The 115,343-nt window shown below is 69.7% G+C and carries 102 protein-coding genes (1 of these 102 running past the window's edge); 51 read left to right on the top strand and 51 right to left on the bottom strand.

All coding sequences use genetic code 11. From position 1 onward, the window contains the following. Together OL599_RS04520 and OL599_RS04515 are read left to right on the top strand one after the other, a co-directional pair. Positions 1-1,964: the 3' portion of a cation-translocating P-type ATPase gene (locus OL599_RS04520; RefSeq protein ID WP_264712451.1), read on the top strand. Its footprint begins 718 nt before the window's first position; 1,964 of the gene's 2,682 nt are visible here — the last part of the coding sequence; its start codon lies beyond the left edge, outside the window; the stop codon is at positions 1,962-1,964. Between the two features lie 9 nt (positions 1,965-1,973). After that, a complete protein-coding gene (locus OL599_RS04515) occupies positions 1,974-2,279 on the top strand; it encodes a hypothetical protein (RefSeq protein WP_264712449.1) in 306 nt (101 codons plus the stop codon). 17 nt (positions 2,280-2,296) lie between these two features. On the opposite strand, the gene ccmI is transcribed toward OL599_RS04515, so the two are convergent. Genes ccmI through OL599_RS04495 form a run of 4 tightly spaced genes read right to left on the bottom strand, consistent with a single transcriptional unit; the run spans position 2,297 to position 6,654 of the window. After that, on the bottom strand, positions 2,297-3,661 hold the full coding sequence (gene ccmI / locus OL599_RS04510) for a c-type cytochrome biogenesis protein CcmI (protein WP_264712448.1): 1,365 nt from the start codon (positions 3,659-3,661) through the stop codon (positions 2,297-2,299). Next, positions 3,661-4,131, bottom strand: coding sequence for a cytochrome c-type biogenesis protein (locus OL599_RS04505; RefSeq protein WP_264712447.1), 471 nt, complete (start codon positions 4,129-4,131; stop codon positions 3,661-3,663). Before OL599_RS04505 ends, ccmI begins: the two co-directional genes overlap by 1 nt. Beyond that, positions 4,128-4,667: a DsbE family thiol:disulfide interchange protein gene (locus tag OL599_RS04500; protein ID WP_347403187.1), complete on the bottom strand. Its 540-nt coding sequence runs from the start codon at positions 4,665-4,667 to the stop codon at positions 4,128-4,130. Before OL599_RS04500 ends, OL599_RS04505 begins: the two co-directional genes overlap by 4 nt. 4 nt (positions 4,668-4,671) lie before the next feature. Continuing rightward, the gene (locus OL599_RS04495; protein WP_264712446.1) at positions 4,672-6,654 is read right to left on the bottom strand and encodes a heme lyase CcmF/NrfE family subunit; all 1,983 of its coding nucleotides are present in this window, start codon (positions 6,652-6,654) and stop codon (positions 4,672-4,674) included. A 248-nt stretch (positions 6,655-6,902) separates the two neighbouring features. Between OL599_RS04495 and OL599_RS04490 the strand changes: the two genes are divergently transcribed. The 5 genes from OL599_RS04490 (at position 6,903) to OL599_RS04470 (ending at position 12,046) form a co-directional block, all read left to right on the top strand. Next, entirely contained in the window at positions 6,903-8,252 is a 1,350-nt protein-coding gene (locus OL599_RS04490) for a tetratricopeptide repeat protein (RefSeq protein ID WP_264712445.1), read from the top strand. Between the two features lie 112 nt (positions 8,253-8,364). Continuing rightward, a complete protein-coding gene (locus OL599_RS04485) occupies positions 8,365-9,372 on the top strand; it encodes a lipid A deacylase LpxR family protein (RefSeq protein ID WP_264712444.1) in 1,008 nt (335 codons plus the stop codon). A gap of 35 nt (positions 9,373-9,407) precedes the next feature. Further along, positions 9,408-9,869 (top strand): RidA family protein, encoded by a 462-nt coding sequence (locus OL599_RS04480; protein ID WP_264712443.1) that lies wholly within the window; start codon positions 9,408-9,410, stop codon positions 9,867-9,869. 4 nt (positions 9,870-9,873) lie between these two features. Then, complete coding sequence (locus tag OL599_RS04475) at positions 9,874-10,755, top strand: LysR family transcriptional regulator (protein ID WP_264712442.1); 882 nt, start codon at positions 9,874-9,876, stop codon at positions 10,753-10,755. 97 nt (positions 10,756-10,852) lie between these two features. Continuing rightward, the gene (locus tag OL599_RS04470) at positions 10,853-12,046 is read left to right on the top strand and encodes an MFS transporter (protein ID WP_264712441.1); all 1,194 of its coding nucleotides are present in this window, start codon (positions 10,853-10,855) and stop codon (positions 12,044-12,046) included. Here OL599_RS04470 and OL599_RS04465 read toward each other — a convergent pair. Together OL599_RS04465 and OL599_RS26000 are read right to left on the bottom strand one after the other, a co-directional pair. After that, positions 12,018-12,908 (bottom strand): GNAT family N-acetyltransferase, encoded by an 891-nt coding sequence (locus OL599_RS04465; protein WP_264712440.1) that lies wholly within the window; start codon positions 12,906-12,908, stop codon positions 12,018-12,020. The two genes, OL599_RS04470 and OL599_RS04465, sit on opposite strands and share 29 nt — an antisense overlap. Next, entirely contained in the window at positions 12,905-14,302 is a 1,398-nt protein-coding gene (locus OL599_RS26000; RefSeq protein ID WP_264712439.1) for an MmgE/PrpD family protein, read from the bottom strand. The genes OL599_RS04465 and OL599_RS26000 overlap by 4 nt, the downstream gene beginning before the upstream one ends. Positions 14,303-14,418: 116 nt before the next feature. Between OL599_RS26000 and OL599_RS04455 the strand changes: the two genes are divergently transcribed. Genes OL599_RS04455 through OL599_RS04420 form a run of 8 tightly spaced genes read left to right on the top strand, consistent with a single transcriptional unit; the run spans position 14,419 to position 22,444 of the window. After that, the gene (locus OL599_RS04455; protein ID WP_264712438.1) at positions 14,419-15,411 is read left to right on the top strand and encodes a lytic murein transglycosylase; all 993 of its coding nucleotides are present in this window, start codon (positions 14,419-14,421) and stop codon (positions 15,409-15,411) included. Then, positions 15,408-16,304: an RlpA-like double-psi beta-barrel domain-containing protein gene (locus tag OL599_RS04450; RefSeq protein ID WP_264712437.1), complete on the top strand. Its 897-nt coding sequence runs from the start codon at positions 15,408-15,410 to the stop codon at positions 16,302-16,304. Before OL599_RS04455 ends, OL599_RS04450 begins: the two co-directional genes overlap by 4 nt. Positions 16,305-16,351: 47 nt before the next feature. Next, a complete protein-coding gene (locus tag OL599_RS04445; RefSeq protein ID WP_264712436.1) occupies positions 16,352-17,602 on the top strand; it encodes a D-alanyl-D-alanine carboxypeptidase family protein in 1,251 nt (416 codons plus the stop codon). Between the two features lie 5 nt (positions 17,603-17,607). Next, entirely contained in the window at positions 17,608-18,303 is a 696-nt protein-coding gene (tmk, locus tag OL599_RS04440) for a dTMP kinase (protein WP_264712435.1), read from the top strand. After that, the gene (locus OL599_RS04435) at positions 18,300-19,313 is read left to right on the top strand and encodes a DNA polymerase III subunit delta' (RefSeq protein WP_264712434.1); all 1,014 of its coding nucleotides are present in this window, start codon (positions 18,300-18,302) and stop codon (positions 19,311-19,313) included. Before tmk ends, OL599_RS04435 begins: the two co-directional genes overlap by 4 nt. A gap of 7 nt (positions 19,314-19,320) precedes the next feature. Further along, positions 19,321-20,865, top strand: a complete 1,545-nt coding sequence (gene metG, locus OL599_RS04430; protein WP_264712433.1) for a methionine--tRNA ligase — start codon at positions 19,321-19,323, stop codon at positions 20,863-20,865. After that, entirely contained in the window at positions 20,865-21,638 is a 774-nt protein-coding gene (locus OL599_RS04425; protein WP_264712432.1) for a TatD family hydrolase, read from the top strand. Before metG ends, OL599_RS04425 begins: the two co-directional genes overlap by 1 nt. Continuing rightward, positions 21,638-22,444: an MBL fold metallo-hydrolase gene (locus OL599_RS04420; RefSeq protein ID WP_264712431.1), complete on the top strand. Its 807-nt coding sequence runs from the start codon at positions 21,638-21,640 to the stop codon at positions 22,442-22,444. Before OL599_RS04425 ends, OL599_RS04420 begins: the two co-directional genes overlap by 1 nt. Positions 22,445-22,672: 228 nt before the next feature. Here OL599_RS04420 and OL599_RS04415 read toward each other — a convergent pair whose 3' ends face one another. The 5 genes from OL599_RS04415 to OL599_RS04395 all read right to left on the bottom strand — a co-directional run bounded on the left by OL599_RS04415 (position 22,673) and on the right by OL599_RS04395 (position 27,587). Next, positions 22,673-23,791, bottom strand: coding sequence for a patatin-like phospholipase family protein (locus OL599_RS04415; RefSeq protein WP_264712430.1), 1,119 nt, complete (start codon positions 23,789-23,791; stop codon positions 22,673-22,675). A 35-nt stretch (positions 23,792-23,826) separates the two neighbouring features. Next, on the bottom strand, positions 23,827-25,038 hold the full coding sequence (locus tag OL599_RS04410; RefSeq protein ID WP_264712429.1) for an MFS transporter: 1,212 nt from the start codon (positions 25,036-25,038) through the stop codon (positions 23,827-23,829). 70 nt (positions 25,039-25,108) lie between these two features. Further along, positions 25,109-25,612 carry a cupin domain-containing protein gene (locus tag OL599_RS04405; RefSeq protein ID WP_264712428.1) on the bottom strand — a complete coding sequence of 168 codons (504 nt, stop codon included), beginning with the start codon at positions 25,610-25,612 and terminating at the stop codon, positions 25,109-25,111. Between the two features lie 127 nt (positions 25,613-25,739). After that, the gene (locus OL599_RS04400) at positions 25,740-26,657 is read right to left on the bottom strand and encodes a LysR family transcriptional regulator (protein WP_264712427.1); all 918 of its coding nucleotides are present in this window, start codon (positions 26,655-26,657) and stop codon (positions 25,740-25,742) included. A gap of 327 nt (positions 26,658-26,984) precedes the next feature. Beyond that, on the bottom strand, positions 26,985-27,587 hold the full coding sequence (locus OL599_RS04395; protein WP_264712426.1) for a class I SAM-dependent methyltransferase: 603 nt from the start codon (positions 27,585-27,587) through the stop codon (positions 26,985-26,987). A gap of 93 nt (positions 27,588-27,680) precedes the next feature. Between OL599_RS04395 and mazG the strand changes: the two genes are divergently transcribed. Then, positions 27,681-28,481: a nucleoside triphosphate pyrophosphohydrolase gene (mazG, locus tag OL599_RS04390; RefSeq protein WP_264712424.1), complete on the top strand. Its 801-nt coding sequence runs from the start codon at positions 27,681-27,683 to the stop codon at positions 28,479-28,481. Positions 28,482-28,715: 234 nt separating this feature from the next. On the opposite strand, the gene OL599_RS04385 is transcribed toward mazG, so the two are convergent. The 5 genes from OL599_RS04385 to OL599_RS04365 all read right to left on the bottom strand — a co-directional run bounded on the left by OL599_RS04385 (position 28,716) and on the right by OL599_RS04365 (position 32,843). Beyond that, a complete protein-coding gene (locus tag OL599_RS04385; protein ID WP_264712423.1) occupies positions 28,716-29,618 on the bottom strand; it encodes a pirin family protein in 903 nt (300 codons plus the stop codon). A 17-nt stretch (positions 29,619-29,635) separates the two neighbouring features. After that, positions 29,636-30,466, bottom strand: coding sequence for an inositol monophosphatase family protein (locus OL599_RS04380; protein WP_264712422.1), 831 nt, complete (start codon positions 30,464-30,466; stop codon positions 29,636-29,638). A 22-nt stretch (positions 30,467-30,488) separates the two neighbouring features. Further along, positions 30,489-31,754 (bottom strand): GTPase HflX, encoded by a 1,266-nt coding sequence (gene hflX, locus OL599_RS04375; RefSeq protein ID WP_408886916.1) that lies wholly within the window; start codon positions 31,752-31,754, stop codon positions 30,489-30,491. A gap of 34 nt (positions 31,755-31,788) precedes the next feature. After that, on the bottom strand, positions 31,789-32,088 hold the full coding sequence (gene hfq / locus OL599_RS04370) for an RNA chaperone Hfq (RefSeq protein WP_264712421.1): 300 nt from the start codon (positions 32,086-32,088) through the stop codon (positions 31,789-31,791). 92 nt (positions 32,089-32,180) lie between these two features. Continuing rightward, positions 32,181-32,843 (bottom strand): HAD family hydrolase, encoded by a 663-nt coding sequence (locus OL599_RS04365; RefSeq protein WP_264712420.1) that lies wholly within the window; start codon positions 32,841-32,843, stop codon positions 32,181-32,183. Between the two features lie 80 nt (positions 32,844-32,923). On the opposite strand from OL599_RS04365, the gene pcaB reads away from it, so the two are divergent. Both pcaB and OL599_RS04355 read left to right on the top strand, forming a co-directional pair. Next, complete coding sequence (gene pcaB, locus OL599_RS04360) at positions 32,924-34,270, top strand: 3-carboxy-cis,cis-muconate cycloisomerase (protein WP_264712419.1); 1,347 nt, start codon at positions 32,924-32,926, stop codon at positions 34,268-34,270. Between the two features lie 2 nt (positions 34,271-34,272). Next, the gene (locus tag OL599_RS04355) at positions 34,273-35,151 is read left to right on the top strand and encodes an FAS1-like dehydratase domain-containing protein (protein WP_264712418.1); all 879 of its coding nucleotides are present in this window, start codon (positions 34,273-34,275) and stop codon (positions 35,149-35,151) included. Here OL599_RS04355 and ntrX read toward each other — a convergent pair whose 3' ends face one another. The 5 genes from ntrX to dusB all read right to left on the bottom strand — a co-directional run bounded on the left by ntrX (position 35,152) and on the right by dusB (position 42,590). Further along, the gene (ntrX, locus tag OL599_RS04350; protein WP_264712417.1) at positions 35,152-36,546 is read right to left on the bottom strand and encodes a nitrogen assimilation response regulator NtrX; all 1,395 of its coding nucleotides are present in this window, start codon (positions 36,544-36,546) and stop codon (positions 35,152-35,154) included. Between the two features lie 2 nt (positions 36,547-36,548). Next, positions 36,549-38,825, bottom strand: a complete 2,277-nt coding sequence (locus OL599_RS04345; RefSeq protein WP_264712416.1) for a sensor histidine kinase NtrY-like — start codon at positions 38,823-38,825, stop codon at positions 36,549-36,551. A 67-nt stretch (positions 38,826-38,892) separates the two neighbouring features. Then, positions 38,893-40,350, bottom strand: a complete 1,458-nt coding sequence (gene ntrC / locus OL599_RS04340; RefSeq protein ID WP_264712415.1) for a nitrogen regulation protein NR(I) — start codon at positions 40,348-40,350, stop codon at positions 38,893-38,895. Between the two features lie 10 nt (positions 40,351-40,360). Next, a complete protein-coding gene (locus OL599_RS04335) occupies positions 40,361-41,503 on the bottom strand; it encodes a two-component system sensor histidine kinase NtrB (RefSeq protein WP_264712414.1) in 1,143 nt (380 codons plus the stop codon). 10 nt (positions 41,504-41,513) lie between these two features. Beyond that, positions 41,514-42,590, bottom strand: a complete 1,077-nt coding sequence (gene dusB / locus OL599_RS04330) for a tRNA dihydrouridine synthase DusB (RefSeq protein WP_264712413.1) — start codon at positions 42,588-42,590, stop codon at positions 41,514-41,516. A 100-nt stretch (positions 42,591-42,690) separates the two neighbouring features. Here dusB and OL599_RS04325 point away from each other — a divergent pair, with 100 nt between their 5' ends. Further along, positions 42,691-43,833, top strand: a complete 1,143-nt coding sequence (locus tag OL599_RS04325) for a bifunctional 2-C-methyl-D-erythritol 4-phosphate cytidylyltransferase/2-C-methyl-D-erythritol 2,4-cyclodiphosphate synthase (protein WP_264712412.1) — start codon at positions 42,691-42,693, stop codon at positions 43,831-43,833. On the opposite strand, the gene OL599_RS04320 is transcribed toward OL599_RS04325, so the two are convergent. Next, positions 43,830-45,053, bottom strand: a complete 1,224-nt coding sequence (locus OL599_RS04320; protein ID WP_264712411.1) for a glycosyltransferase family 4 protein — start codon at positions 45,051-45,053, stop codon at positions 43,830-43,832. The two genes, OL599_RS04325 and OL599_RS04320, sit on opposite strands and share 4 nt — an antisense overlap. A gap of 296 nt (positions 45,054-45,349) precedes the next feature. Here OL599_RS04320 and OL599_RS04315 point away from each other — a divergent pair, with 296 nt between their 5' ends. The 5 genes from OL599_RS04315 (at position 45,350) to OL599_RS04295 (ending at position 50,324) form a co-directional block, all read left to right on the top strand. Continuing rightward, on the top strand, positions 45,350-46,585 hold the full coding sequence (locus tag OL599_RS04315; RefSeq protein ID WP_264712410.1) for a hypothetical protein: 1,236 nt from the start codon (positions 45,350-45,352) through the stop codon (positions 46,583-46,585). An 81-nt stretch (positions 46,586-46,666) separates the two neighbouring features. Beyond that, positions 46,667-48,253, top strand: a complete 1,587-nt coding sequence (locus OL599_RS04310) for an acyl-CoA dehydrogenase family protein (protein ID WP_264712409.1) — start codon at positions 46,667-46,669, stop codon at positions 48,251-48,253. A 43-nt stretch (positions 48,254-48,296) separates the two neighbouring features. After that, complete coding sequence (locus OL599_RS04305) at positions 48,297-48,620, top strand: YXWGXW repeat-containing protein (protein WP_264712408.1); 324 nt, start codon at positions 48,297-48,299, stop codon at positions 48,618-48,620. Between the two features lie 63 nt (positions 48,621-48,683). After that, complete coding sequence (locus OL599_RS04300; protein WP_264712407.1) at positions 48,684-49,115, top strand: PRC-barrel domain-containing protein; 432 nt, start codon at positions 48,684-48,686, stop codon at positions 49,113-49,115. 18 nt (positions 49,116-49,133) lie between these two features. Next, positions 49,134-50,324, top strand: coding sequence for an MFS transporter (locus OL599_RS04295; protein WP_264712406.1), 1,191 nt, complete (start codon positions 49,134-49,136; stop codon positions 50,322-50,324). 146 nt (positions 50,325-50,470) lie between these two features. Here the strand turns inward: OL599_RS04295 and OL599_RS04290 are convergent, their stop codons facing one another. The 5 genes from OL599_RS04290 to OL599_RS04270 form a co-directional block, all read right to left on the bottom strand. Next, entirely contained in the window at positions 50,471-51,640 is a 1,170-nt protein-coding gene (locus OL599_RS04290) for an iron-containing alcohol dehydrogenase (protein WP_264712405.1), read from the bottom strand. 52 nt (positions 51,641-51,692) lie between these two features. Then, positions 51,693-52,775 carry an ABC transporter ATP-binding protein gene (locus OL599_RS04285; protein ID WP_264712404.1) on the bottom strand — a complete coding sequence of 361 codons (1,083 nt, stop codon included), beginning with the start codon at positions 52,773-52,775 and terminating at the stop codon, positions 51,693-51,695. After that, the gene (locus tag OL599_RS04280; protein WP_264712403.1) at positions 52,775-53,770 is read right to left on the bottom strand and encodes an ABC transporter ATP-binding protein; all 996 of its coding nucleotides are present in this window, start codon (positions 53,768-53,770) and stop codon (positions 52,775-52,777) included. Before OL599_RS04280 ends, OL599_RS04285 begins: the two co-directional genes overlap by 1 nt. Before the next feature lie 14 nt (positions 53,771-53,784). Beyond that, positions 53,785-55,218, bottom strand: coding sequence for an amidohydrolase family protein (locus tag OL599_RS04275; RefSeq protein ID WP_264712402.1), 1,434 nt, complete (start codon positions 55,216-55,218; stop codon positions 53,785-53,787). Positions 55,219-55,451: 233 nt separating this feature from the next. Continuing rightward, positions 55,452-57,071, bottom strand: a complete 1,620-nt coding sequence (locus OL599_RS04270; protein WP_264712401.1) for an amidohydrolase — start codon at positions 57,069-57,071, stop codon at positions 55,452-55,454. A 317-nt stretch (positions 57,072-57,388) separates the two neighbouring features. Here OL599_RS04270 and OL599_RS04265 point away from each other — a divergent pair, with 317 nt between their 5' ends. Both OL599_RS04265 and OL599_RS04260 read left to right on the top strand, forming a co-directional pair. Continuing rightward, positions 57,389-58,651 carry a porin gene (locus OL599_RS04265; RefSeq protein ID WP_264712400.1) on the top strand — a complete coding sequence of 421 codons (1,263 nt, stop codon included), beginning with the start codon at positions 57,389-57,391 and terminating at the stop codon, positions 58,649-58,651. Between the two features lie 116 nt (positions 58,652-58,767). Next, the gene (locus tag OL599_RS04260; protein ID WP_264712399.1) at positions 58,768-60,084 is read left to right on the top strand and encodes an NAD(P)/FAD-dependent oxidoreductase; all 1,317 of its coding nucleotides are present in this window, start codon (positions 58,768-58,770) and stop codon (positions 60,082-60,084) included. A 31-nt stretch (positions 60,085-60,115) separates the two neighbouring features. Here the strand turns inward: OL599_RS04260 and OL599_RS04255 are convergent, their stop codons facing one another. Together OL599_RS04255 and OL599_RS04250 are read right to left on the bottom strand one after the other, a co-directional pair. Further along, positions 60,116-61,501, bottom strand: a complete 1,386-nt coding sequence (locus tag OL599_RS04255; RefSeq protein ID WP_264712398.1) for an MATE family efflux transporter — start codon at positions 61,499-61,501, stop codon at positions 60,116-60,118. Between the two features lie 126 nt (positions 61,502-61,627). Next, on the bottom strand, positions 61,628-62,323 hold the full coding sequence (locus OL599_RS04250) for an RraA family protein (RefSeq protein WP_264712397.1): 696 nt from the start codon (positions 62,321-62,323) through the stop codon (positions 61,628-61,630). 82 nt (positions 62,324-62,405) lie between these two features. On the opposite strand from OL599_RS04250, the gene OL599_RS04245 reads away from it, so the two are divergent. Continuing rightward, entirely contained in the window at positions 62,406-63,200 is a 795-nt protein-coding gene (locus tag OL599_RS04245; RefSeq protein WP_264712396.1) for an aspartate/glutamate racemase family protein, read from the top strand. A gap of 10 nt (positions 63,201-63,210) precedes the next feature. Here the strand turns inward: OL599_RS04245 and OL599_RS04240 are convergent, their stop codons facing one another. Continuing rightward, the gene (locus OL599_RS04240; protein ID WP_264712395.1) at positions 63,211-64,551 is read right to left on the bottom strand and encodes an alkaline phosphatase family protein; all 1,341 of its coding nucleotides are present in this window, start codon (positions 64,549-64,551) and stop codon (positions 63,211-63,213) included. A gap of 100 nt (positions 64,552-64,651) precedes the next feature. After that, positions 64,652-65,908, bottom strand: a complete 1,257-nt coding sequence (locus OL599_RS04235) for an NAD(P)/FAD-dependent oxidoreductase (RefSeq protein WP_264712394.1) — start codon at positions 65,906-65,908, stop codon at positions 64,652-64,654. A gap of 102 nt (positions 65,909-66,010) precedes the next feature. On the opposite strand from OL599_RS04235, the gene OL599_RS04230 reads away from it, so the two are divergent. Together OL599_RS04230 and OL599_RS04225 are read left to right on the top strand one after the other, a co-directional pair. Then, positions 66,011-66,337, top strand: a complete 327-nt coding sequence (locus OL599_RS04230) for an NIPSNAP family protein (RefSeq protein ID WP_264712393.1) — start codon at positions 66,011-66,013, stop codon at positions 66,335-66,337. A gap of 30 nt (positions 66,338-66,367) precedes the next feature. Then, positions 66,368-67,381: a zinc-dependent alcohol dehydrogenase family protein gene (locus tag OL599_RS04225; protein ID WP_264712392.1), complete on the top strand. Its 1,014-nt coding sequence runs from the start codon at positions 66,368-66,370 to the stop codon at positions 67,379-67,381. A gap of 87 nt (positions 67,382-67,468) precedes the next feature. Here OL599_RS04225 and OL599_RS04220 read toward each other — a convergent pair whose 3' ends face one another. From OL599_RS04220 to OL599_RS04170, 11 genes are all read right to left on the bottom strand, one after another. Next, positions 67,469-68,260 (bottom strand): FAD binding domain-containing protein, encoded by a 792-nt coding sequence (locus tag OL599_RS04220; protein ID WP_264712391.1) that lies wholly within the window; start codon positions 68,258-68,260, stop codon positions 67,469-67,471. A gap of 27 nt (positions 68,261-68,287) precedes the next feature. Further along, entirely contained in the window at positions 68,288-70,669 is a 2,382-nt protein-coding gene (locus tag OL599_RS04215; RefSeq protein ID WP_264712390.1) for a xanthine dehydrogenase family protein molybdopterin-binding subunit, read from the bottom strand. Between the two features lie 70 nt (positions 70,670-70,739). After that, complete coding sequence (locus tag OL599_RS04210) at positions 70,740-71,234, bottom strand: (2Fe-2S)-binding protein (protein WP_264712389.1); 495 nt, start codon at positions 71,232-71,234, stop codon at positions 70,740-70,742. A gap of 156 nt (positions 71,235-71,390) precedes the next feature. Then, positions 71,391-72,401: an ABC transporter ATP-binding protein gene (locus OL599_RS04205; RefSeq protein WP_264712387.1), complete on the bottom strand. Its 1,011-nt coding sequence runs from the start codon at positions 72,399-72,401 to the stop codon at positions 71,391-71,393. Between the two features lie 14 nt (positions 72,402-72,415). Further along, positions 72,416-73,405, bottom strand: coding sequence for an ABC transporter ATP-binding protein (locus tag OL599_RS04200; protein ID WP_264712386.1), 990 nt, complete (start codon positions 73,403-73,405; stop codon positions 72,416-72,418). Between the two features lie 5 nt (positions 73,406-73,410). Beyond that, positions 73,411-74,319 (bottom strand): ABC transporter permease, encoded by a 909-nt coding sequence (locus OL599_RS04195; RefSeq protein WP_264712385.1) that lies wholly within the window; start codon positions 74,317-74,319, stop codon positions 73,411-73,413. A 14-nt stretch (positions 74,320-74,333) separates the two neighbouring features. Further along, on the bottom strand, positions 74,334-75,275 hold the full coding sequence (locus tag OL599_RS04190; RefSeq protein ID WP_264712384.1) for an ABC transporter permease: 942 nt from the start codon (positions 75,273-75,275) through the stop codon (positions 74,334-74,336). 86 nt (positions 75,276-75,361) lie between these two features. Then, positions 75,362-76,957, bottom strand: coding sequence for an ABC transporter substrate-binding protein (locus tag OL599_RS04185; RefSeq protein WP_264712383.1), 1,596 nt, complete (start codon positions 76,955-76,957; stop codon positions 75,362-75,364). A gap of 341 nt (positions 76,958-77,298) precedes the next feature. Further along, entirely contained in the window at positions 77,299-78,882 is a 1,584-nt protein-coding gene (locus tag OL599_RS04180) for an ABC transporter substrate-binding protein (RefSeq protein ID WP_264712382.1), read from the bottom strand. An 81-nt stretch (positions 78,883-78,963) separates the two neighbouring features. Further along, positions 78,964-80,475: an aldehyde dehydrogenase family protein gene (locus OL599_RS04175; protein ID WP_264712381.1), complete on the bottom strand. Its 1,512-nt coding sequence runs from the start codon at positions 80,473-80,475 to the stop codon at positions 78,964-78,966. Continuing rightward, a complete protein-coding gene (locus tag OL599_RS04170) occupies positions 80,468-81,334 on the bottom strand; it encodes an NAD(P)-dependent oxidoreductase (protein WP_264712380.1) in 867 nt (288 codons plus the stop codon). Before OL599_RS04170 ends, OL599_RS04175 begins: the two co-directional genes overlap by 8 nt. A gap of 212 nt (positions 81,335-81,546) precedes the next feature. On the opposite strand from OL599_RS04170, the gene OL599_RS04165 reads away from it, so the two are divergent. After that, entirely contained in the window at positions 81,547-81,945 is a 399-nt protein-coding gene (locus tag OL599_RS04165; protein WP_264712379.1) for a GtrA family protein, read from the top strand. A 7-nt stretch (positions 81,946-81,952) separates the two neighbouring features. Here OL599_RS04165 and OL599_RS04160 read toward each other — a convergent pair whose 3' ends face one another. Beyond that, the gene (locus OL599_RS04160) at positions 81,953-83,173 is read right to left on the bottom strand and encodes a glycosyltransferase family 2 protein (RefSeq protein ID WP_264712378.1); all 1,221 of its coding nucleotides are present in this window, start codon (positions 83,171-83,173) and stop codon (positions 81,953-81,955) included. 273 nt (positions 83,174-83,446) lie between these two features. Here OL599_RS04160 and OL599_RS04155 point away from each other — a divergent pair, with 273 nt between their 5' ends. From OL599_RS04155 to OL599_RS04140, 4 genes are all read left to right on the top strand, one after another. Further along, entirely contained in the window at positions 83,447-84,439 is a 993-nt protein-coding gene (locus OL599_RS04155; protein WP_264712377.1) for a glycosyltransferase family 2 protein, read from the top strand. A gap of 31 nt (positions 84,440-84,470) precedes the next feature. Continuing rightward, entirely contained in the window at positions 84,471-85,304 is an 834-nt protein-coding gene (gene mepA / locus OL599_RS04150; protein ID WP_264712376.1) for a penicillin-insensitive murein endopeptidase, read from the top strand. Between the two features lie 10 nt (positions 85,305-85,314). Next, on the top strand, positions 85,315-86,475 hold the full coding sequence (locus tag OL599_RS04145; RefSeq protein ID WP_264712375.1) for an MFS transporter: 1,161 nt from the start codon (positions 85,315-85,317) through the stop codon (positions 86,473-86,475). Positions 86,476-86,584: 109 nt separating this feature from the next. Continuing rightward, positions 86,585-86,800 carry a hypothetical protein gene (locus tag OL599_RS04140; RefSeq protein WP_264712374.1) on the top strand — a complete coding sequence of 72 codons (216 nt, stop codon included), beginning with the start codon at positions 86,585-86,587 and terminating at the stop codon, positions 86,798-86,800. 8 nt (positions 86,801-86,808) lie between these two features. Here OL599_RS04140 and OL599_RS04135 read toward each other — a convergent pair whose 3' ends face one another. Both OL599_RS04135 and OL599_RS04130 read right to left on the bottom strand, forming a co-directional pair. Next, positions 86,809-88,002, bottom strand: coding sequence for a glycosyltransferase family 61 protein (locus tag OL599_RS04135; RefSeq protein ID WP_264712373.1), 1,194 nt, complete (start codon positions 88,000-88,002; stop codon positions 86,809-86,811). 207 nt (positions 88,003-88,209) lie between these two features. Beyond that, complete coding sequence (locus tag OL599_RS04130) at positions 88,210-88,350, bottom strand: hypothetical protein (protein ID WP_264712371.1); 141 nt, start codon at positions 88,348-88,350, stop codon at positions 88,210-88,212. 124 nt (positions 88,351-88,474) lie between these two features. On the opposite strand from OL599_RS04130, the gene OL599_RS04125 reads away from it, so the two are divergent. Together OL599_RS04125 and OL599_RS04120 are read left to right on the top strand one after the other, a co-directional pair. Continuing rightward, complete coding sequence (locus OL599_RS04125; RefSeq protein ID WP_264712370.1) at positions 88,475-90,862, top strand: xanthine dehydrogenase family protein molybdopterin-binding subunit; 2,388 nt, start codon at positions 88,475-88,477, stop codon at positions 90,860-90,862. A gap of 127 nt (positions 90,863-90,989) precedes the next feature. Then, a complete protein-coding gene (locus tag OL599_RS04120; RefSeq protein WP_264712368.1) occupies positions 90,990-91,895 on the top strand; it encodes a hypothetical protein in 906 nt (301 codons plus the stop codon). 11 nt (positions 91,896-91,906) lie between these two features. Here the strand turns inward: OL599_RS04120 and OL599_RS04115 are convergent, their stop codons facing one another. Together OL599_RS04115 and OL599_RS04110 are read right to left on the bottom strand one after the other, a co-directional pair. Beyond that, complete coding sequence (locus OL599_RS04115; protein WP_264712366.1) at positions 91,907-93,430, bottom strand: efflux transporter outer membrane subunit; 1,524 nt, start codon at positions 93,428-93,430, stop codon at positions 91,907-91,909. Between the two features lie 133 nt (positions 93,431-93,563). Beyond that, on the bottom strand, positions 93,564-95,132 hold the full coding sequence (locus OL599_RS04110) for an ABC transporter substrate-binding protein (RefSeq protein WP_264712365.1): 1,569 nt from the start codon (positions 95,130-95,132) through the stop codon (positions 93,564-93,566). 104 nt (positions 95,133-95,236) lie between these two features. On the opposite strand from OL599_RS04110, the gene OL599_RS04105 reads away from it, so the two are divergent. Genes OL599_RS04105 through OL599_RS04080 form a run of 6 tightly spaced genes read left to right on the top strand, consistent with a single transcriptional unit; the run spans position 95,237 to position 100,716 of the window. Beyond that, the gene (locus tag OL599_RS04105) at positions 95,237-96,679 is read left to right on the top strand and encodes an amidase (protein ID WP_264712364.1); all 1,443 of its coding nucleotides are present in this window, start codon (positions 95,237-95,239) and stop codon (positions 96,677-96,679) included. Continuing rightward, on the top strand, positions 96,676-97,308 hold the full coding sequence (locus tag OL599_RS04100) for a class II aldolase/adducin family protein (protein WP_264712363.1): 633 nt from the start codon (positions 96,676-96,678) through the stop codon (positions 97,306-97,308). The genes OL599_RS04105 and OL599_RS04100 overlap by 4 nt, the downstream gene beginning before the upstream one ends. After that, on the top strand, positions 97,305-98,702 hold the full coding sequence (locus tag OL599_RS04095; protein ID WP_264712362.1) for a dipeptidase: 1,398 nt from the start codon (positions 97,305-97,307) through the stop codon (positions 98,700-98,702). Before OL599_RS04100 ends, OL599_RS04095 begins: the two co-directional genes overlap by 4 nt. A gap of 26 nt (positions 98,703-98,728) precedes the next feature. Beyond that, positions 98,729-99,301 (top strand): ABC transporter ATP-binding protein, encoded by a 573-nt coding sequence (locus OL599_RS04090; RefSeq protein ID WP_264712361.1) that lies wholly within the window; start codon positions 98,729-98,731, stop codon positions 99,299-99,301. Further along, a complete protein-coding gene (locus tag OL599_RS04085) occupies positions 99,301-100,107 on the top strand; it encodes an ABC transporter permease (RefSeq protein ID WP_264712360.1) in 807 nt (268 codons plus the stop codon). The genes OL599_RS04090 and OL599_RS04085 overlap by 1 nt, the downstream gene beginning before the upstream one ends. A gap of 24 nt (positions 100,108-100,131) precedes the next feature. Next, the gene (locus tag OL599_RS04080) at positions 100,132-100,716 is read left to right on the top strand and encodes a hypothetical protein (RefSeq protein WP_264712359.1); all 585 of its coding nucleotides are present in this window, start codon (positions 100,132-100,134) and stop codon (positions 100,714-100,716) included. Positions 100,717-100,730: 14 nt separating this feature from the next. Here the strand turns inward: OL599_RS04080 and OL599_RS04075 are convergent, their stop codons facing one another. After that, positions 100,731-102,941, bottom strand: coding sequence for a hybrid sensor histidine kinase/response regulator (locus OL599_RS04075; protein ID WP_264712358.1), 2,211 nt, complete (start codon positions 102,939-102,941; stop codon positions 100,731-100,733). 252 nt (positions 102,942-103,193) lie between these two features. Between OL599_RS04075 and glpK the strand changes: the two genes are divergently transcribed. Continuing rightward, positions 103,194-104,699 (top strand): glycerol kinase GlpK, encoded by a 1,506-nt coding sequence (gene glpK / locus OL599_RS04070; protein ID WP_264712357.1) that lies wholly within the window; start codon positions 103,194-103,196, stop codon positions 104,697-104,699. A gap of 122 nt (positions 104,700-104,821) precedes the next feature. Here the strand turns inward: glpK and OL599_RS04065 are convergent, their stop codons facing one another. Continuing rightward, on the bottom strand, positions 104,822-105,424 hold the full coding sequence (locus OL599_RS04065) for a glycine cleavage system protein R (protein WP_264712356.1): 603 nt from the start codon (positions 105,422-105,424) through the stop codon (positions 104,822-104,824). Between the two features lie 83 nt (positions 105,425-105,507). Continuing rightward, on the bottom strand, positions 105,508-106,401 hold the full coding sequence (locus OL599_RS04060) for a divergent polysaccharide deacetylase family protein (RefSeq protein ID WP_264712355.1): 894 nt from the start codon (positions 106,399-106,401) through the stop codon (positions 105,508-105,510). 182 nt (positions 106,402-106,583) lie between these two features. On the opposite strand from OL599_RS04060, the gene OL599_RS04055 reads away from it, so the two are divergent. The 8 genes from OL599_RS04055 (at position 106,584) to OL599_RS04020 (ending at position 113,736) form a co-directional block, all read left to right on the top strand. Next, positions 106,584-107,180: an anthranilate synthase component II gene (locus tag OL599_RS04055; protein ID WP_264712354.1), complete on the top strand. Its 597-nt coding sequence runs from the start codon at positions 106,584-106,586 to the stop codon at positions 107,178-107,180. Positions 107,181-107,207: 27 nt separating this feature from the next. After that, entirely contained in the window at positions 107,208-108,218 is a 1,011-nt protein-coding gene (gene trpD, locus OL599_RS04050) for an anthranilate phosphoribosyltransferase (protein WP_264712353.1), read from the top strand. After that, positions 108,215-109,036, top strand: coding sequence for an indole-3-glycerol phosphate synthase TrpC (gene trpC / locus OL599_RS04045; RefSeq protein WP_456306676.1), 822 nt, complete (start codon positions 108,215-108,217; stop codon positions 109,034-109,036). Before trpD ends, trpC begins: the two co-directional genes overlap by 4 nt. Next, a complete protein-coding gene (gene moaC / locus OL599_RS04040) occupies positions 109,033-109,509 on the top strand; it encodes a cyclic pyranopterin monophosphate synthase MoaC (RefSeq protein WP_264712352.1) in 477 nt (158 codons plus the stop codon). Before trpC ends, moaC begins: the two co-directional genes overlap by 4 nt. A 6-nt stretch (positions 109,510-109,515) precedes the next feature. Further along, positions 109,516-110,721, top strand: a complete 1,206-nt coding sequence (locus tag OL599_RS04035; protein ID WP_264712351.1) for a molybdopterin molybdotransferase MoeA — start codon at positions 109,516-109,518, stop codon at positions 110,719-110,721. A 131-nt stretch (positions 110,722-110,852) separates the two neighbouring features. Then, a complete protein-coding gene (gene lexA, locus OL599_RS04030; RefSeq protein ID WP_264712350.1) occupies positions 110,853-111,593 on the top strand; it encodes a transcriptional repressor LexA in 741 nt (246 codons plus the stop codon). 103 nt (positions 111,594-111,696) lie between these two features. Next, positions 111,697-113,292, top strand: coding sequence for a gamma-glutamyltransferase family protein (locus OL599_RS04025; RefSeq protein ID WP_264712348.1), 1,596 nt, complete (start codon positions 111,697-111,699; stop codon positions 113,290-113,292). Between the two features lie 102 nt (positions 113,293-113,394). Beyond that, positions 113,395-113,736, top strand: coding sequence for a hypothetical protein (locus OL599_RS04020; protein WP_264712347.1), 342 nt, complete (start codon positions 113,395-113,397; stop codon positions 113,734-113,736). Between the two features lie 3 nt (positions 113,737-113,739). On the opposite strand, the gene OL599_RS04015 is transcribed toward OL599_RS04020, so the two are convergent. Continuing rightward, a partial coding sequence (locus tag OL599_RS04015; RefSeq protein ID WP_264712345.1) for a ComEC/Rec2 family competence protein occupies positions 113,740-115,343 on the bottom strand: 1,604 nt, incomplete at its 5' end.

Here is a 115,343-nt window from a genome sequence, read left to right as displayed (position 1 = left end):
CCCGCACGCCGCTGCAGCGGCGCCTCACCGTTTTCGGCCAGCAGCTCGCCATTGGCGCGCTGGCGATCTGCGCGCTCGTCTTCGTCATCGGTCTCCTGCGCGGCGAGCCTGCGCTGCTGATGCTGCTGACCGCGGTCAGTCTTGCGGTCGCCGCCATCCCCGAGGCGATGCCCGCGGTCGTCACCGTTCTGCTGGCATTGGGCGCCGGCCGCATGGCGCGTGGCAACGCGCTGATCCGCCGGCTGCCAGCGGTCGAGACGCTGGGCTCGGTGACCTATATCTGCTCCGACAAGACCGGCACGCTCACGCGCAACGAGATGCGTGTGGTGGAAGCGTTCATTGGCGGCGGGCACATCGCGTCCGTCGCCCTCGATCCGGCGCGTCCGCCGGCCGACGCGCTGCTGCGGGCGATGGCGCTCTGCAACGATGTGGTTCGTGCTCCGGACGGCAGGCCGCTCGGCGATCCGACCGAGGTCGCGCTCTGGCAGGCGGCCGCGGACGCGGGGATCGACAAGGCCGCGCTCGAGCGGAATGCCGCGCGGGTGATGGAGCAGCCGTTCGACTCAGAGCGCAAGCGAATGACAACCGTGCATCTCGACGGCGGCGGGTTCATTGCCTACACCAAGGGCGCACCGGAAATCGTGCTCGCGCTCTGCACCGGCATGGCAATTGGCGATGGCGTGGTTCCGCTTGACCCGGAACAGGCCACCCGCGCGGCCGAACGCATGGCAGAGGACGGGCTGCGGGTCCTCGCGGTGGCCTGCCGGCGATGGGATATGCTGCCCGGCAACGACCCGCCCGGGGCGCTCGAGCACGACCTCACGCTGCTGGGCCTGGTCGGGCTGGTCGATCCGCCGCGCGAGGAGGTGAAGACGGCGGTGGCGACCTGCCGCGCCGCCGGAATCGTGCCGGTGATGATCACCGGCGACCATCTGGCAACCGCGCGCGCCATCGCCCGGCAACTCGGCATTCTGACCGAGGGCGGCATGGTGCTGACCGGTCGCGAATTGCGGATGCTGCCAGAGGCGGAGTTGCGGCGTCGCGTGGCGCAGATACGCGTCTACGCCCGCGTCGATCCGGCGCAGAAGATCCGCATCGTCGCAGCGCTGCAGGAACAGGGCGAGATCGTCGCCATGACCGGCGATGGCGTGAACGACGCGCCGGCCCTGGCGCGCGCTGACATCGGGATCGCGATGGGCCAGGCGGGCACCGATGTGGCGCGCGAATCCGCGAGCCTGGTGCTGCTCGACGATAACTTCGCCACCATCGTGACGGCGGTGCGCGAAGGCCGGCGCATCTACGACAATATCCGCAAGTTCGTTCGCTACGTCGTCACCTGCAACACGGCGGAGATCTGGACCGTCTTCCTCGCGCCCTTCCTCGGATTGCCACTGCCGCTGCTGCCCATCCAGATCCTGTGGATCAATCTGGTCACCGATGGGCTGCCCGGACTTGCCCTGGCCGCCGAGTCGGCCGAGCGGGGCGTGATGCAACGCCCGCCCCGGCCGCCGCAGGAGGGGCTGCTCGCACGGGGAATGGTGCGGCATATGCTATGGTTCGGGTTGCTGATGGCCGGCGTGACCCTCCTGACCCAGGCGTACGCCATCGGCGCCGGGCTGGAGCACTGGCAGACCATGACCTTCACGGTGTTGACGCTTTCGCAGATGGGGCAGGTCATGGCCGTCCGGTCGGATCGGGACTCGCTGTTCCAGCAGGGCCTGCGCTCGAACCTGCCGCTTCTCGGTGCGGTCGTGCTGACGATCGTGCTGCAGCTGGCCGTCATCTACATCCCGCCGCTCAACCCGTTGTTCGGAACCTCGCCGCTGACGGCCGTCGAGCTGCTGATGACGTTCGTGCTGTCAAGCGTCGTGTTCGCCGCGATCGAGATCGACAAATATGTCGTCCGCTCCCGTGCACATGCCCGCCAGATGCCGGCGGTTGACAGCCCGTCAGGGAAAGCATGACGTGGGCCGGTGGCCGACCATGAGTTGGAACGTCTCGTCGCGCGCCTTCCGCCCTGGGCTCGTCCCGTGGTGGAGTGGCTGCTGCGGCCGCAGGCCCGCCTGATCCGCATCCCGGCCGCCGTCATCCTTGTTGCGTTCGGCGTGCTGGGCTTCCTGCCGGTTCTCGGTTTCTGGATGATTCCGCTTGGCGGGCTGCTGCTCGCGCAGGATCTGCCATTTCTCCGCCGCCCGATGCTGCGCGGCCTGGAGGTCGCGCTCGATGGCTGGGACGCCCTTTGCCGCCGGCTCCACTCTTCCGATACCAAGGGCCGATAGAATCCTGGCCCGGCCTGCTAATTGCGCCGGATCGCGTCCAGCGCGCTGCGGACCATCTTCTGCGCCGGGCTGTCCGCCGGCAGCAATGCCAGCAGCCGCGTCCAGTAGCGTTCGGCCTCGTCGAAGCGCCGCTCTTCCGCCGCGGCGAGGCCGAGATACCACAGCACCTCCGGCTGCGACGGGTTGGCAGCCTCGATGCGGCGGAGCAAGGTGATGGCGCGTGGCGGCACCGGCTTGCCTGGCGCGTGGTTGTCGAGCAGCGCCGCCACTTCCTGCAGCAGGATCGACATGTCACCCGGGCGCAGCGCGGCGGCGCGGTCATAGGCGTCGGCGGCCTTCTCCGGCTCGTTCAGCACGGCATAGGCGCGCCCTAGCCGCAACCAGCCCTCGGCGTCCTCTGGCTGGGCCGCGAGCCGTTCCGCCAGCCGGGCGACCATGCCGCGGATCATCTCGTCGCGCTGGGCCGCCGGCATCGCCGCCGCTGCCGCCGCCGCGTCGGCATCCGGGCCCGGCGCCGGCCGGCCGGCCGGCAAAGGCGACGCGGGCAGCCCGGCCTTGGCCGCGGTCTCGGCGAGGCGCCGCGCGATTTCCTCGCGCATCGGCGTGTCCTCCGGCAGCTCGGCGGCGAGCGCCAGCCAGGCCTTGATCGCCGGCTCGGCCCGGCCGGCCTGCGCGTCGGCCAGTGCCAGGTAGAAACGTGCGGCCTCGTCCGTGGGATCCTGCGCGATGGCCGCCCGGAAGGCGTCGTTCGCCGCCGGCGTGACGATGCCGCCAGCCGCGAGGGTCAGCATCTCGCCATAGGCAGCGGCGACGCCCGGCGCGGACGGGGCCAGGTGCAACGCGCGCTGATAGGCGCCCGCGCTGCGCTGCCATTGGCGGAGGGCCGCCGCCATGCGTCCCAGCTGCTGCCAGCCGTCGGCATTGGCCGGCTCCGTCTGCAGCTTCTTCTCCAACGCCGCGGCATCCTGCGCCAGTTTCGCCTGCGCGGCATCGGCCACGGCGGCGGGCGACCGCGTGGCATAGGGCATGTCGGGCACCGCGGGGGCGCCCAGCTGCAGATACAGCAAACCGGCGCCGCCGGCGGCGAGCAGGCACAGCGCCAACGCCAGGCGGGGGCTCGGTGCCGGCTGTTGCGCCGTCGTGCCGGTCTGCGACTCCTCCATCAGCAGGCGCCGCTGGATCTCCAGCCGCGCGGCCTGCGCCTCCTTCTCCGGGACCAGGCCCTCGGCGACCTCGCGCTCCAGTTCCTTGATCTGGTCACGATAGACCGCGCGGTCGAACTGGGCGCGCCCGGGTGCCGCGCGCACGCCCTTCAGCAGCGGCAGGAACGCGATCGCCAGCACCGCGACCGTGATCGCGGCGAGCGCAATGGCCAGCAGCATCAGCCCTCGGTCTCCCGCATCAGCCGGTCGAGGCGTTCCCGCTCGGCATCGCTCAGCGGCGGCGGCACGGCGTCGTCTGTGGCATGGCGGCGGCGGAAGGCGATCGCCATGCCACCGGCCGCCAGCAGCAGCACCGCCCCGGGGCCGAACCACAGCACATAGGTCGCCGGCCGCATCGGCGGCTGCAGCAGCACGAAATCGCCGTAGCGGTCGACGATGAACTGCACGGCCTGGGCGTCGCTATCGCCCGCCAGCAGGCGTTCGCGCAGCTTCACGCGCACGTCATGCGCGAGGTCGGCATTCGAGTCATCGATGGACTCGTTCTGGCACACCAGGCAGCGCAGGCCCTTGCTGATCTCGCGCGCCCGCGCTTCCAGCGCCGGATCGGCCAGCCGCTCCGATGGCGTCACCGCCAGCGCCGCGCCGGCCAGCGCCAGCAGCACCAGCAGCGTTGCGAGCGCGCGCCTCACGAGCGGTTGAGCTGCTTCAGCAGCGGCAGCAGCTCCTTCTCCACGACCTCGGCGGTCAGCGGGCCGACGAAGCGCTGGCGGATATGGCCGGAACGATCGATCACATAGGTCTCGGGCACGCCGTAGACGCCGAAATCGAACCCCGTCCCGCCGTCCCGATCGACGCCGGTGCCGCGATAGGGATCACCGAGCTGGGCCAGGATGCGCCGGGAGTCCTCCGGCTTGTCCTTGTAGGCGATGCCGTAGATCGGCACGCGCTCCTGCGTCGCCAGCCGCATCAGCAGCGGATGCTCGATGCGGCACGGCACGCACCACGAGGCGAAGAAGTTGACCACGACCACTTGGCCCTTGAGGCCGTCGCTGCTGAGGTTGCCGCCGCCGTCGAGGCTGGCGAGCGTGAACGCGGGCGCCGGCTTGTCGATCAGCGCCGAAGGCAGCGCCTGGGGATCGCGGTCCGGCCGCAGGGCCAGGGCGAAATAGCCGGCGAGCGCAAGGAAAAGCGCGACCGGCAACAGGAACAAGGCGCGGCGCATCATGGCGTCAGTCTCCGGCGGCGGCTTGCGCGGCGGGGGCCCGCAGGCGGGAGGCCACGCCCACGCGCCAGCGCCGGTCGCTGAGGCTGACCACGCCGCCGAAGGCCATGAACACCGCGCCGATCCAGATCCACGGCACCAGCGGCTTCCAGTAGGCGCGGATGGTCCAGCCGCCGGCCTGGTCGGGCTCGCCCAGGGCGATGTACAGGTCGGCCAGGAAGTTGGTGCGGATCGCCGTCTCGCTGGTGGTCTGCTGCTGCAGCGGGAAGAAGCGCCGCTGTGGATGCACCACCGCGATCACCGCGTCGCCGCGTTTCACGGTGATGGTGGCGTCGTCGGCGACATAATTGGCCCCTTGCAGCTTCTCGACCTTGTCGAGATGCAGCGTGTACCCGGCCAGCGGCAGGTCGCCGCCGGGGGCGACGATGTCGATATGCTCGACCTCGAATGCGGAGGCGGCGATGCCGGCCACCGAGATGGCCAGGCCGAGATGGGCCAGCGTCATGCCATGGGCCGAGCGCGGCAGGTTGCGGGCGCGGCGCCAGCTGTCCCGCGCGGGAATGCGGAACAGCTTCAGCCGCTCGGTCCATTCGGCCAGCACGCCGACGAAGGTCCAGGCCGCGAGCCCCAGGCCGAGCACCGCCAGCACCGGGCCGCCGCTGGTCACGTACAGCGCGCCGAGCACCACGACGACCGCCGCCGCGAACGCCGCCCACAGCCGCTGCAGCGCGCCCAGCAGGTCGCCGCGCTTCCACGCCAGCAGCGGGCCGGCGGCCACCGCCACCAGCACCGGCACCATCAGCGGCACGAAGGTCTTGTTGTAGAACGGCGGCCCCACCGACAGCTTGGGCCCGCCCACGGCATCGAGGAACAACGGGTACAGCGTGCCCAGGAACACCGTCGCGGCACCGGTGGACAGCAGCAGGTTGTTGAGCACCAGGGCGCCCTCGCGCGAGACCGGCGCGAACAGCCCGCCGCCTTTCAGCGCCGGCGCCCGCACTGCATACAGCGCGAGCGACCCGCCGATGGCGACCAGCAGCAGCAACAGGATGAAGCTGCCGCGGGCCGGATCGACGGCGAAGGCGTGAACGGAGGTAAGCACGCCCGAACGCACCAGGAAGGTGCCGACCAGCGAGAGCGAAAAGGTGATGATCGCCAGCAGCACGGTCCAGCTTTTCAGCGTGTCGCGCTTCTCCACCACGATCGCCGAATGGATCAGCGCGGTGCCGACCAGCCAGGGCAGGAACGACGCGTTCTCGACCGGGTCCCAGAACCACCATCCGCCCCAGCCCAGCGTGTAGTAGGCCCACCAGCTTCCCATGGCGATGCCGATGGTCAGCGCGCACCAGGACGCCAGCGTCCAGGGCCGCACCCAGCGCGCCCACGCGGAATCGACGCGGCCCTCGATCAGCGCCGCCACCGCGAAGCAGAACGACACCGAGAAGCCGACATAGCCGAGATAGAGAAACGGTGGATGGAAGGCGAGGCCGGGGTCCTGCAGCACCGGGTTGAGGCCGCGCCCGTTCAACGGCGGCGGCAGCTCACGCAGGAACGGGTTGGACGTGAGCAGGATGAACAGCAGAAACCCGGTGCCGATCATCCCTTGCACGGCCAGCACGCGGGCGCGCAGGGCCGGCGGCAGGTTGTTGCTGAACAGCGCCACCGCCGCCCCGCACAACGACAGGATGAAGACCCACAGCAGCATCGAGCCTTCGTGGTTCCCCCACACGCCGGTGATCTTGTAGAGCAGCGGCTTGTCGGTGTGGCTGTTCTCGATGACGTTCACCACGGTGAAGTCCGACGTGACATAGGCGTGCATCAGCGCCGCCATGGCGATGGCCATCAGCAGGAACTGCGCCAAGGCCGTTGACCGGCCCACCTCCATCCAGGCGACGTTGCCGCGCGCGGCACCCGCCAGCGGCAGCGCCGCCTGCACGATCGCCACGACCAGCGCAAGGATCAGGGCGAAATGGCCGATCTCGACAATCATGTTTTCCCCGCTTCGATCGCCACCGCGGCATCGCGGGCACGCAGCGCATGCGCGGCAACGCACCACATGGTCGCACCCGGCGATCCCGGCAATACGGCCGATGGCCGCGGGGCAAGGGACTGAATTCGCACGCCGCCATTAAGCAAAGAATGGGGGCGAAGGATAGGGTGCGCCGCCGGGCAGGCGCGCCACGTCCGCGTTGACCGGCCCTGGGGACCATGAAAAGGTCGCCGCCCAGGAGAATCCCCATGCGCCAGGACGCTCACGGACTGACGATCACGACGGACTCCGACGCCGCGGCCGCGGCCTTCGACCATGCCGTCATGGGATACCTGAAATACCGTGCCGACCTGCCGCAGCGGGTCGCGGCCCTGCTGCAGGCGGCCCCCGCGTTCGGGCTGGCGCATTGCCTGCAAGGCTACGTGGCCATGCTCGCCTACAAGCAGGCGGTGGTGCCGGTGGCGGAGGCGGCCGCGCAGACGGCGCGCCGGCTGACCGCGCGGGCCACGCCGCGCGAGCAGGCCCATGTCGATGCCCTGGGGCGCTGGGCAGGGGGCGACATCGACGGCGCGATCGCGGTCTGGGAACACATCCTGGGCGACCACCCGCACGACGTGCTGGCCTTCCGCCTCGCGCATTTCACCAATTTCTGGCTCGGCCGGCCGCAGGACATGGCGGCCTCGGTGGAACGGGTGATGCCGCACTGGTCCGAAGCGCTGCCGGGCTATGCCGCGGTGCTGGCCTGCCGCTGCTTCGCGCAGGAGGAATGCGGCAACTACCTGGCCGCGGAGCCGTCCGGGCGGCGGGCGATCGAGATCGACCCCGGCGATCTCTGGGCCGCCCACGCCGTCGCGCATGTGATGGAGATGCAGGGCCGGCGCAGCGAGGGCCTGCAATGGCTGACGGCGCTGGCGCCGCATTGGGAGGGCGCTAACAACCTGCAGCACCATCTGTGGTGGCATTGCGCCCTGTTCCACCTGGAGCATGGCGACACGGCAACCGTGCTGGAGCTGTACGACACCCGCTTCCGCAACCTAGCCTCGCCGCTGACCATGGCCCAGCCGGACGTCTATATCGACATCCAGAACGCCGCATCCATGCTGTTCCGGCTGGAACGGCTGGGCATCGCTGTCGGCGCGCGCTGGGACGAGCTGGCCGACAAGGCCGAGGCCCGCATCGGCGACTGCCTGTCGGCCTTCACCCTGCCGCACTGGATGATGGCGCTGGCCGCCGCCGGGCGAGCCGATGCGGCGGACCGGCTGGTGGGCGCGATGCGCGCCGGCGGCAATGCCGGCGGCACCGTGGCCCCGATCGTGCGCGACTACGCCCTGCCGGTGAGCGAGGCCGTCCGCGCCCACCGTGCTGGCCGCCATGCCGAGGCGGTGGCGCTCATGCGCCCGGCATTGAGCGGCATGTACCGCCTCGGCGGCAGCCACACCCAGCAGGACGTGCTGGAACAGCTTTTCCTCGACGCCGCCTTGCGGGCCGGCCTGACCGCGGACGTGCGGATGATCCTCGAACGCGTCACCGGGCGGCGCGCCTTGCCGCCCCAGCGCTGGGCCGGCTGGCGCGACGCCGCATGTCAGGTCGTGGTGTGAATGCACCAGATTGTGGCGTGAGTGCATCAGGTTGTCGTGCGATGCTTCGTCGGGGGTTCCGGATCGCTCGGCAAGAGGTTATCTGTCGGACAGCGTTCGCCCTGGAGATCCTATGACCCATCGCCCTCGCCAGCTGCTTTGCACCGCCGCACTGGCCGGCGCCGCGCTTGTCTGCGGCCCGGCGCTGGCGCAACTGCCGCCGGCCGATCCGTCCAGCGTGTGGACCATCCAGGACGAGAACGCGTCGGTCAGCTCGGCGACCGTGACGGACCGGTACTACACCAACGGCCTGCGCATCAGCTGGGCATCGCCCACCGACGCCGCACCGGACTGGCTCGCCGGGGTCGGGCAGAAGCTGTGGGGCAACGGCCGCCAGCGCATGGTGTTCGACCTCACGCAGCAGATCTACACGCCGTTCGACACCAAGGTGGCGATTCCGCCCCCGGGCGACCGGCCCTATGCCGGCGTGATGATGGGTACGTTCGGCCTGATCTCCGACACCGCCACCAGCCGCAGCACCTTCACCCTGGGCCTGGGCATGGTCGGCCCCGCCGCGCTGGGAAAGCAGGCGCAGGACTTCGTCCACAGCGTGATCGGCCAGAAGAAGGACTTCGGCTGGGACACCCAGCTGAACAACGAGCCGATGCTGCAGATCACCAGCAGCCGCGTCTGGCGCCTGAAAACCGGCACCATCGGCAACCTGGAAACCGAAGCGCTGCCGGAGCTGACCGCCGGTGTCGGCACCGTGCGCGTCTATGCGCTGACCGGCGTCACGTTCCGTGTGGGCCAGGGGCTTGACGCCGATTTCGGCGTGGCGCGGGTGCGCCCGGGCCTGTCCGGCGGCGACGCTTTCACGCGGACGCGGAAATTCGGCTGGTATTTTTTCGCCGGCGGGAACGGCCAGGCGGTGGCGCATGACATCACGCTGGACGGCAACATCTTCCAGAACAGCAACAGCGTGAAGCGCATCCCTTATGTCGGCGAGGCGCAGTTCGGTTTCGCGGTGCTCGCCTACGGCGCGCGGCTGAGTTACACGCAAGTGGTGCAGACGCAGGAATTCCGCCACCAGAAGGGCGGCCTGCACCAGTTCGGCTCGCTTGCCTTGTCGGTCCGGTTCTGACGCGTTCCATGTGTAGCAACGAGGGAGAAGCGCGCATGAGCGCCGAGGCACGCGTGACCGAGCTTGGACTGGTCCTGCCCCCACCGCCGAAGCCGATCGGCAACTACGTGCCGTATCGCATCGGTGGCGGGCTGCTGTTCATGTCCGGCGTCGGCCCGCGCCACGCCGACGGCAGCAGCACCACCGGCAAGGTCGGCGCGGTGCTGACCGTCGACCAGGCCTATCAGGCCGCCCGGCAATGCGGCCTCAACCTGCTGACCAACATGCGCGCGGCATTGGGCTCGCTCGATCGTGTCGACACGATCCTGAAGGTTCTCGGCATGGTCAACGCGGTGCCCGATTTCGGCGAGCATCCGAAGGTGATCAATGGCTGCACCGACCTGTTCGTCGACGTGTTCGGCGAAAACGGCCGCCCGGCGCGCTCGGCCGTTGGCATGGGCAGCCTGCCGAACGATATCTCGGTGGAGATCGAGGCGATTGTCCTGCTGAAAGGCTGACACGATGGACGCATCGGACCTGCGGATCTTCCAGGCGGTGGCACGCGCGGGCGGCATGGGCCGCGCCGCCGCCGTGCTCAACACGGTGCAGTCCAACGTCACCACCCGCATCCGCATGCTGGAGCAGGAACTGGGCGCGGCGCTGTTCCATCGCCACCACAGCGGCGTCACGCTGACCGAGGCCGGGCGGCGCCTGCTGCCGTATGCGGAGCAGATGGCCGAGCTGCTGGCGCAGGCACGGCTGGCGGTGATCGATGACGGCGTCGCGCGCGGCGCGTTGATGATCGGCAGCCTGGAAACCACCGCCGCCCTGCGCCTGCCGCCGATCCTGTCGGCCTTCACCTCGGCGCATCCGCATGTGGATCTGACCCTGGTCACCAACACCTCCGCCTGCCTGATCACCGAGGTGCTGGAGCACCGGCTGGACGGCGCCTTCGTGGTCGGCCCCGTGCAGCATCCGGCGCTGGCCGAAGCGGCGGTGTTCCGCGAGGAGCTGGTCCTGGTGACCGCGCCCGGCGTGCGCGATCCTGCCGATCTGTCGCGGCAGGCCGGGCTGAAGATGATCGTGTTCCGCGCCGGCTGCGCCTATCGCCAGCGGCTGGAAGCGTTCCTGGCCATGCGCGGCGTCGTCGGCGTCCGGCCGATGGAGTTCGGCACCCTGGGCGGCATCATCGGCTGCGTCGGCGCCGGCATCGGCGTCACGCTGCTGCCCCGCGCCGTTGTGGCCGCCGATGCGCGGGAGGGGCGGGTGGCGACGCACGAGCTTCCCCCGGCGGAGGCGCGGGTGGAAACCATGTTCATCCGCCGCGCCGACGCGCACCTTTCCAGCGCCATGGCCGCCTTCCTCGATGCGGCACGGCCGGCGCCGATGCGGCTGGCGGGGTAGATTCATCTTATTCTCAGATGCCTGTCGCCTGAACAAACCATTATCCGTGATGGATCAGCGCTCCTAGGCTGCTCCGGACATCGGGATGGAGGGCGCGATGGGCCGCATGGTGCCGGCAAAGGCAGCGTTCGCCGGGCTGTGTTCAAGCCTGGTGGGCATCGGGCTGGCGCGCTTCGCCTACACGCCGCTGATCCCGGTCCTGATCGGCGCAGCGTGGTTCAGCCCGGGGCAGGCGGCCTATCTCGGCGCCGCCAACCTGGCCGGATACCTCGCTGGCGCGCTGCTCACGCAACGCATCGCCGCCAGGGTGCCGGTGCGGCCGGTGTTGCGCGGCATGATGCTGTTGGTGGGGGTGGCGTTCCTGGCCTGCGCCATCAGGCTGCCGTTCGCGTGGTTCTTCGCCTGGCGCTTCGCCGCGGGCTTCGCTGGCGGCGTGATCATGATCCTGGCGGCGCCGGCCGTTCTGGCCTCCACACCGGCGGCGCTGCGCGGCCGGGTCGGGGGCTTCATCTTCACCGGCGTCGGCCTGGGTGTGGCGGCATCAGGAACCCTGGTGCCGTTGCTGCTGGAGGCCGGGATCGCCGCCACCTGGTGCGTCCTGGGCGCGCTGTCGCTGGTGCTGACCGCGCTGTGCTGGCGCAGCTGGCCGGATGCCGGCGTGGCTCCAGCGACCCGTAGGGCCCCCCCGGCGCGATCGTCGCTGGCGGCACGGGCGGTGGTGCTGGAATACGGCCTGAATGCGGTCGGCGTGGTGCCGCACATGGTGTTCCTGGTGGATTTCGTGGCCCGCGGCCTCGGCCGTGGGATCGAGGCGGGTGCGGGCTTCTGGGTACTGTACGGATTCGCCGCCATCGCCGGCCCGATGGCCACCGGCTGGGTCGGGGACCGGGCCGGGTTCGGGACCGCGTTGCGGCTGGGCTTCGTGGTGCAGGCGGCGGCGGTGATCCTGCCGATCCTGACGACCGGCACCCTGCCGCTTGCCGTCTCCTGCATCGTCATGGGCGCCTTCACGCCGGGGATCGTGCCGCTGGTTCTCGGCCGTCTCCACGAATTCGCGGCCGGCGACCCTGCGCAGCAGCGGGCGCTGTGGGGCGCGGCCACGGCCTCTTTCGCGCTGTTCCAGGCGGCAGTCGCCTACGGTCTTTCGTTCCTGTTCGCGCAGACCGGAGGGGCCTATGCGCCGCTGTTCGCCGTGGCCGCCGCTGCGCTGGCGCTGGCGCTGGCGGTCGATGTGGTGGCGCGGGCAATCGGCGCCAGGCAGGTCAGAACGCGGCGGTCGGTGGCAGCATGAACACCGTGCCCTCGGGCACGAAGGGACCGCGCGCCATCAGCCGCGCCGGGCCGGGAGCGGGCCGCGCGCAGGCGTCCCAGCCCAGGCGATCCGGCGGGAAGTACACCTCCGCGCGTGAAGGCGCCACGCCGAGGGCGCCAAGAATGCCAGCCAACGGCGGGATCCGCGGCGCCACCACATCGATCAGGCGCAGCGTTTCCGCATCCGGCGTCACGGTGGCCACCACGGCGTCGAGGTCCGGCACATGGTGCAGGGCTATGCCGTCGCGGGTGGCGACTTTGTACAGGAACATCGTCGCGTTCTCCGCCACGGCGACGACAGCGGAGACCGGGGCGCGCGCCGCCAGCATCCGGCGCAGGAAAGCGATGTCGTCCGGACGCCCCGGCATCAGTCTGCGCGCCATGCCGGCCGGCAAGGGCCGTGGCGCCGGGCCGGCGAAATCGTGCTCGGGCACCCCGCGAAAGCTGAAGCGGTCATACAGCGCCGGTGTCGCGGTCATCAGCAGCACCAGCCGCGCCCGTGCGTCGCACCAGGCCAGCACCCGGCCCATGAGGTCGCGGAACAACCCGCGCCCGCGCCACGCCGGATGCACCGCCACCGACTGGATGCCCAGCGCCTCGATCCGCACGCCAGCCACGACCAGCGGCAGCGCGATCGCGGCGGCATTGGCGACACAGCGCCCGTCGGCATCGAACCAGGAGAACGGGGTGTAGCTCGGGTCCCAGCCGCCGACGACGTCCAGGATCGCGGGGTCCAGCCCGAACACCTCGCGCAGCAGACCGTTGAGCGCGTCCCGGGCCGCCGGGTCGCCGCCGTAGCGGTCCCGGAAGGCCAGCCCGAGATCCCGGGGATCCCCGGTCAATCGCCGGCCAGCCGCGCCGACAGCATCGGCGCCGCCATGCGCATCAGCGCGGCGATGTCGGCGGTGCCGTCGATCGCCAGCACGGCGTCGGCGAGCCCTGCGCTGCGGTCCGCACCCAGCACGGACGCGGCCAGCCCGGCGAACTTCGCCCGCAGCTCGGCCTCGGTCAGGAAGTTGTCGGGCTCGCCCTTCGGCACCACCACTTTCTTCACGAAGCTCTGGCCGCGCGCCTTCAGGGTGATCTTGCCGGACATGTTGCGGGGGAACTCGGCTTCGATCTCCGGATCGTGCTCGCAGCGCACCTTCGCCAGCAGTGCGCGGATCACCGGGTCGTTCAGCAACTTGTAGCTGTCCCAGCCCATCGCGCCCGTGACCAGCGCGCTCGACAGCACGAACGGGCCGCTGAACTGGCCGTCCACGACGTTCTGCGGGTTGGCCTTCTTCTCCGCCGGCAGCCCGACCAGCAGCATGCCGGCGTTGGACAGGCCGTAGGTGACGCTCTCGATCTCCTCGGGCTTGAGGTCGAGCTCGGCGCGCAGCAGCAGCGCCGCGTCGATGCCGGCATGGCCGTAGCGGCAGCTCGGATACGGCTTCACCGCGGTGTTCATCAGCTCGTAGACCGTGCCGAGGTCCTGCAGCGCGCGCTCCGGCGTCGGGTTCGGGGCGTAGGCGCGCATGAAGCCGTGCTTGCCCTCCAGCGCCTCGGCGGCCCCCTTGAAGCCTTCGCGCGCCAGCGTGGCGGCGGCGAGCCCCGCCATTGCCGCCCAGCCGACCTGGAAGCGCTTGGTCCAGGCGCCGTTGGCCAGGAACTGCAGGCTGCCCCCGGACTGGCTCAAGGCGATGCCCAGCGCCGAGGCGATGTCCGCCGCCGGCAGGCCGAACACGCGCGCGGCGGCGGCGGCGGCGCCGAACACCCCGCAGGTGGCGGTGGGGTGGAAGCCGCGGTTGTAGTGCTCGCCGGCGGGGAGGGCGAGCGCCACCCGGCAGGTGACCTCGTAGCCGGCCACGATCGCCGCCAGAACGTCGGCCCCTTTGGCGCCGGCCATCTCGCCGGCGGCCAGTGCGGCCGGGATCACCGGTGCGCCCGGATGCAGCGAGCCGGCGGCATGGGTGTCGTCGAAATCGAGCGAATGCGCCAGCGCGCCGTTCAGGAAGGCGGCGCCGGCGGGGGTGTAGCGCGAGGCGTCGCCGAACACGCCGGAATTGCCGGCGGCGAAACCGAGCGCGCGGGCGGCGGACAGCAGCGGCGGCGTGCTTTCGGCGTCGTGGCGGGCGCGCACGATGTTGCCGACGAGATCGAGGACGAGGAAGCGGGCGCGCTGCGCGACGTCTTGCGGCAGGGCGTCCAGGCGGATGCCCGCGCTGAACTCGGATAGGACCTGGGTCACGCTCACTGGATGGCTCCTCCGGCTGCTGCGTCATTAAGGCGCAAAGCCGGGATGCTGCCAACGGCGCAGGGTCGCCGCGACGTGATTGCCTGCGACTCGCCTCCCGTGGCACATGCTGCTGCATGCTCAACCGTCGCACCCTGCTCGCCGCCGCCTCTGCGGTCGTGACCGCGCCCGCGTTCGCCGCGCCGCCGACGGCCGCGAAGCCGGCCGCCGGCACCGACAGCTTCGCCGCCTTTGTCGCCGGCGTGAAAGCCGACGCCCGGCGCCTCGGCATTCGCCAGGCCACGCTGGACCGCGCCTTCGCCGGCGTGAAGGTCAACCAGAAGGTCATCGAGCTGGACCGCCGCCAGCCCGAGTTCACCATGACCTGGGATCAGTACCGCAGCCGCATCGTCTCCGACGCGCGCATCGCCCGCGGGCGGGAGCTCTATGCCCAGCATCGCGCCTTGCTGGCCCGCGTCACCGAGCGCTTCCGGGTGCCGGCCGGTCCGATCATGGGCATCTGGGGCCTGGAATCGAACTACGGCCAGTCCAGCGGCGGCTACAACGTCATCGAGGCGCTGGCCACGCTCGCCTGGGAGGGCCGCCGCGCGGCCTTCTTCCGCAGCGAGCTGATGGACGCGCTGAAGATCCTCGACAGCGGCGACGTTCCCCACGAGAAGATGATCGGCAGCTACGCGGGCGCGATGGGCCAGCCGCAGTTCATGCCGGACTCGTTCCTGAAATTCGCCGTGGACTTCTCCGGCACCGGCAAGCGCGACATCTGGGGCGATGTCGGCGACGTATTCGGCTCGGTCGCCAACTATCTCGCCAAATCCGGCTGGAGCGACCGGCTGCCCTGGGGCGTCCCGGCCCGCCTGCCCGGCGGGTTCGACCCCGCGATGGCCGGGCGCGACAACCGCAAGCGGATCGAGGACTGGGCGCGGCTGGGCGTGCAGCCGGTCCGCGCCGCCCTGCCGGCGGATGCCATGGCCGCGGTGATCCAGCCGGGCGGACCGGGCGGCGAGGCGTTCCTGGCCTGCCACCCGAACTTCCTGGCGATCCGCCGCTACAATCCCTCGGATTTCTACTGCCTGTCGGTGGGGCTGATCGGCGACCGGGTGACCGCGTGAAGCGCGCGCTTGCGCTGCTGCTGATGCTGCTGCCGGTCTTCGGCGGGTGCGCGCCGCGCGGACCCGCGCCGGGGCTGCATTACGTGGTCGGCAACCCCTACCAGGCCGGCGGCGTGTGGAACTACCCGCGCGAGGACTTCTCGCTGAACGAGACCGGCCTTGCCGCCGTGTATGGAAGCCACGGACCGTACACGGCCGACGGCGAGGCGTTCGACCAGATGGCGCTGGCCGCAGCGCACCCGACGCTGCAGCTTCCGGCGCTGGCGCGGCTGACCAATCTCGAGAACGGGCGCCAGGTGCTGGTGCGCATCAACGACCGCGGACCGGCCAAGCGCGGCCGCATGATCGAGATCACCCGGCGCACGGCCCAGTTGCTGGCCGCGACCGATCCCGGCGCGATCCGCGTGCGCGTGCAGGTGCTGGAGAACGAAAGCCGGCGCATGGCCGCCGACCTGCGCCCGGAAGGGCCGCAGCTGAACGTCGCCACGGCCCCGCCCGGCGCCGTGCGGACCGAGAGTCTGGCGCCGCCCACAGGCGTTGGGCAGTCCGCGCGGCGGCAGACCGGTCCCGCCGGCCCGGCGCCGCGCGTCGTCGCCGCCGATGCGGCCGTGCCCGCGGTGCCGCTGCGCCTGCCGGAAGCGGTGACCCAGGTCTATGTCGTCCCCGGCCAGTTGCTCATCGATTGCGGCGGCTTCAGCCGGCCCGAATATGCCGACGTCCTGCGCGAGCGCCTCGCGGCGCTGGGCGCGCGGGCCACCACCAGCTACGACGCGCCGCGCGACCGAGCCTTCATGGTGCGGATCGGCCCGCTTCCCAGCGTCGCGGCGGCCGATGCGATGCTGGAGCGCGCGCTGCGCGCGGGGGCCACCGATGCACGGATCGTCGTCGAATAGGCGCGCGACTTCGTCCTAGGATTACAGATGCCGAAAGGAGGATTGCTGTGCTGACCCGTCGCTTCCTGCTGTTGTCCGGCGCGGCAACGTCCGCCGTCGGTGCCGTATTGGTGCCCCCCGCGTCCGCCCAGGCGCCGAAGCGGCCCGCGCCCGCGCATCCGCCGGCAGCGCCCGGCCGCTCTCGCCGCCCGACCGATCCGCCGCCGCCCACCGGCAGCCCGGCGCAGACGCCGGTCGGGCCGCTGGATACGGCGGCGAAGTTCGCCGTGGCGATCGACTACAACACCGGCGCGACTCTGCTGGACAAGGACGCCGACGTCTCGATGACGCCGTCGTCCATGACCAAGCTGATGACCGCCTATATCGTCTACGGCATGCTGAAGGCCGGGCGCCTGCGGCTGGACCAGGAACTGCCGGTGAGCGAGCGCGCCTGGCGCATGGGCGGGTCCAAGATGTTCGTGCCGATCGGCGCCCAGGTGAAGGTCGAGGACCTGATCCGCGGCATGATCGTGCAGTCCGGCAACGATGCCTGCATCGTGCTGGCGGAGGGCATCGCCGGCTCCGAGGAGCAGTTTGTCGAACTGATGAACAAGAAGGCCCAGGAGATCGGGCTGGAGAAGAGCACCTTCCGCAACTCCACCGGCTGGCCCGATCCCGAGCACCGCATGAGTGCCCGCGACATCGCCGTGCTGGCGCGGCGGCTGATCATGGATTTCCCGGAATACTACAAGTACGACTCGGAAAAGAGTTTCAAATACAACAACATCGACCAGCAGAACCGCAACACTCTGGTGCAGAAGGGCCTGGCCGACGGGCTGAAGACCGGCCACACCGACGACGGCGGCTATGGCATCGTGGTCAGCGCCCAGCGCAACGGCCGCCGGGTGATCGTGGTGATCAACGGCCTGACCACGATGCATCAGCGCGGCGAGGAGGCCGAGCGGCTGCTGGAATGGTGCTTCCGCGAGTTCGAGGATGTGGTCCTGTTCACCGCCGGCGACGTCGTCGAGCAGGCGCCGGTCTGGCTCGGCGCGGTGCCGAGCGTGCCGCTGGTGGGCGGGCGCGACCTGGTGGTGACGATGCCGCGGGGCTGGCGCAACAAGGCCAAGGTGTCGGTGGAATATAGCGGCCCGATTCCGGCCCCGATCACCCGCGGCTCCACGTTGGGCCGCCTGACCGTGACCGGCACCGGCGTGCCGGACGTGTCCATGCCGCTGCTGGCCGGCGCCGACGTGCCGCGCATCGGGCTGCCGGGGCGGGCGATGGCCGTGCTGACGCGCATGGTCACCGGCTCCTGAGCGCGGTGGACAGCAAGGGACGCTTCATCACGCTGGAGGGTGGGGAAGGGGCCGGCAAATCGACCCAGGCCCGCCGACTGGCCGACGCGCTGGCCCGTGAAGGCGTGCCGGTGCTGCGCACCCGCGAGCCCGGCGGGGCGCCGGGAGCGGAGGTGCTGCGCCGCCTGCTGCTCGACGGCGAGATCGCGTGGTCGCCGCCGGCCGAAACGCTGCTGCACTTCGCCGCCCGCGCCGAGCACGTGGAGCGCACCATCCGCCCGGCGCTGGACGCCGGCATGTGGGTGGTGTGCGACCGTTTCGCTGATTCCACCATGGTCTATCAGGGCTATGGGCAAGGCGCCGACCGGGCCGATATCGCGGCACTGACGGACATGCTGGGGCTGCGGCCCGATCTGACGCTGGTGCTGGACGTGACCGTGCCGACCTCGCTGGCGCGCTTGGCGCAGCGTGGGTCCGCCGCCGACCGCTACGAAAGCCTGGGCGAGGTGTTCTTCGCCCGTATCCGCGACGGATTCCGCGCCGTGGCCGAGGGCGACCCGGCGCGCTGCGTGCTGATCGAGGCAGAGAGCGAAGAGGACGACGTAGCCCGGACGATCCTCGCCACGGTACTCGACCGCCTGTGTGATCCCTCGTCTCCCCCTCCCCTTGTGGGCTTGGGCCGTGGAGCGGACCAAGGCCGGGGGGAGGGGGAGTCGCGGTGACTGCGCCGGATCCGCGGGCCAATCCGCTGCTGCGCGGCCACGAAGCCGCCGAGGCGATGCTGGCCGAAGCCATGCGCAGCGGCCGCATGCACCATGCCTGGCTGATCACCGGACCCGCCGGCATCGGCAAGGCCACGCTGGCGTTCCGCTTCGCTCGCCGGCTGCTCGCCGGCATGCCCGACGCCAACACCCTGGAACTTCCGGAGAGCCACCCGGTGCTCCGCCGCACCGCCGCGGGCAGCCATGCCGACCTGCTGACGGTCGAACGCGAATGGGACCCCAAGCGCAAGCGCCTGCGCGGCGAGATCGTGGTGGACGACGTGCGCCGCGTATCCGAGTTCCTGCGCCTGACGCCGGCCGAGGGCGGCTGGCGCGTGGTGGTGCTGGACGGCGCCGAGGACCTGAACCGCAACGCCGCCAACGCGCTGCTGAAGGTGCTGGAGGAGCCGCCGGCGCGCGCAATGCTGCTGCTGGTCTGCTCGGCCGCGGGCCGGCTGCTGCCCACGATCCGCAGCCGCTGCCGCCGCCTGCGCCTCGCCCCGCTGGCGGAGACCGACATCGCCGCGTTGCTGCAGACCTACATGCCGGAACTGGACGCCGACCAGCGCCTGCGCCTCTCCGGGCTCGCCGAGGGCTCCATCGGCCGCGCCCTGCAGCTGGCCGAAGGCGAGGGCGTCGCCTTCGCCGACATGGTCAGCGAGGTGATGGACGCGCTGCCGAACCTCACCACCGAGAAGGCGCACGCCGTGGCCGACGCGCTGGGCCGCAACGAGGACGCGTTCTCCACCTTCATGGACCTGCTGCGCGCCGCGGTCGCCGCCGCCGTGCGCGATGCCGCGCGCGGCCGGACGGACCCCGACCAGGCGCGGATGCTCGGCGCACGGCCCCTTGATGCATGGGTCGACGTGTGGCACGCGCTGACACGTTTGCAGGACGAGACAGAGAATGCCTATCTGGACAAGCGCCAGGCCATCGTGACGGGGCTGGGCCTGCTTGCCAACGCACATTGAGAATGCAATGAAACCGACGTTCTACATCACCACTCCCATTTTCTACGTGAACGGCGCGCCGCATATCGGCCACGCCTATACCGCGATCGCCTGCGACGTGATGGCGCGCTGGAAGCGGCTGGACGGGTTTGACGTGTTCTTCCTGACCGGCACTGACGAGCATGGCCAGAAAGTGGAGAAGGCCGCCGCCGATGCCGGCCTGCCGCCGCAGGAATTCACCGACCGGATCAGCGCCGTGTTCCACGCCATGGGCGCCCAGCTGGACATCTCCAACGACGATTTCATCCGCACCACCGAGGAGCGGCACAAGATCGCCTGCCGGGTGCTGTGGCAGAAGCTGGTGGATGCCGGGCAGATCTATTTGGGCAGCTATGACGGCTGGTACGCCGTGCGCGACGAGGCGTTCTATGACGAGTCCGAACTCGTCACCCGGCCCGACGGCAGCAAGGTGGCGCCTTCGGGCGCCCCGGTGGAGTGGGTGAAGGAGCCCAGCTATTTCTTCCGCCTGTCGGAATGGCAGGACCGGCTGCTGGCGCATTACGAGGCCAATCCGGATTTCATCGCCCCGGCCACCCGCCGCAACGAGGTGATCAGTTTCGTGCGCGGCGGGCTGCACGACCTGTCGGTCAGCCGCACCAGCTTCCGCTGGGGCGTGCCGGTGCCGGGCGACGAGGCGCATGTGATGTATGTGTGGCTCGACGCACTGACCAACTACATCACCGCCGCCGGCTATCCGGACGCGACGGCCGAGCGTTGGCGCTACTGGCCGGCCGACCTGCATGTGGTCGGCAAGGACATCCTGCGCTTCCACGCGGTCTATTGGCCCGCTTTCCTGATGGCGGCCGGCATCGCGACGCCGAAGCGCGTCTATGCGCATGGCTGGTGGACCGCCTCCGGCGAGAAGATGAGCAAGTCGCTCGGCAACGTCATGGACCCGGCCGACCTGATCGCCACCTACGGGCTCGATGCGGTGCGCTTCTTCCTGCTGCGCGAGGTGCCGTTCGGCAACGACGGCGATTTCAGCCGGCGCGCCTTGGTCAGCCGCCTGAACGTCGAGCTTGCCAACGACCTCGGCAATCTGGCCCAGCGCTCGCTGAGCCTGATCGCCAAAAACTGCGACGGCCGGCTGCCCGCGCGTGGGGCGGTGACCGAGGACGACGCGACCATGCTGGCGGCGGCCGAGGCGCTGCCGGCCCTGCTGCGCGAGCGCCTGGACCGCCAGGCCTTTGGCGAGGCGCTGGAGGACGTGTGGAAGGTCATCCGCGCCGCCAACGGCTATATCGACCGCCAGGCGCCATGGGCGCTGCGCAAGACCGATCCCGACCGCATGGCGCATGTGCTGCGGGTGCTGGCCGACGTGCTGCGCTCGGTGGCGACCGTGCTGCAGCCCTACATGCCCGGCAGCATGGCGAAGATGCTCGACCAGCTCGGCGTTCCCGCCGATGCCCGCACGCTCGCCGATCTCGCGTCGCCGCTGCCTTTGGGCACGACGCTGCCGCAGCCGGCCGGCGTGTTTCCAAGATATGTCGAAGACGCGGCGGTAACGATCTGATGTTGATCGATTCGCACTGCCATCTGGACTATTACAGCGCGGACGAGATCGGCGACATCCTCGCCCATGCCGCCACTGCCGGCGTGGGCGAGATGGTCACCATCGGCACCCGCCTGACCCAGTCCGACATCGTCAGGGGCATCGCGCAGGCGCATGCGAACGTGTGGTGCACGGTTGGCATCCATCCACACAATGCCGCCGAACACCCTGTTCCCGCACCGGAAGCCATCGCCGCCGAGGCCGCGTATCCGCGCGTGATCGGCATCGGCGAGTCCGGTCTCGACTATTTCTACGACAAGGCGCCGCGCGACGTGCAGCAGGCGAGTTTCCGCGCCCACATCCGCGCCGCCCGCCTGGCCGGGCTGCCGCTGGCCATCCATGCCCGCGACGCCGATGCGGACATCATCGGAATCCTGCGGGACGAACGCGATAGCGGCGGCGACTTCCAGTTCCTTCTGCACTGCTTCAGTTCCACCCGGGCGCTGGCCGAGGCGGCGCTGGCCATGGGCGGCTACGTCAGTTTCTCCGGCATCCTGACCTTCCCGAAATCGCAGGAAATCAGGGACATCGCCCGCGACATCCCGCGCGACCGGCTGCTGGTGGAAACCGACTCACCTTATCTCGCGCCGGTGCCGTATCGCGGCAAGCGCAACGAGCCGGCCTGGGTGGCGCATACCGCCACCGTGCTGGCGCAGGTGCACGGCATGGAGCCGGCGGCGATGGCCGACCTGACCACGGCGAATTTCCGGCGCCTGTTCCGCAAGGCGGCCTGATGCGCGTCACGCTGCTGGGCACCGGCGGGTCCGCCGGGGTGCCGATGATCGGCGGCGTGGACGGGCGCGGCGAGTGGGGCGTGTGCGACCCCCGGGAGCCGCGGAACATCCGCACGCGCGCAAGCATCGCTGTTGATGCCAACCACAGCGGCGACGGGCAGGGGGGCGTGCTGCTGGTGGACACGCCGCCGGACATGCGCACGCAATTGCTGTCTTGCGGAATCAGCCGGGTGGAGGCGGTTCTTTACACCCACGCGCATGCCGACCACATCACCGGCCTCGACGACATCCGGCTGCTGAACCGCGTCATCGGCCGGCCGCTGGATGCCCTGGGCACCCAGGCCACGCTGGACGAGTTGATGCATCGGTTCAGCTATGCCTTCCGCCCCTGGCAGCCGCCCGGCTTCTTCCGCCCGGTGCTCGTCGCCCGCCCGATCCAGCCCTGCGGCAGCGTGACCGCGGCGGGCCTGACCATCCACGTCTTCGACCAGGACCACGGTTTCGGCCGCTCGCTCGGTTTGCGCATCGGCGGCTTCGGCTATTCGACCGACGTGGTGTCACTGGACGAGGCGGGGTTCGCGGCCCTGGAGGGCGTGGACACCTGGGTGGTCGGATGCTTCCAGCGCACGCCGCACCGCACCCATGGCTGGCTGCCGCGGGTACTGGAGTGGGTGGAACGGCTGCGGCCGCGGCGCACCGTGCTGACGCATATGGGTGTCGATATGGACTGGGACTGGCTGCGCGCGAACCTGCCCGCGGGAGTGGAGCCCGGCCACGATGGCCAGGTGCTGGAGATCGACGGCTGATCCGTGCCGTCCGCCGGGTATTCGCCTGAACGAGCAGGAAGAAGAGAGAAGGGGACACAGAGAGCACGGAGGATCACAGAGGACACCGAGAAGGGATTCTTGCGCGCAGCGCGTCATTTCATCGGCTGCCACCAGTGCACGATGCCGCCTCCGCTCCGCACCCCTCCGTGCCCCCCTGTGGTCCTCCGTGTTCTCTGTGTCCCCTTCGCTTTCCTTACTCTGGCGCGCTCAGCTGTGATGATCGCGCAGAACGTCGAACGTGCGCACGCCGGTTTCCGCCGGCGCCGGCTGCAACCAGGGCTCCGTGGCGAGTGACGCCCGTGCGTCGGCATGGCCCTGGCGCCACCGGCCCTGCATGGTCGCGTGCGAGAACTCGAAATCCTTCGTCGAACCCTGGATGATCGACGGGCGATAGATGATCTCCACGACATCCATCGTGGTCTGGCAGGCCGCCTGGCGCAGCGTGTGCACCTCCGGCTCGTCCTGCAGGGACTCCGGCAGCTTGGCCAGCAGCTTGCTGATGTTGCGGCGCAGGTGGTGGGCGTAGCGGAACGTCTCGACGCCCATGCGCGTGCGGCTGGAATATTGGATGTCCTTGCGCCGTTCCTCGACGGCTTCCAGATCCCTGGGCACCGGGCCGTGCGCCGGGAACAGGTCTACTTGGAAAGCGAGCGTGCTGCGGCGCGGATACGTCTCCAGCACGTATTGCAGCGGCGTGTTCGAGACCAGGCCGCCATCCCAATAGAGCTCGCCGTCGATCTCCACGGCGGGAAAGCCGGGCGGCAGCGCGCCGCTGGCCATCACGTGCTCGGCGCGGATGGGCATGTGCGCATTGTCGAAATAGGTGAAGTTGCCGGTGCGCACGTTCACTGCGCCGACGCTGAAGCGGGTCTTGCGGGCATTGATGCGATCGAAATCCACCAGGCGCTCCAGCGTCGCCTTCAACTCGGCGGTGTCGTAATAGCTGGTGGCCGGCCTGCCGCTGATCCAGGCGTTCAGCGAATTCGGCCGGAAGAAGCCGGGCTGGCCGAAGATCAGCGCCGACATGGCGCCGGCATGGCGCATCATCTGCTTCCAGGCCTCCACCGGCAGGTCCGGCCAGGACATCGAGGGGCCGGAGACCTGCTCCCAGAATTCGCGCAGGCGCGCCACACGCAGCTCGGGCTCGTTGCCGGCGATGATCGCGGCGTTGATGGCGCCGATGGAGATGCCGGCAATCCAGTCGGGCATGTAGCCTGCTGCCGTCAGCGCCTCGTAGACGCCGGCCTGGTAGGAGCCGAGCGCGCCGCCCCCTTGCAGCACCAGCGCCACCTGCTTGCCGTGCGGATGCTTGATGTCCTGGTCCATGATCTTCTCCCGTGGGATGCGGTTCTGGATGCGACTCAGCGTACGCGAATCTCGTGACGCAGCGCGCCGGTAAAAGCGGCGGCGACGCCCAGCGCGATCGCCACGCCTGATACGCAGGCGGTCCAGCCGAACGCGTCATGCACGCGCCCGAGCACCGCGCTGCCGGCCACGCCGCCACAGTAGTAGCTGGCCAGATAGATCCCGCTTGCCCCCGCGCGGTCGGAGGTGGCGGCGCGCGACACCGTGCCGGTGGCGGTGGCCTGGGCGAAGAACGTGCCGACGCCAACCAGCACCAGGCCCACGATCACCGCAGGAAGGCTCGGCAGCACCAGCAGCGGCAGGCCGATGGCGGCAACGCCGAGGCCGGCCCACAGGCTTGGCCGGGCGCCGAAGCGGCGCGCGAGGCCGCCGGCCAGCGGCGTGGTGACGATCGCCGGCAGGAACACGAAGTAGACGAAGCCGAGCATCATCGGCGACAGGCTGAACGGCGCGCTCACCAGAACGAAGTTCACGTAGGTGAAGATGCCGAGAAATGCGAACAGCACGCAGAAACCGATGCCGAACCCGGCGCGCAGGGTGGGGTTGCGCCAATGCGCGAGCCAGGTCTTGAACGGCGCGGATCCGGAGGCAGGCGCCTGCGGCATCGTGCGATGCAGGGTCAGCGCCACCAGCATGCCACCAGCGAGGTTGAGCAGGGCGAATACGAGAAAGTTCGAGGCAAGACCGAGATGGTCGGCCACCGCTGCCGACATAAGGCGACCCAGCAGGTTGCTTGCGACGTTGCCGGTGATGTAGGCGGCGAAGGCTCCGGCCGCGTCGCGGGCGCTGCATTCCTCGCCGAGATAGGCGAGCATCAACGTGAACGCCGCCGACATGAAGACGCCCTGAACGATGCGCAATGCCGTGAAGACGGGCAGGGACGGTGCCACCGCCAGCAATGCTGTCGGGATCGACAGCAGCACCAGGCTCGCCACGATGCCGCGGCGGCGGTCGATGCGATGGCTGAGCAGCGCCACCACAAGCCCCGCCACGGCCATCCCGATCGTGCTGGCGTTGACGGCGAACCCCATGGCGGCGGGGCTGACGCCATAGGCGCGCGCGAGCGACGGCAGGATTGCCTGCGTGGCGAACAGATCGACCACGGTGAGGAAGGCGATCACCCCGATCAGCAGGTTGCGGCGAAAGGCGCTGGCAGCATGTGCGGGATGCATCATGGCCGGAGCCATGGCGGCGGCGGCGTCCGTCATTGTCCTGTCTCCGCAAAAGGAGTTCCGGAGGGTGACGCCTGCCGCAGCGGCAGGCGTCACGCGGCGGCCGTTACATCATGTGCGCGTCGGCACCTTCGTGGTACAGGTCCGCCGACAGCAGCACGACAGTCTTGCTGCCGGTGTTCTTCCACCAATGCGACGTGGTGTGCGTCTCGGTTGTGGCCTCGCCCGCCTTGTGCACGATCGGGACCGCGCAAGTGCTGGAATATTCGATGATCTCGCCTTCGATGATGTAGATGATGGCGGGGCGGTCGCCGTGGCTGTGCCAGGGCACGACGCCGCCGGGCTGCACCACCAGGCGGCGCAAGCGGAAGCGGCGGTCGTTCACGCCGATCGGCTCCTGGGACAGATGCGTGGACGCAATCACCGTATCGGTGACGCCCGTCGCGGCGGCCGCGTTCATGGGCTGGCCCTTGCCATCCATCACACGCTTGTCGGCGGGGCACTGCCCGGCCTGCGCCTGCGATGTCACCGCCAGTGCCGCACCCGCGAGCAGCGCCGAGAAGGCCAGGCTGCGCCAGATCGGCGTCCGGAAAGCATTCGATGCAGTCATGGTCTTTGTCCTTCATGCTGATGCGCGACCGGTTGGTGTGCTGTCGCGATCAGCATGATCGGCGCGGGCGAGGCGGGTTTGAATTGCCGGTTGGGTTCCGTTCCGATGCCCGGCGGGCATCGTCGGATCAGCCGCTGAGCACCGCGTAGCCTTCGAGCTCGGCGGTCGAGGACGGCCATTCGTATTGCTTGACGGCGTTGATGAACGCCGCCACCGGCGACGACCAGCGCCGGCCACCGACGGTGACCAGCGACACCTCGCGCATCACCGCGGGCTCGACCACCGGGCGCGTCACCAATCCTGGCAACGTCGCAGAGAATTCCGGCAGGAAACAGATTCCCATGCCGGCGGCGACCATGATCTGGATCCAGTCCTCGCGCTCGCTGCGATAGGAGCGCAGGATGTTCGCGCCGGCGTCGTTCAGCCGTTCGGCCAGGAAATCGCGATACTCGCAGTTGATCCGCTGCAGGTAGATCTCGCCGTCAATGTCTGACATCGAAACGATATTCTTCTGTGCCAGGCGATGTCCGACCGAACATGCGATGGTGAACCGTTCCTCGTACAGCGGCTGGCTGCGCAGCGGCTCGGCGAATCCGCCGGGGCGCGCCATCACCGCCACATCCAGCTCGCCACGGATCAGCAGTTCGGTCAGGTGATCGGGCACACCCTCGATCAAGGTCAGCTCGATGCCGGGGTGGCTGGTGCGAAGCCGGTTGAGGAACCCTACGAAGCGGATCGGGCCGATCGTGCACATCACGCCGACCGTCAGCTGCGCACCTTCCAGGCGCAGGAAGCGGGACGCTGCGCGCTTCGCCGTGCTCGCGCGCTCCAGCATCTCCGTCAGATGCGGCTCCAGCAGGCGGCCGAGATCGGTCAGATGGGTGTTGTTGCGCTCACGCGAGAACAGCAGCCCGCCGAGTTCCTCTTCCATCTTCTGGATGGCGCGGGTCAGTGCGGGCTGGGTCACGTTGCACTGCTCGGCCGCCTTGGTGAAGTTCAGGGTCTTGCTGACGGCGAGGAAGTAGCGGATCTCGTGCAGTTCCATCGGTCGCACTCCCGGTTTCCACCGTGTCGCGCCGACGATAGCGCGCCACGGGCGCGGCCACGATGCCGAACGCTTCCTGCCCAGCAACGCGTTCATCCTGTATATCTACCGGCGCGAGGCGCTGGCTCTGGTGTGCAAGGTGCCGCGCTCTCCCAGGCTTATTTTCCATAATATACCTTCTGCGACTTTAAGCGACCCGGTTGAAGGCTCTCACCCCGAACGCGCGCGATCACGTGGCGGAGACCAGCCATCTGGAAGACAATGAAACGGGCTGCAAGGAGTCCCTGCAAAAGCTGGCTGCCCTTATCGAGTAGTGGACTGCGACGGTCAGCCCTTGCGGAAGGCCACGCAGAGATTGTTCGCGGGCATGGCCTCGATCGCCGCCGGTGTGAACCCGGCATCGGCGGTCAGGCCGGCCACAGCCTCCAGGTCGCGCACGCCCCAGGCGGGGTTGCGGGCACGCAGGTCGGCATCGAAGGCTGCATTGCTGGGCGCGGTGTGGCGGCCGTGGCGCCGGAACGGGCCGTACAGCGCCAGCAATCCCCCCCTCCCCAGCACCCGCGCCGCCCCTTGCACCAGCCCGACCGCGGCCGCCCAGGGCGCGATATGGATCATGTTGATGCACAGCACCGCGTCCGCCGCGGTGACCGGCCAGGACCCAGCCGCGGCATCCAGCGCCACCGCCGGCCGGACATTGGCGACGCCGGCATCGGCCACCCAGGCATCGATGCTCGCACGCCGATCCGGATCGGGGTCGCTGGGATGGAACGTCAGGTCCGGCAACTGCCGGGCGAAATGCGCGACATGCTCGCCGGAGCCGCTGGCCACCTCCAGCACCAGGCCGGAGGGCGGCAGCAACCGCCGCAGCACCTCCAGGATGGCGTCACGGTTGCGGGCGGCGGCGGGGGCACGGATTCGCGGATCGGTCATGCCCCGAGACTACGGCAGAATCCCGCGCGGTCGAGGGCTTGCGGCAGCGGCGCTCTCGGCTATGACGGGCGCTGTTGAGCAAAGGGAACCACCGTGCCGACAGAAGCCGAGACCGAGCTGCGACGCCTGCTGGACATCATGGCCGCGCTGCGCGCCCGTCCCGGCGGCTGTCCGTGGGACATCGAGCAGACCTTCGACACGATCGCGCCGTACACCATCGAGGAAGCCTACGAGGTGGCAGACGCCATCGCCCGGCGGGATTTCACCGCCCTGCCGGACGAGCTCGGCGACCTGCTGTTCCAGGTCGTCTATCACGCCCGCATGGCCGAGGAGGAAGGCCGCTTCGGCTTCACCGACGTGGCGCGGGCGATCGCCGACAAGATGGTCCGCCGCCATCCCCATGTCTTCGGCGAAGCCACGGCCCGCAGCGCCGGCGGCCAATCCGCGGCCTGGGAGGCGCAGAAGCACGCCGAACGCGCCGCCCGCGCCGAGACCGGCACGCTCGCCGGCATCCCCACGGGCCTGCCGGCCCTCACCCGCGCGCTGAAGCTCACCGCCCGCGCCGCCCGCGTCGGCTTCGACTGGCCCGATGCGAACGCGGTGCTGGCCAAGCTCGACGAGGAGGTGACCGAGCTGCGCGCCGAATTGCGGGAGGCGGACCGGGCCCGGCTGCAGGACGAAGTCGGCGACATGCTGTTCGTGCTGGCCAACCTCGCGCGCAAGCTCGACCTGGACCCCGAGGCCTGCCTGCGCCACGCCAACCGGAAATTCGCCCGCCGCTTCGCCGCCGTCGAGGCACGGCTGGCGGCCCGCGGCGAGACGCCGGCCGACGCCACGCTCGATGCGATGGAAGCGGACTGGCAGGCCGTGAAGCAGGACGAACGCGCCGACTGATACCGACGGCCCTTGACGATGACCCTTCCATCGTCAAGGGCCGTCGGTATCGCGCGCCGGGTTGGTGGGCGGCCGCGCGCAAAATAACGACTCGTACCAGCGGTCATTCTTCATGGCCGCTGGTATGACGCCTAGAGCCTGATCGGAACCGATAGGCGTTCCGATCAGGCTCTAGGTCTTTGTTTTATCGCGTGATTCACGCCTCCGTGTGATTCCACCTGTGGCGATCACGCTCTAGTCCGGCAGCGGGATGAACTCGGCGTCGCCCGCCACCTGGCCGAACCGCCCGGCCTTCCAGTCGGCCTTGGCCGCCTCGATCCGGTCCTTCGAGCTGGAGACGAAGTTCCACCAGACATGCCGCGGGCCATCCATCGGCTCGCCGCCCAGCAGCAGCACCCGCGACGGGCGGAGGGCGCGGAGGGTGACGGCATCGCCGGGGCGGAATACCAGCAGCCGGTGCTCCTCGAACACCTCGCCGGCGATGTCGAGCGCACCGTCGATCAGGTATGCGGCACGCTCCGGGTGTTCGGTCGGCAGCGGCACGGCGCCGCCGGCATCGAGCCGGACATCGGCATAGAAGGTCTCGGAGAAGGTCTTCACCGGCGAGCGCTGCCCGTACATGCTGCCGGCGATCAGCCGCAGCGCCACGCCACGGTCCTCGACCGCAGGCAGATCGGCGACGGCGTGATGGACGAAGCCGGGATCGGTCTCCTCGAACGCCCTGGGCAGGGCGACCCAGCTCTGGATGCCGTGGATAGCGTGCGGGGACTGGCGCACCGGCGCGTCAGTGCGCTCGGAATGGGCAATGCCGCGCCCGGCGGTCATCCAGTTCACCTCGCCAGGCAGGATCGGCTGGGTGGTGCCCAGCGTGTCCCGGTGTAGGATGCTGCCCTCGGTCAGATAGGTCACCGTCGCCAGCCCGATATGCGGATGCGGGCGCACATCCAGCCCCTGCCCCGCCGGCATCAGCACCGGGCCCATATGGTCGAGGAAGACGAACGGGCCGACCATCCTGCGCTTGACGCTGGGCAGCGCGCGCCGAACCCGGAATCCGTCACCGAGATCCTTGGTGCTGGGCTCGACGACGAGATCGACCTGACCGGGGCTGTCGGGGTCGGCGACGGGCAGCCAGCTCATGGCGGATCTCCTGCGGTTCAGGTCTCCAGCAACGCCGTGCGCAGGGCGTGGAAGCTGGCTTCGTCAGGCGTCAGGATCAGCCCGCCCTGGCGGATCGTCGGGCGGTATGGCGTGCCATCGAACTGCGCCGAGAAGCCGCCGGCCTCCTGGTGCAGCAGCCATCCCGGCGCATGGTCCCACGGCATCAGCCGCCCGTATAGCAGGTAGTGGCAATGCCCGCCGGCGAGCATGCGGTACTCGTGCGCGGCGCAGCGATAGACGAAGCTGGCGGCCACGCGCGGAAGGTTGCGGTTGACGGCAAGACGCTCCACCTCCGGCAGGAACCGCCAGCTCGCGGCCCCCGACATCTCCGCCACCGGCACCGCCGCGGCCACGCGCAGGTCGCTGCGGCGTCCGTCCGGCTGCTCGGTCCAGGCGCCCTCGCCGCGCACGGCGAAGGCGGTGTCGTTGCCCACGGGGTCGTGGATGATGGCGCCCACCACCTCACCGCGCACGATCGCCGCGGCCATGGTGGCGAACAGCGGCAGCCCGGCGGCGTAATTGGCGGTGCCGTCCACGGGATCGACGACGAAGGCAAGATCGGCGCTGCCCAGCGTGTCCAGCAGCGAAGGATCGGCGGAGGCGGCCTCCTCGCCGACCACCACGCAGCCCGGGAACACGTCCTGCAGCCCGGCGGTGATGACGCGCTCAGCAGCTTCGTCGGCCTCCGTCACCAGGTCCAGGGGGCCGGATTTGGTGCGCACGTCGGCGGCGGCCAGGCGGCGGAAGCGCGGCATGATCTCGGCCTGCGCGGCATCGCGCAGCAAGCCGGCGACATCAGCCGCATCGGCAAGCCCGAACTTCGTCAAGTCGTGATGTCCCCTGCCCGTTTCACGCCCGCCCGCCCTCGAACCGCGCCCTGTCGGCGGGCAGCAGGCGCACGGTGACGTGGATGCTTTCCTCGCTGTCCCGCCGGTCGATCACCTCGCCGTTCTGATACAGCCAGGCCAGCCGCGCGCCGTCGCCCTGCGCGATGTCGTAGCTCGCCACCTCCATGCCCGCGGCGATGCGAGCGTCGATGGCGGCCTTCAGCGTGTCCAGCCCCTCGCCGGTGATGGCGGACACGGCCACGGTGCCGGACCGGGCGGGCACATGGGCCACGCCGCCCATCAGGTCGGCCTTGTTCAGCACCTCGATGCTGCGCTCTGCCCAGTTCGCGTCCAGCGTGCCGTCCTTCACCATGCCGTCCAGCACGGCGATCACGTCGGCGCGCTGGGCAGCGGTGTCGGGGTGCGAGGCATCGCGCACATGCAGGATCACATCGGCCTCGGCCACTTCCTCCAGCGTCGCGCGGAACGCGGCCACCAGCTCGGTCGGCAACTCGCTGATGAAGCCCACCGTGTCCGACAGGATCGCCTGCCGGCCCGACGGCAGCCGCAGCCCGCGCATGGTCGGGTCCAGGGTCGCGAAGAGCTGGTCCCTGGCCACCACCTCGGCCCCGGTCATCGCGTTGAACAGTGTTGATTTTCCGGCATTCGTATAGCCGACCAGGGCGACCACGGGAAACGGCACCCGCCGGCGCGCGCTGCGGTGCAGGCCGCGGGTGCGGCGCACCTGCTCCAACTCCTTCTTCAGCCGCACAATGCGGTCGCCGATCATGCGCCGGTCGGCCTCGATCTGTGTCTCGCCGGGGCCGCCCAGGAAGCCGAAGCCACCGCGCTGGCGCTCCAGATGGGTCCAGGAACGCACCAGCCGGCTGCGCTGGTATTCGAGATGCGCGAGCTCGACCTGCAACGTGCCCTCGCGGGTGGCCGCACGCTCGCCGAAAATGTCGAGGATCAGGCCAGTCCGGTCGATCACCTTGCAGCCCCAGGCTCGTTCCAGGTTGCGCTGCTGCACCGGCGTCAGCTGCGCGTCCACGATCACCACCGCCACGTGCTGGGCGGCGATGGCCTCGGCCTGGGCCGCCACTTGCCCTTCCCCCAGCAGCGTGGCGGGGCGGCGCGCGCGCAGCGGCAGGATCGCGGTGTGCACCACCACCAGGCCGATCGATGCCGTCAGGCCAACCGCTTCGGCCAGGCGCGCCTCGGCGGCCCGGCTGGCTTCCAGACGGTCCGGCCGCTCCCACGGCAGGATGACCGCTGCCCGTGTCGGCAGTGTGGTGGATGCGAGATGCGCCGGCGATGCGGTGTCAGTCGGAGCTTGCAGGTGCCGTCTCCCGGGCGCCGATGGTCAGCGTGTTGCCGGTCCCTTCGGTCTTGGCCCCATCGAACAACTGGATCGGTGCGCCAGGCATCACGGTGCTGATGGCGTGCTTGTAGACCAGCTGGGTGTGCCCGTCCCGGCGCAGCAGGACGGAGAAGTTGTCGAACCAGGTGATGATGCCCTGGAGCTTGACCCCGTTCACCAGGAACACGGTGACGGGAGTCTTGTTCTTGCGCACATGGTTCAGGAAGACATCCTGAACGTTCTGCGACTTCTCGTTGGCCACGACTTGATCCTTCTTGTCGTTGTTATCGAACAAACCTGCCGCCGCGCCGCGGTCGTGTCGCAGCCTCGGCGCACGTGCAGTGTAACTTTCTGTCAAGCTGCCGCAAACGCACGAAACCGTGCAGTCAGCGACGACGCATCGGAGCAATGCAGATGCGGTCCCGCACCGTCCTCTTCAAGCGCGGCGATCCCGCCATCATGCGCCGCGTCGCCGAGCAACACTGCCGTGCAGCCAGCCGCACGCGCCGCCCGCATGTCGATCGCGGTGTCGCCCACATACCAGATGTTCCGGCCCGGCTGCAGGCCCATTTCCGCCAGCGCATACCAGATCGGCGCCGGGTCCGGCTTGTCCGCGGCGGCATCGCCCGCGCCGACGACGGCGCGAAAAGCGGCATTCCAGCCGAGATGCGCCACCTCGCGGCGCAGCAGCGGGCCATCCTTGTTCGACACCACCGCCAGCGGCCAGGCATCGGCCGCCTGCAGAAGTTCGCCGATGCCGGGCATCACGCGCAGATACTGCAGGTGCCGCTCGGCCATCGTCGTCCTGAACAGGTTGACCGCTTCCCGCCAGGATTCGCCGAACAGGCCCGGAAACGTGTCGCGCAACGACCCACGCACGCGGGCGAGGGCGTCGGCAACCGTCCACGCGGGCATCGCATGGGCTGCGAACACCACGTTCAGCGCGGCAGTGATGCCGGCCCAGCCATCGACCAGCGTGTTGTCCCAATCCCACAGGATCGCCTGCGGACGCTGCATGCGTCTTTCCTTGTCTTGCCGAAGTTCGCGGGTCTGTTAGCACATCCCGCCGAAACGTCACGCCCCCGGGAGAGAAACCGATGATCGCCTCTGCCCCCGACTCTCGCGTCTTTCGCGACATCTTCAGCACCACGGCCATGCGCCGGATCTTCTCCGACGAGGCGCGCACCCAGTATTACCTCGATATCGAGGCCGCCCTGGCACGCGTCCAGGCACGCATGGGCATCATTCCGCAGGCCGCCTGCGACGAGATCCTGCGCCATTGCGACGTCGCGCAGTTCGATATCGCGTTGTTGAAGAATCAGACCGAACGCATCGGCTATCCGGTGCTGCCGGTGGTGCAACAACTCGTCGCGCTCTGCAAGGACGGGCTCGGCGAATGGTGCCACTGGGGCGCCACCACGCAGGACATCACGGATACCGCGACGATCCTGCAGATCCGCGACGCGCTGAAACTGGTCGAGGACGATCTGCGCGCCATCAGCGAATCGCTGGCGGCGCTCGCGCGCGCATACCGCGACACGCCGATGGCCGGCCGCAGCAACCTGCAGCAGGCGACACCGATCACCTTCGGCTACAAATGCGCGGTGCTGCTGGCGGGATTCCAGCGCCATCTGCAACGCCTGCGGGAACTGCGCCCGCGTGTGCTGGTGGGCGAATTCGGTGGCGCCACCGGCACCCTTGCCTCGCTCGGCGCCGCCGGGCTGAAGGTGCAGGAAGGCCTGATGGCGGAATTAGGCCTCGGGCAGCCGGAGATCGCCTGGCACACGATGCGCGACCGCATCGCCGAAGTCGGCTGTTTCCTCGGCCTCGTCACTGGCACGTTGGGAAAGATCTCGATGGACGTGAAGCTGATGATGCAGACCGAGGTCGAGGAGGTCTACGAGCCTTTCGCCGAGGGCCGTGGCTCCAGCAGCACCATGCCGCAGAAGCGCAACCCGATCTCCTCCAACTACATCCATGCCTGCGTCGCCATGGTGCGCCAGAACGTGGCCGCCCTGCTCGATGCCATGGTCGAGGACCATGAGCGTTCCACCGGGCCGTGGGAGATCGAGTGGATCGCGGTGCCGGAGATTTTCCTGCTCTCGGCCGGCGCATTGGCGCAGGCGCGCTTCCTGGTGGGCGGGCTGCAGGTGGACCCGGCGCGGATGCGCGCCAATCTCGACCTGACCAAGGGGCTGATCGTATCGGAGGCGGTGATGATGGGGCTCGGCCCCGCGCTCGGCCGTCAGCGCGCGCACGATGTCGTCTATGACATTTGCCGTGAGGTCATTGCCGGCAAGGGCAGCTTCCTCGACCTGCTGGCCGGACATCCCGAGATCAGGCCGCATATGAGCCGCGCGCAACTGGCCCCCTTCCTCGACCCCGCGAACTATGTCGGCCTGGCGGGCGAAATGGTCGACCGCGTGCTGGCGAAGGAGATCTGACGGTGACACTCCCCGGACTGCTGGACATCGAGCATCTCAGGACCTGGGTGGGAAAGCAGGAGGTCATGACCGACACGGCGACCGCGTTCCCGGTCGCCGCGCTGTCGGCCACGCTGGACCGCGACGATGCGAAGCCGCGCCCGGGCGATGTGCTGCCGCCGCTGTGGCACTGGCTGTATTTCCTGCCGCTGGCCCGGCACAGCCAGCTCGGCCCGGACGGCCACCCGCAGCGCGGCGGCTTCCTGCCGCCGGTGCCGCTGCCGCGACGAATGTGGGCCGGCGGCCGCTTCAATTTCCGCAAGCCCCTGCATATCGGCGAGGCCATCACCCGCACCTCCACCATCACCGACGTCTCGATGAAGGAGGGGCGCACCGGTCGCCTGGTGTTCGTCCTGGTGCGCCACGAGGTGGCCGGCGCCGATGGCGTGGCGCTGACCGAGGAGCACGACATCGTCTACCGCGACGCCCCGGCGGCCGGCGAGGCGTCGCCGCCGCCCCGTCCCGCCCCCGGCGGCGCACAATGGCGACGCGACATCGTGCCGGACGACGTGCTGCTGTTCCGCTACTCCGCCCTGACCTTCAACGGCCATCGCATCCACTACGACCGCCGCTACGTCACCACGGCCGAGGGCTATCCCGGCCTGGTCGTGCACGGCCCGCTGATCGCGACCCTGCTGGTGGACCTGCTCCGCCGCCACACGGACGCCCCGCTGGCGGCCTTCCGTTTCCGCGCGGTGCGGCCGATCTTCGATATCGCGCCCTTCGCCGTCTGCGGGGCCCCCGGCGGTGACGGCCCGGACGGCAGCAAGACCGCGCTATGGGCCCAGGACAGCGACGGCTTCCTGTGCATGGAGGCCGAAGCCGTGACCGCGCCCGGCTGATCAGGCGGTGCGTTCCTCGGAATTGATGCCGAGCTGCTTCAGCTTGCGGTGCAGTGCGCTGCGCTCCATGCCCACGAAGCCGGCGGTACGGCTGATGTTGCCGCCAAAGCGCAGCAGTTGCGCATGCAGGTACTGCGTCTCGAACATGTCGCGCGCCTCGCGCAGCGGCAGCGCCATGATGTCGGCCGACGGGTCGGAGTTGTACAACGCCGGCGCCGCCGCGCCGATCTCCGGCGGCAGCATGTCGGCGCGGATCGCATCCCCTGCCCCGCCCGGCGCCATGATCAGCAGCCAGTCCATGAGGTTGCGCAGCTGGCGCACATTGCCGGGCCAGTCATAGGCCTGCAGCGCCGTCAGCGCGTCGGTGGACAGCTCGCGCGCCGGCATGGCCGCGGCCTCGGCCGAGCGCAGCAGGAAATAGCGCGCCAGGTCCGGCACATCCTCGCGCCGCTCCTTCAAGGCGGGCGTTCGCAACGGCACCACCGCCAGGCGGTAGTACAGATCCTCGCGGAACCGTCCGGACGCGATCTCCGCCTGCAGGTCGCGGTTGGTGGTGGACAGCACGCGGATATCCACCTTCACCCGGCTGGAGCCGCCGACCCGCTCGAACGACTGGTCCTGCAGCGCGCGCACGATCTTGCCCTGGGTCTCCAGCGGCATGTCGGAGACCTCGTCGAGCAGCAGCGTGCCGCCATGCGCCCGCTCCAGCACGCCGGCGCGGCGCGGCGCGGTCGCGGGGTCGGCGCCTGCCTCGACGCCGAACAGCTCCTCCTCGAAGCGCGCGGGATTGAGCACCGCGCAGTTCAGCGCCACGAACGGCCCGTCGACGCGGCGGGACCGGGCATGGATCATGCGCGCCACCACCTCCTTGCCTGATCCGGCGGGCCCGGTGATCAGCACGCGCGAACCGGTCGGCGCCACCTTCTCCACCGCGGCACGCAGGCCGGATATGGTTCCGCTCTCGCCGGTCAGCTCGGTCTCCGGGCCGGCGCGCAGGCGCAATTCGGCGTTCTCGCGGGCCAGGCTCGCGGCTTCCAGCGCCCGCCGCACCACCAGCAGCAGCCGGTCGGACTGGAACGGCTTCTCCAGGAAGTCGTAGGCGCCGCGCTGGATGGCCGCCACCGCCGTCTCGATGGTGCCGTGGCCGGAGATCATCACCACCGGCACCTGCGGCTCCTCGCCGTGCAGTGCCTGCAGGATGCCCAGCCCGTCCAGCCGCGAGCCCTGCAGCCACACATCCAGGATCACCAGCGACGGGCGGCGCGCCTTGAAGGCGGCGATCGCGGCGTCCGAGTCGCCGGCCTGGCGTGTTTCGTAGCCTTCGTCCTGCAGGATGCCGTCCACCAGCATCCGGATGTCCGGCTCGTCGTCGACGATCAGGATCTCATGCGCCATGGCTACGATCCATCCGATGACCCTTCAGGTGTCCCGGCCGGCAGGCACAGCATCGCAACTGTGCCCTGTCCCGGCCAATCCTCGCGCGGCATGCGGTCCTCCAGCACGATCCGCCCGCCATGGTCCTCCATGATCTTCTTCACGATGGCAAGACCAAGGCCAGTACCCTTCGGCTTATGGGTGACATAAGGCTCGGTGAGTCGGAAGCGGTCCTGTTCCGGCAGACCGACTCCGTCATCGGCGACGCTGATCCGGATGCTGCCGTTGTCCTGCCGCACGGCGATCTCGATCCGTCCGGATTGTGCCGGTGCACCCGAGTCGCCGTCACGTGGCCGCATCGCGACGGCATCCGCCGCGTTCTGCAGCAGGTTGGTCAGCGCCTGGCCGAGCAGGCGGCGGTCGCAGGGGGCGATCGGGCCGCGCTCGGGGATGTCGGTGACCCAGGCGATCTCCGGGCGCGCATTCTTCTGCAGCACCAGCGACTCGCGCACCACGCGGCCGACATCGGCGGGCTTGATCACCGGCTGGGGCATGCGCGCAAACGCGGAAAACTCGTCCACCATGCGGCCGATGTCGCCGACATGGCGGACGATCGTGTCGGCGCACTGGATGAAGGTATCGGGGTCCGACGTGATCTCCTTGGCAAAGCGGCGCTTCAGCCGCTCGGCCGAGAGCTGGATCGGGGTCAGCGGGTTCTTGATCTCGTGCGCGATCCGCCGCGCCACGTCGGCCCATGCGGCCTTGCGCTGTGCGGATTGCAGCTCGGTAATGTCGTCGAAGGTGGCGACGAAGCCGAAGCTCCGCCCGCGGCCCGCCGACGCCTCGCCGTCATGGCGCTCGCCGGTGCGATCGGCACCGACGCGCACCAGCAGGGTCCGGCGATTGGTGGGCGGGCCGATCTGCACCTCCGCGGTGCGCGGCCGTTCCGGCGCATCCTGCACTTCCTGCAGCAGCGGCCCGAACTCCGGCACCACGTCGGCCAAAGGCTGCCCGATCGCGGCCAGGAGATCCAGGGCCAGCAGATCGCAGGCGGCCCGGTTCGGCAGCTCGATGCGGCCCTGCGTATCGAGCCCGATGACGCCGGCGGAGACACCGGACAGCACCGCCTCGGTGAACCGGCGGCGCTCGTCGATCTGGCTGTAGGCGTCCATCAGCTCGGTGCGCTGGGCGGCGAGCTGGCCGGTCATGCGGTTGAAGGCGCGCGACAGCCCGGCCAGCTCGTCGCCGGTGCTGGCTTCCGGCACCCGCACGGACAGGTCGCCGGCGCGAACCCGCTCGGCCGCCATGATCAGCCCTCCCACCGGGCGGGCGATCTGGTTGGCCATCACCAGGCCGATCGACGCCGCGGCGGCCAGCACCAGCAAGGCGACCAGCGCGAAGATCAGCGCGAACGTGACCTGCAGGCCCGAGCGGTTCTGGTCCAGGCGCTCATACTCCGCCACCGCATCCTCGGTGCGCTTCATATGGTCGAGGATCTGCTGGTCCACGGGGCGGCTGATCTGCAGCATCAGCGCCGGCGTCGCGTCCAGCTGCACCACCGCGCGCACGCGGCTGGAGTCGTCGTTGCCCAGCACCGCGACATCGCCGGTGCGGGCCAGCGCCGTGGCCCAGGCCGGCGGCGGGTCGGTGCCCATGCCGGCCATCAGCCCCGCCGAGGCGATGATCTGCCCGGTGACCGGCTCGAAGATCACCGCCTCGGTGAGGCCGCGCAGTGCCGTCTGCTCGGCCAGGATGGCGGCGAAGGCGTTGGGATCGCTGGACAACAGCCGCCCCGCCCGGGCCAGGTCGTTGGACATGCCCAGCGCGTCGGCGCGGATGTTGTTGCGATGCTCCTCCAGGTAGCCGCGCGAGGCGTTCAGGCTCTCCTGCAAGGCGATGCGCACGGGTTCATTGAACCAGGCCTGGATGCCCAGGTTGAAGAACACGGTGGAGAAGACGGCGACGACGATCGCCGGCGTCACCGCCACCACGCTGAACAGCAGCACCAGCCGCACATGCAGCCGCGCCCCGGCCGAGCCGCGCCGCCGCTCCATCCACATCCGGGTCAGCCGCCCGGCCAGGACCGCGCCGAGCAGCAGCAGCACCACCAGATTGGCCAGCACCAGCGCGAACACCTGGTTCGGCCGCGGCAGCTGCCGGGCGAGGATGACGAAGGTCGCCACCCCCAGCGCCAGCGCGACGGCCGCCAGCAGCAGCGTGATCCCCTTGCCCAGCAGCAGGTCGACGATGCGGCGCAGGCGCGTGTCGGGCGGCTGCAGGCGGCGCGCCGGCTCGGGCATCGTCTGCGATGCGGGTCCCACGTTCACCGCCGGCTGCCCCCTGCTCCCGCCATCCCCGTGCCTGCGCTCAGGACAGACCCCGCACGACCGGGATCTCCAGATCGCGGATCTTCTTGCGCAGCGTGTTGCGGTTCAGCCCCAGCATCGCCGCGGCCTTGATCTGGTTGCCGCGCGTCGCCGACAGCGTCATCTGGATCAGCGGCCGCTCCACCTCGGCCAGCACGCGGTCGTAGATGTCGGACGGCGCCATGCCGTCGCGATGAGCGGCGAGGAACTGGCGGATATGACGCTCCACGGCGCGCGCCAGCGGCTCCTGCCCGGCACTGGGGGAAGCGGGCTCGGCCGGCTCCGGCGGTTCGGCCTCGGCCAGCTCGGCGCGCACGGCCTCGGCGCCGATCACCTCGTCCGGGCACAAGGCGGCCAGGCGGCGCATCAGGTTCTCCAGCTCGCGCACGTTGCCGGGCCAGCGATAGGCCCTGAGCGCGTCCACGCCACCCTGGTCCAGCGTCTTGGAGGCGAGGCCGTCGGCGCGGGCGCGCTCCAGGAAATGGCCGGCGAGGTCGGCGATGTCCTCGGTGCGCTCGCGCAGCGGCGGCAGGCGGATCGGCACCACGTTCAGCCGGTAGAACAGGTCCTCGCGGAACTGGCCCTGGCGGATGGCCGCACGCAGGTCGCGGTGCGTGGCGGCGATGATGCGCACATTGGCGCGGATCGGCTGGCGGCCGCCGACGGTGGTGAACTCGCCCTCCTGCAGCACGCGCAGCAGCCGCGTCTGCGCCTCCGGCGGCATGTCACCGATCTCGTCGAGGAACAGCGTGCCGCCATTGGCCTGCTCGAAGCGGCCCTGGTTGCGGTTGGTGGCGCCGGTGAAGGCGCCGCGCTCGTGGCCGAACAGCTCGCTCTCGATCAGCTCGCGCGGGATCGCGGCCATGTTGATGGCCACGAACGAGCCGCCGCGGCGGCGGCCGTAATCGTGCAGCGCGCGCGCCACCAGCTCCTTGCCTGTGCCGCTCTCGCCATTGATCATCACCGTCAGGTCGGCGGTGGTGAGCCGCGCGATGGTCCGGTAGATCTCCTGCATCGCCGGGCTGCGGCCGATCAGCGGCAGCCGCTCGTCGCTGTCGCGCGCAAGCGCGTCGCCGGCCGGCGCCTCCGCCAGCGGGGCCGCCAGCGCACGCCCGACGACGGCCAGCAATTCCTTCAAATCGAACGGCTTGGGAAGATATTCGAAGGCGCCGCGCTGGGCCGCCTTCACGGCCGTCATCAGCGTGGACTGGGCGCTCATCACCACCACGCGCAGGTCCGGCCGCACCCGCTTGATGCGCGGGATCAGGTCCAGCCCGTTCTCGTCGGGCATCACCACGTCGGTGATGACGAGGTCGCCCTCGCCGTCTTCCACCCACCGCCACAGCGTCGCCGCGTTGGAAGTGCTGCGCACCTGGTAGCCGGACCGGCCCAGGGCCTGGGTCAGCACGGTGCGGATGGACCGGTCGTCATCGGCGATGAGGACAGTTGGGGGGGTCATGTTCTTGTTTTCAGTTGGAATCGGGGTCGTCGCTCAGCATCGGCAGATGCAGGCGGAACTCGGTGCGGCCGGGCCGGCTCTCCACTTCGATGAGTCCGCCATGGTCGCTGACGATCTTGGCCACCAGCGCCAGCCCCAGCCCGCTGCCGGACGGCTTGGTGCTGACGAACGGGTCGAACAGGTGCGGGCGGATATCCTCGGCGATTCCCGGGCCGTTGTCGCGCACCGCCACCACCAGCGGCAGATGCATGCGCTGGTCCGAACCCGGCACCGCCAGCCGCACGCCGTGCTGGAACGCGGTGATCAGGGTGATCTCGCCGTTCGGATTGCCGGCGCCGTTGATCGCCTCGGCGGCGTTCTTCACCAGGTTCAGCACCACCTGCACCAGCTGGTCGCGATTCCCGTACACCGATGGCAGCGACGGGTCGTAGATCTCGGTGAAGGCGATGTGCGCGGCGAACCCGGTATGGGCGAGCCGGCGCACGTGCTCCAGCACGCGGTGGATGTTCACGGCGCCGCGCTCGATCGGCTTCTCGCCGAAGACCTCCATGCGGTCGACCAGAGCGCGGATGCGGTCGGCCTCGTCGCGGATCAGCACGGTCAGCTCGCGGTCGGTCTCGGCCACGCTGCCTTCCAGCAGTTGTGCGGCGCCGCGAATGCCGGAGAGCGGGTTCTTCACCTCGTGCGCCAGGATCGCGGCCATGCCGGTGACGCTGCGCGCAGCGCCGCGAAAGGTGAGCTGGCGATCGAGTGCGCGGGCCGCCGAGGCGTCCTCGAAGGTCAGCAGCACCGCGCCAGGTTCTTCGGGCAGCGGGGTGGCGTGCACGGTGATCCCCTGCTTGCGCAGCCGCGGGCTCTCCAGCGTCATGTCGTGGTCGGCCACCGACACGTCGTCCTGGCGCACCTGCCGGATCAGCGGGAAGATCGGGTTGTCAGGCGGCACCAGGTCGGCCAGCGACATCTGCCGGGACTGGGCGGCGGAGATGCCCAGGAACTGCTCGGCGGCGTGGTTGACGAAGCGGAACCGGTTTTCCGCGTCCAGCAGCACCACCGGCACCGGCAGGGCGGACAGCAATGCCGCGGAGTCGGGCGGGCGGCCCGTGTCACGCCGGCCGACCACGGCGAGGGCGGCGCGGGTAACGACATTCCTCATGCAGCCGCCCTCACGCGGCTTCCGCCATGTCCCGATCGGAGTCGGCCGCCTCGCGCCCGGTGACGCGCGCGGCGCCGCGGGCGATCAGCGGATCGTAGAACCGGTCGATCAGCGCCTCGACCTCGGTCGCGACGGCCATCCGGTTCATGCTGGCGCGGAACTCGGCCGAGCCGGGCAGGCCGCGCGAATACCAGGACACGTGCTTGCGGGCCAGGCGCACACCGGCGTCGGTGCCGAAGTGGTTCAGCATCGAACGGTAATGCGCCAGAAGGATCTGCTTCTGCATCGCCAGCGGCGGATCCGGCAGGCGTTGGCCGGTGCGCAGGTAGTGCGCGACCTGCGCCGGCAGCCAGGGGCGGCCGTAGCAGCCGCGGCCGATCATCACCCCGTCCGCCCCGGAGCGCTGCAGCGCCGTCGCCGCGTCGTCCTCGCTGAGGATGTCGCCGTTGGCGATGACGGGAATCGACACCGCCGCCTTCACCTGCGCGATGAAATGCCAGTCGGCGACGCCGGTATAGAATTGCTGGCGGGTGCGGCCGTGCACGGTGACCATGCGGATGCCCACGTCCTCGGCGATGCGCGCCAGCGCCGGCGCGTTCAGGCTGGCATGGTCCCAGCCCATGCGCATCTTCAGCGTCACCGGCACCGGCACCGCCCGCACCGTGGCCTCCAGGATGCGCGCGGCGGCGATCTCGTCGCGCATCAGCGCGCTGCCGGCCATCTGGCCGACTGCCACCTTCTTCACCGGGCAGCCGAAATTGATGTCGATGATGTCGGCCCCGCGCCCGACCGCGATGCGCGCCGCCTCGGCCATCGCCGCGGGGTCGCAGCCGGCGAGCTGGATCGAGGTCTGGCCCCCGTCCACCTCCGCCATGCGCAGCGTGTTGCGGTTCTCGCGCACCATTGCCCAGGAGGCGATCATCTCGGAGACGACGAGGCCGGTGCCCAGCTCGCGCGCGAGCCGGCGGAACGGCAGGTCGGTGACGCCGGACATCGGCGCCAGGATCACTGGCGTGGCGATGGTGACACCGCCACCCAAATCGATTGGGCGCAGGCCCGTCGGCTGGTGCTCTGATAGGTTGCCCATGATTTGTGCAATCTAATCCCTGCCCATGCATTGCGCAACGCGGCTGCTCCCTGCGCGGGCGAGTTGACGCGCAGCGGGCCTGCGGCGAGGGTGCGCCGCCATGTCACACCCTCCCCGTATCGCCGCCTTGCTGGTCGCTGCCGGCAGCGGCAGCCGCTTCGGCGCCGAGACCCCGAAGCAGTTCCTTCCCCTCGCCGGCCGCCCGGTGCTGCGCCATGCCGCCGAGGCCCTGGCGCGCGCGGCCGACCTGCTGCAGCCGGTCGGCGACGCCACCCTGATCGAAGCCGCGCTGGCCGGGTTGGCGCACCTGCCGCCGGTGCCCGGCGGCGCGACCCGGCAGGACAGCGTCCGGGCCGGGGTGGAGGCGCTGGCGCCGCACGCGCCCGACATCGTGCTGGTGCATGACGGGGCGCGCCCGTTCATTCCGGCCGGCACCATTCCCGCCCTGGTGGCGGCGCTGGCCGGGTCGCCCGGCGCCATTCCCGCGGTGCCGGTGGCGGACACGCTGAAGCGCGGCGTGGACGGACGGATCGCCGCCACGGTGCCGCGCGAGGGGCTGTTCCGCGCCCAGACGCCGCAGGCCTTCCGCTTCCCGCTGCTGCTGGAACTGCATCGCGGCGCCTGCGATGGCGCCACCGACGATGCCGCGATCCTGGAGGCGGCCGGCCACGCGGTGGCGCTGGTGCCGGGCCACGAGGACAACATCAAACTGACCTACAAGGAGGATCTGGTGCGGCTGGAACGGGTCATCGCCCCCACTCTGCTTCCGCGCGTCGGCACCGGCTTTGACGTGCATGTGCTGGAGGCCGGCCGCAAGCTGATCCTGTGCGGCGTGGACGTGCCGCACGAGCGCGGCCTCGCCGGGCATTCCGACGCCGATGTCGGTATCCACGCGCTGTGCGACGCGATCTACGGCGCGCTGGCCGAGGGCGATATCGGCCGCCATTTCCCGCCCAGCGAGGCCACCTGGAAGGACGCGGATTCGGCGCGGTTCCTGCGCCATGCGGCGGCGCGGATCGCAGCCCGGGGCGGCGTGCTGGCCAATGCCGACGTGACCCTGATCTGCGAGCGCCCGAAGATCGGCCCGCACGCCCCGGCGATGATGGCGCGGCTGGCAGAGCTGCTGGGCGTCGATGTCGGCCGCATCTCCGTGAAAGCCACGACGACCGAGCGACTGGGCTTCACCGGCCGGATGGAAGGCATCGCCGCCCAGGCGGTGGCGACTATATTGCTGCCGGCCTAATCCGGCCGCCGGCCGGCGGCGACGTCCTGCATGACGGCGATCTGCCGCGGCAGGCAGACGGCGAGCGCATAGCGCGCCAGCACGGTGGCGCGGGCGGCTTCGCGCAGCTTCGTCGCCGCCCTGCCGTTGGCGAGTGCGTCGGCCACCCGCTCGGCAATCGCGCCGGGAGCGAAGAAATCGACCAGCCAGCCGTTGCGGCCGTCCTCGATGACCTCCTGCACCGGCGGCGTGGCCGAGCCGATCACCAGGCACCCCGCCGCCATCGCCTCGATCATCGACCAGGACAGCACGAAGGGCACGGTCAGGTAGACATGCGCCGCCGAGACCTGCAGCAGGCGCAGGTAGCGCTCATATGGCAGGTGGCCGACGAAGTGGACGCGCGACGGATCCACGTCCAGTTCCGACAGCAGGGCGGCGCGCCAGGTTCCGCCGCTCGGCGGCGGGCGGCCGTAGCTGACATCGTCGCCGCCGGCCACCACCACCTGGGCTCCGGGGCGCCGCCGCAGGATCACCGGCACGGCGCGCATGAACGAGGGAAAGCCGCGATGCGGCTCGAGGTTGCGCGCCGCATAGGTCACCACCTCGTCGCCTGCGGCCAGCACGCGCCCGTCCGGCAGGGTGAAGGTGGCAGACAGGTCGGGCTTCGCCACGGCGGCGTCCACGCCGTCGAAGACGACCGAGATCCTGGATTGGAACCCGGGCGGATGCAGCCGCTTCTGCCACTGCGTCGGGCTGATGCCCCAGTCGCAGGCGTCGAGCGCCAGCAGCAGATGCGCGTTGCGGGTGCGCGTGCCGCTGTCGGCGGTCAGGTCCTGCTGGTCCGCGGGGTCGAAATTCGTGTCGGCGCCGTGGCTGCGATAATAGAACTCGCAATAATGCAGCAGCGGGACGTCGGCGTACACGTCCTTCACGTAGAGCGACTCCCCCCAGCCGGGATGCGCCACCACGAGGTCGGGGCGGAAGCCGTTGCGGGCGAGGCGGTCCAGGAAATAGGCGACCTGCTGGCCGCACATCACCGCGGCCTCGGCCGGGCGCAGGAACGGGTGGCCGGACAGGCGCGCGGCGTCCGGCGGCTGGTAGGTGATGCGGCCGATGCCGGGCGCGGCGAAATCCGTCGGCCGGCCGATGCAGACGATGCGGTGCGCGCCGGTCGCCGCGAGGGCGCCGATCACGTGGTGGAACTGGCCAGGCATGTTCTGGTGGATGAAAACGAGATTCATGCGGTGAAGAGTCCGGCTCGCCAGATGGTCGAGAGGACACGAAACCGGAAGAAATGTCGGAATTGTGACAGTACAGCTCGATGCATGTGACGTCTCACTCAGGATGGTGTAAACGACCGTCAATAGATCGTTTGTTTCGAATAATTCCACAGATCACAGAACACGGGATTCATTTGGATCATTTTGAAAGTGAACGATCTCTGGCACCGGGAAAAGAAATTATTTTGCGGATTGACAAGCGCCAATCTATCTTTCCCTCCTGAAATGAGAACATCCATAATCTCCTGAGGCATGCCATGGCGCGTGGAAACTCTTCGTCCGCATGGGACGGCGGCCGGTGGAACGGCTCCGCCCAGGCAGTACTCGACGAACTTCGCAACGCCCAGCAGCAGCCGGCCAACGGCCCCTGGACTGGCCCGATCAGCGATCCGTTCGCGGCGTTCGTCGACGCGCTGGTGCAGAGTCCGGTTCCGGCGCTGCCGGTGGCGGTCGGCGAGAACGGCGCCGACGCCGCCTCCAGCCAGCTGTTCTGGGCCTACGATATCCGCACCGGCTTTCACCTGGACGCGACGGCGGGGTTCCTGAACACCCAGACCGGCAATGGCGGGTTCTCGCTGGATGTGCGCCCGGACGGCTCGTGGATCCTGAATTTCGCCGGCAGCAACCAGACCGTCGTCCACACCGCCGGCGGCGGCAACGCCAACGCGCCCGCGCCGCCGCCCGCGGGGAACACCGAGCTGGGCATCGCGACCGCGACGGCGGTTGTCTACAACGGCGCGGCCGGCAACCAGACGATCAACGGGCAGGCCAATGGCGACTCTCCGGCCGTGATCGGCAACGACACCATCTTCGGCGGCGTCGGCGACTACATGATCGGCGGCCTCGCCCCGCACCAGGTGACCGCGGCCGGGAATGTCGGGAACTGCGCCATCTATACCACCGCCGCCGGCTCCTCGGTTGCACCCGGTTCGGTCCTGGCCGACATGGAGGACGGGCGCGGCTACGGCAGCAATGCCGAGGGCAACACCTTCGTCAACATCGACCAGGTTCGCGGCTCGTTGTTCAGCAACGTGCTGATCGGCAGTTCCAGCGGCACCGACCTCAAGAGCGGCGGCGACAACAGCATCCTGATCTCCACCGGCGGCCAGGGCTATGAGCTGCGGCCGGACGGCACCGGCAACGTGCTGGTGTCCACCGTGGGCGGCAACCGCATCCTGCTCGACCCCACCCACGCCTGGAGCCTGACGGATACGACCACCATGCTCGGGTTCAATGCCGGTAATCACGACTACATCGACCTGTCGCTGATCTCGACCGATTTCCATACCCCGGCGGCGGCCGGCTACAATCCGCTGACCGGCACCGGCGACATCACCGACTACGTCAAGCTGGTCGACCAGGCGGACGGCGAGCACCTGATCTTCGACCCGGCAGGCAACGTGCAGGCGGGCGGCTACGACATCCTCGACCTGAAGCTGCTGCACGGGCTGGACGCCCAGAGCCTCTACAACAACGGCAATATCGTGCTCTGACCGCGGTTTCCCCAACCCGGCCGGACGGGGTATAGGGCGCACGTCGCCACCGACGGCAACCGGGAACCACGCGCCATGGGCATGACCGCGCCACCTGCCGAAACCGCCTGGCTGTTGCACCATGTGCTCGGCTTCGAAGCGATGGCCGAGGCCGACACCGCCGCCGTGCTGCAGGAGGCCACCCGCACGGCCGAGGGCGTGCTGGCGCCACTGGACCGCGACGGCGACCGCATCGGGTCGCAGTTCGTGGACGGCGCCGTCGTCACCCCGCCCGGTTTCCACGACGCCTACCGTGCCTATGCCGAGGCCGGCTGGGTGGGCATCGCCGCCAATCCCGACCACGGCGGCCAGGGCCTGCCTTATGTGCTGGCGCTGGCCGCGTTCGAGCCGGTCAGCAGCGCCAACATGGCGTTCGGCCTGTGCCCGATGCTGACCCAGGATGCGATCGCGCTGCTGGAGGCGCATGGCTCGCCGGACCAGCAGGCGCGGCTGCTGGCGCCGATGGTGTCCGGCCGCTGGGCCGGCACGATGTGCCTGACCGAGCCGCAAGCGGGCTCCGACCTGGCGGGCGTGCGCACCCGGGCGGTGCCGGACGCGGACGGGCGGTTCCGCGTCACCGGCCAGAAGATCTTCATCACCTGGGGCGAGCACGGGATGACCGAGAACATCCTGCACATGGTGCTGGCCCGTCTGCCGGACGCGCCGGAGGGCAGCGCGGGGATCTCGCTGTTCGCGGTGCCGAAGCTGCTGCCCGACGGCGCCCCCAACGGCGTGCGCTGCCTGTCGATCGAGCACAAGCTGGGCATCCATGCGAGCCCGACCTGCGTGATGGGGTTCGAGCAGGCGCTGGGCGAGCTGGTGGGCCCGGCCAATCGCGGGCTGCCCAGCATGTTCGCCATGATGAACGCGGCCCGGCTGGGCGTGGCGATGCAGGGGGTCGCCGCCGCCGAGCGGTCGTTCCGCCGCGCCACGGACTTCGCGGGCGGGCGCGAGCAGGGCGGCGGGCCGATCATGCAGCATCCGGACGTGCGGCGCATGCTGTGGACGCAGCGGGCATTGGCGCTGGGCGGGCGGCTGCTGACGCTGTACGCGGCCATGCATGCCGAGGACGCGCGGGGGCAATTGCTGATCCCGGTCGCCAAGGCGTGGTGCACCGATGCCGGCGTGGAGGCCGCCAACCTGGGCGTGCAGGTGCATGGCGGCATGGGCTATGTCGAGGAAACCGGGGCCGCGCAGCATCTGCGCGATGTGCGCATCACGCCGATCTACGAAGGCACCAATGGCATCCAGGCCATCACCCTGCTGAAGCGCGGCCTGCTGCGCGACCAGGGGGCGGCAGTGGCCGCGTTGCTGGAGGAGATCGCGGCGGCGGACTACGCTTCCCCGGCCCTGCTGCATGCCGTGGACACGGCGCGCACGGCGGCCGACTGGCTGCGCCGGGCCGATCCGCGCGCAGGCGAGGCCGGTGCCGCGCCGTTCCTGCAGGTGATCGGGACCCTGACCGCGGCCTGGCTATGTGGGCGCGTGCTGGCGCATGGTGACGCGCCGCCGGCAGCCCATGCGGCGGCCGCGGTGTTCGTGGACCAGATCCTGCCGCGCATCCACGGCCAAGCGGCGGCGCTGGCGACACCGACGCAGGCCCTGGTCGATACGACGGCAATTGCCTAAGTTTAAAACTCAGACGCTTACGTTCCGGAGGTAGTTTCCCACCATGCGCCTGCGCCGCCCACTGTCCCTGCTTGCCGCCACGCTGGTGATCGGCGTCGGCCTCGCCGGCTGTTCCACGGTGAAGGAGAATGCGGGCCCGTGCCCGACCCCGCCGCCGATCAAGCGCGAGGAGATTCCGAAGCCGCCGGTGTCCGAGCAGGAGCAGATCTGGCAGCCGGGCCACTGGGACTGGAACGGCAACAATTATGCATGGCGCGAAGGCAGCTGGATCAAGCGCGAGGGCCGCGCGAACCAGTGGATGGACGGCTACTGGGACCGCCCCTCGGTGCCGGGCACCTGCGTCTGGAATCCGGCCCACTGGATGTAGCCCGAGAGGTTTGACCGGCCCCGGCAGGGAGAAGCGCCGGGATATATGTGGGGGCGTTGCGACGTGCCACGGCACCGGGTTTCGATCGCCGTCATTGCATTCCTGGGGCTTGGGGCATCCGTGGTGCCTGGGCCGGCGGTGCGCGCGCAGCCACCGCCGCCGCCCGTCGCCGCGGGCGATCTGGTTCCGCCGAACGAAGTGGTGGGGCTGCTCGGCCATGTCGCGCTCAGCGCGGCCGGGAAGGATCTCGGGCGCGTCGTGGATGTCCTGGTCGATACTCAAGGCATCGTGCGCGCGGTGGTGATCGATGTCGGCGGCTTTTTCGGCGTCGGCAGCCGCAAGGTGGCGTTTGCCTGGTCGGCGCTGCACTTCGCCCGCGGCGACAAGGGGCCGGTGGTGTCTGTCGTGATCCCGTCCGATCGCATCAAGACCTGGCCCGACTACCAGGCCGACAAGCCCATCGCAATTCTGGGTGCCGACGGAACCGGCCGCTAAGGCCACGGTATCCTGTCCATGGGACGCAACCTGCGCAATCTGGACTGGCTCTATTTCTTCGTCGCCGACGTGCAGACGGGCTTCGGACCGTTCATCGCCGTCTACCTGACCGATCATAAATGGACGCAGGCCGAGCTCGGGATCGCGCTCGGGGTGGGGTCGGCCACGGCGATGCTCGGACAGGTGCCGGCCGGCGCGTTCGTGGACAGCCTGGCGCACAAGCGCAGCGCCGCGTTCGCCGCCCTCCTCGCCGTCGCCGCCAGCGCCGCGCTGATGGCGTCTTCACCTGCCTTGTGGCCGGTGCTGCTGGCACAGGTCGTCTATGGCCTGGCCGCCTGCATACTGACTCCGCTGCTTGCGGCGATCACGCTGGGCCTCGTCAGCCGGTCCGCGGTGCCCGAACGGCTCGGCCGCAACGCCCGGTTCGCGGCGCTCGGCAGCGCCCTGGGCGCCGGCCTCATGGGCGCGATGGGCACCTGGGTCTCCAGCCGCGCCGTGTTCTGGCTGGCGGCGACGCTGTGTCTGCCGGCGTTGTTGGCGCTGCGCGGACTCGGCGCGGTGCGGCCAGATGAGGCGGCGGCGCTGAATCTCGATGAGCCGGCGCACGAGGAATGGAGGCATGTGCTGCTCGACCGGCCGCTGCTGTCCTATATCGCCTGCACCGTGCTCTTCCACCTCGCCAACGCCGCCATGCTGCCGCTGGCCGGCGTGGAGATCACCCGGCGGTCGGACGAAGGCGCCAGCCTGATCATCGCCGCCTGCATCCTGGTGCCGCAGATGACGGCGGCCCTGCTGTCGCCCTGGGCCGGCTGGGCGGCGCAGCGCTGGGGCCGGCGCCCGGTGCTGCTGATCGGATTCATGGCCCTGCCGCTGCGCGGGCTGCTGCTCGCTTTGGTCGGCAACCCGTGGCTGGTCGTTCCGGTGCAGGTGCTGGACGGCTTCGGGGGCGCGGCCTTCGGAGTGATGACGCCGCTGGTGGCCTCCGACCTGTCCGGCCCGGCCGGGCGCTTCAACCTGCGCATGGGCATCATCGGCCTCGCCATCGGCATCGGCGCCACCATCAGCAACACCGTCGCGGGGGGGATCGCCAGCAGCTTCGGCAGCCGGGCGGCCTTTCTCGCGCTGGCAACCGCGGGTGCGGGCGCAGTGCTGGCGGTGGCGCTGGCCATGCCGGAAACCCGGCCGCCGGTATCATGCCAGCGGCCATGAAGAATGACCGCTGGTATGAGTCGTTATTTTGCGCGCCGCCGCCCACCAAGCCCGCGACAGGCACGCGCTTGCGTGCCGCAAGCGGATCGGCGCGCGATACCAACGGCCCTTGACGATGGAAGGGTCATCGTCAAGGGCCGCCGGTATCAGGCGTTGGCTGACCACACCGCGCGATACAACGCCACGATCTCGGCCTTGTCGGGCACGCGCGGGTTGTTCGCCGGGCTGCCGGAGGCGAGCGCCTGCTCGGCCATGAGGTCGAGCCTGCCTTCCCACACTGCATGGTCGATGCCGAATTCCTTCGGTGTCGGCACGCCCAGCTCGGCGTTGAGCGCCACCAGGCCGTCGGCGAGCTTGCCCGCCGCCGTCTCGGCATCGTCGGAGGCGGCGGCGAAGCCGATGCGGCGCGACGCCTCGGCGTAACGGGCGGTGGCCGAGGCCAGGCCGAAGCGGGTGACGGCGGGCAGCAGCATGGCATTGGACAGGCCGTGCGGGACGTGGAAATGCGCGCCGATCGGCCGCGACATGCCATGCACCAGGGCGACCGAGGCATTGGTGAAGGCGATGCCGGCCTGCATGGCGCCGAGCATCATGGCCTCGCGAGCGGCGGCGTTGCGTGGTTCGTGGAAGGCGGTGCGCAGATTGGCGCCGATCAATCCCATCGCCGCCAGCGCCTGGGCGTCGCTGAACGGGTTGGCGCGGCGGGAGACATAAGCCTCCAGCGCATGCGTCAGGCTGTCCACGCCGGTGTCGGCGGTGGTGCGCTTCGGCACGGTGAAGGTCAGCTCGTAATCGACGATGGCCGCAAGCGGCAGGGCGCCGAGGCCGGAGATCAGCATCTTCTCGTCACGCGCCGTATCGGTGATGACGGTGAAGCGGGTGGCCTCGCTGCCGGTGCCGGCCGTGGTCGGAATGGCAATCACCGGCAGTTTCGCGGCATCGGCCTGGAACGGCACCTTGTAGGCGCTCATGGGGGCGTCGCCCATGGCCAGGATGGTCATCGCCTTGGCGGTGTCGATGGGCGAGCCGCCGCCGAAGCCGATCAGGCAGTCATGGTCGCCCTGGCGCAGGGAGGCGACGCCCGCTTTCACCACGGTATCGGTCGGTTCCGGAACGGTATCGCTGAACACCGTGACCTTGATGCCCGCGGCTTCCAGCGGATCGATGCAGCGGCGCACCAGGCCGGAGGAGACCATGAACGGGTCGGTCACCACCAGCGGGCGCGTCAGCCCGAATTTCTGCAGCACCGAGGCCACTTCGGCGACGGCGCCGCCACCCACCAGCATGAAGCGGGGCGCGACCAGGTTGAACGACATTTCTCTTCCTCTCGTCACGGCGGGCCATGCCGCCGCGGTCTCGGATGCGCGGCTAACCTGCCGTCGCGGTGATGCGGCCACGCCGTTCCGCGTAGAGCGCAAGACGCAGCGCCGCCGCGGGGCTGGCGGCGTGTACGCCCTCCGCGGCGACGGCGGCGGGCAGTGTCTCGGCGTGATGGCAGGCGGTCATGTGCCCGGACTCGATGGCGCGCAGCGGCGGGTCCTCGGACTTGCAGATATCGGTCGCGAACGGGCAGCGCGTGTGGAACCGGCATCCCGGGGGCGGGTTCATCGGGCTGGGCATATCGCCGCCCGGCAACTGCTTGGCGCCGCGGCGATGCGGATCGGGGCGCGGGATCGCCAGCAGCAGGGTGCGCGTGTAGGGGTGGCGCGGATTGGCGAACAGCGCGTCCTTGGGCGCGACCTCGACGATCTTGCCGAGATACATCACCGCCACCCGGTCGGCCATGTGCTTCACCACCGCGAGATCATGGGCGATGAACAGGTAGGACAGGCCGAGCCGCGCCTGCAGGTCCTTCAGCAGGTTCACCACCTGCGCCTGGATCGACACGTCGAGTGCCGAGACCGGCTCGTCGCACACCACCAGCGCCGGCTCGACGGCGAGCGCACGGGCGATGCCGATGCGCTGGCGTTGGCCGCCGGAGAACTCGTGCGGGTAGCGCTGGGCGTGGTAGCTGGCCAGGCCGACCAGGCCGAGCAGCTGGTTCACCCGCGCCCGCCGCGCCATGCGGTCGCCGATCTCGTGCACGATCAGCGGCTCTTCGAGGATATCGCCCACGGTCATGCGCGGGTTGAGCGAGGCGAACGGGTCCTGGAACACGATCTGCATGCGCCGGCGCAGCCGGCGCAGCGGTTGGCCGGACATCGCGGTGATATCCGTGCCCTCGAAGCGCACCGTGCCGGCGCTGGGCTCGATCAGGCGCAGCACCAGCCGTGCGGTGGTGGACTTGCCGCAGCCGGATTCGCCCACCAGCGCCAGGGTCTCGCCGCGATCGAGCGAGAACGACACGCCGTCGACCGCGCGCACCATGCCCACGGTCTTGGCCATCACCAGGCCGCGCTTCACCGGGTAGTGCTTGGCGAGGTTCTCGACCTCGAGCAACGGCGTGCTCATCAATGCGCCTCCGCGGCGACGGCCGCTTCCAGTGGCGCGCGCAGGCAGGCGGCCAGGTGTCCGCGACCGAGGTCGCGCAACGGCGGCGACTCGCGTTCGCAGGCCGCGGTGGCGAACACGCAGCGCGGATGGAAGCGGCACCCCTGCGGCAAGGCGAAGGGCGCGGGCACGGCGCCTTCGATGGCCAGCAGCCGGTCGTGCGTTTCTTCCAGCTTCGGAATGCTGCCGAGCAGGCCGAGCGTGTAGGGGTGCTGCGGGTCGTCGAAGATAGCGGTGCCGGAGGCACGCTCGACCACGCGGCCGGCGTACATCACCGCCACTTCGTCGGCCATTTCGGCGACCACGCCGAGGTCGTGGGTGATGAGGATGATGGCCATGCCGGTCTGCTGCTGCAGGTCGCGCAGCAGGTCGAGGATCTGCGCCTGCACGGTCACGTCGAGCGCCGTGGTGGGCTCGTCGGCAATCAGCAGGTCAGGCTCGCAGGCCAGCGCCATGGCGATCATGACGCGCTGGCGCATGCCGCCGGACATCTGGTGCGGGTACTCGTCGAAGCGGCGCTCGGGTGCGGGGATGCGCACGCGCCCGAGGGCGGCGATGGCACGCGCCTTCAGCTCGGCGTTGCTGGCGGCGCGGTCATGCGCGCGCATCGCTTCGGTGATCTGGTCGCCCACGGTGAACACCGGGTTCAGGCTGGTCATCGGCTCCTGGAAGATCATGGCGATGCGGTTGCCGCGGATGTCGCGCATGCCGGCGGGCGGCAGGGTCAGCAGGTCGCGCCCGTCGAACATCACGCGGCCGGCGGCGATGCGGCCGGGCTGCGGCACCAGCCGCATGACCGACAGCGACAGCATGGACTTGCCGCAGCCGCTTTCGCCGACGATGCCAAGTGTCTTGCCCTTGGCAACCGACAGGGAGACGCCGTCTACCGCGGCAACCTCGCCGTTGCCGGTGCGGAAGACGGTGCGAAGGCCCTCGATGGAAAGGAGATCGCTCATGCTGTCCTGAAGGCCTAGATGGTCCGGAAAGTGGGTGGGCTGATTTCGTCGACGTGCCGGTGCGCCCAATCGAGATTGGGCACATTCGCCATGACGCGTTTCTGCGCCTCATGCAAGGCCGCGGCGGCCTGCTCGTAGTCGATCGTCAGCAGGCGGCCGGCATCGACCACCTTCTGCCCGTCCACGATGACCGTGTGCACGGCGCGGTCGCCGGCGGCATAGATCAGGCTGCGCAGCGGGTCGCGGGCCGGGCGCATGCGCGGATGGGTCACGTCCACCAGCACGATGTCGGCCCGGCAGCGCGGGGCGAGACGGCCGATATCCTCGCGGCCGAGCGCGCGGGCGCCGCCGATGGTCGCGGCCTCGAACAGGTCGGCGCTGCTCATGGTGCGCGGGTTGGTGGCCTGGGTGCGGGCGATATAGGCGACCAGCCGCAGCTCATCGAGCATGTTGTGCGGATAGGTGTCGGTGCCCACGCCCATGTTCACGCCAGCGCGGCGGTAGCGGCCGAAATCCTTCAGCGAGATGCCGCGGCGCGCGAACACGGTGGGGCAATGCGCCACCGTGGTGCCGGTCTCCGCCAGCCGCGCCATGTCGCGGTCGGTGTGCCAGCGGGTGGAGGGATGGTCGTCGAGGAAGATGCCGTGGCCGATGATGCTGCGCTCCGACAGCAGGCCTAGGTGGTCGAGCCAGCCGATCGGGGTGTGGCCGTGCCGGCGGGTGATCTCGTGGAACTCGGTGACCGACTGGGCCGCGTGGATCTGCCAGGACAGCCCCCTCGCCTTCGCCTCGGTGAAGCTGTCCTTCAACAGCGTCTCGCTGCAGGTGTCGATCTGCGCCGGCACCACCATGCCGAACAGCCGGCCGGACGGGTGTTGCTCGGCGCGCTCGATCAGCGTGAAGGCCTCGGCCATCTGCTTCTCGCCGGACGCCTCGTCCCAGGCGTATTCCACGAGATGGCCGTTCTTCGTGTACCAGCGCGCGGAGCGGAACATCGGCGCCACGCAGACACGCATGCCGCTCTCGGCCAGCAGGTCGAGCCAGCCGGGATGTGCCATGGACAGGTCGGCGACGGTGGTGACACCGGACAGCAGCAGCTCGCTGAGGGCGACGCGCACGCAGTTGGGCACCGCCTCGGCGTCGCCGCGGAAGATCGGCAGGTATTCGTAGAGCGACGAGTTGTAGAGACCGGGCGTTCCCACCTCGTCCGTGAGCCCCTTGTTCATGGGCTCGCTGGACGGGTGGGAATGGATGTTCACCAGGCCCGGCATGGCCATGAAGCCGCGCCCGTCGATCACCGTGTCGGCCGCGCCGTCGTAGCCACGGCCGACGAAGCGGATCACGCCGTCCTCGTAGGCCACGTCGGCATCGGGCATGTAGACGTGGCTTTGGCTGCCGGCGTCCCAGGCGATGACGAACTCGGCGTTGCGGATCAGCGTCGTGGCCATGCCCTACCCCATCTTCGCGAGAGAAATGCCGAGGCCCTTGCAGGTCCCGACACCATAGATGCCGTCCGCCCGCGCACAAGCGGGTTCCACAGCCTATCTGCGGCCAGGGGCCAGGTCGGCGCCGCGCCCATCGGTTTCCGCGCCGGGCCAGTGGTCCTGCCCACTGCCCGCGCCAGCGGAATGTTGGCGCCGATGGCCATGCCGCGGGCGTCTTTGGCCGGACGCAGCATGCCTTACGCGAGCACGCCGTGGCGGTCGAACACGGCGCGGCCGCCGCGCAGCACGAGGTCGGCCTCGGTGGTCAGGATGTCGGCCGGCTCGGCGGTGAAGATGTCCTTCGACAGCACGGTGATGTCGGCCAGCATGCCCGGCAGGATGCGGCCCTTCCGGTCCTCGGCGAACTGGGTGTAGGCGCCGCAATAGGTGTAGCAGTGCACGGCCTCTTGCACCGTCAGCACCTGGTCGGCCCCCAGCACGGTGCCGCGGTTGGTGCGGCGCGTGACCTGGGTGTAGATGTTGCGGAACGGATCGGTGCTGGAAACCGGCGCGTCGGAACTCGCCGCCGGGTGCTGGCCGGCATCGAGCCAGGTGCGCATGGGATAGGCGGATTCCGCGCGCGCCAGGCCGAGATTGCGCACATAGAGGTCGCCGAACTCGTACATGAAGATTGGCTGCGGCACCGGCTCGATCCCGCGCGCGGCCATGCGCGCGATCTGCGCGGGCGACAGGAAGCCGCAATGCTCGATGCGGTGGCGCCGCCCGGCGGCCGGAAGGTCCGCAGTGTCGGCCGCCTCCATGCCCGACAGCACCTGCTCGATGGCCGCGTCGCCGATGGCGTGGATGGCGAGCTGCCAGCCTTGCGCATGATATTTCGCGAGCAGGCCGTGCATCGCTGCGTCGGGGAAGCAGAACACGCCGGTGCCGCCTTGCACGTAGGGCTCGCTCATGGCGGCGGTCAGCCCTCCGGCGGACCCGTCGGCAAACACCTTCATGGCGCCGAAGCGCAGCATGTCGTCGCCCTGCATCGGGCGGATGCCCTGCTGCCACGCGGCATCGGCGATGCCTTCGGGGTTGCCGGCGAGGCAGATCCAGGTGCGCACCGGCAGCCGCCCGTCGGCGTGCGCCGCGCGATACGCGTCGACCTCGCGCAGGCCCGCGATCATGCCGACATTCGCGTCCATCACGCTGGTGAAGCCCTGCTCCACCATATGCGTGCCGGCGCGCTCGATGGCGTCGACGAGCTGCGCGTCGTCGGGCTCGGGGATGCGGCCGCGGATCAGGCCCATGGCGCGTTCCTGGAACAGCCCGGTCAGCGCGCCGGCGCGGCGTTCGATCACGCCGCCTTCGGGGTCGGGCGTGTTGTGGCCGACACCGGCAAGCTGCAGGGCGGCGGCATTGGCGACGCCCATATGGCCGCAGGTGCGCACGATGAACACCGGATTGTCCGGGGCCGCGGCGGTGAGTTCCGCTTCCGTCGGATGGCGGCCGACATCGAGCTCGCCGTGGTCGTAGCCGCGGCCCAGCACCCAGGCGCCCTTCGGGGCCTGGCGCGCGGCGTCGCGGATGCGGCGCAGCAATTCGTCGAGGCTGCAGACTTCCTCGGCGCGCAGGTTCACATGCGCCATGCTCACGCCCAGCGGCAGCAGATGCTGGTGGGCGTCGTTGAAGGCGGGAATGGCGACGCAGCCGCCGAGGTCGATGCGCCGCGTGCGCGGCCCGGCCAGCGCGGCCACCGCGTCGGATGCGCCGGCGGCGACGATGCGCCCGCCATGCACGGCGGCCGCCTCGGCAAAACCTTCGCGCAGGCCACGGAAGATACGCCCGCCATGAATCAGGATGTCAGCGTAGCTCACTGCGTCTGAAACCCCTGGAGCTGGGATGGCGGCGCGGTGGCGGTCATGGAGCGGGTTCCATTGTGACGGTCACATGAAAGTGTCCGTGGCGACGCGGCATGCGTCAACCCACCATGTGGCGGCTGGATCGGGATCGCCCCGGCCGAAGCGCCGTGCTGGAGCGTCGTGTCCGCTCCCGCGGGCGTCGTGGCCGCCCCTGGGGCAGCGGCCGTTGCGCAGCGCTGCTCATTGAAATATTACGTGACGAAACAGCGCGTTTGGGGATATCGCGGCATACCGGGCCACAGACTCGGCGACACGACTGAGGAGCAGCCCCGATGCGTAGGATTTTCGTGGCAGCGCTGGTGGCGCTGGCGGCCTCCAGTGGCGCAGCCGATGCCGCCTATCTGGCGACAACGCCCAGCGCTGCAACATCACCCGGCTCGGTTACGGTTCGCCTGAACGGCCTCTTCGTGTGGTATGCGGGCGTCGCTGGCACCTCGGTCGACAATGTCGCGGGTGGCAAGCTGGCGCCGCAGTCGTTCCAGGGCTTCATCCGCTTGTATCCCGGCTTCGATGGCGTGCTGCAGAACGGGTTGAAATACGGCGCATCGCTGGAGCTGCGGCAGAACTTCGCCTCCCCGACCAATGCCAGCGTCGGCAGCAACACCGCGGCCAACACGCTGTATGTGCGGCGCGCCTATGGCTATATCGGTTCCGACACCTGGGGCACCGTGCGGTTCGGCCAGGGCGACGGTGCGGCCGGCCTTTTCTTCACCGGCGGGATGGAGGGCTTCGACCGCGGCGGCGGCTGGAACGGCGACCTGCCGGGCTATTTCCCCAGCGCGGCCTCGGTTACGTATCCGTTCGCCGACCAGAGCGCATTGTATGGCGCGGACCGGATCACCTACCTGTCCCCGTCGTTCTACGGCTTCGATTTCGGCTTCAGCTACGCCCCGAACAACGGGGCCTTGCAGAACAACGGCGGCGGCTGCGCCACCGGCGCCGGCGGCTGCGACCGGCAGACCTCGTCGGCGCTCGCTTCCGACCTGTCGCGCCTGACCAACTATTTCGAGGCGGCGCTGCGGTACCGCGCCACCTTCTCCGGGGTCGGCGTCGCGATCGCCGGGACATACGTGACCAGCGGCGTCGTGCAGAACGGCGCAGGGCTCGCCAACCCGAAGATGGACGGGCTGAATGTCGGCGATATCGGCATGACCGTCACCTATGCCGGCCTGACCATTGGCGGCACCTACCAGACCGGTCGCTTCAACGGCGCTTACGCCGCGGTGCCCGCGGCCAAGAAGGACGGCAATGTCTGGCTGGCCGGCGTCACCTACCAGATCGGGCCCTACACCGTCGGCGCCAACTACTACAACTATATCAGCGCCGGCTCCGCGTCGGTGACCGACGGACGGGTGGAGAACGGCATCGCCGCCGGCGCGATTTACACGCTGGCCCCCGGCGTGAACCTGTACGCGTCGTATGTGTACGGCGACCGCCGGCAGAACAACTTCAACTTCGTCACCGGCGCGCCGGGTGCGGCCTTCAACCGCACCCACGGGCAGGCGTTCGCCCTCGGCACCGCCCTCAACTGGTAGAGGGGATCGGCCGGTCGGGCCGGAAGCGGCGGAAGACGGCTTGCCGCGTTGCGGCGGCGGGTGGATGCTGGCGGCGACGTCCGTCTCGCTTCATCCTTTGCCCCGGTGCGCCAGACATGGCTGATCCCTTCGCCGTCGATTTCCGCGCAGCACCGTACTGGTGGGACGCCGCCGAGCCGGAGCAGCGGGACACCGCCCTGCCCGGCCGCGCCCAGGTGGCGGTGGTCGGCGGCGGCTATGCCGGGCTGTCGGCGGCGCTGACGTTGCAGCGGCTGGGCCACCAGGCCGTGGTGATCGACGCCGAGCGCATCGGCTGGGGCGCCAGCTCGCGCAATGGCGGCATGGTGTCCGGCGGCCTGAAAGTGGCATCGGGCGCGCTGGAGAAGACGCACGGGCCGGCGCAGGCGCGCGCGATCGCCGGCGCGGCGGCCGCGTCGTTCCCGTTCATCGAGGAGCTGATCGCCCGCGAGGGCATCGCCTGCGACTTCGTGCGCTGCGGGCGGTTCGTGCCTGCCTGGACCCCAAGGCATTACCGGGCGCTGGCCGCACGCGCCGATTTCATCGCCGAGGTGACGGGGTTGCCGACCCGCATGGTGCCGCGCAGCGCCCAGCGGCAGGAGCTGGGATCGGACCACTACCACGGCGGCATGGTCGCCGAGGCGACGGGGTCGCTGCATCCCGGCAAATACGCCCGCGGACTTGCCCAGGCGGCCGGGCGAGCCGGCGCCACGCTGGTGGACGGCACACGGGTGCAGGGCATCGACCGCCTGGCGTCCGGCTGGCGCATCCGCACGGAGCGCGGCGAGATGCAGGCCGATGCGGTGCTGGTCGCCACCAACGGCTATTCGCGCGGGCCGGGCGGGACCAGCGCCATGCCGTGGCTGGCGCGCCGGATGGTGCCGGTGGCCAGCTACATCATCGCCACCGAGCCGCTGGGCAAGGAGCGCGTGCGGGCGCTGTTCCCGACCCTGCGCATGATGAGCGACACCAAGCGGGTGCTGAACTATTTCCGCCCCAGCCCCGACGGCGAACGCGTGCTGTGGGGTGGGCGCGCCAGCTTCAGCAAGGCCGGCGCGGAGGAAGCCGCGCCGGTGCTGTTCGCCGCCATGGTCGAGGTGTTCCCAGAGCTGCGCGACGTCCGCATCACCCATGCCTGGACCGGCAACGTCGCCTTCACCTTCGATTTCCTGCCGCATATCGGCGTGCAGGACGGCATGCACTACGCCGCGGGCTGCCAGGGCTCGGGGGTGGCGATGGCGAGCTGGCTCGGCCACAACGTGGCGCTGAAGATTGCCGGCGCCGCCAATGCGCCGTTCGCACTGGACGGCCTGCCCTTCCCCACCCTGCCCGGCTACAACGGCGACCCGTGGTTCCTGCCGATGGTCGGCGGCTATTACCGGCTGCGTGACCGCATCGACCGCATCGCGGCGTAGCCAGGGAACGCAGGCGGGCGCCGGCGCCGCGTCATGCCGGCCGGCGCGCGCTGGCGACAGCGGCGGCGCCGATCGGGGACGGCCCCCGCGAGAGCATGTGGAAGCGCGCGAGCAGCAGCCCCGCGGCGCAGGTCAAGCCGGCGATCAGGCCCACCCACATGCCCGGCGTGCGCCAGTCCTGGGCGAAGGCCAGGAACCACCCCGTCGGCATGCCCACCGCCCAATAGGAGAATATCGTGATCAGCATGGGCAGCCGCGCGTCCTTGAGCCCGCGCAGCGCGCCGGCGGAGGCCACCTGAATCCCGTCCGACAACTGGAACAGCGCCGCCAGGAACAGCAGCCCGGCCGCCGTCTGCAGCACCGCGGGGTCGCCCGTGTACAGCCCGGCGATGGTCAGCGGCAGCACCAGCATCACCAGTGCCGCGACCGCCTGGCAGGCCACGGCGAGGCCAATGCCGATGAATCCGGCGCGGCGCACCCCCGCACGATCGCCCCGTCCCGCCGCGTTGCCGACGCGCACCGTGGTGGCCAGCGCGATGCCCAGCGGCACCATGAACGTGACGGAGGCGACACTGAGCGCCACCTGGTGGCTCGCCACCGCCGTCTCGCCGAATCGGGCCACGAACAGCGCGGCGCCGCTGAACAGGCCGACTTCCATCAGCACGCTGACCGCCATCGGTCCGCCGAGGCGCAGTAGCCCGGCAATCGCCGCCGGGTCGGGACCGCGCCGCCCACGCTCCCAGCCCAGGCGGCGATAGCGTGGATGCCGCCGCACATAGGCGGCAAAGCCCAGCAACTGCAGCCAGCACACCACGGACATGGCGATGCCGCTGCCGAAGGCGCCCAATCCTACCTGGTACATCAGCACGTAGCCGATCGGCGCCAGCAGGATCAGCCCGAGCAGGCTGAACAGCATCGACGGCCGCGGCAGCGACAATCCCTCGGAGAGTCCGCGCAGAGCCATGTAGAGGCTCACTGCGGGTGCGGCGAAGCTCACGGCGTGCAGGAAGGCGGTGACGTCGGGGATCAGCGCCGGGGCGATGCCCATGGCGGCCACCAGCTTCGGGCCGGCGAGATAGACGGCGGCCATGAACAGCAGGCCGGCGCCGAGCGCCAGCCACAGCGCCTGGCGAAACAGCGGCCCGATCTCGTCGCGCCGCCGCGCGCCGTCGAGCTGGGCGACGCTGGGCGACAGCGCCATCATCATGCCCACCGTGGTCATCAGCGCCAGGCTCCAGACATTGGTGCCGACGGCGACGGCCCCCAGCACATGCGCGCCGAGATGCCCGGCCAGCATGATGTCGACCACGTTCTGGCCGACCGCTGCGAGCTGGCTCGCGATCAGCGGGGCGGCGAGACGCAGGGTTGCCCGGACCTCGGCGGCGACGCCATCGCGGGTCGGGTGGGGGAACAACATTGGAACAGTGCCTGAACAGGATACGGGCGCCCGCAGCGGGCGCAGCCACGCACAAAGCCACACGCCGCCGGCCCGGGCAATGCCCGGCCGCGCGGCGGTGACATGTTCAGGACAGCTGGGGTGGGTTCAGTGGATCTCGCCGGACTTCTTCAAGGCCTCGCGCATCTTCGCGCTGGTGAAGCCCCCGGCCTTGGCCATGTCGAGAATCACCTTCTCGCGCCGGCTGACCAGGTCGATCGCCGCCGGCAGCTTCTTCACGCAATCGGCGGGGATGATGACGGCGCCGTGGAAATCGGCATGCACCACGTCATCATGGCCGCACAGCATGCCGAGGATGTTCACCTGGCACTTCATGTCGACCATGTGGACATGCGCGTGGCTGGGGCCGATGCAGCCGCCGATGATCTGGAAGCCCGGCGCGAGCATGTCGAGGTCGCGGAACGACCCGTTGGTGACGCAGCCGATGGCGCCCAGCGCCTTGTGCACGGTAGTCTGCACCTCGCCCCAGAACGCGCCGTAGCCGGGCCGGTCGTCGATGTCCTGGATCACCGCGATGGTCGGCAGGTCGTCGGCGGCGACGTAGTCGTACCAGTCCTCGCGCGGCGGGATCGGGCCGCGCGGCGGCTCCTTGGCGCGGATCAGGCCGGTGCGGGCGACGCCCACGATCGGCGGAAACTTGCGGTCGACGGCGAACATCTGCTGCACGGTGAAGCCGATCGCCCGGCGCTCGGGGACGACGACCTCCAGGCCGTTGCAGATCGTGGGCGTGTCCCACTGCTCGAGAACCTTGAGGTCGGCTTTGGTGAAGGGCCGCTTGGCCATGATGGTTTCCCCCGGAAATTCGCTGTGCCAGCATCGCCCGGCCGAGCGGTTTCGGCAATCGCATCACGACGAGGAAACTGCCATGCGCCAGCACATCGCCCGCCCGACCGTCAGTCCTCCGGCAATCGCGCGCGGCGGCAAGGCGTTATACGGCGCGCCGCTTGGCATCCTGATGCTGGACGCGACGTTCCCGCGCATTCCCGGCGACATGGGCAACGCGCTCACCTGGCCGTTCCCGGTGCTGTATCGCGTGGTGAAGGGGGCGAGCCCGGAGCGCGTGGTGCTGCAAGGTGCGGCCGGCCTGCTCGACGCCTTCCTGGAAGCGGCCGCCGAGCTGGTGGCGCAAGGGGCCGAGGCGATCACGACGAATTGCGGCTTCCTGTCCATCTTCCAGCGCGAGATCGCGGCGCATGTCGGCGTGCCCGTGGCCACCAGCGCGCTGCTGCAGTTCCCCTGGGTGCAGGCGACCCTGCCGCCGGGCAAGCGGGTCGGCATCGTCACCGTCAGCAAGTCCACGCTCACGCCCCGCCATCTGGAAGCGGCCGGCGTGCCGCTGGACACGCCGGTCGTCGGCACCGAAGGCGGGCGCGAATTCTTCCGCGTGCTGATCAAGGCCGAGAAGCAGGACATGGACGTGGGCCTGGCCGCACGGGACATCCTGGATGCCGGGCGCGAGCTGGTGGCGACGCACCCCGATATCGGCGCGATCCTGTTGGAGTGCACGAACATGCCGCCCTACGCGCATGCGCTGCGCGAGGTGCTGGGCCTGCCGGTCTACGACATCTACGCGCTGGTCACCTGGCTGCACGCCGGGTTGCGGCCGCGGGATTTCGGCCCGCCGGCCGACCGCACAACCTGCCTTGGCGCCGCCGGGTAAGGCGCCTTGCCTACTGCAGCAGGTTGGTCATCGGCGCCGCGTCGCGGTCCGGCGGCGCTACCGGCTCGGCGCCGAAGCGCAGGGTGATCGTCTTCAGGATCGAGCCGAAATCATAGCTGGTGTGGTCGATGAAGCCGCGCTTCACCGTGGGCCCGACGGCGATCAGCGGGACGCGCGTGCCCGGTCCCCATTTGTCGCGCCGCGGCGGCGCCACATGGTCCCACTGGCCGCCGTTCTCGTCATAGGTGACGATGATCAGCATGTCCTGGTACTGCGGACTTTTCTGCAGCCGCGCCACGATGTCGGCGAGATGGTTGTCGCCGTCGGTGATGTTGGCGTAGCCGGGGTGCAGGTTCAGCTCGCCGATCGGCTTGTAGAACACCACTTGCGGCAGCCTGCCGGCCTCGATATCCGCGAGCAGGTCGGCGCCGTCCTTCAGATGCACCTTCTGCGCCTCCGTACCCGGCGCGAGATTCTGGAAATACGCCAAAGGCTGATGGTGGAACTGGAACAGCTTCGACGGCTTGCCGGCGGCGGCATCGGCATAGCCCCCGGAATACCAGGCCCAGCTCACGCCTTTCGCGTCCAGCCGGTCGCCGATATGCGGCATGGTCTGCGGCGGCACCAGCAGCGCTGGATCGGTGTCGGACGGCGCATGCAGATAGACCGAGCGCGACGTGTTCACAGCGTAGCCGTCAGGCGTCACCTGCCCGTCTTTCAGGATGTTCCCCCAGGCATCCTCCTTCGCCACGATCTTCTCCGGCGCGTTGGGCCAGCGGTAGGCACAGCTGCACACGAGGAAAGTGTGGTTCAGGAACGAGCCGCCGAACGCGGAATGGAACATCGCGTCGCCGAGCGCGTATTCGCCAGCGAGTTTCCAATGCGCCGTGCGTGACGCGTCGAAATACCCCATCGTCAGGCCGCCGGCATCGGAGATCGCGGCGAAGCGGTCCATGCGCCCGCCATTGATCTGCATCTGTTCCTGGTACCAGCGATGCACGAGGTCGCCGGTGGCCATGTTCTCGGGCACGTAGGGCGAGATCAGGAACGGGCCGTTGGCGATGCGCTCGGGGAAGCGCGTGTCCACGCCCACCGGGCGCAGGTTCGTGTTCCTGACCGGCGGCAGGGCATCATACGGCTTGCCGGTCCTGTCGGTCTGCCGCGCCGCCGCGCCGGCGTTGAGCAGGCCGTTGGCGCCGGGGAACAATCCGAACAGGTTGTCGAAGCTGCGGTTCTCTTCGAAGATCACCACGATATGGCCGATCTTCGCCAGCGGCTCCGGCACCTGCGCCCGGGCCCGGCCCGCCAGCGCCAGGGCGCCGGCCAGCATGATTGCCGTGAATAGCCGCATGGGTGCCCCCTGTGTTCTGTGCGCGGACGTTGCGCAGAGCGGTACGACGCGGTCAATTCGCGACCTGGGACGAATCAGTGAAAGTCGCTGGCCGCTCGTTCTAGTTGAAGCGCGCGGGGTTGTACGGCGCAGGGTCGATCACCGGCGTCCTGCAGCCCACCAGGTCGGCCGCGAGCCGCCCGGACAACGCGCCCGCGGCAAGCCCGATATGGCCGTGCCCATAGCAATGCACCACGTCTGCGCAGCCGGACGCGGCGCCGATGCAGGGCAGGCTGTCGGGCGTGGACGGCCGGTGGCCCATCCATACCTTGACCCGCTCCGGCGGCAGGTTGCGCGGCAGGCCGGGATAGGTGCGCAGGGCGTAGTCGCGCAGGATCTCCGCCCGCTTCCAGTTCGGCACTGCGTCCAGTCCGGCGATCTCCACCTGTCCGGCCACGCGCAGGCCATGCACCGTCATGGTGTTGGCCATCATCCCGTCGCTGGGCATGATCGGGTAGCGCGGAAAGCTCTCGGGATTGGTGATCATCGCGTGGTAGCCGCGCTCGGTTTCCAGTTGCACGCGATCGCCGACCTGCCGCGCCAGGTCCCGCGACCAGGCACCGGCCGCGATCACCGCCTTGTCGCAGGCGATGGCGCCGGCGCTGCTGCGCACCGCGCGCAGACGGCCGCCGGCGATGTCGAAGCCCAGCGCCTTCGCCCGGATCAGATCGGCCCCCTGCGCCTGGGCGTGCCGGACCAGGGCGGCAACGTAGCCGCCGGGATCGGTGCAGTGGCCGCCTTCCTCGATGAACAGGCCGAAGGTGTAGCGCCGGTCCAGCGACGGCTCGCGCTGGCGCAGTTCGTCCTGGTTCAGCTCGATCCAGCGTATGCCGTTGTCGCGGCGTACCTGCCAGGACTCGGCCTGGGCCTCATAGTCGGCGCGCGTGGGGAAGATGTAGAGCAGGCCGGTCTTGTGGATCAGCTCGCCCACCCCGGCTTCCTCGGCGAGCTGCTTGTGCAGGTCCGGCGCGCGATGCACCAGCGGCTGCAGGGCCGTCGCCAGCTTGCGCACCTTCGCCATGCTGGAGCCGGCGCCCAGGAAGCGCAGCAGCCAGGGTGCCGCCTTCGGCAGGTACGACCAGCGCACCGCGAGCGGCCCCAGTGGGTCGGCCAGCCAGCGCGGCAGCTTCTTCCATAGCCCGGGTGCCGACACTGGCAACACCGAACTCGGGCTCAGCCAGCAGCCGTTGCCGTAGCTCGCCGCCTGCTCGCCGCCGGGATCGCCGGGCTCGACGATGGTGACGCGATGGCCGTCGCGCAGCAGCTCCACGGCGGTGGCGGCGCCGACGATCCCGGCCCCGATGACGACGACATGCATGCGTCCGTTCTTTCCTTGAAGCGGGGCTTCTCGCCGGCGCGGTCTCAGCGCACGATAGGCAATTCACGGGCGCGACACAGCCCGCTTTTCGGGGGGACCGCAATGATCTACGAGCTGCGCATCTATCGCACCAATCCCGGCAAGATGCCGGCGCTGCTGGCGCGCTTCCAGAACCACACGCTGAAGATCTGGGAGCGCCTGGGCATCCGCCAGGCCGGCTTCTGGACGACCGTCGTGGGCGAATCCTCCTCCGACCTCACCTACATGATCGCCTGGCAGTCGATGGCCGAGCGCGAGCAGAAATGGGGCGCGTTCATGACCGACCCGGAATGGCAGAAGGTGCGCGCGGAGAGCGAGAAGGACGGCGCGATCAACGCCAATGTGAGCAACCAGTTCCTGCTGCCCACTTCATTCTCCTCCGTCCAATAGAAACGGCCTGCCGCCGCACGGGGGAGCGCCATGAAGGTCTATCGCCTGCCGCAAGCCGCCGGCATCGACTCGCTCACCCTGTGCGAGGAGCCGACGCCCACGCCCGGGCCGTATCAGGTGCTGGTGCGGGTGCGCGCCACCAGCCTGAATTTTCGCGACCTGATGGTGGTGCGGGGCGCGTATGGCCGCGGTGGGCTGCGGACGAATCTGGTGCCGCTATCCGACGGCGCGGGCGAGGTGGAAGCCGTGGGCGACGGGGTCACGCGCGTGCAGCCCGGCGACCGCGTGGCCGGCATCTTCATGCAGCGCTGGATCGGCGGCGCCATCACACCGGAAGCTTCCGCCTCGGCCCTGGGCGGCGCCATCGACGGCATGATGGCGGACCATGTCGTGCTGAATCAGGACGGGCTGGTGCGCATCCCCGCCCATCTGAGCTTCGAGGAAGCGGCCACCCTGCCCTGCGCCGCCGTGACGGCCTGGCACGCCCTGGTGGAGCACGCCCGCATCACCGCCGGCGACACCGTGCTCATCCAGGGCACCGGCGGCGTATCGATCTTCGCGTTGCAGTTCGCGCTCGCCATGGGCGCCCGCGTCATCGCCACGTCGTCATCGGACGAGAAGCTCGCCCGTGCCCGCGCCATGGGCGCCAGCGAGGGCATCAACTACCGCGCCGTGCCGGAGTGGCAGGAAGCCGTGCTTGCCGCCACCGAAGGGCGCGGCGCAGACCATGTGGTGGAAGTCGGCGGCGCCGGCACCTTCGCGCGCTCGCTGCAGGCGGTGCGCCTCGGCGGCAAGGTCAGCCTCATCGGCGTGCTCACCGGGCAGGCGGAGATGAATCCCACGCCGATCATGCGCCGCTTGATCAACGTGCAGGGAATCTATGTGGGGTCACGCGAGATGTTCGAGGCGATGAACCGCGCCATCGCCCTGCACATGCTGCGTCCCGTCATCGACCGGGTGTTCGCTTTCGACGACGCGAAGGCCGCGTTCCGGCTGATGGAGTCAGCCGCGCATTTCGGGAAGATCGTCATCCGCCACGGCTGACACGCAAGCCGCGACCGCCTTCCCCGGCCGGATCAGCATCTTCCGACGATATCGATCGAAAGCCGCCGATCCAGCCGGGAAGCAAACTCAGCCGGCCGCTGCGGTCGCCCGCTTCGCCATCACGCCGATCAGATGTGCCCGATATTCGGCGCTGGCGTGGATGTCGCTGTTCAACCCGTCCGTCGGGGTGGTGATGCCGTTCAGCGCGTCGGCCGACCAGTTGGCCGCAAGTGCTGCTTCGTACGCCGCGTGGCGGAACACGCCGCCCTGCCCGGCGCCGGTGATCGCCACCCGCACGCCCTGCGGCCCCTTGGCCACGAACACGCCGACCATCGCGTAGCGTGACGCCGGGTTGTTGAACTTCATGTAGGCCGCCTTCGCGGGGATCGGGAAGGTCACGGACGTGATGACCTCGTTCGGCTCCAGGGCCGTGGCGAACATGCCCTGGAAGTAGTCGTCGGCAGCGATGGTGCGGCGATCGGTCTTAATGGTCGCACCCAGCGCCAGCACCGCCGCCGGATAGTCGGCCGACGGATCGTTGTTGGCCAGGCTACCGCCGATGGTGCCGCGATGGCGCACCTGCTCGTCGCCGATCAACGAGGCGAGATGGGCAAGCGCGGGAATGGCGCGCTTCACGTCGGCCGAGTTGGCCACCGTCGCATGCGTGGTCATGGCGCCAATGGTCACGGTCTCGCCCGTCAGGCTGATGCCGGACAGGCCGAGCCTGGACAGGTCCACCACCACCGACGGCTTGTTGAGCCGCTGCTTCAGCACGGGGATGAGGGTCTGGCCACCGGCCAGCGCCTTGGCATCCTCGGCGCCCAGGGCCTTCACCGCGTCCGCGAGGCTGGCGGGTTTCTGATAGGCGAAATCGTACATCTTGAGGTCCTCTCTGCCAGCTTTGGCTTACTCGGCCGCCATGCGCGGGCGGTTGGAATGGATGATCGCCCAGATCTTCTGCGGGCTGGCGGGCATGTCCACGTGGCGCACGCCGAGATCCTTCAGCGCATCCACCACCGCGTTCATCACCGCGGGCGGCGAGCCGATGGCGCCCACCTCGCCGCATCCCTTGGCGCCGAGCGGATTGTGCGTGCACAGCGTGCTCTCGGTGCCGACGGTGATGTTGGGAAGGTCGTCGGCGCGCGGCATGGTGTAGTCCATGAACGACCCGGACAGAAGCTGCCCGGCCTCGTCATAGACGGCACTCTCCAGCAGCGCCTGGCCGATGCCCTGGGCGACGCCGCCCTGCACCTGGCCCTCGACGATCATCGGGTTGATCACCCGGCCCACATCGTCCACCGCCACGAAGTTCACGACGCTGGTCACACCGGTGTCCTGGTCGATCTCGACCTCGCAGACATGGCAGCCGCCGGGGAAGGTGAAGTTCATGGGATCGTAGAACGCGGTTTCGTCCAGCCCCGGCTCCAGCGTCTCGATCGGATAGTTGTGCGGCACATAGGCGGTCAGCGCGATCTCGCCCAGCGTCTTCACCTTGTCCGTGCCGGCGACGCTGAACTTGCCGTCCTTGAACTCGATGTCGTCGGCCGAGGCTTCCATCAGATGGGCCGCGATCTTCTTGCCCTTGGCGATGATCTTGTCCATCGCCTTCACCATGGCGCTGCCGCCGACGGCGAGGCTGCGGCTGCCATAGGTGCCCATGCCGAAGGGGATCTTCGCGGTGTCGCCATGCACGACATCCACCTGGCTCAGCGGCACGCCGAGCTGGTCGCTGACAAGCTGCGCAAACGTCGTCTCGTGGCCCTGGCCGTGGCTGTGCGTGCCGGTGAACACCGAGACGCTGCCGGTGGGATGCACGCGGACATTCGCGACTTCGTAAAGGCCGGCGCGGGCGCCCAGCGACCCCACCACCTTGGACGGCGCGATGCCGCAGGCTTCCAAATAGGTGGAGATGCCGATGCCGCGCAGCTTGCCGTTCGCCTTGGCCGCTGCCCGGCGCGCCGGGAAGCCGGCCCAGTCGGCGGCCTTCAGCGCCGCGTCCAGCGTGGTGAAGTAGTCGCCGCTGTCATACTGCAGCGCCACCGGCGTCTGGTACGGGAAGGCGTCCACCGGGATGAAGTTCTTGCGGCGGATGTCGACACGGTCATGCCCGGTGTCGTGGCAGATCGTGTCCACCAGGCGCTCGATCAGGAAGGCCGCTTCCGGCCGGCCGGCGCCGCGATACGCGTCCACCGGCACGGTGTTGGTGAACATCGCCTTCACCTCGGCGTAGATCGCCGGCGTCTTGTACACGCCCGCCAGCAGCGTGGCGTACAGATAGGTCGGCACCGCCGGCGCGAATGTGGAGAGGTAGCCGCCCATGTTGCACAGCGTCTTCACCCGCAGCGCCAGGAAGTGGCCCTCGGCGTCCAGCGCCATCTCGGCGGTGGAGACATGGTCGCGGCCATGCGCGTCCGACATGAAGCTTTCGGTGCGCTCGGCGGTCCACTTCACCGGGCGCTTCAGCCGGCCGGCCGCCCAGGTGACGATCGCCTCCTCCGCATAGTGGTAGATCTTGCTGCCGAAGCCGCCGCCCACATCCGGCGCCACCACCCGCAGCTTGTGCTCTGGCAGGCCGAGCACGAAGGCGCCCATCAGCAGGCGGATCACGTGCGGGTTCTGGCTGGTCGTGTACAACGTGTAGTCATCGGTGGTCGGGTCGAAGTCGCCCACCGCCGCGCGCGGCTCCATCGCGTTGGGGATCAGGCGGTTGTTGGTGAGGTCGAGCGAAACCACCTTGGCCGCGCGCGCGAACGCCGCATCGACCGCAGCCTTGTCGCCGATATGCCAGTCGTAGCAGACATTGCCGGCGACATCGTCATGCACGCGCGGGGCGCCCGGCGCCGCCGCAGCAGTGACCGACGCGATCGAGGGCAGGTCCTCCAGCACGATGTCCAGCAGCTCGGCCGCGTCCTTGGCCTGTTGCTTCGTCTCGGCGATCACCACAGCAATCGGGTCGCCGACATGCCGCACCTTGCCCTCGGCGAGCACCGGGTGCTTCGGCTCGGCCATCGGGCTGCCGTCCTTGTTGTGGATCTGCCAGCCGCAAGGCAGCCCGCCGATGCCCGCGAGGTCCGCCCCGGTGAACACCGCCGCCACGCCCGGCGCTGCGGCCGCAGCCGTGGTGTCGATCGAAACGATCTTCGCATGCGGCCGGTCGCTGCGCCTGATATAGGCGTGCAGCTGGCCGGGCCGGTTGATGTCGTCGGTGTAGTGGCCGCGGCCGCTGATGAACCGAAGATCCTCCTTGCGGCGGACCGAAGCGCCGATGCCCTCGAAAGCTGCGGTCATATTGCCCCCCTATGTCGTTCGCGCTTCTGCCGGAAATCCGGTGGCGCGCCCTGGACGTTTCTTGCGCCGCCTACTCCGCGGCCGCCGGCACCTTGCCATGCATGATCGGCCATGCCGCAGCGATGGCCTTTACGATGTTGTGATAGCCGGTGCAGCGGCACAGATTGCCCTCCAGGCCGTGCCGGATCTGCGCTTCCGTCAGCCCCTCCGGATGGCTCTGCACCAGGTCGATCGCGCTCATCACCATGCCCGGCGTGCAGAAGCCGCACTGCAGCGCATGATGCTCGCGGAACATCTCCTGCATCGGGTGCAGCGTGCCGTCGGCCTTGGCCAGCCCCTCGATGGTGGTGACGCTGGCGCCATCGGCCTGCACCGCCAGCATCGTGCACGCCTTCACCGACGTGCCGTCCACGTGCACCACGCAGGCGCCGCACTGGCTGGTGTCGCAACCGACATGGGTGCCGGTCAGGCCGAGCTTCTCACGCAGCAGTTCGACCAGAAGCGTGCGTGCCTCAACCTCGACCGATGCACTCTTGCCGTTCACCGTCAGGGTCACTTGCGGCATCGTTTACTCCCCTCTGATCCTGTTCACACTTCGCAGTCCGTGAGGCCGTCCGCCGGGCCATCCAGTGGGTCGGAAACCGTCCGCACGCGCGCTGACGGAGTGTTGTCATCCACACCGGGTATGGTCAAGCGGAACGGCTTGACAATTATCGACTCGCTATGCGGCTTTGGGAATAACGGCGACATCGGGCACCTCGTCCAGATGGCACGCCGACATCTGTCCGCCGGCGACGCGCCGCAATTGCGGCTCCTCGCTGCGGCAGCGGTCGAACACGAACGGGCAGCGCGTGTGGAACCGGCAGCCCGAAGGCGGATTGATCGGGCTGGGCACGTCGCCGTGCAGGATGATGCGCTGGCGCTTGGCCGTGGGGTCCGGCACCGGCACCGCGGACAGCAGCGCCTTGGTGTAGGGATGGTGCGGCGTGGCAAACAGCGTGCGCCGGTCGGCCAGCTCCACGATCTTGCCCAGGTACATCACCGCCACCCGGTGCGTCAGGTGCTCGACGATGGCGAGGTCGTGGCTGATGAACAGCAGCGACAACCCCAGCTCGTCCTGCAGGTCGGACAGCAGGTTGACGATCTGCGCCTTCACCGACACGTCCAGCGCCGACACGGCCTCGTCGCAGATGATGATGTCCGACCCGGGCGCCAACGCACGGGCGATGCCGACACGCTGGCGCTGGCCGCCGGAGAATTCGTGCGGGAAGCGCTTCATGGCGTCGCGCGGCAGCTGCACCTTGTCCATCAGCTCCGCGACCCGGTCGTCGAGTTCCGAGCCATTGGCGGCCAGGCCGAAATTCACGATCGGCTCGGCGATGATGTCGCGCACCCGCTGGCGCGGGTTGAGGCTGCTGAACGGGTCCTGGAACACCACCTGGATACGCCGGCGCATCGGCCGCAACTGGCTTATGGGGATGTTGTCGATGCGTTCCCCGGCCAGGAACACTTCGCCGGCGGTCGGTTCGATCAGGCGCAGGATGGCCTTGCCGACAGTGGACTTGCCGCAGCCGCTTTCGCCCACCAGCGACAGGGTCTCGCCCTTGTCGATCGCGAACGTCACGCCGTCCACGGCATAGACATAGCCTTTCTTGCCGCCGAACAGGCCGGACTTCAGCGGGAAATGCTTCTTGAGCCCGTTCACTTCCAGCAGCGGGCGGGACGCGTTCATGGGGGCCTTCGGGTTCATGCCGCCACCGCGCGTTCGGCGTAGTGGCAGGCGACGTAATGGCCCGGTGTCTTGGCCTCCACGGCCGGCGCCACCTGGCGGCAAACGTCGGTGACAATCGGGCAGCGGCTGGCGAAGGCGCAGCCGACGATCCGCTGGCGCAGGCTGGGCACCTGCCCCTGGATCTCGGTCAGCTTGGTGCGCCCATGCCCCTGCAGCGACGAGCCGAGCTTCGGCACCGCGCCCAGCAGGCCGCGCGTATACGGGTGCTGCGGATTACCGAAGATCTGGACGGCGGTCGCTTCCTCGACCTTGCGGCCGGCGTACATCACCACCACCCGCTCGGCCATTTCCGCGACCACGCCGAGGTCGTGCGTGATCAGCATGATCGCCGCCCCCACGCGTGTCTTGAGGTCGCGCATGAGGTCGAGGATCTGCGCCTGGATGGTCACGTCCAGCGCCGTCGTCGGCTCGTCGGCGATCAGCAGCTTCGGGTTGCAGGCCAGCGCCATGGCGATCATCACGCGCTGGCGCATGCCGCCGGAGAGCTGGTGCGGATATTCCTTCACCCGCCGCTCGGGCGCGGGGATGCCCACCAGCCCCAGCATCTCGATGCCGCGCTTCTCCGCCTCCTGCGCCGTCAGGCCCTCATGCAGGCGCACGGTCTCGCCGATCTGCCGCCCCACGGTCAGCACCGGGTTCAGGCTGGTCATCGGTTCCTGGAAGATCATGCTGATGTCCTTGCCGCGGATCTTGCGCATCTCCACGTCCGGCAGGTCCAGCAGGTTGCGGCCGCGGAAATTGATCTTCCCGGCGATCTTGCCCGGCGGCTCCTGGATCAGCCGCAGGATCGACATCGAGGTGACGGACTTGCCGCAGCCGCTCTCGCCCACGATGGCGACGGTCTCGCCGGCATCGATCTTGAAGGACAGTCCCTCCACCGCCCGCACCACGCCGTCGAGCGTGGCGAAATGCGTCTGCAGGTTCTCGACTTCTAGCAGCGCCATCCCGGTCAGATCCTCTTGGCCAGACGCGGGTCAAGCGCGTCACGCAGGCCGTCGCCCAGCAGGTTCACGGCAAGCACGGTGATGGACAGGAAAATCGCAGGGAAGAACACGATATACGGCTTCACCTGCCACAAGGCGCGGCCCTCGGCCATGATGTTTCCCCAGCTCGGGATGATCGGCGGCGTTCCGGCACCAATGAAGGACAGTGTCGCCTCCGTAATCATCGCCGACGCGCAGATGAAGGTCGCCTGCACCGTGACGGGTGCCAGCGTGTTCGGCAGGATGTGCTTCAGAATGATGATCGGCGTGCGCGTGCCGGCGGCGACCGCCGCCTCGACATAGGGCTGCTCGCGCAACGACAGCACCACGCTGCGCACCAGGCGAGAGACAGGCGGCACCTGGGTGACCGCAATGGCGACGATCACGTTCTCGACGCTCGCGCGCGTGAGTGCCATCAGCGCGATGGCGAGCAGGATGCCGGGAATGGACTGCAGCCCGTCCATCACCCGCATGACGACGGTGTCGAGGATGCGGATGAAGCCTGCCAGCAGCCCGATCGTCAGCCCGACGACCGACGCCAGCAATGCGACCGAGAATCCCACGATCAACGATATGCGCGAGCCGTACAACACCCGCGAATACACGTCGCGCCCGAGCATGTCGGTGCCGAACCAGTATTGCGCCGATGGCGCGCGGGTGCGGCGTGCCGGCGCCAGCGCAGTGGGGTCGGTCGTGAACAGCAGCGGCGCCAGCAGCGCGATCGCGACGATGAGCGCCACCAGCAGCCCGCCCACGAAGATCGTGGGGTGCCGGTACATGAACATGCCGATGCGGCTGCGCTGCTTGCGCGGCGCCAGCACATCGGGCAGCGCCGGTGCCGCCGCGACGTCGCCGACGGACAGCCCCGAAGCCATGAGGGTGGAGGAGGTCAATAGCGGATCCTCGGGTCAAACAGGGTGTAGAGAAGGTCGACAGCCAGGTTCACCAGCACGTAGACGAAGCTGAACATCAGCACGACGCCCTGGATCACCGGATAGTCGCGGCGCAGGATCGCGTCGACGACGAGGCGCCCGACGCCGGGGATGGCGAACACGCTCTCGGTGACGACGGCGCCGCCGATCAGCCCGGCGAAGCCGATGCCGATGATCGTGACGATGGGCACGGCGGCGTTCTTCAGGGCATGCACGAACAGGATGGCGCGCTGGTCCACGCCCTTGGCCTTGGCGGTGCGCACATAGTCCTGGCTCAACACCTCCAGCATGGTCGCGCGGGTGATGCGCGCCAGCAGCGCGATGAAGGCGAGGCCGAGCGCCAGCGACGGGAGCGCGAGGTTCTGGAACCAGGGAAGGATGCCCACGCTGATCGGCGTGTAGCCCTGCACCGGGAACCAGTCGAGCTGCAGCGCGAAGGCGTAGGCGAGAATGTAGCCGACCACGAACACGGGCACGGAAAAGCCGAGCACCGCGACCACCATGACCACCCGGTCGATCCAGGCGCCCTGCTTCCACGCGGCAAGCACGCCCATCGGAATGGCGAAGCTGATCGAGAAGATCAGGGTCAGCGACATCAGCGACAGCGTCGGCTCGATGCGCTGGGAGATCATGTGGGTGACCGGCAGGTTGGTGAAGATCGACACACCGAGGTCGCCGTTCAGCACCTGCCACGCCCATTCGCCGAAGCGAATCAGGAACGGCCGGTCAAGGCCCAGCGAGATGCGGATGCGGTCCACGTCCGCCGGTGTCGCCTGGTCGCCGGCGATGATGGCCGCCGGGTCGCCTGGGGCAAGGTACAGCAGGCTGAACACGAACAATGCCACGATCGCCATGACAGGGATCGTGGCCAGGATGCGCCGGATGGCGTAGGCGAACATGCGCCAGGGTATTCCTTCTTCTCGCTCCGCCCGGCGGCCTTCCTGGGGCCGCCGGAGCGGAAAGTCTCAACAACAATAGAACCGGCTCAGGTTTTCTGCACGCCCCAGAACACCGGGAACGGCGCTTTCACCACGCCGGAAACGTTGGTCCGCCACGCCTGGTACATCAGGAAGAAGCCGGTCGGCCCGTAGGTGACATTGTCGAAGCTCGCCTTGTTGATCGCCGCCATCGCCTTCTTCTCCGCCGCGGCGTCGGGCGCGTCGTACCACGCGGCGATGCCGGCCTGAACTTCGTCCGATTTCGGCCAGCCGAACCAGGCCTTGTCGCCGCCGGCATCCAGCGCCGTGTAGGGCGCCGGATTGATGCAGTCCGCACCGGCGTGCCAGGTGTGGAAGATGTTCCACCCGCCCTGGCTCGGTGGGTCCTTCTTGGTGCGGCGGGCGCCCACCGTGCCCCAGTCGGTCGCGACGAAATCCACGTCGAAGCCGAGCTTCTTCAGCAGGTCGCCGGTGACTTCGCCCTCGGCCTTGGTGATGGCCACGTCCATGGCGACCACCAGCGTGACCTTCGCGCCCAGCAGCCCCGCCTCGCCGAGCAGCTTCTTCGCGGCTTCGACATCGCGCGGCCCCTTCAGGATGTCGCCGCCCTCCTCCGTATAGAACGCCGTGCCCGGCGTAAAGAAGCTCGGCAGCGGCTTCCACAAATCGGAATTGTCGCCCACCACGGCCTGCATGTAGTCCTGCTGGCTCAGCGCCATCATCACCGCGCGCCGTGCCCTTACATCATTGAATGGCGGCTGCAAATGGTTGAAGCGCAGCGAGCCGATATTGCCGAGCGGATCGGCGATGTCGACGGCCAGGTTGCGGTTGCGCTTCAGCAGCGGCACCAGGTCGGGCAGCGGCGTCTCCACCCAGTCGACCTCGCCGTTCTGCAGCGCCGCGGCGGCGGTGGCGGCATCGGACGGGATCTGCCATTCGATCCGGTCGAACAGCATCCGCTTGCCGCCGGACAGCCAGTCGCCGGCTTCGGGACGGACGGGATAATCGGCGAACTTCTCGAACACCGCCTTCGAGCCCGGCACCCATTCCGCCGTGTTGAACCGCATGGGGCCGGAGCCGGTATATTCCGTGATGAGCTTGAACGGATCGGTCCTGGCAATCCGTTCCGGCATGATCAGCGCCACCGGCGCGTTGCTCTTGCCAAGCGCGAACAGCATCTTCGGGAACGGCTTGTTCAGGCGGAAGCGGAATGTGCGGTCGTCCAGCGCCTCAAGCGCGTCCAGGCGCCCCTTGATCGCCTGGCCCATGGTGTCGCGCACCATCCAGCGCTGCAGGCTGGCGACCACGTCCCGGGTGGTGACGGTCTCGCCGTCATGGAACTTCAACCCGGGGCGCAGCTTGAACGTCCAGGTCCTGAAATCCTCCGACGCCTCGTGGCCTTCGCACATCTGCGGCTTGGGATCGAGCCGGGAATCGACGCCGTACAGCGTTTCCCACACCAGCATCGCCGCGTTGCGCACGACGTATTGCGTGCCGGCGACCGCATCCATGCTCGACAGATTGGCCTGCGGCACGAACCGCAGCGTGCGCATGCCTTGCGCCGCCGCAATCCGCGGTGCCGCCAGGCTGCCCGCCGCCACCACTCCGGTCGCGGCCGTCTTCAGAAGTTCCCGACGCTTCATTGGCGTGCGCATCCCCCATTGTTGTCCGGCCCGCCGGGCCCGGTTCATGGAACCGCACCCGTCTACCCTGGCCCAACCATGCGACACTGGCGATCGCCAACGCCGCCCGGCCGGGCCCGTCCCGTAGGGTCAGGCACGCACTGACCGGCCGCCGGCGCAAAGCGGCCCGCCGGTTCCCGATGCCCCCTGCGCGATCCCCGCCCGATCCGGACACGGGACCAGCCTCCCCCTGGCGCCGGCTGTTGCCGCCCCGGAGTTGGCGCCATAGGCCCCGGAGCTGTATCACGCTTATGTCACTTCTCGGCGGAACATCGCAACCCGCCTGTCGCGGCCGCCGGCGGTCACGTCCGGCGGAGGTTCCAGAACGTCGCGAAGCCGTTCAGCACGCCGTTGAGATCGGCGCGGTACGCGGTCGGCTGGATATACTGGCCCAGCGGCATGTAGGGCACGTCGATCATCGCCTGGCGCTGCATCTCCTGGCAGACCTTCTGCTGGGCGGCCAGGTCGGGCGCCGCGAACCAGGCATTGCGCAACGCCTCCAGCTTCGGGCTGACGCACCAGCCCGGCCAGGCGGACGGGGCATCGCCGTTGCCGCGCAGCGCGATATGCCCGGACGGGTTGAGGTGGTCCGTGCCGGCCCAGCCGGTGACGAAGGCGCTCCAGCCGCCCTGCTCCACCGGGTCCTTCTTGTTGCGGCGTTGCAACATGGAACCCCAGTCGGTGACGACGTAATCGACGTTCATGCCGACCCGCCGCATGGTGTCGGCCGCCACGTCGCCCAGCGCCTTCAGTGTCGGGTAGTCGCTGGGCACCATCAGCACGACCTTCTCGCCGGCATACCCGGCTTCCTTGAGCATCTGCCTGACCTTGGCATAGTCGCGCTTGCCCTGCATTGGCTCCAGCCCGACATCGCTGGCCATCGGCGTGTGCGGCGTGAAGCTGCCGAGCGGCGTGTAGTACATCTCCGGATCGTCGCCGACGATCGCCTGCATGAACTCCGCCTGGTCGAACGCCCACAGCAGCGCGCGGCGGATCGCCGGGTTGTTGAACGGCGGCTGCAGACAGTTGGTGCGCATCATCTCCACGCCGCCGGTGGGATCCTGAACGCCCACCTTGATCTTCGGGTTCTTGCGCATCAGCGGCATCAGGTCGTGCGTGAGGTATTCCCACCAGTCCTGCTCGCCGTTCTGCAGCGCCGCCGCAGCGGTCGCGGCATCGGGAATGGTGGTCCATTCCACCCGGTCGAAATGCACGATCTTCGGCCCGGCGGTCCAGTCCGGCGTGCCGCCTTCGCGCGGCTTGTACTTGTCGAACCGCTCATAGACGTTGCGCGAGCCCTGCACGCGCTCGGACATCACGTAGCGGAACGGGCCGCTGCCGACGATCTCGGTAATCTGCTTGAACGGATCGGTATTGGCCAGCCGCTCCGGCATCATCGCGCACATCGGGCTCGGCGACTTGCCCAGCGCCATCGGCAGCAGCGGGAACGGCTGCTTCAGGCGGAACTGGATGGTCTTGTCGTCGGGTGCCGACAGTTCATCGGTGGTCGCCATCAGCGTGTCGCCGAATGCGTCGCGCCTCGCCCAGCGCTTGATGCTGGCGACGCAATCGCGCGCCAGCACCCGCTCGCCGTCATGCCACAGCAACCCGTCGCGCAGCTTCAGCTTCCACAGCTTGCCGTCGTCCTCGACGGCATGGCCCTCGACCATCTGCGGCGACACCTTGAAGCTGCCGTCCTGGCCATACAGCGTGTCGAACACCAGGTAGCCGTGGTTGCGGGTCACATAGGCGGTGGTCCAGTGCGGATCGAGGAATGAGAGATCGATCTGGGGGATGAATTTCAGCGTGCTCTGCTTCTGCGCACGCACGACCGACGGCAGGGCCAGCGCCGCTGCCGATGTGGCAATGAAGGCACGGCGTTTCATCGGTCGTCTCCCTTATGCGTTCCGTACGTTTCCGAAAATCACCACTCCATCCGGCGGGACATGAGGCACGTCGATCCAGGTTCACCGGGGAGCGTAGCCGAACGGAACGGACGGATGCACGCCCGTTTCCACCCATACCGCCTTGGATTGTGCGTATTCGGCCAGCGCCTCGACGCCGGAGCTGCGCCCGTATCCCGACGCATGGAAGCCGCCGAACGGCACCGAGACATGGATGGTGCGATAGCCGTTGATCCAGAACGTCCCGGCCCGCACCGCGGCGGCGACGCGATGGGCGCGGCCGACATCGCGCGTCCACACCGCGCCGGCGAGGCCGTACCGCGTGGCATTGGCCAGCTGCACGGCGTCGTCCTCGTCGTCGAACGGCAGGACGCCGACGACCGGTCCGAAGATTTCCTCCTGCGCCGCGGCACTTCCGACCGGGAGCCGATCGAGGATCGTCGGCATCATCCAGTAGCCGCCCTGCGGCAGCCCCTCGGGCGTCGGCGCGCTGATGCGCCCGGCGCCGTCGGCCACGCCCTGCGCCACCAGGCGCTGGATATGCGCGAACTGCCGGGACGTGGCGACCGGCCCCAGCTCGGTCTCCGGCTGCAGCGGCAGGCCGGGGCGAATGCGCGCCGCCCCCGCCGCGACATCGGCCACGAAACGGTCGTAGACGCGCCGTTGCACCAGCAGCCGCGAGCCGGCCACGCAGCTCTGCCCGCAACCGGCGAAGATCGCGGCCTGGGCGCCGCGCACGGCGAGTTCCAGGTCGGCATCGGCGAACACGATGTTGGCCGACTTGCCGCCCAGCTCCAGCATGCAGGGCTTGATCCGTTCCGCGCAGGCGCGCGCGATCGCGGCGCCGGATGCCGGGCTGCCGACGAATGCCACCTTGCGCACATGCTCCTGCGCGATCAGGGCCGCGCCGGTCGTGGTCCCAAGCCCCACGACCGCCTGCAGCACGCCTTCCGGCATCCCGGCCTCGCTCGCCAGTTGCGCCAGCAGGATGCTGGTCAGCGGCGTGAACTCGCTGGGCTTCAGGATCACGGCATTGCCGGCGGCCAGCGCCGGGGCAACGTTCCAGCCGCCGGTGAACATTGGCGCGTTCCACGGCGTGATCGCCAGCACCACCCCGTACGGTTCCTGGCGCACATAGGTCAGATGGCCGGACGGCACCGGAATGACCCGCCCTTCCTGCTTGTCGCACCAGCCTGCGTAGTACTCGATCATGGCGGCGACCGCGCCTGCCTCCGCCTGCGCATCGCGCAGCGGCTTGCCGGCGTTGGCGGCCTCCAGTTCCGCCAACCGCCCGGCGGCACCCCGCACCGCCTGCGCCCAGCCCCACATGCGCCGGCCACGCTCGGCGGGGGGCAGCGCCAGCCAGGCGGCCTGGCCGGTCACCGCGCCCCGCGCGGCGGCCTCGGCCAGGCGTGGACCGGCATCGGCGTAGCGCGCCACCTCCTGCCCGGTCGCGGGGTCGATCAACGCCACCGGGTCGCCTTCGCCGGCGACGAGTGCGGCGCCGATCCAACTGCCGATGCCGGTCGGAAACGCGGCCGCGATCACCTCACCGGCCTGCTTCACATCAGCCATCGCCACCCTCCATCACCCAGGCGGGCACACGGTTGAAATCCGCATCCGCTCCGACCGCGCCGCTGCGGGCCAGCCAGGTCTCCGCGGCGCGCGCCAGCACCGGCACGGCGACCCCGCCATCGCGCGCGAGGTCCAGCGCGAGCCCGACATCCTTGCGCATCAGCCCGGCCGCAAAACCGCTGTCGAAGCTGCCGGACAGGATCCAGCGCGGCAGGTTCACCTCGGTCGCGGCGGACCGTCCGGAGGCCGCGTTGACCACGTCGAGCACCGCCTGCGCCGGCACCCCGGCCGCCTCGGCCATCCGCATCGCCTCGGCCGCAGCCACCAGATGCGTGGCGACCAGCATGTTGTTGGCAAGCTTCGCCACCTGCCCCGCCCCGGCGCCGCCGACATGCACGATACGCGCCGCCAGCCGCTCCAGCACCGGGCGTACCCGCGCCAGCACCGCCGCGTCGCCGCCGACCATCGCCGTGAGCTGGCCCGAAGCCGCCCCCGCGGGGCCGCCGGAGACCGGCGCATCCAGGAAGGCCCGCCCACTCGCCGCCACCCGGGCGGCGAAGGCCCGCGTCTCCGCCACCGCCAGCGTCGAGGTGTCGACCAGCACGGCATCGGTCGGCGCGACGGCGACGAAGGCCTCCACGGCGGCGGCCACGGCACGGCCATGCGGCAGGGACAGCACCACAACGTCGCTTCCCGCCATCGCGTCCGCCAGGGCGGCCGCCACACCCGCCCCGGCTTCGGCAGCGAGCGCCCGGCGCTTCGGCGCCAGGTCGAAGCCCACCGGCACCAGGCCCGACCGCACCAGCGTCGCCGCCATGCCCAGCCCCATATTGCCCAGGCCGATAATCGCTACCGCCACCACCGACACCCCGCCCTTTCTTGTTTCTGCGCGAACGATGGCAGCCGCGCCCGCCAGCGGCAAGCAAGGCGCGTGCCTCAGGGCGCGAACGGCCCAAACCGGCGCATGCGCGCCCGCGCCGGGCCTCACATGCCGATGATCAGTCGCAACTTCCCTTTCCCGGCGGCCGAGGGTATGAGCGGCGGAGCATGCAGGCGATCCTTTTGCGAGTCATGACGCCGTCCCGGGTGGCGCTGCTGCAGCAGTTCCTGCGCTTCGGAACCGTCGGCTTCATCGGATTCCTGGTCGATACCGCCGTGGTCTATGCCCTCAAGGGGTCGCTGGGCCTGTATGCGGCGGGCCTCGCCTCCTATCTCGTCGCGGCGACCACCACCTGGGGCCTGAACCGGCTGTGGACGTTCCGTGGCCGCGGCAGCGGGCCTGTGCACCGGCAATGGGCCTTGTTCCTCAGCGCCAACGCCATCGGCTTCGTGCTCAACCGCGGCACCTATTTCGCTTTGGTCACGTTCAGCCCGGTCTGCATCGAGCACCCCGTGCTGGCCATCCTTGCCGGCGTCGCCATGGGGATGTTCCTGAACTTCCACCTCTCCCGCACGGTGGTGTTCCGGTAGGCGCCGCCTATCCGCCGCTCCGCGACGAGCGGATCTCCAGCACGCTGATGAAGAAACAGCCGTAGATGAGCTGGAATCCCAGGAGAATCGCCGTCGCCGAGGGAATGATCAGCCGCATCGTCGCTTCCGGGTGCAGCGAGCCGTAGCCGACGCTGCCCCATGTGCCCAGGGCAACGGCCCCGAGCACCACGCCCAGCACCAGCAGCAGCCCGCCGGCGACCAGCCCACGCTCCAGGCTCAGCCGCCGGAGCCTCCGGTTGAAATTCTCGTCCTCCAGCAGCATGCCCTCGCGGGTCCCGTAGATCTTGGTGAACACCCAGAACAGCACCGACTGCAGGCCGACCACGGTGGCCACTGCCGCGTACAGCAGGGAGTGGATGTCGAGGGTGACGCCGCCGATCGCCCGGGCCTGCGGCAGCAGCCAGGCCATGCCCCCCAGCCCGCCGGCGAACAGGATGAAGCCGGGATACAGGAACAGCCAGCGCGGGCTGAACAGCAGCAGGAAGCGCAAATGCCGCCATCCGTCGCGCCAGCTGCGCAGATGCGGCGGGCGGCTGCGGCCATCCGGGTGCAGGATCGTCGCGACCTCGGCGATGCGCAGGCGCTGGATGGTTGCCTTCACGACCATCTCGCTGGCGAACTCCATTCCCGGCGCCTGCAGGTCCAGGCGCAGGATGGCGTCGCGGCTGAAGCCCCGCAGGCCGCAATGGAAGTCGCCGCAAGGGCTGCGGAAGAACAGGCGCCCGATCGCGGTCAGCACGGGGTTGCCGAGGTAGCGGTGCAGCTTCGGCATCGCTCCGGGCATGATGCCGCCCTTGAAGCGGTTGCCCATCACCAGCTCGGCGCCCTGACGCAACTCCTCAACGAAGGGCTCCAAGGCATTGAAATCGTAGCTGTCGTCGCTGTCGCCCATGATGACGTAGCGGCCCCGCGCCGCGCGGATGCCGCCGATCAGCGCGCTGCCGTAGCCGCGCGCCGCCACCGGCACGACCCGCGCGCCATGTGCCTCAGCGATCGCCTGCGATCCGTCGGTGCTGCCGTTGTCGGCGATGACCACCTCGCCGGCCACGCCGCTGCGCGCGAGATAGGCCTGCGCCTTCACGATGCAGCGCGCCAGCGTCTCCGCTTCGTTCAGGCAGGGCATCAGGATCGTCAGTTCCAGCGTTGCCGCCTCGTCGTGCATCGCCGGCGCCACATCCGGGCAGGACGGGAGCGTTTCAGTGCGCATGGGCATGCCCGGCCCGAACCGCGAAACCGCGGGGCCGCCCCATCGCCGCTTCAAACCTACGCGCCGTCATCCGGCCTGCCACGTCCCGGCCTCCGATTCGATATTGCCGGCGGCGAGCATACGACGGTTGCGGACGATCCCGGAAAATCTGGCGTGAGGCATCACACTACGCTAGCCTAACGATACCGTAATCGGATCGACGCCCACGCAATGTTTACGCCCCCGAGCCCCGCTCCGGCGCTGCGGCCTTCCCGACACGAGCCGGCGTTCCACATGGACCTGTCTGTCCCTCTCAGCCTCACCGATACGCCGCGCCGGCCCAGCCCCCGCATCGCGGTATTGATCCCTTGCTGGAACGAGGCGGTCACGATCGGCAAGGTCGTCGCGGATTTCCGCGCGGCACTGCCGTGCGCCACCGTCTACGTCTACGACAACAACTCCACGGACGGCACCATCGCGGCGGCGCGGGCGGCCGGTGCCGTCACGCGCCACGAGCGCCTGCAAGGCAAGGGCAACGTCATCCGCCGCGCCTTCGCCGATGTCGAGGCCGATATCTACGTCCTCGTCGACGGCGACGACACCTACGACGCTGCCGCAGCCCGCGACATGGTCCGGTTGCTGGCCGAACAGGGCCTGGACATGGTGACCGGACGGCGCCAGACCGACCTCGGCGACGCCTACCGGACCGGCCACCGCCTGGGCAACCGCGTATTGACCGGCCTGGTGCAGTTCGTCTTCGGCAACCGGGTCTCCGACATGCTCTCGGGATATCGCGTCTTCAGCCGCCGTTTCGTGAAATCCTTCCCGGCGCTGGCCGCGGGCTTTGAGACCGAGACGGAGTTCACCGTCCACGCGCTCGAGCTGCAGATGCCCGTGGGCGAAGTGGCCACGGCCTACGGGGTTCGCCCGGCCGGATCGGCCTCGAAGCTGCGCACCTACGCCGACGGGCTGCGCATCCTGCGCACCATCGCCATGCTGGTGAAGGATCAGCGGCCGCTGCAGTTCTTCGGCCTTTCCGGCGTCGTGCTGCTGCTGCTGGCCACCGGGTTGGGCCTGCCGATCGTGATGGAGTTCCTGCAGACCGGGCTGGTGCCCCGCCTGCCGACCGCGCTGCTGGCCACCGGCCTCGTGCTGCTGTCGTTCCTGTCCTTCTCGGTGGGCTTGATCCTTGAATCCGTGGCGCGCGGCCGCAAGGAGCTGAAGCGGATGTCCTACCTGGCGATCCCCGCATTCGCCGCCGACGGGCTCGAAGCCACTCCGGATTGACGCAGGCGCGCGTTCCGGTCCAACAGCGTCCATGTCCTTGCGCGTCCTGGCTGTTGTCCTGCCGCTGCTGCTCTGCGGGGCCGGCGCCCCACCCGACACGCCGGCGCCCGGCCCGGTGCGCGTCATCGGCAGCCAGGGCGCCGGCTGCATCGCCGGCGCCGTCCGCCTGCCGGACACGCAGCCGGGACTGCAGACCATCCGGCTTTCGCGCAGCGCGTTCTGGGGCCATCCCGACACCATCGCGGCGCTGCAGCTCCTCGGCCGCCGCGCCCAGGAGTCCGGCCTGCCGGACATCTATGCCGGCGACATCTCCGGCCCGCGCGGCGGCCCGCTGCGCGGCGGGCATTTCAGTCACCAGATGGGCATCGACGCCGATGTGTGGCTGGACATGATCCCGCCGCATCCGGTGCTGCCGCCCGCCGAGCGCGAGGCGCTCGAGCCGGCGAGCCTGGTGCGTCCAGACGGGCGTGCGGTCGACCCGGCGACCTGGCGGCCCACGCACATCACGCTGCTGCGCCTGGCCGCCGGCCTGCCGCATGTGGACCGCATCCTCGTCAACCCCGCGATCAAGAAGCAGCTCTGCCAGGAGAGCCTCGCTTCCCTTGGCGGCGACCGCGCCTGGCTGCGCCTGATCCGGCCGTGGTGGGGCCATGCCAGCCACATGCATATCCGCTTCCGCTGCCCGGACGATCAGCCCGCCTGCGTCCAGGCGCCGCCGCCGCCACCCGGCGACGGCTGCGACGCGACGCTGCAATGGTGGTTCGACCAGCTCGATCAGCCGCCGAAGCCCGCCCCGGCAAAGCCGGCCGCGCCTCCACCGCTGCCGGCTGCCTGCGCCACCATCCTGTCCGCTCCCGCGCCGTGAACGCGGCACAATGAGGCCGGATGCGCGCGCGGCCGCCGTTGCGATCGCGGGGCTGTGCACTTTCCTCAACCTCTACACGCCGCAGGCGATCCTGCCGGCGCTGGCGGACAGCTTCGCGGTCCCGCTGCCGCGCACCGGCCTGACCATCACCGCGCCGCTGCTGGCGGTGGCGCTGGTGGCGCCCTTCGTGGGGACCATCTCCGACCGGCTGGGGCGCAAGCGGCTGATCGTCGCGGCCTGCTTCGGCCTCGCCGTGCCCACGCTGCTGATCGCCGGCGCCGGCAGCCTGGACGCGATGGTGGCGCTGCGCTTCGTGCAGGGGCTGATGCTCCCGTTCATCTTCGCGGTGACGGTCGCCTATATCGGCGACGAATGCCCGGGAGGATCGGGGATCCGTGCCGCCGGCAGCTACGCCCAGGGCACGATCTTCGGCGGCTTCGCCGGCCGCTTCGTCGCTGGCGTCGCTGCCGATCTTGGCGGCTGGCGCATGGCCTTCGTGGTGATCGGCGCCGTCACCGTGCTCGCCGCCGTCGCGGTCGCCGCCCTGCTGCCTCGCGAGCGGAACTTCCACGCGGTCGGCGGCGGCGTCCGCGGCACGTTGCGGACCTATCGCGAACACCTCACCAACCCGCGCCTGCTGGCGACCTGCGGCGTGGGGTTCGGCATGCTGTTCTCGATGGTGGCAACCTTCACCTACGTGAACTTCTACCTCGCCGCCCCGCCGTTCGGGCTGGCGCCGGCGCAGCTCGGCCTGGTCTTCACCGTGTACCTGTTGGGCATGGTCACCACGTCGGCCGCAACCCGGCTGGCGGTGCGGATCGGCCGGCGCCGTACCATGGCCATTGTGGTGTCGCTCGCGTCCGCCGGCCTGCTGCTGACGCTGGCGCCGTCGCTGCCGCTGGTGATCGCCGGGCTTGCGGGGCTGGCCGGCGGGCTGTTCGTGGTGCAGGCGCTGTCCCTGGGGTTCATCGCCGCCTCGGTTCCGCGGGCGAAGTCGACGGCTGTCGGACTGTACGTCACCACCTATTACATCGGCGGCGCGCTGGGCGGGGTGGTGCCGGGGTTGCTGTGGCATCTGGCCGGATGGGCCGGCGTGGTGGGCCTGCTGGTGCCACTGCTGGCGGCGGTGCTGGGGCTGGCCTTGTCGTTCTGGCACACGGCGCCGGCCTGATGTCCCGGATCTGACGTCTGCCCCCTGATGGCGCCCTTCGGGGGCCGAACACGCGGCGTTCCTCGCCTGTGCTAAGGGTTTCTTCATCACCCCGACGCACCCTCGCTCCGTGAGCAAAACGCAACGGGTTCCGCCGCCCGGGTGTGCAGATGCCGAAAACCGGCATTCTACGCCCGGCGACCCGACGCTGCTGCGCGACCGCGCAGGGCTGGCGATCCTGCTGGCGGTGTGGCTGCAACTGCCGGCCATGACGACGCTACGCCATCTCGGCACAGCCGCATGGGTGGCGCCGGAACAGTCCACGCGATCAGGATTTCGAAGCTGATCCGGCGATCATTCCATCTCGCTGAGGAGCTTTTGAGCCCGCTCGGCAAGGGCACTCGCGTTCACGTGGAACTGCTTGTGAACCAGATCGGGGCTGGGATCCACGACCTTGCCTTCGAAAAGGCCCCACCGCAGCCCGCATGACGTGAAAAGGCACGCATGGGCATGGATCCAATGCGGCTCGGATTCGATGTCGATCAGCGTCGTGCCGGGGTGGCAGAACACGGCGTTGAACATGGCCGCACCCGACGGGCCGATGACGAACTGCGCCGATGAGAAGGCCTTGATCTGCTCTTCCGCAGTCAGATGCTGCGGCCGCACGATCTCGAAGCCCAGTGCCTCAAGCTTCGCTTCCACTTCCGCTTCATTCAGCATCACCCGTCCGGTCTTGCTGACGCCAAGCCGCGAGACGTAGATCCTCCGCGTACCCCGCTCGCTGCCGAACCGCTTGCGCAGGCCTGCGTAGAATGCCACCGACGCCTCGTCCAGGAATGCAGTCGGATTCCGCAGCGACGGCACGACAGCGTGATCCAGCTTGTAGACGATGCGCGTATCGTGCAGCAGCAGCCGGCTCTGCGGGATTCCGGCAAGGGACAGCAGCTGCCGATAGGTTGCAGCATTGGCGTAGACCATCACCTTCGCGTCCAGATCGGCTTCTTGCAACGCGGCGAGCTTTGGCAGAATGCGAAAAAGAAACGAGCCATAGTTGGCCGGCTCCGTGGAACAAAGAACGATCGTTGTCCCCTCGATATGGCGATCGGGCCGTCCTGTCCGCTCCAATCGAAATGCGCCTTGATCGCCCTCGATCCGAAGTCCGGTATCCTCATTCGGGAACTTGTCCAACTGCGCCATCTTCGCGAGATATCGATCGACGGCTGCCTGATCGACCGGGGCATCGTCATTGAAGAAATGGCCCTCCTCCGTCAGTATCGTTCTGTAACCGACGAGAGTGGCGTCACGGATGGATGCGATGAATGCCGGCGGATATCTCACCGGCATCGAGGCGACGCCACGCGGAAACAGCCCCGCACCGTCCGGGTCGTCGTGGAAAATCGGGGCCTGCCGTTGGTAGCTCCTGTTCACGCCCGGTGCTTCAACACAGATGCCATGCAGCACGCCGTTGATGACGGCCGGCCGGTCAATCCTCGGAAGGCTGAGCGGATGAAGGTAGGAAAACAGCTTGCCGTCAGTGGTCGCCGACACGTCAAATCCTCGACTTGGATGCTGAAGCGATACGGTCAGTCATAGAGGGCCGCGCCGCCGTTCGAGGCATTCGCGCCTTGCACGCTCAGGGAACATCACGTCCTGGTGTACCCCTCCACGGGCACCAAGAAGCATAACAGGGCACCCCCTGCAACCGCGCGGGCCATGCCCGTGTCCGGTCCTGGACCACTTCCGCCAGCCGCGTCATCAGGCGATCGGTTCATCCGAACCTCCGGCCGCGAAGACGATGATGAAACGCCAGCTTTCGCCGAGGGGCGCGACGGCATCGGCCAGGCAGCGCGTGGACCGGGCCTCACGTGCTTCACGGCCATAATCATGATCGGTCATAATCAACCCCCTGCCCGGTTGCGCCATCACGCGCCCGGCGGCACTTTAAGGGCAGCATTGCATACCCACCCACCGCTGCGGGCACTCGCCGCTGCACAGCCTCGACAGAGCAAGGAACGGCCCCATGAACGCACCCGTCGATCCCACGCGCCACGCGCCGGAGTTCCTGCAGCCCGGCCGCTTCGCCGTCGGCCAGCCGGTTTCGCGCAAGGAAGACCCGGTGCTGCTGCGCGGCGAGGGCCGGTATACCGACGACCTGAACCTGCCGGGCCAGGCCTATGCCGTCATGGTCCGCAGCCGCGTGGCGCATGGCGTGCTGCGTGGCCTCGACACCGCCGAGGCGAAGGCGATGCCCGGCGTGCTCGGCATCTATACCGTGGCCGACCTGAAGGCGGCCGGCATCAAGACGATGCCCGCCAATGTCAGCGGCCAGAACCACGATGGCCGCCCGGTGCCCAAGCCCGCGCAATGGGCGCTGGCCGAGGACAAGGTGCGCTATGTCGGCGACCCCATCGCCATGGTGGTGGCGGAGACCGCCAAGCAGGCGAAGGACGCGGCGGAAGCCGTGTTCGCCGATATCGACGCCCTGCCCGCCGTGACCGAGGCTGCCGCGGCGGCCAAGGGCGACGTGGTGCTGCACGCCGAGGCGCCCGACAACGTCGTGCTCGACTGGAAGTTCGGCGACGCGGCGCTGGTGGATGCCGCGTTTGCCCGGGCCGCGCATGTGACCAGGCTGCGCATCCGCAACAGCCGCGTCGTCGTTTGCGCCATGGAGCCGCGCTCGGCGATCGCCGAGTACGATGCCGACGGCCGCTACATCCTGCGCGTGGGCTGCCAGGGAACATTCGGGCTGCGCAACGCCGTGCGCGGCGTGATGGACGTGCCGCCCGAGAAGATGCGCGTGCTCACCGGCAATGTCGGCGGCTCGTTCGGCATGAAGGCGTCCTGCTACCCCGAGTATATCTGCGCCCTGCATGCCGCCCGCCAGCTCGGCCGCCCGGTGAAATGGACCGACGAGCGCAGCGAGAGCTTCCTCTCCGACAGCCATGGGCGCGACCACGACCACACCGCCGAGCTCGCGCTGGACAAGGACGGGCATTTCCTGGCCCTGCGCGTCACCGGCTATGGCAATGTCGGCGCCTATCTGTCCAACTCGACCACGCTGCCGCCGACGATGAACGTCGTGAAGAACATCATCGGCGTCTACCGCACCCCGGCGATCTCGGTCGCGGTGAAATGCATGTTCACCAACACCACCCCGGTCGGCGCCTATCGCGGCGCCGGGCGGCCGGAGGGCAACTACTACATGGAGCGGCTGGTCGATACGGCCGCGCGCGAAATGGGCATCGACACGGTGGAACTGCGCCGGCGCAACCACATCGCACCGGAGCTGATGCCGTACAAGGCGCCGTCCACCATGGAATACGACAGCGGCGATTTCCCGACCGTTCTCGACAAGGCGCTGGCCAGCGCCGACTGGGACGGCTACGCCGCCCGCCGTGCCGACAGCCGCCGGCGTGGCAAGCTGCGTGGCCGCGGCATCGGCCATTACCTGGAGGTCACGGCGCCGGCCAACAACGAGATGGGCGGCATCCGTTTCGAGGCCGACGGCACCGTCACCATCATCACCGGCACGCTGGATTACGGCCAGGGCCATGCCACGCCGTTCGCCCAGGTGCTGGTCGACAAGCTCGGGGTGCCGTTCGAGAAGATCAATCTGGTCCAGGGCGATTCCGACGAGTTGCTGGCCGGTGGTGGCACCGGCGGCTCACGCTCGATCATGAACAGCGGCGGCGCCATCATCGCCGCCGGCAACGACGTGATCGAAAAGGGGCGCAAGATCGCGGCCTATGTGCTGGAGGCCGCGGTGGCGGACATCGAGTTCGCGGCGCATGGCGGCAATGGCGGCCGCTTCAGCATCGCCGGCACCGACCGCGGCATCGGCATCATGGAGCTGGCGGCGAAGCTGCGCGAGGGCATGACCCTGCCCGACGACGTGCCGGCCACGCTCGATGCCGCCCTGGTGTTCCCCGGCGTGCCCAGCGCGTTCCCCAATGGCTGCCACATCGCCGAGGTGGAGGTGGACCCGGAGACCGGCGAGATCGACATGGTGAAATATCACATGGTCAATGACTTCGGCACGCTGGTGAACCCGATGCTGGTGGCGGGCCAGGCGCATGGCGGCGTCGTCCAGGGCATCGGCCAGGCGCTGACCGAGGCGGTGGCCTATGACGAGGACGGCCAGTTCCTGACTGGCAGCTACATGGACTACGCCCTGCCGCGGGCCGACCAGGCGCCGGATTTCGTGTTCGAGAGCCACCCGGTGCCGGCCCGCACCAACGAGCTGGGCGCCAAGGGCTGCGGCGAGGCCGGCTGCGCCGGCTCGCTGCCGGCGGTGATGAACGCCGTGGTCGATGCGCTGGCGGAGTTCGGCATCACCCATATCGACATGCCGGCGACGCCGCAGAAGGTGTGGCGGGCGATCCAGGCGGCGCGGGCGAAGGCCGCCTGACCCGAGCCGGCCGGGCGCGCCCACGCCCGGCCGCTCACGATCTTGGGTGTCTCCCGGCGCGATCGTTTGTGGTTACGATCGAAGTTCATTCGTGAGTTCGATCGAACCGCAAGGGATGAGCCGGACCATGCAGATCAACAGCCTGCTCAATTTCTTTATCGGGATGACGCTGACCTTCGGGTGCTTCAGCCTGATTGTCAGTTCGGTGGTGGAAGCCGTGTCGTCGGCGATGGCGTGGCGCGCGAACAACCTGGTCGATGGCATCCGCAAGATGCTGAATGACCGCAACCTTGGCGCCCTCGTCAACGACGTCCTCAATCACGCCGCGGTCAATCCCTTCTCGCCGGGCGCCGCTGCAGGCGGGGCGGCATCCGGCGCACCGGCCACGAAGCCTTCCTATGTCGAGCCGCTTCATTTCGCGGCGGCGTTGATCGACGCCGTGAAGGCCGAGGGGGTGCGCCAATCCCAGGCGGGTGCTCCGGACAAGGGCGCGGCACCGCAGCCCAGCCTGCGCGACGCGATCGCCCAACTTCCCGATGACCAGATCCGGACCTATCTGGCAAGTCTCTACGACGCGGCCGGAAACGACGAGAAGGCGTTCCAGGCTGCAGTGGCCAGCTGGTTCAATTCCTCGATGGACCGGCTGAGCGGCGTGTACAAGCGCAAGACCCAGATCTGGGGCTTCTGTATCGCCCTGGCGATGGCGGTGCTGCTGAACATCGACGCGGTTCATATCGCCAAGGCGCTCTGGGCGGACCCCAAGCTTGCCACGGCCATCGCGGCGCCTGCCCGCCCCGAGGACTACCAGGCCATGATGAAGTCGTGGTCGGCCAGCTTTCCGTTCGGATGGCCGCAGATATATGCCGAAGGCGTCGGCTGGTTGCTGCTGCCGCTCGGCTGGGCCATCACCGCATCGGCCGCCCTGTTCGGCGCTCCGTTCTGGTTCGACACGCTCCAGCGCTTCGTCCAGCTTCGCGGCACCGGTCCCGCCCCTGGCGAGTCCAAATCAATGGCGGCGCAGACCAGGGCATAGCGGCGGCGGTCTCACAGCTTCGCCTGGGCCTGCTCCGGCAACTCGGTCTCCCAGCCGCCGCCCAGCGCCTTGTACAGCTGCACGAGGTTGGTCGAGACGGCGGCGGTGCTGTCGGCCAGGTCCTGTTCCGCCGTCAGCTGGTTGCGCTGGGCGATCAGCACCTGCAGGAAGTCGGCCACCCCCTGCTCGTAGCGCATCCGCGCCAGCGCCAGCGCCCGGGTCGTCTGCGTCACCACCGCCTCCAGCCGCGCGCGGCGGCGCTGCTCGGTGCCGTAGGCGGTCAGCGCGTTGTCCACGTCATGCAGCGCGGCCAGCAGCGTGCGCTGGTAGGTCACCGCCGCTTCCTGTTGCTGCGCCTTGCGGAACTCCAGCGTGCGGGTCAGCCGCCCGCCCTCGAAGATCGGCAGCGTCACGCTCGGGCCGAAGGCATAGGTGTGCGCCTGCCAATCCGCGAGGTTGTGGAACTGCAGGCCCTGGATCGCGCCGCTGCCCGACAGCATGAAGCGCGGATAGAAGTCGGCCACCGCCACGCCCACGTCGGCGGTGGCGCTGTGCAGTTGCGCCTCGGCCTGGCGGATGTCCGGACGCCGGCGCGCGAGCTCGCTGGGCACACCCACCGGCACGCGCGGCGGCACGGCCGGAATGGCGCGCGGGGCGGCGAGTTGCACCTCCAGCGCGCGCGGCTGCTCGCCCAGCAGGAACGAGATGGCATTCACCAGTTGCGCCTGCTGCGCCTCCAGCGCCGGCAACAGGGCTGCCGTCGCCTCCACCTCGGCCGCGGCGTTGGCGACGTCGAGGTCCGTGGTGACGCCGCCGGCCGCCCGCTCCTGCGTCAGGCGCAGGCTCTGGCGCGCGGTCGCGAGATTCTGCCGGGTGATGTCGAGCTTGCGCTGGGTGCCGCGCAACTGGATGTAGGCGCGCGCGAGCTCGGCGCTGGCGGTCACCAGCGTGTCGCGGCGCGTCTCGGCGGAGGCGGTCACCTGGGCGCCTGCGGATTCCACACCGCGCGCGACGCGTCCCCAGAAATCCAGCTCCCAGCTGGCATCGAAGCCGTACTGGAACAGGTCGAACGGCTGGGTCAGCCGGCTGTTGGGCACCCCGCCCTGTCCGCTCTGGCCATTGGCGTTCGTGCCGGGTGTCGGCCCGGGATTGGACGATTGCAGCGCCAGCACGCCCTCGCGGCTCTGTTGCTGGCGGGTGTAGCTGGCATTGCCGTTGATCGAGGGAAAGCGCGCGGACTCCACCACCCCAAGCTGGGCACGGGCTTCCGCGAGCCGGATGGTGGCCAGGCGCATATCTAGGTTCGCGCCCGCGAGCCGTGTTTCCAGCGACGTCAGCAGCGGGTCGTCGAGCAGCTTCCACCATTGCGGGTCGACCGGTTCGGGCACGGCCTGGCTGAGCTTCGCCGCCGACGGCTCCGTGCCCCAGGACGCAGGAGACCACCAGGGCGCGGGGCGCTCGAAATCCGGCCCGACAGTGCAGCCGGTCACCAGCAGGCAAATGGCGATGCCCAGCAGGGCACGTTTACGGGGCACGCCGGACGCTCCTCGATCGCATGCCGCCAGCCTACGCGCCGGGCACTTCCGGTCAACGCAGGACGCGACTGCGCGCCTGCCCAGCGGACATGCGCCCGGCGCAGGGATTGCGCCGGCGCCGTGCGGCAGTCGGTCAGGCTTTCTTCACGCCCCAGAAGATCGGATACGGCGCCTTCACCACGTCCTGGATATTGCTGCGCATCGCGGTCGGATTGAACCATTGTCCGACCGGAATATACGGCACTTCCTCCCACACCGCGCGCTGGATGTCCTCGCAGACCTTGCGCTGCGCGGCGACGTCCGGGGCGTCGAACCAGGCATCGCGCAGCGCCTCGATGCGCGGGCTCTCGGGCCAGCCGAACCAGCCGTTCCTGCCGTTGCCGCGAATCGGGAAATGGCTGGCCGGGGTGGCGACGGACAGGCCCTCGTAGGTCGTGCAGAACGCGTTCCAGCCGCCCTTCTCCGCCGGCTCCTTGCTGGTGCGGCGCTGCACCAGGGTGCCCCAGTCCATGCTGACATAGTCGACGTTCAGCCCCACCCGCTGGAACAGGTCGCGCGTCACCTGTACCAGCGCCTGGATGGTGGGATAGTCGGACGGCGACATCAGCACGACCCTTTCGCCCGCATAGCCGCTCTCGCGCACCAGCTGCCTGGCCAGCTCCCCGTCGCGCGGCCCGGTCAGCACCTCCAGCCCGGCGTCATTGGCCATCGACAGGCCGGGGGTGAACACGCCCACGCCGGTGCGGACCAGGTCGGAATCGCCGCCCATCGCCGCCTGCATGAACTCGTCCTGGTCCACCGCCGGCAGCAGCGCGCGCAGCAGCTTGCGGTTGTCGAAGGGCGGGTGCAGGTGGTTGAAGGCGATCATCGCCACCACGCCGACCGTGTCGTTCAGCATCACCTGCACGCCGGGCGCCGCGCGCAGGGCCGGCAGCAGGTCCACCAGCGGGTTCTGCCACCAGTCGATCTCGCCGCGCTGCAGCGCCGCCGAAGCGGTGGCCGGATCGGGCATGACGATCCATTCCACGCGGTCGAAATTCGCGACCTTGCCGCCGCTGGTGAATTCGGGCGGGCGCTCGATGGGAACGTATTTGTCGAACCGGCCGTAGGCCGCCCGCGACCCGGCCACCCACTCGTCGCGCAGGAACCGGTACGGCCCGCTGCCGACATACTCGCTGATCTGGGTGAACGGGTCGGTGCGCGCGATGCGCTCGGGCATGATGAAGCAGGTGTCGGTGCCCAACGCGGTCAACATCAGCGGATAGGGCTTCTTCAGCCGGATCTCGAACCGGCGGTCGTCCAGCGCGCGGATCTCGTCGAGTTGCGACAGCATCTTCTGGCCGAGGCCGCGGCGCTTCGCCCAGCGCAGGATCGACGGCACGCAATCCCGCGCCAGCACCGGCTCGTTGTCATGGAAGGTCAGATCCCGGCGCAGGGTGAAGCGCCAGGTCAGCTTGTCGTCGGACAGCTCGTGTCCCTTGGCCATCTGCGGCGACGGCACGCCCTTGCGGTTCTGGCCATAGAGCTGGTCCCAGATCATGAACCCGTGGTTGCGGGCGATGGTGGTGGTCGTCCAGATCGGGTCGGGGTTCGCGAGATTGCCCTCCGGCGCGAAGCGCAGCACTCGCGCCGAGCCTTGCGCCAGCGCTGGCCGGGCCAGAGAGGAGCCAGCCGCACCCGCCAGAAACGTCCGTCGCCGCATCCGCAATTCCCCCCGCGCCGCCGCGAGCCTATCCGTGCCGCCGCCGCCTGCCAATTGCGCACCGGCCGGCTTGCGGCTGAAATGCGCCCGAGGGAGGCCACCGCATGTCCGACGACCTTATCCGGCTGACGGCCACCGAGGCCGTTGCCGGCCTGCGCAGCCGGCAGATCTCGCCGCTCGACCTGATCGATGCGGCGGCGCGCCGAATCGCCGCCGTGGAGCCGGCGGTGAACGCGCTGCCGACGCTGTGCCTGGACCGCGCACGCGACCACGCGAAGCGGCTGATGGCCGGCCAGTTGCGTGAAGCGGAAGACGAGGCCGGCTGGCTGGCCGGCCTGCCCGTGGTCATCAAGGATCTCGCCGACGTCGCCGGCGTGCGCACCACCTATGGCTCCCCCCTCTTCCGCGACCATGTCCCCGCCACGTCGCACCCGCTGGTCGAGCGCATCGAGCGCAAAGGCGGGGTGGTCATCGCGAAGTCCAACACCCCGGAGTTCGGCGCCGGCGGCAACACGTTCAACGAGGTCTTCGGCCGCACGCTGAACCCCTGGAACACGGCGCTGACCTGCGGCGGCTCCACCGGCGGCGGCGCGGTGGCGGTGGCGACCGGCGAAGCCTGGCTCGCGCATGGCTCGGACCATGGCGGGTCGCTGCGCGGGCCGGCCACGCTGTGCTCGGTGGTGGGCATGCGGCCGTCGCCGGGGCGGGTCACGCGCGGCACCTCGAACAACCTGTTCTCGCCGCTGTCGGTGCAGGGGCCGATGGCGCGCAACGTGCCGGACCTCGCGCTGTTCCTCGACACCATGGCCGGGTTGTGCCCGCTCGATCCGCTGACCTTCGACGCCCCGGCCCACCCGTTCAGCGCCGCGGTGGCCGAAGCCCGCCCGCCCCGGCGCGTCGCCTTCACCGCGAACTACGGCGGCGCACTGCCGGTCGATCGCGAGACCCGCGAGATCTGCGCCCGCGCGGTGCGGGCGTTCGAGCAGGCCGGCTGCAGCGTCGAGGAAGCCTGTCCCGAACTGGGCCCGGTCGAGGACATCTTCCTCGCCCTGCGCGCGCAACATTTCGTCGTCGACCGGGAGTTGCAGATCGCGGCCCATCGCGACCGCATCAAGCCCGACATCATCTGGAACACCGAGCACGGCCTGGCGCAGACCCCGAGCCGCCTGGCCTGGGCGGAGCGTGCGCGCGCCGCCTTGTATCGCCGCTTCGCCGCGTTCTTCGGCACATACGACATCCTGGTCACGCCCGGCGCGGCAACGCCCGCCTGGGACGTCGCATTGCGCGCACGCGACGAGATCGACGGCGTGAAGCTCACCAACTACATCGCCGGCAGCGCGCTCACCTCCGCGATCACGCTCACGAGTTGCCCGGCGGTGTCGGTGCCGTGCGGCTTCGACCGGCATGGCCGCCCGGTGGGGCTGCAGATCATCGCGCCCGCCCGCGGCGAGGCGCAGGCGCTGGCAGCCGCGCGCGTGTTCGAGCAGATCGCCGGCCTCGACCGGCTGCTGCCGATCGATCCGCGGGCCGGCACGGTGCCGGCATGAGGGAGGCCGTCGCGGCGCTGTACCGCGAACTCGGCGCTCGCGGCCTCAATGTCGGCAATGCCGGCAATGCCAGCGCCCGCCATGGCGCGGGAATGCTGATCACGCCGACAGGAATCCACGGCGACACCGTCACGCCCGAGGGCGTGGTGGAGATGACCCTGGAAGGCGACGTCGCCGGCCCCGGCCACCCGTCCTCGGAATGGCAGATGCACGCCGAGATCTACCGCGCCGATCCCGAGGCCATGGTGATCGTGCACACCCATTCGGACCATGCGACCGCGCTCGCCTGCCTGAACCTGCCGCTGCCCGCCTTCCACTATGCCGTCGCGGGGTTCGGCGGCGACGACGTGCGCATCGCCCCCTACGTCACCTTCGGCACGCCGGAACTGGCGCACGCCGCCGCCGCCGCCATCGCCGGGCGCACCGCGTGCCTGCTGGCCAATCACGGCATGATCTGCCATGGACGCGATGCCGCCGGCGCGCTGCTGACGGCCGTGCGGCTGGAGACGTTGGCGCGGCAATACCTGATCGCGCGCGCCGCCGGCACGCCGCGCCTGCTCACGCCCGCGGAAATGGCCGCCGCGCATGAGCGCTACCGCACCTACGGCCAACAGACGAGGGATGCATGAGCAAAGTGGACCAAATCCTGGCGCATATCGACGCCACGTTCGATGCGGCACAGCAGCGCTGGATCGACTGGCTGCGCATCCCCAGCATCAGCGCCCAGCCGGCGCATGCTGCCGATTGCCGCGCCGCCGCCGAATACGCCTGCAAGGAACTGGCGTCGCTGGGCTTCGACGCCAGCGTGCGCGACACCGCCGGGCATCCGGTGGTGGTGGCACACCACCCCGGCCCGGACGGCGCGGGCGGCGAGGTTCCGCACCTGCTCTATTACGGCCATTACGACGTGCAACCGGCCGATCCGCTGGAACTGTGGCACAGCCCGCCCTTCGAGCCGGTGCTGGTCGATGGCCCGCACGGCAAGCGCGTCTATGCGCGCGGCGCGGTGGACGACAAAGGCCAGGTGTCGATGTGGCTGAGCGCCTTCCGCGCCTGGCACGAGCAGACCGGCACCATGCCCTGCCGCATCACCGTGCTGATCGAGGGCGAGGAAGAAACCGGCAGCGTCAACTTCAAGCCCTTCGTCATCGCCAACCGCGCCGAGCTGCGCGCCGACATCGCCGTGATCTCCGACACCGGCATGTGGGACGTGAACACTCCGGCGCTCAGCACCAGCCTGCGCGGCATGGTCTACATGCAGGTGGACCTGAAGGCGGCCAACCGCGACCTGCACTCCGGCATGTACGGTGGCTCGGCGCTGAACCCGATCAACGCGCTGACGCATGCGCTGGGGCAGCTGAAGGACGCCGACGGGCGCGTCCAGGTGCCCGGCTACTACGACGGGGTGCGCGACATCTCGTCGCGCCAGGCCAACCAGTGGGCGGCGCTGGGGTTCGACGAAAGCCGCTTCCTCGGCGATATCGGCCTGTCGGTCCCGTCCGGCGAGAAGGGTCGTGGCGCGCTGGAGCGGCTGTGGGCCCGACCGACCGCGGATATCTGCGGCATCTGGGGCGGCTATAGCGGCCCGGGCACCAAGACGGTCATCGCCGCCGAGGCGGGAGCCAAGGTGTCGTTCCGCCTGGTGCCGGGCCAGGACCCGCAGAAGGTGGTCGAGGGCTTCAAGCAGTTCATGCAGGCGCGCGTGCCCGCCGATGCCAGGCTGGAGTTCACAGTGTTCGGGGCCGGTCCGGGCCTGGAGATCCCGACTGACTCGAAATTCGTCCAGGCTGCGGCCGCCGCCCTCGCCGAGGAATACGGCCGCCCCGCCGTCATGACCGGCTGCGGCGGCTCGATCCCGGTGGTCGAAACCATGCAGCGCGAGCTCGGGCTCGATGCCTTGCTGATGGGCTTCGGGCTCGACGACGACCAGGTGCACAGCCCGAACGAGAAGTTCGAGGTCATCTGCTTCCGCCACGGGCTGCGCAGCCATGCCCGGCTGCTGGGCAAGCTCGGGCGCGCATGACCCAGGAGCGGCTCCGCATCCAGGCGATGCGGAGCTCGCTCGTCGGGCCGTTCGACCTGTCGGTGGCCGCCGGCGAGTGCATCGCCATCTCCGGCGCCTCCGGCTCCGGCAAGAGCCTGTTCCTGCGCATGGTCGCGGACCTGGACCCCAACACCGGCGCGGTGTTCCTGGACGGGCGCGAGCGCGGCAGCTTCGCCGCCCCGGCATGGCGGCGGCAGGTGATCTATGTGCCGGCGGAATCCGGCTGGTGGAGCGAGGCGGTCGCCGACCATTTCAGCGACCTCGCCGCCGCCCGGGTCCTGGCGGCGCGGCTGGACCTGAAGCCGGAACTGCTGGACGGCCCGGTGCTGCGCCTGTCCACCGGCGAGAAACAGCGCCTTGCCCTGGTGCGCTCGCTGCTGCCGGCCTCGCCGGTGCTGCTGCTGGACGAGCCGACCGCGGCGCTGGACGAGACCAGCCAGGGCCATGCGGAGGCACTGCTGCGCGAGCGCCTGCAGGCCGGGACCGCGATCCTGATGGTGACGCATCGCAGCGACCAGGCCGCGCGGCTGAGCCGCCGGCGCTTCGTCATGGCGCAGGGAAGGCTGACCCCGGCATGATGCCGAGCATCGTCCTCACCGGGCAGGACCTGGCGATCGCGTCGGTACTGATCCTGCTCGACGGCGCGATCTCGGTTGCCTATCGCCTCGGCCTGCATCGCCAGCTCGCCATCGCCGCCGGGCGCATGGTGCTGCAGCTCCTGCTGATCGGCGCGATCCTCACCCGCGTGTTCGACGCCGCCTTCCCGCCACTGACGCTGCTGGTGATCCTGGCGATGGTGGCGCTCGCCGGGCGCGAGGTCGCGGTGCGGCCGGAACAGCGGCTGATCCGCATGGGCAACTACACCGTCGGCGCCGCGGCCGTCGCCTTCGCCACCGGGATCACCAGCATCCTGGCGCTGACCACCGCGCTGCGCCCGCAGCCATGGTACGACGCCCGCTACGCCATTCCGCTCGCCGGGATCGTGCTGGGCAACGTGCTCAACGCCGCCAGCCTGGCGCTCGACGCGCTGCTCGGCAGCGTGGTGCGCGAGAAGGCCGCCATCGAGGCGCAGCTTTGCCTGGGGGCGACCAACCGGCAGGCGATGGGGCGGCTGCTGCGCGCGGCGATGCGGCGCGGCCTGCTGCCGGTGGTCAATTCCATGTCCGCCTCGGGCGTCGTCACGTTGCCGGGCATCATGACCGGGCAGATCCTGGCCGGGCTCGACCCCATGGAAGCCGTGAAATACCAGATCCTGTTGATGTTCCTGTTGTCCGGCGGCGCCGGGCTGGCGGTCGTGGCGGTGGTGTTCCTGGCGGCGCGCCGGCTGACCGATGCCAGGCACCGGTTGCGGCTGGACCGGCTGGCCCGCGCGGGTCCACGCTGACGTCTGGTACCGAGGGGAACGCGGATGCAGCAATCGGCAACGGTCGCGTTGGACGATGACGTCACCCCGATCGCCTACACCAACCTGATCTGGGTCGGCGTGGCCCTGGCGGTGATGGTCGCGGTGATCCGCGCGGACATTCCCTGGGCGCTGAACTTCCTGCACGTGATATGCGGCATCCTCTGGACCGGCATCGACCTGTTCATGGGCTTCGTGCTGGGCCCGATCATGCGCCGCCTGCCGCTGCCGGCACGCCGCGCCGTGATCTGCCGGTTGATGCCGCGCATGCTGTTCCTGATGCCCACGCTGTCGATCATCACCGGTACCGCCGGCTACTACCACGCGCAGCAGATGGGCTTCCTGGATGTCGGCTATCCCGCGTTCTGGTGGGTGGTGGCGGCGCTGGTGATCGTAACGATCCTGACGGTGCAGGGCCTCGGCCTGCTGCTGCCGACCAACCTGCTGGTCTACCTGGAAATGCGCAAGGATCGGCCGGACGGGGCGCGGATCGGCCGGTTGATGCGGCGCTATGTGCGGGCGGTCGGGTTCCAGGGCGTGCTGCAGGTCACCATCATCGTGGTGATGGCGCGGTTCGCCACGGGCCTGTAAGCCCGCCGCCATGGTCAGGCCGGCGTGCGATGCTCGGCCAGGGCCGCCTCGATCTGCGCCGCCAGTTCGCTGGCACGGAACGGCTTGCGCACGATGCGCTGGCGGATGCTGGCGCCGGCCACCGCCTCGGGATCGGCGTAGCCGGAGAAGAACACGATCGGCATGGCCGGCCGCAGCTCGCGCACGCGCCGCGCCAGCTCGGGGCCGTTCATGCCGGGCATCGCCACGTCGGTCAGCAGGATGTCGATCTCGCTATCGTCCGCCAGCCGCTCCAGCGCCCCCTCGCCGCCTTCGGTCTGCAGCACCGTGTAGCCCATGGTCTGCAGGATCATCCCGGTGGTGCAGCGCACCGCCTCGTCGTCGTCCACCAGCAGGACCGTGGAGGCGCTGCCGACCGGGCCGGCCGCCGCCGCGCCCGCCGGCGGCTCGTCGGCCGCCGGCGCCGCACGCGGCAGGAAGACCCGCACCGACGTGCCCAGCCCGGGCGCGCTCTCGATCCGCACGCCGCCGCCGGACTGGCGTGCGAGGCCGAAGACCTGCGACAGGCCGAGCCCGGAGCCCCGTCCCGGCCCCTTGGTGGTGAAGAACGGCTCGAACGCCTTGGCCAGCACGTCCGGCGCCATGCCGGTGCCGGTGTCGCCGACGCGCACCATCACGTAGTCGCCGGCAGGAGGGTCCTCCGGCCGCTCGGGTGGTCCGAGATGCGTGTTCGCCGTCTCAACGGTCAGTGTGCCGCCGGTCGGCATCGCGTCGCGCGCATTGATCGCCAGATTGAGGATGACGAGCTCGATCTGCGTCGGATCGACCAGCGCCAGCCAGGGATCGTCGGCCAGAAGCGTCTCGATGCGGATATTGCCCCCGGCGGCGCTTTGCAGCAGGCCGGTCATCTCCTGAACCACATCGTTGAGCTTCATCGCGCGCGCAACCAGCGGCTGGCGGCGGGCGAAGGCAAGCAGCTGGTCGGTGAGCGTGGCGCCGCGCTCGGCCGCCTTGCGCATCCGCTCCAGCCGTTCTGCCGTCACCGACTCCTGCGCGCAGGATTGCTGCAGCAGGTCGATATTGCCGAGCACCACGGTCAGCAGGTTGTTGAAGTCGTGCGCCACGCCGCCGGTGAGCTGGCCCACCGCCTCGATCCGCTGGGCCTGGCGCAAAGCCGCCTCGGTGCGCTCGCGCTCCGCCATCTGCTCCAGCAGGCGCACATTGGCGGATTCCGCCGCGTCCCTGGCGGACCTGAACTCGCCCAGCAACGTCTCGACCTTGTGCGACTGCTGTGCCAGCAACAGCAGCAACGTGCCGATCACCACGCAGGCGACCACCGCGGACACGAGGAAGACATCGCTCTGCCGCCGCCACGGCGCCAGGATCTGGTCTGCCGACACCGAAACGCTCACGGCCAGCGGGAACAGCTTCAACGCCTGGATGGCGACCACGCGGCTGCTGCCGTCGATCGGGCTGTCCATCATCGCCGTGCCGGCGATGGCGTGCGCCAACACGTCCTTGAACGGCGGCAGGGCGGCATAGGTGCTGCCGACGATGTCGTCCCGGTGCGGATAGCTTGCCAGCACCGTGCCGTCGCGGTGGTGCAGAGTGATGGCACCGCTCTCGTTCAGCTCGACCGCCTTGTAGAACTCCTCGAAATACCGAAGGTTCAGGAAGGCCGCCACGACACCGGCGAACTCGCCCCGCGCGTTGGTGAGGCGCCGGGTGAGTAGCGCCGTCCAGTGCCCGTCCGCGGCGCGCAACGGTCCGCTGACCTGGGGGGCGTCCGTGGCGTGGGTCGCATGGTGGTGCAGCAGGGCCAGCCCCGCGGCCGGCAGCATCTCATTGCCCGCAGCGGCGGCGCGCGACGAATACAGGATCCGCCCGGAGGGATCGGCCACCGCGATCTCCGTCACCTCGCGGACACCGGCGATGCGGCGCTGCAGATCGTCGTTGATCGCGACCGGCGCGGCACCGCCAGCCTGGTCGGACTCGTGCAGCGCCTCGATCACGGTGCCCATGACGAGGTCGACCGTCTCCATCGCGCGTCCGGTGTGCTCGGCGAACACCATGTCGAGCCGCGCCAGCTGCCGCTTGGTGTCGTCCAGCACGCCGGAGCGCAGCTGGAGCAGCTGCTGCATCGTCACCGCGACGATCAGCAGCAGCACCACCGCCGCCAGAATCTGCAGGGACCGGCTGATGGCAGGCATCGGCGACGTGGGCCGGTCAGGTGCGGAGACGCTCATCAAGTATTCTGCCTGCCCGGCGCGATCGCGTTGCAATTGCCAATTCTATGCGCTGCGTCATGAACCATGCAATCAACGCAGGCTAGCACCCCGATCGCTTCGCGGGCCGGCTGGATGGAATTATCCCGCATTTTCACATAAATGTGATTATTCCTGCCCCGAATCAGAACCGCTGCTTGGCAGCGCCTCCGGTTCTGGGGAAGCTGGGCACGCATCGCGCAAAGGCGCGCGCCGGAGGAGGCCCTGCAGCGTATGACCCAGACTCTCGTCCTCGCCCTCGACCAGGGCACCACCTCCACGCGCGCCATGGCGTTCCGCGCGCCGCGCTTGGCCCCCGCCGCCATTGCCCGGCGCGACCTGCCCCAGCACTTCCCCGCCAACGGCTGGGTGGAGCATGCGCCTGAGGATCTGTTCGTGGACAGCGTGACGGTGCTGCGCGAGGCACTGGCGCAGGCCGGCGGCACCGCAAGGGACGTGGCCGGCATCGGCATCGCTAACCAGCGCGAGACCACGCTGGTCTGGCGCCGCGACACCGGCCAGCCGGTTCATAACGCCATCGTCTGGCAGGACCGCCGCACGGCCGCCGCCTGCGCCGGGCTGCGTGCGGCCGGGCACGAGCCGCTGGTCACCGGGCGCACCGGGCTGCTGATCGATCCGTATTTCTGCGCCACCAAGATCGCCTGGCTGCTCGACAACGTGCCCGGCGCCCGCGCCGACGCCGAAGCCGGCCGGCTAGCGTTCGGCACCGTGGACACCTGGCTGCTGTGGCGGCTGACCGGCGGGCGTGTCCACGCCACCGACGCCACCAATGCCAGCCGCACCATGCTGTTCGACATCGTCCGCGGCGTCTGGGACCCGGAACTGCTGGACCTGTTCCGCATCCCCGCGACGCTGCTGCCGGATGTGCGCGACAGCGCCGGCCCGTTCGGCATGGTTTCGGCAGACATCCTCGGCGCCGAGATTCCGGTGCTGGGCATCGCCGGCGACCAGCAGGCGGCCAGCGTCGGTCAGGCCTGTTTCCGGCCGGGCATGGTGAAATCCACTTATGGCACCGGCTGCTTCCTGCTGCTCAACACCGGCGAGGCGCCGGTGGCGTCGCGAACGCGCATGCTCACCACCATCGCCTGCCAGTTGCGCGGGGTGCGCACCTACGCCCTGGAAGGGGCGATCTTCGTCGCCGGCGCCGCGGTGCAATGGCTGCGCGACGGCCTGGGCGTGATCCGCGACGCCGCCGAGACCGGCGGCCTGGCTGCCGAGGCCGATCCCGGGCAGTCCGTCTACCTGGTGCCGGCCTTCACCGGGCTGGGTGCGCCGCACTGGGACGCCGAGGCCCGCGGCGCGCTGTTCGGCCTGACCCGCAACACCGGCCCGCAAGAGCTGGCCCGCGCGGCCCTGGAGAGCGTGGCCTACCAGACCCGCGACCTGATCGAGGCCATGCGCGCGGACTGGTCGGGCGCGGGAAACTCGGACGGCACGATCCTGCGCGTCGATGGCGGCATGGTCGCGAGCGACTGGACCATGCAGTTCCTGGCCGACATGCTCGGCGTCCCGGTGGACCGGCCGGTGGTGCTGGAGACGACGGCGCTGGGCGCCGCCTACCTCGCCGGCCTCGCCGCCGGCGTCTGCCCCGCCCCCGCGGAGTTCGCGACCAACTGGGCGCTGCAGCGCCGCTTCGAACCGCATATGGACGAGGCGAGCCGCAGCCGCCGCTATGCCGGCTGGAAGGACGCGGTCAGCCGGACCGTCACCCGCGGCTAGTGTCCTGAACCAGAAGTTCGCATAGGTGGCGAACTTCAGGGGCAGGACACTAGCCCTTTGTTTTCAGTGGCCTGCTGGCCCCTGCGTTCGCCGCAAGATGCGGCGGACGCAGGGGCAGGACACTAGGAGGACTTCCCCGCCACGACGTCGTCGAGACTGATATCCACCATCAACTCGTTGGCGAGATCCTCCAGGGCATCTCGCAGCAGCTCCCTCTCCATCTCGGCCGGCGCGCGCAGATGTGCTCGCGCCCGGAACATGCTCTCGCCCGAATGCGGAGCGCTGAAGACGTCGGTGTCGAGCTGCTCGATACTGACACCATGCGCGGCAATGACGCGCGAGACTTCGCGCACGATGCCCGGCCGGTCCTGGGCGACCAGCTCAAGGCTGAACAGGCGCCAGGGCGCGGCCGCCTGGTCGCGGCGGCTCGTTGCGACAGCGATGTGCAGGCCCTTCGCCTCCAGCGCCTGCAAGGCCGCGATCAGTGCGCCTGCCTGGGCCTCGGAGACGTCGAGATGGACGATGCCCGCGAACTGGCCGGCGAGATTGGCCATCCGGCTTTCCAGCCAGTTCGCCCCGAAACTGATGGCCGTCTCGGACAGCAGGTTGACGAGTCCGGGCTTGTCAGGACCAACCACGGTCAACACAAGAGAGGTGGTCATCCGCCGCGTCTCCTTTGTTGAGACGGCCCGATTGTACCAGCTGCCGGCCGTCGCCGCGACCATCGGCCAGCGGGGGGGCGGCAATCCTAGTGTCCTGCCCCCGAAGTTCGCCGCATCTTGCGGCGGGCGCAGGGGCCAGCAGGACACTAGCGCGCCGGATCACCCACCATCAGGATGCGGTTCTGCGCCGCCACGGTCGCCGAGACGGGCCACAGCACGAAACCGCGCGCCTGCACCGTGGGCAGGTACTGGGCCAGCACATCGATGGTGTTCTGGCGCGGATGGCCGATGGCAATCGCGTGGCCGTAGCGCCGGGCGACCGCTTCCACCTGGGCGATCTGCGCGCGAATGGAGGCGGGATCGGGGGAGTTGTCCAGGAACACGTCGCGCGGCACCGCGGGGATGCCGGCCGCCTGGGCGCGGTTCAGCGCCACGCTGTGCGGGATCGTCAGGCTGTCCACGAAGATCAGGCCGCGATCCTTCAGCTCGCCCATCACCAGGTCCATCAGCGGCACCGACAGCGAGGCCACGCTGCCCTCGTGCTGGTTCAGGCCGATCGCGCCGGGCACGCTGTCCAGCGCGGCACGCAGATAAGCGAGGTTGGTCTCCGGCGGCAGCCAGGTGCGCAGGGCGTTGGGGCCCGGGTTGGTCCGCCCCAGCGGCTCCATGGGCATGTGCAACATCGTCTCATGCCCGCGCGCGGCGCCGTTGGCCACCTGCTCCGACAATTTCTGGGCGTAGGGCATCCAGGACAGCGTCAGCGGCCCCGGCAGCGCCGCGGCGCGCTCCGATTGCGGCCGGTTCAGGCCCATGTCGTCGAACATGAAGGCGATGGTCGGCTTGCCGTCCGCCGATGGCGCCTGCACCGCGAAACGTTGCCACGCCGGCAGTGGCGGCCGCGGCACGGCCAGCACCGCCGGCTCAACCTCGGGCTGCGGCGTCACCTGCGCCCGGGCAGCGCCCGGCAGCCCCGCGCCCAGCAGCGGCAGGCCTGCGGCGAGGACAGGCAGAAGGCGTCGGAACCGGTCGCGGAGGGACATCGATAAGGCCTTGCCTGGAAGGGTCTTCGGTCGGTCGGTGATTGCACATGCGCATCGCCGATCCGGCCGGGAGCGTCAACGTGCCCTCCCCCGCGTGGCCCGCGTATCCCACTTGCGTACCGATCACGTCGACGCACCCGGCCGCCATTTGACCCCACGCGACCGGCCGCCCAAAATGGGCCATGATCCTCTTGATCGATAATTACGACAGCTTCACCTTCAACCTGGTTCACTTCCTGGGCGACCTCGGCGCACGCTGCGACGTGCGCCGCAACGATGCGCTGGATGTGGGCCAGGCGATGGCGATGGCGCCGGAGGCGATCGTGCTGTCGCCCGGCCCCTGCACGCCGAACGAGGCGGGCATCTGCCTCGACCTGATCGCGGCCGCCGCGGGGCGCATTCCCATCCTCGGTGTCTGCCTCGGCCATCAGGCGATCGGCCAGGCCTTCGGCGGCGAGATCGCGCGCGCGCCCGTCCCGGTCCACGGCAAGATCAGCCCGATCGAGCACGACGGCACCGATATCTTCGCGGACATCCCGAGCCCGTTCGAGGCGACGCGCTACCACAGCCTCGTGGTGCGCCGGGACACGCTGCCGGATGCGCTGATCGAGACCGCGCGCACCGCCGACGGGCTGGTCATGGGCCTGCGCCATCGCACCCTGCCGGTGTTCGGCGTGCAGTTCCACCCCGAGAGTATCGCCAGCCAGTTCGGCCACCGCCTTCTCGGCAATTTCCTCGCCATCGCGCGTGGTGCTAACACGCCTGCCAGAGCAGCCTGATCCGGGCCGCCTGATCCGGGGATCGACGTGTCGACCAACCTGAAACCCGTGCTTGCGCGCCTGGCGGCGGGCGAGACGCTGACCGACAACGAGGCCGAGGACGCTTTCGGCACCATCATGTCCGGCGAGGCGACGCCGGCGCAGATCGCCGGCCTGCTGATGGCCATGCGCGTGCGCGGCGAGACCGTGCCCGAGCTGACCGGCGCCGTGCGCGCCATGCGCCAGCGCATGTCCCGCGTCGAGGCGCCGCCCGATGCCATCGACGTCTGCGGCACCGGCGGCGACAATGCCGGCACGCTGAACGTCTCCACCGCCGTCACGTTCGTGCTGGCCGGCCTGGGCGTGCCCGTGGCCAAGCACGGCAACCGCGCGCTGAGCAGCCGCACCGGCGGCGCCGATGTGCTGACCGCCCTCGGCATCAACGTGGACGTGCCGCTGGACCGGCTGCCCGGCGTGCTGCGCGCGGCCAACTGCGCCTTCCTGTTCGCCCCGCGCCACCATGCCGCCCTGCGCCACGCCGCCGGCCCGCGCGTCGAGCTGGGCACGCGCACCATCTTCAACCTGCTGGGCCCGCTCGCCAATCCGGCCTCGGTCACGCGCCAGCTCACCGGCGTGTTCGATCCGATCTGGGCGCGCCCAATGGTCGAGACGCTGGCCAACCTCGGCAGCACCAGCGTGTGGCTGGTGCATGGCCAGGGCCTGGACGAGCTGACCGTGGCCGGCGAGAACAGCGTTGTGGCGCTGCAGGACGGCACCATCCGCGAGTTCACCGTGCTGCCCGAGGATGCCGGCGTGCCGCGCGCGCCCATTGCCGCGATCCGCGGTGGCGACGCCGCCACCAATGCCGCCGCGCTGGAGGCATTGCTGCGCGGCGCCACCGGCCCATATCGCGACACAGTCGTGTTCAACACCGCCGCCGCGCTGATCGTGGCCCACCGCGCCGGCGACCTGCGCGACGGCGCCGCCCAGGCGGCGCGTTCGCTCGATAGCGGCGCCGCGCTGGCCGCCCTGGACACCCTTCGTCGGGAGACTGCATGACATCTGATACCCAGTCCGGCGGCACCATGCCGGACGCGCTGGCGCGGATCTGCGCCGATACGCGCGCCGAAGTGGCTCGCCGAAAGGCCGCGACACCGCTGGAAACGCTGCGCAGCCGCGTCTCCTCCGCCGAGCCGCCGCGCGGCTTCGGGCGCGCGCTGATGGACGCGACCGCCTGCGGCCGGCTCGGCCTGATCGCGGAGATCAAGAAGGCCTCGCCCTCCGGCGGGCTGATCCGCCCGGAATTCGACCCGGCGGCGCTGGCGCGCGCCTACAAGCAGGGCGGCGCCACCTGCCTGTCCGTGCTGACCGACGCCCCGCATTTCCAGGGCGCGCCCGAGCATCTGAAGGCCGCCCGCGCCGCCGTCGATCTGCCGGTGCTGCGCAAGGATTTCATCCTCGACCCCTGGCAGGTGTTCGAGAGCCGGCTGATGGGTGCGGACTGCATCCTGCTGATCATGGCGGCCATCACCGACGCGCAGGCGGTGGAGCTGGAAGAGCTTGCCCGCGCGCTGGACATGGACGTGCTGGCCGAGGTGCACGATCAGCGCGAGCTGGACCGCGCGCTCGGCCTGCAGACCAAGCTGATCGGCATCAACAACCGCAACCTCAAGACGTTGAAGACCGATATCGCGACGACGCTGGAGCTGGCGCCGCAGGTGCCGCCCGACCGGGTGGTGATCGCCGAGAGCGGCCTGCGCGCGCACGCAGACCTGCAGCGTCTCGTCGACATCTGCGTGCATTGCTTCCTCGTCGGCGAGAGCCTGATGCGCCAGCAGGACGTGGCCGCCGCCACCCGGGTGCTGCTCGGCGCATGAGCGATCGCCTGACCCATTTCGATGCCGCCGGCAACGCCGTCATGGTCGATGTGGGCGGCAAGGCGGTCACCGCCCGCGAAGCGACCGCCAAGGCCCGCGTGGCCATGCGGCCGGAGACGTTGCGCATGATCCTCGATGGCACGGCGAAGAAGGGCGACGTGTTCGGCGTTGCCCGGCTGGCCGGCATCATGGCGGCGAAGCGCACCGCCGAGCTGATCCCGCTCTGTCATCCTTTGCCCCTCTCCGCCGTCACCGTGGACCTCCAGGCCGACGGCGCCGATGGCGTGGCCATCACCGCCACCGTGAAGACGACCGGACGCACGGGCGTGGAGATGGAGGCACTGACCGCCGCGAGCGTGACCGCGCTGACCGTCTATGACATGTGCAAGGCGGTCGATCGCGGCATGCGCATCGAGGCGCTGCGCGTGGTGGCGAAGTCGGGCGGCAAGTCCGGCGATTTCCGGCAGGAGTAACGTTGCATGATCAGCGTCGAGCAGGCCCGGGAGCGGATCCTGGCGGGGCTTCGCCCCACCGCCGCGGAAATCGTTCCGCTGGCGTCCGCCTGGGGACGGGTTTGCGCCGCCGCCATGGCCTCGCGCCTGACCCAGCCGCCGCGCGACGTGTCGGCCATGGACGGCTACGCGCTGCGCGCCGCCGACGGCACGCTGGGCGCAAGGCTGCGCGTGGCCGGCAGCGCGCCGGCCGGGCATCCCTGGGACGGCACGCTGGGCGCCGGCGAGGCGCTGCGCATCTTCACCGGCAGCATCATCCCCGACGGCGCCGATGCGATCCTGCTGCAGGAGGACGCCACGCGCGACGGCGATGGCGTCACCGTCAATGAGGCCGTCACGGCCGGCCGCCACATCCGCCGTGCCGGCCAGGACTTCGCCACCGGCGACGTGCTGGTGCCCGCCGGCAAGCGGCTGGGCGCCCGCGACATCGGCCTGATCGCCGCCGGCAACCACCCCTGGGTCGCCGTGCACCGCCAGCCGCGCGTGGCCATCCTGGCGACCGGCGACGAGATCGCGCTGCCCGGCGAGCCGATTCCGCCCGGCGGCATCGTCTCCTCCAATTCGCACGCGCTGGCCGCCCTGGTGCGCGCCGGCGGCGGCGATCCGGTGGTGCTGCCGGTGGCTCCCGACGACCGCGATGCCATCGCCGCCGCGGCCGATGCCGCCGCCGGGGCCGACATCCTCGTCACCACCGGCGGCGCCAGCGTGGGCGAGCACGACCTGGTGCAGGACGCGCTGGCGGCGCGCGGCATGACGCTCGATTTCTGGAAGATCGCGATGCGGCCTGGCAAGCCGCTGATGCATGGAACCCTCGGCGGCGTGCCGATGCTCGGCCTGCCCGGCAACCCTGTCTCCTCGCTGGTCACCGCCATCCTGTTCCTGCTGCCGGCGATCGCGCGCCTGTCCGGGCTGCCCGGCGCCCCGCCCGCCGTCACCCATGCCGGGCTCGGCGCCGCGCTCGCCGCCAACGACCACCGCGCCGACCACCTGCGCGCACGGCTTGAGCCCGGTGCGGACGGTGCCCTGGTGGCGACGGCTTTCGAGCGCCAGGACTCGGCCATGCTGCGCCTGCTGACGCTGGCGGACGCCCTGATCCTGCGCCCGCCGCACGCGCCTGCCGCGCCGGCCGGCGCGACGGTGCCCATTATCCGTTTGGATACGCTGGGCATTTAGGTGACGCAGCCGGTCTTCTGACGCTTGACGTGGTCACGAGAACCTATCTAGAACATCCTGGTAGTTGCCGGTTTGTTCCAGATTCGTGTCGCTCTGACGAAACTGGAGGCCGGCCCAACGGGAGAGCCTGCATGCTCACGCGCAAGCAGCACGAGCTGCTGACCTTCATCGACCGGCACCTCAAGACCACCGGCTTCTCCCCCAGTTTCGAGGAGATGAAGGAGGCGCTGAAGCTCAAGTCCAAGTCGGGCATCCATCGCCTGATCTCGGCGCTGGAGGAGCGCGGCTTCCTGCAGCGCCGCCACCACCGCGCCCGCGCGCTGGAAGTGGTGCGCCTGCCGGACGACCTTGCCGCGCGCGCCGCCGCCATTGCTGCGGCCCCGCTGGTGCAGCCGGACCAGGCGGCGCAGCAGAACGCCTTCGCCCCGAATGTGATCCGCGGCGACTTCGGCGGGCGCCTGCCCGGCGTGCGCGCGGCCAACGAGGCGGGAGCGGTGCAATTGCCGCTGTATGGCCGCATCGCCGCGGGCATGCCGATCGAGGCGCTGCGCGACAACGGCACGCATATCGAGGTGCCGATGGCGATGATCGGCGGCGGCGACCATTACGCCCTGGAAGTGGCCGGCGACTCGATGGTCGATGCCGGCATCTGGGACGGCGACACCGTGGTCATCCGCAAGGGCGAGACCGCCGAGAACGGCCAGATCGTCGTCGCCCTGGTCGACGATGCCGAGGTGACGCTGAAGCGGCTGCGCCGGCGCGGCAATTCCATCGCGCTGGAGCCCGCGAACACGCTCTACAAGACCCAGATCTTCCCGGCCGACAAGGTGAAGGTGCAGGGCCGGCTGGTGGCGTTGCTGCGCCGCTACTGACCGGGCCGGATTGGCGGATCGGCAAGCGGGCCATAGACTTCCCCGATCAGAGGGGACGCCAATAATGCCGAGACCGCAACGCCGCCTGCCGCAAGCCCGCGCCATGATCACCGCACCGCAGCCCGAGGCGGTGGAAGCCGGCGCGGCGGTGCTGCAGGCCGGCGGCAACGCCCTCGATGCGGTGCTCGCCTGCGCCCTGACCCAGGGCGTCGTGGATCCGCTGATGTGCGGCGTCGGCGGCCTCGGCAGCATGCAGGTGTTCGACCCCGCGAGCGGCGCGCATGTCGTGCTCGACGGCCTCTCCACCTGCCCCGCCGCCTGCCGCGCGGACATGTGGGCCGGCATCTTCGAGCGCGAATGCGCCGACGGCTACGGCTACGTGCTCAAGGGCGGCGTCAACGAGATTGGCCACCGCGCCGTCACCACGCCCGGCATCCTGCGCGTGTTCGAAGCCGCACATGCACGCTTCGGCCGCACGCCCTGGGCCGATCTGTTCACCCCTGCGATCGCCTTCGCCGAGGAAGGCTGGGCGATCCGCCCGCATGTCTACAGCATGTTCACGCTGAACGAGGCCGCGTACGGCCGGCTCAGCTTCGCCTCCAAGCTCGCCTTCACCCCGGATGGCGCGCGGCTGTACCTGCGCCCGGACGGCACGCCGAAGCGGCCAGGCGACCCGGTGCGCAATCCTGAGCTCGCGGCCACGCTGCGCGGCCTCGCGCGCGACGGCGCCGAGAGCTTCTACACCGGCGAGATCGCCCGGCGCATCGTTGCCGACATGCAGGCGCATGACGGGCTGCTGTCGATGGCGGACCTCGCGGGCTTCCGGCCGCGCCAGCACGCGCCGCTGGAGATCACCTATCGCGGCCGCCGCATCGCCGTGCCGCCGCCACCGGCCGGCGGCATCGTCATCGTGGAGATGCTGCGCATCCTCGAGCGCTTCGACCTGGTTTCGCTCGGCCACAACAGCCCCGAATACATCCGCACCGTGGCCGAGGCGATGAAGATCGCCGGCCGCGACAAGGAAGAGCATATCGGCGACCCCGATTTCGTGCCGCCGCCGCTGGACATGCTGTTGTCCGACACCCATGCCGATGCCTGCGCGGCGCGCATCGAACGCGGCGAGAAGACGCCGCTGCCGCGGGTCGGCAGCGACGCGAAGAACACCACCACGGTCTCCTGCGTCGATGCGCAGGGCATGGTGGTGTCGCTGACGCACACGCTCGGCGTGCCCTCCGGCGTGATTCCGCCGGGCACCGGCTTCATGCTGAACGGGGCGATGAACTGGTACGACCCCCGCCCCGGTCGTCCCGGCTCGATCGCGCCGGGCAAGCGCCGCTTCTCCTCGATGTCGCCGACGATCGTGCTGGAGGGCGACACGCCGGTGGCGACCGTCGGTTCGCCCGGCGGCGCCTGGATCGGGGTGGCGATCCTGCAGGTGCTGCTGAACGTGCTGGACTGGGGCATGACCATGCAGGAGGCGGTGATGGCGCCACGCTTCTCCGCCACCACCGACGCGATCGATATCTCCAACCGCATTCCCCGCGGCGTGCAGCGCGTCGTCGAGGGCATGGGCTACGACGTGAAGCGCTCGCCGATGAGTTTCCCGTTCGCCGCCCCGCACGGCATCGCCCTATGGGACGGCGTATTGGAAGGCGGCGCGGACCCGCAGCGCGACGGCTACGTGGCCGGTGTGCCCTGACCGGCAAGCACGGCAAAGCCGGGTTCGGTCCACTCACGTAACCGGAACTTGCCTTTCGTTCCGCTCTGCCCAAAGCTCGGCTCGTCAACCCGGGAGTGCGCGATGCGAAACCTTTTCGCCGCCGTAGCTGCCGTGTCGCTGACCAGCCTCGCCCTCGCCGCCTCGCCCTTCGATGGCCAATACCAGGGCAACATCCACCTGACGTCTGCCGCCAGAGCGCAGACACCGTGTCCGCACGATACGCCGTTCAATCCCAAGATTGTTGATAGCACCTTCATGTTTCACTGGAACCAGACCGAGGTGCCGACCAAGGTGGGGCCTGACGGAAGCTTCAACGCGACCAACGGGAATGTAAATCTCAAGGGGAAGGTTGTCGGTAATTCGCTGGACGGAACGCTGACCGGGCCGCTCTGCATCTACAACGTAACTGCCAAGAAACGCTGAGCATCATTCCGGCGGCAATTCCTCGCTCTTCGCCGGCGTCAGGCCGGGGGGCGTGCGGCCGCGCGTGGGCAAAGGCAGCACCCAGGGCCTGTTGCCGCGAAATTGGCGGTCGGACAGCACAAGGGCGCCGCCGGCATCAAGCCAGATGGCGTGTGCCCCCTCCCGCCAGACACTGAAGCGATCCACCAGCCGAACCGGCGCCGGGCAGCGCAGCGGGATCGGCTCGGCGGAGATCAGGACATCGGCGTCGCAGGCGCCCTCGCCGCGGATGATGCGCGCAGTGGCGCCGCGGCCCTGCACCAGGCAGCCCAGCTCGTTGCAGCCGATGTTGCCCGCATTTCCGGCCAGCGGCGTCGTGTCTGCCGCCGCCCAGTATTGCAGCCACGAGTCGAGCGTAAAACGCGAGGCGCCGGACGCCTTCTGCACGAACACGCCCGCCGGCGTGCGCACCCCGATCAGTCGCGCCTCGGCAGAAACCAGGATGTCCGGCGGTCGGTCGAGGGCGGGCGAGATCAGCCCCAGCACGATCGCAACCACACCCGCGAGCCGCAGCCGCGTGCGCCACAATCCGGTCCAGGCGATGCCCAGCGACAGCACCGCCAAGCCCCAGGCCGGGATATGCGGTGCCGCCACCACGGCAGCGGGCCAGGACGCGACGGCGCGGCCGATCCACAGCACCGCATCGACACCCCAGCCCATCGGCACCAGCGCCAGCGCCTCCAGGTGCAGCGGCATCAGCGCCAGCGCGATCATGCCCGCCGGCATCACCCACATTGCCGTCAGCGGCACCGCCAGCATGTTGGCGAACACGTAGTAGAGCTGGATATGGCCGAAATGATAGGCGCCATAGGGCGCGGAGAACGTGCCGGCCAGCGCGCTGGTCAGCGCCAGCGCCACGACATGCCCCAGCAGGCGCCGCCGCCACGCGCCGTCGCCGTACAGCCGCCTCAGCCATGGCCGCAGCAATTCGTAGCCCACGATCAGCGCCAGCACCGCGGAGAAGCTCATCTGGAAGCTGACGCCCATCACCTCGTTGGGCGCGATCAGGATCAGCGCCGCCATGGCCAGCGCCAGCCCGCGCAGCGACAGCGCCCGCCGCCCCATGATCACGCCCAGCGTCACCAGGCAGGCCATGGCGAAGCTGCGGATGATCGGCACATGCGCGCCGGTCAGCAGCATGTAGCTCCCTCCGGCGGCGATCGCAGACAGGGCGGCGATCTGCTTGGTGGGCCAGTGCAGTGCGGCATGCTCCCACACCGCCAGGGCCAGTCGCGTCGCGCCGAACGCCAGGCCCATGACGATGCCGATATGCAGGCCGGCGATCGCCAGCAGATGCGCGAGCCCGGAATCGCGGAACGCCGCCCGGTCGGCCTCGGGGATCGACGACGTGCCGCCGGTCAGCAGCGTGGCCGAGATGGCGCCTGTGGTGCCCGGCAGCACCGCGGCGATGCGCCCGGCGATCACTTCGCGCAGGCGCTGCAGCCCGCGCAGCGGCCCGCTGGGCGCGGCCCCGGCGACACGCTCGGCCGGGTTCAGCGCGTAGCCGAAGGCGCCGATCCCGGCATAGAAGGCGTCGCGCTGCAGGTCCCAGGCGCCGGGATAGGCGG

Origin of the sequence: Limobrevibacterium gyesilva, assembly GCF_025989185.1 — a bacterium.
GTDB classification, from domain to species: Bacteria; Pseudomonadota; Alphaproteobacteria; order Acetobacterales; family Acetobacteraceae; genus Limobrevibacterium; species Limobrevibacterium gyesilva.
This window is presented reverse-complemented; position numbering and strand designations above follow the sequence as displayed.

Bases quoted from the DNA above. Each gene is read 5' to 3' on its own strand.
- ccmI (WP_264712448.1), bottom strand. From the start codon at position 3,661: ATGCTGCTGGCCATTGCGCTCGCCGCGATCACGGTCGCGGTGCTGGCG.
- OL599_RS04500 (WP_347403187.1), bottom strand. From the start codon at position 4,667: ATGATGCGCCGCGCCTTGTTCCTGTTGCCGGTCGCGCTTTTCCTTGCG.
- OL599_RS04495 (WP_264712446.1), bottom strand. From the start codon at position 6,654: ATGATTGTCGAGATCGGCCATTTCGCCCTGATCCTTGCGCTGGTCGTG.
- OL599_RS04490 (WP_264712445.1), top strand. From the start codon at position 6,903: ATGCGCCAGGACGCTCACGGACTGACGATCACGACGGACTCCGACGCC.
- OL599_RS04485 (WP_264712444.1), top strand. From the start codon at position 8,365: ATGACCCATCGCCCTCGCCAGCTGCTTTGCACCGCCGCACTGGCCGGC.
- OL599_RS04480 (WP_264712443.1), top strand. From the start codon at position 9,408: ATGAGCGCCGAGGCACGCGTGACCGAGCTTGGACTGGTCCTGCCCCCA.
- OL599_RS04475 (WP_264712442.1), top strand. From the start codon at position 9,874: ATGGACGCATCGGACCTGCGGATCTTCCAGGCGGTGGCACGCGCGGGC.
- OL599_RS04470 (WP_264712441.1), top strand. From the start codon at position 10,853: ATGGGCCGCATGGTGCCGGCAAAGGCAGCGTTCGCCGGGCTGTGTTCA.
- OL599_RS04455 (WP_264712438.1), top strand. From the start codon at position 14,419: ATGCTCAACCGTCGCACCCTGCTCGCCGCCGCCTCTGCGGTCGTGACC.
- metG (WP_264712433.1), top strand. From the start codon at position 19,321: ATGAAACCGACGTTCTACATCACCACTCCCATTTTCTACGTGAACGGC.
- OL599_RS04425 (WP_264712432.1), top strand. From the start codon at position 20,865: ATGTTGATCGATTCGCACTGCCATCTGGACTATTACAGCGCGGACGAG.
- OL599_RS04420 (WP_264712431.1), top strand. From the start codon at position 21,638: ATGCGCGTCACGCTGCTGGGCACCGGCGGGTCCGCCGGGGTGCCGATG.
- OL599_RS04415 (WP_264712430.1), bottom strand. From the start codon at position 23,791: ATGGACCAGGACATCAAGCATCCGCACGGCAAGCAGGTGGCGCTGGTG.
- OL599_RS04410 (WP_264712429.1), bottom strand. From the start codon at position 25,038: ATGACGGACGCCGCCGCCGCCATGGCTCCGGCCATGATGCATCCCGCA.
- OL599_RS04405 (WP_264712428.1), bottom strand. From the start codon at position 25,612: ATGACTGCATCGAATGCTTTCCGGACGCCGATCTGGCGCAGCCTGGCC.
- OL599_RS04400 (WP_264712427.1), bottom strand. From the start codon at position 26,657: ATGGAACTGCACGAGATCCGCTACTTCCTCGCCGTCAGCAAGACCCTG.
- OL599_RS04395 (WP_264712426.1), bottom strand. From the start codon at position 27,587: ATGACCGATCCGCGAATCCGTGCCCCCGCCGCCGCCCGCAACCGTGAC.
- OL599_RS04385 (WP_264712423.1), bottom strand. From the start codon at position 29,618: ATGAGCTGGCTGCCCGTCGCCGACCCCGACAGCCCCGGTCAGGTCGAT.
- OL599_RS04365 (WP_264712420.1), bottom strand. From the start codon at position 32,843: ATGCAGCGTCCGCAGGCGATCCTGTGGGATTGGGACAACACGCTGGTC.
- pcaB (WP_264712419.1), top strand. From the start codon at position 32,924: ATGATCGCCTCTGCCCCCGACTCTCGCGTCTTTCGCGACATCTTCAGC.
- ntrX (WP_264712417.1), bottom strand. From the start codon at position 36,546: ATGGCGCATGAGATCCTGATCGTCGACGACGAGCCGGACATCCGGATG.
- OL599_RS04345 (WP_264712416.1), bottom strand. From the start codon at position 38,825: ATGCCCGAGCCGGCGCGCCGCCTGCAGCCGCCCGACACGCGCCTGCGC.
- ntrC (WP_264712415.1), bottom strand. From the start codon at position 40,350: ATGACCCCCCCAACTGTCCTCATCGCCGATGACGACCGGTCCATCCGC.
- OL599_RS04335 (WP_264712414.1), bottom strand. From the start codon at position 41,503: ATGAGGAATGTCGTTACCCGCGCCGCCCTCGCCGTGGTCGGCCGGCGT.
- dusB (WP_264712413.1), bottom strand. From the start codon at position 42,590: ATGGGCAACCTATCAGAGCACCAGCCGACGGGCCTGCGCCCAATCGAT.
- OL599_RS04325 (WP_264712412.1), top strand. From the start codon at position 42,691: ATGTCACACCCTCCCCGTATCGCCGCCTTGCTGGTCGCTGCCGGCAGC.
- OL599_RS04320 (WP_264712411.1), bottom strand. From the start codon at position 45,053: ATGAATCTCGTTTTCATCCACCAGAACATGCCTGGCCAGTTCCACCAC.
- OL599_RS04315 (WP_264712410.1), top strand. From the start codon at position 45,350: ATGGCGCGTGGAAACTCTTCGTCCGCATGGGACGGCGGCCGGTGGAAC.
- OL599_RS04310 (WP_264712409.1), top strand. From the start codon at position 46,667: ATGACCGCGCCACCTGCCGAAACCGCCTGGCTGTTGCACCATGTGCTC.
- OL599_RS04305 (WP_264712408.1), top strand. From the start codon at position 48,297: ATGCGCCTGCGCCGCCCACTGTCCCTGCTTGCCGCCACGCTGGTGATC.
- OL599_RS04295 (WP_264712406.1), top strand. From the start codon at position 49,134: ATGGGACGCAACCTGCGCAATCTGGACTGGCTCTATTTCTTCGTCGCC.
- OL599_RS04290 (WP_264712405.1), bottom strand. From the start codon at position 51,640: ATGTCGTTCAACCTGGTCGCGCCCCGCTTCATGCTGGTGGGTGGCGGC.
- OL599_RS04285 (WP_264712404.1), bottom strand. From the start codon at position 52,775: ATGAGCACGCCGTTGCTCGAGGTCGAGAACCTCGCCAAGCACTACCCG.
- OL599_RS04280 (WP_264712403.1), bottom strand. From the start codon at position 53,770: ATGAGCGATCTCCTTTCCATCGAGGGCCTTCGCACCGTCTTCCGCACC.
- OL599_RS04275 (WP_264712402.1), bottom strand. From the start codon at position 55,218: ATGGCCACGACGCTGATCCGCAACGCCGAGTTCGTCATCGCCTGGGAC.
- OL599_RS04265 (WP_264712400.1), top strand. From the start codon at position 57,389: ATGCGTAGGATTTTCGTGGCAGCGCTGGTGGCGCTGGCGGCCTCCAGT.
- OL599_RS04260 (WP_264712399.1), top strand. From the start codon at position 58,768: ATGGCTGATCCCTTCGCCGTCGATTTCCGCGCAGCACCGTACTGGTGG.
- OL599_RS04255 (WP_264712398.1), bottom strand. From the start codon at position 61,501: ATGTTGTTCCCCCACCCGACCCGCGATGGCGTCGCCGCCGAGGTCCGG.
- OL599_RS04250 (WP_264712397.1), bottom strand. From the start codon at position 62,323: ATGGCCAAGCGGCCCTTCACCAAAGCCGACCTCAAGGTTCTCGAGCAG.
- OL599_RS04245 (WP_264712396.1), top strand. From the start codon at position 62,406: ATGCGCCAGCACATCGCCCGCCCGACCGTCAGTCCTCCGGCAATCGCG.
- OL599_RS04240 (WP_264712395.1), bottom strand. From the start codon at position 64,551: ATGCGGCTATTCACGGCAATCATGCTGGCCGGCGCCCTGGCGCTGGCG.
- OL599_RS04235 (WP_264712394.1), bottom strand. From the start codon at position 65,908: ATGCATGTCGTCGTCATCGGGGCCGGGATCGTCGGCGCCGCCACCGCC.
- OL599_RS04230 (WP_264712393.1), top strand. From the start codon at position 66,011: ATGATCTACGAGCTGCGCATCTATCGCACCAATCCCGGCAAGATGCCG.
- OL599_RS04225 (WP_264712392.1), top strand. From the start codon at position 66,368: ATGAAGGTCTATCGCCTGCCGCAAGCCGCCGGCATCGACTCGCTCACC.
- OL599_RS04220 (WP_264712391.1), bottom strand. From the start codon at position 68,260: ATGTACGATTTCGCCTATCAGAAACCCGCCAGCCTCGCGGACGCGGTG.
- OL599_RS04215 (WP_264712390.1), bottom strand. From the start codon at position 70,669: ATGACCGCAGCTTTCGAGGGCATCGGCGCTTCGGTCCGCCGCAAGGAG.
- OL599_RS04210 (WP_264712389.1), bottom strand. From the start codon at position 71,234: ATGCCGCAAGTGACCCTGACGGTGAACGGCAAGAGTGCATCGGTCGAG.
- OL599_RS04205 (WP_264712387.1), bottom strand. From the start codon at position 72,401: ATGAACGCGTCCCGCCCGCTGCTGGAAGTGAACGGGCTCAAGAAGCAT.
- OL599_RS04200 (WP_264712386.1), bottom strand. From the start codon at position 73,405: ATGGCGCTGCTAGAAGTCGAGAACCTGCAGACGCATTTCGCCACGCTC.
- OL599_RS04195 (WP_264712385.1), bottom strand. From the start codon at position 74,319: ATGGCTTCGGGGCTGTCCGTCGGCGACGTCGCGGCGGCACCGGCGCTG.
- OL599_RS04190 (WP_264712384.1), bottom strand. From the start codon at position 75,275: ATGTTCGCCTACGCCATCCGGCGCATCCTGGCCACGATCCCTGTCATG.
- OL599_RS04185 (WP_264712383.1), bottom strand. From the start codon at position 76,957: ATGAAGCGTCGGGAACTTCTGAAGACGGCCGCGACCGGAGTGGTGGCG.
- OL599_RS04180 (WP_264712382.1), bottom strand. From the start codon at position 78,882: ATGAAACGCCGTGCCTTCATTGCCACATCGGCAGCGGCGCTGGCCCTG.
- OL599_RS04175 (WP_264712381.1), bottom strand. From the start codon at position 80,475: ATGGCTGATGTGAAGCAGGCCGGTGAGGTGATCGCGGCCGCGTTTCCG.
- OL599_RS04165 (WP_264712379.1), top strand. From the start codon at position 81,547: ATGACGCCGTCCCGGGTGGCGCTGCTGCAGCAGTTCCTGCGCTTCGGA.
- OL599_RS04160 (WP_264712378.1), bottom strand. From the start codon at position 83,173: ATGCGCACTGAAACGCTCCCGTCCTGCCCGGATGTGGCGCCGGCGATG.
- OL599_RS04155 (WP_264712377.1), top strand. From the start codon at position 83,447: ATGGACCTGTCTGTCCCTCTCAGCCTCACCGATACGCCGCGCCGGCCC.
- mepA (WP_264712376.1), top strand. From the start codon at position 84,471: ATGTCCTTGCGCGTCCTGGCTGTTGTCCTGCCGCTGCTGCTCTGCGGG.
- OL599_RS04145 (WP_264712375.1), top strand. From the start codon at position 85,315: ATGAGGCCGGATGCGCGCGCGGCCGCCGTTGCGATCGCGGGGCTGTGC.
- OL599_RS04130 (WP_264712371.1), bottom strand. From the start codon at position 88,350: ATGACCGATCATGATTATGGCCGTGAAGCACGTGAGGCCCGGTCCACG.
- OL599_RS04125 (WP_264712370.1), top strand. From the start codon at position 88,475: ATGAACGCACCCGTCGATCCCACGCGCCACGCGCCGGAGTTCCTGCAG.
- OL599_RS04120 (WP_264712368.1), top strand. From the start codon at position 90,990: ATGCAGATCAACAGCCTGCTCAATTTCTTTATCGGGATGACGCTGACC.
- OL599_RS04110 (WP_264712365.1), bottom strand. From the start codon at position 95,132: ATGCGGCGACGGACGTTTCTGGCGGGTGCGGCTGGCTCCTCTCTGGCC.
- OL599_RS04105 (WP_264712364.1), top strand. From the start codon at position 95,237: ATGTCCGACGACCTTATCCGGCTGACGGCCACCGAGGCCGTTGCCGGC.
- OL599_RS04100 (WP_264712363.1), top strand. From the start codon at position 96,676: ATGAGGGAGGCCGTCGCGGCGCTGTACCGCGAACTCGGCGCTCGCGGC.
- OL599_RS04095 (WP_264712362.1), top strand. From the start codon at position 97,305: ATGAGCAAAGTGGACCAAATCCTGGCGCATATCGACGCCACGTTCGAT.
- OL599_RS04090 (WP_264712361.1), top strand. From the start codon at position 98,729: ATGCGGAGCTCGCTCGTCGGGCCGTTCGACCTGTCGGTGGCCGCCGGC.
- OL599_RS04085 (WP_264712360.1), top strand. From the start codon at position 99,301: ATGCCGAGCATCGTCCTCACCGGGCAGGACCTGGCGATCGCGTCGGTA.
- OL599_RS04080 (WP_264712359.1), top strand. From the start codon at position 100,132: ATGCAGCAATCGGCAACGGTCGCGTTGGACGATGACGTCACCCCGATC.
- OL599_RS04075 (WP_264712358.1), bottom strand. From the start codon at position 102,941: ATGAGCGTCTCCGCACCTGACCGGCCCACGTCGCCGATGCCTGCCATC.
- glpK (WP_264712357.1), top strand. From the start codon at position 103,194: ATGACCCAGACTCTCGTCCTCGCCCTCGACCAGGGCACCACCTCCACG.
- OL599_RS04065 (WP_264712356.1), bottom strand. From the start codon at position 105,424: ATGGTCGCGGCGACGGCCGGCAGCTGGTACAATCGGGCCGTCTCAACA.
- OL599_RS04060 (WP_264712355.1), bottom strand. From the start codon at position 106,401: ATGTCCCTCCGCGACCGGTTCCGACGCCTTCTGCCTGTCCTCGCCGCA.
- OL599_RS04055 (WP_264712354.1), top strand. From the start codon at position 106,584: ATGATCCTCTTGATCGATAATTACGACAGCTTCACCTTCAACCTGGTT.
- trpC (WP_456306676.1), top strand. From the start codon at position 108,215: ATGACATCTGATACCCAGTCCGGCGGCACCATGCCGGACGCGCTGGCG.
- moaC (WP_264712352.1), top strand. From the start codon at position 109,033: ATGAGCGATCGCCTGACCCATTTCGATGCCGCCGGCAACGCCGTCATG.
- OL599_RS04035 (WP_264712351.1), top strand. From the start codon at position 109,516: ATGATCAGCGTCGAGCAGGCCCGGGAGCGGATCCTGGCGGGGCTTCGC.
- lexA (WP_264712350.1), top strand. From the start codon at position 110,853: ATGCTCACGCGCAAGCAGCACGAGCTGCTGACCTTCATCGACCGGCAC.
- OL599_RS04025 (WP_264712348.1), top strand. From the start codon at position 111,697: ATGATCACCGCACCGCAGCCCGAGGCGGTGGAAGCCGGCGCGGCGGTG.
- OL599_RS04020 (WP_264712347.1), top strand. From the start codon at position 113,395: ATGCGAAACCTTTTCGCCGCCGTAGCTGCCGTGTCGCTGACCAGCCTC.